Source organism: Pseudomonas sp. RC4D1, from assembly GCF_018390395.1.
Lineage (GTDB): Bacteria > Pseudomonadota > Gammaproteobacteria > Pseudomonadales > Pseudomonadaceae > Aquipseudomonas > Aquipseudomonas danubii.
Genome location: NZ_JAHBAW010000001.1, coordinates 2999201 through 3112356, shown reverse-complemented (window position 1 = coordinate 3112356; position 113156 = coordinate 2999201). Strand labels below are relative to the sequence as shown.

Annotated in this window: 101 protein-coding genes (2 of these 101 running past the window's edge); 52 read left to right on the top strand and 49 right to left on the bottom strand. The window is 63.7% G+C overall.

Annotated elements, in window-relative coordinates; genetic code table 11:
• The 5 genes from epd to fba form a co-directional block, all read left to right on the top strand.
• A protein-coding gene (gene epd, locus KHO49_RS14420; RefSeq protein WP_102862036.1) for an erythrose-4-phosphate dehydrogenase crosses the window boundary here: on the top strand, window positions 1-218 show its 3' end. Its footprint begins 862 nt before the window's first position; only the last 218 of its 1080 coding nucleotides appear in the window; its start codon lies beyond the left edge, outside the window; its stop codon occupies window positions 216-218.
• Window positions 219-235: 17 nt separating this feature from the next.
• A complete protein-coding gene (locus KHO49_RS14415) occupies window positions 236-1399 on the top strand; it encodes a phosphoglycerate kinase (RefSeq protein WP_102862035.1) in 1164 nt (387 codons plus the stop codon).
• Between the two features lie 32 nt (window positions 1400-1431).
• Window positions 1432-1653, top strand: a complete 222-nt coding sequence (locus KHO49_RS14410) for a hypothetical protein (protein ID WP_102881132.1) — start codon at window positions 1432-1434, stop codon at window positions 1651-1653.
• 60 nt (window positions 1654-1713) lie between these two features.
• On the top strand, window positions 1714-2043 hold the full coding sequence (locus KHO49_RS14405; RefSeq protein WP_102862033.1) for an MliC family protein: 330 nt from the start codon (window positions 1714-1716) through the stop codon (window positions 2041-2043).
• A 209-nt stretch (window positions 2044-2252) separates the two neighbouring features.
• Window positions 2253-3317, top strand: coding sequence for a class II fructose-bisphosphate aldolase (gene fba / locus KHO49_RS14400; protein ID WP_003229012.1), 1065 nt, complete (start codon window positions 2253-2255; stop codon window positions 3315-3317).
• A gap of 73 nt (window positions 3318-3390) precedes the next feature.
• Here the strand turns inward: fba and KHO49_RS14395 are convergent, their stop codons facing one another.
• Window positions 3391-4062, bottom strand: a complete 672-nt coding sequence (locus KHO49_RS14395) for a polysaccharide lyase family 7 protein (protein WP_102881131.1) — start codon at window positions 4060-4062, stop codon at window positions 3391-3393.
• A 319-nt stretch (window positions 4063-4381) separates the two neighbouring features.
• Here KHO49_RS14395 and KHO49_RS14390 point away from each other — a divergent pair, with 319 nt between their 5' ends.
• The 3 genes from KHO49_RS14390 to KHO49_RS14380 are packed head-to-tail and all read left to right on the top strand — an operon-like array spanning window position 4382 to window position 7380.
• Complete coding sequence (locus KHO49_RS14390; protein WP_102881130.1) at window positions 4382-6505, top strand: putative bifunctional diguanylate cyclase/phosphodiesterase; 2124 nt, start codon at window positions 4382-4384, stop codon at window positions 6503-6505.
• Window positions 6506-6547: 42 nt separating this feature from the next.
• Window positions 6548-7060, top strand: a complete 513-nt coding sequence (locus KHO49_RS14385) for a M48 metallopeptidase family protein (RefSeq protein ID WP_110594381.1) — start codon at window positions 6548-6550, stop codon at window positions 7058-7060.
• Between the two features lie 23 nt (window positions 7061-7083).
• Window positions 7084-7380 (top strand): winged helix-turn-helix domain-containing protein, encoded by a 297-nt coding sequence (locus tag KHO49_RS14380; RefSeq protein WP_102862029.1) that lies wholly within the window; start codon window positions 7084-7086, stop codon window positions 7378-7380.
• A gap of 3 nt (window positions 7381-7383) precedes the next feature.
• Here KHO49_RS14380 and KHO49_RS14375 read toward each other — a convergent pair whose 3' ends face one another.
• Window positions 7384-7836, bottom strand: a complete 453-nt coding sequence (locus KHO49_RS14375; RefSeq protein ID WP_102881128.1) for a GNAT family N-acetyltransferase — start codon at window positions 7834-7836, stop codon at window positions 7384-7386.
• Window positions 7837-8113: 277 nt separating this feature from the next.
• Here KHO49_RS14375 and KHO49_RS14370 point away from each other — a divergent pair, with 277 nt between their 5' ends.
• Entirely contained in the window at window positions 8114-8851 is a 738-nt protein-coding gene (locus tag KHO49_RS14370) for a substrate-binding periplasmic protein (protein ID WP_102881127.1), read from the top strand.
• A gap of 96 nt (window positions 8852-8947) precedes the next feature.
• Here the strand turns inward: KHO49_RS14370 and yccS are convergent, their stop codons facing one another.
• The 9 genes from yccS to betI form a co-directional block, all read right to left on the bottom strand.
• Complete coding sequence (gene yccS / locus KHO49_RS14365) at window positions 8948-11140, bottom strand: YccS family putative transporter (protein ID WP_213665194.1); 2193 nt, start codon at window positions 11138-11140, stop codon at window positions 8948-8950.
• 228 nt (window positions 11141-11368) lie between these two features.
• A complete protein-coding gene (locus KHO49_RS14360) occupies window positions 11369-12547 on the bottom strand; it encodes a BaiN/RdsA family NAD(P)/FAD-dependent oxidoreductase (RefSeq protein ID WP_110594383.1) in 1179 nt (392 codons plus the stop codon).
• Between the two features lie 125 nt (window positions 12548-12672).
• The gene (gene dbpA / locus KHO49_RS14355; protein ID WP_240322050.1) at window positions 12673-14010 is read right to left on the bottom strand and encodes an ATP-dependent RNA helicase DbpA; all 1338 of its coding nucleotides are present in this window, start codon (window positions 14008-14010) and stop codon (window positions 12673-12675) included.
• Between the two features lie 243 nt (window positions 14011-14253).
• Entirely contained in the window at window positions 14254-15684 is a 1431-nt protein-coding gene (gene mdtD, locus KHO49_RS14350) for a multidrug transporter subunit MdtD (protein WP_102881123.1), read from the bottom strand.
• A gap of 75 nt (window positions 15685-15759) precedes the next feature.
• Window positions 15760-17097 (bottom strand): TldD/PmbA family protein, encoded by a 1338-nt coding sequence (locus tag KHO49_RS14345; protein WP_110652408.1) that lies wholly within the window; start codon window positions 17095-17097, stop codon window positions 15760-15762.
• Window positions 17097-18539, bottom strand: a complete 1443-nt coding sequence (locus KHO49_RS14340) for a TldD/PmbA family protein (protein ID WP_110594386.1) — start codon at window positions 18537-18539, stop codon at window positions 17097-17099. The genes KHO49_RS14345 and KHO49_RS14340 overlap by 1 nt, the downstream gene beginning before the upstream one ends.
• A gap of 241 nt (window positions 18540-18780) precedes the next feature.
• Window positions 18781-20484, bottom strand: coding sequence for a choline dehydrogenase (gene betA / locus KHO49_RS14335; RefSeq protein ID WP_110594388.1), 1704 nt, complete (start codon window positions 20482-20484; stop codon window positions 18781-18783).
• 174 nt (window positions 20485-20658) lie between these two features.
• Window positions 20659-22131 (bottom strand): betaine-aldehyde dehydrogenase, encoded by a 1473-nt coding sequence (betB, locus tag KHO49_RS14330; protein WP_102881119.1) that lies wholly within the window; start codon window positions 22129-22131, stop codon window positions 20659-20661.
• Between the two features lie 81 nt (window positions 22132-22212).
• Window positions 22213-22833 (bottom strand): transcriptional regulator BetI, encoded by a 621-nt coding sequence (betI, locus tag KHO49_RS14325; protein WP_016966359.1) that lies wholly within the window; start codon window positions 22831-22833, stop codon window positions 22213-22215.
• A 486-nt stretch (window positions 22834-23319) separates the two neighbouring features.
• Here betI and KHO49_RS14320 point away from each other — a divergent pair, with 486 nt between their 5' ends.
• Entirely contained in the window at window positions 23320-25272 is a 1953-nt protein-coding gene (locus KHO49_RS14320) for a BCCT family transporter (RefSeq protein ID WP_240322063.1), read from the top strand.
• A 189-nt stretch (window positions 25273-25461) separates the two neighbouring features.
• On the opposite strand, the gene choV is transcribed toward KHO49_RS14320, so the two are convergent.
• From choV to KHO49_RS14305, 3 genes are all read right to left on the bottom strand, one after another.
• Entirely contained in the window at window positions 25462-26640 is a 1179-nt protein-coding gene (choV, locus tag KHO49_RS14315; RefSeq protein WP_102881118.1) for a choline ABC transporter ATP-binding protein, read from the bottom strand.
• A complete protein-coding gene (choW, locus tag KHO49_RS14310) occupies window positions 26637-27482 on the bottom strand; it encodes a choline ABC transporter permease subunit (protein ID WP_102862017.1) in 846 nt (281 codons plus the stop codon). The genes choV and choW overlap by 4 nt, the downstream gene beginning before the upstream one ends.
• A 65-nt stretch (window positions 27483-27547) precedes the next feature.
• Window positions 27548-28495 carry a choline ABC transporter substrate-binding protein gene (locus KHO49_RS14305; protein WP_213665193.1) on the bottom strand — a complete coding sequence of 316 codons (948 nt, stop codon included), beginning with the start codon at window positions 28493-28495 and terminating at the stop codon, window positions 27548-27550.
• A 427-nt stretch (window positions 28496-28922) separates the two neighbouring features.
• Between KHO49_RS14305 and KHO49_RS14300 the strand changes: the two genes are divergently transcribed.
• Window positions 28923-30299 carry an L-serine ammonia-lyase gene (locus tag KHO49_RS14300; protein WP_102881116.1) on the top strand — a complete coding sequence of 459 codons (1377 nt, stop codon included), beginning with the start codon at window positions 28923-28925 and terminating at the stop codon, window positions 30297-30299.
• A gap of 447 nt (window positions 30300-30746) precedes the next feature.
• Window positions 30747-31850 carry a choline metabolism transcriptional regulator GbdR gene (gbdR, locus tag KHO49_RS14295; RefSeq protein ID WP_060841469.1) on the top strand — a complete coding sequence of 368 codons (1104 nt, stop codon included), beginning with the start codon at window positions 30747-30749 and terminating at the stop codon, window positions 31848-31850.
• Here gbdR and aac(6') read toward each other — a convergent pair whose 3' ends face one another.
• The gene (gene aac(6') / locus KHO49_RS14290) at window positions 31851-32297 is read right to left on the bottom strand and encodes an aminoglycoside 6'-N-acetyltransferase (protein WP_213665192.1); all 447 of its coding nucleotides are present in this window, start codon (window positions 32295-32297) and stop codon (window positions 31851-31853) included.
• A 65-nt stretch (window positions 32298-32362) separates the two neighbouring features.
• A complete protein-coding gene (locus KHO49_RS14285; RefSeq protein ID WP_025131152.1) occupies window positions 32363-32626 on the bottom strand; it encodes a hypothetical protein in 264 nt (87 codons plus the stop codon).
• Window positions 32627-32939: 313 nt separating this feature from the next.
• Here KHO49_RS14285 and KHO49_RS14280 point away from each other — a divergent pair, with 313 nt between their 5' ends.
• Window positions 32940-33368, top strand: a complete 429-nt coding sequence (locus KHO49_RS14280; RefSeq protein ID WP_110594394.1) for a DUF4952 domain-containing protein — start codon at window positions 32940-32942, stop codon at window positions 33366-33368.
• A 252-nt stretch (window positions 33369-33620) separates the two neighbouring features.
• On the opposite strand, the gene KHO49_RS14275 is transcribed toward KHO49_RS14280, so the two are convergent.
• From KHO49_RS14275 to KHO49_RS14255, 5 genes are all read right to left on the bottom strand, one after another.
• Window positions 33621-34781, bottom strand: a complete 1161-nt coding sequence (locus KHO49_RS14275) for a gamma-butyrobetaine dioxygenase (RefSeq protein ID WP_115581119.1) — start codon at window positions 34779-34781, stop codon at window positions 33621-33623.
• 25 nt (window positions 34782-34806) lie between these two features.
• Window positions 34807-35283, bottom strand: a complete 477-nt coding sequence (locus tag KHO49_RS14270) for a thioesterase family protein (RefSeq protein WP_110652404.1) — start codon at window positions 35281-35283, stop codon at window positions 34807-34809.
• A 109-nt stretch (window positions 35284-35392) separates the two neighbouring features.
• Window positions 35393-36358: an L-carnitine dehydrogenase gene (locus KHO49_RS14265; RefSeq protein ID WP_213665191.1), complete on the bottom strand. Its 966-nt coding sequence runs from the start codon at window positions 36356-36358 to the stop codon at window positions 35393-35395.
• 157 nt (window positions 36359-36515) lie between these two features.
• On the bottom strand, window positions 36516-37403 hold the full coding sequence (gene cdhC, locus KHO49_RS14260) for a 3-dehydrocarnitine:acetyl-CoA trimethylamine transferase CdhC (RefSeq protein ID WP_110594401.1): 888 nt from the start codon (window positions 37401-37403) through the stop codon (window positions 36516-36518).
• 88 nt (window positions 37404-37491) lie between these two features.
• Window positions 37492-38436 (bottom strand): choline ABC transporter substrate-binding protein, encoded by a 945-nt coding sequence (locus KHO49_RS14255; RefSeq protein ID WP_110652401.1) that lies wholly within the window; start codon window positions 38434-38436, stop codon window positions 37492-37494.
• A gap of 194 nt (window positions 38437-38630) precedes the next feature.
• Here KHO49_RS14255 and KHO49_RS14250 point away from each other — a divergent pair, with 194 nt between their 5' ends.
• Complete coding sequence (locus KHO49_RS14250) at window positions 38631-39590, top strand: GlxA family transcriptional regulator (protein WP_102881108.1); 960 nt, start codon at window positions 38631-38633, stop codon at window positions 39588-39590.
• Between the two features lie 68 nt (window positions 39591-39658).
• Window positions 39659-40834 carry an AAA family ATPase gene (locus KHO49_RS14245; RefSeq protein WP_102881107.1) on the top strand — a complete coding sequence of 392 codons (1176 nt, stop codon included), beginning with the start codon at window positions 39659-39661 and terminating at the stop codon, window positions 40832-40834.
• Window positions 40835-41152: 318 nt separating this feature from the next.
• Here the strand turns inward: KHO49_RS14245 and KHO49_RS14240 are convergent, their stop codons facing one another.
• The 4 genes from KHO49_RS14240 to KHO49_RS14225 all read right to left on the bottom strand — a co-directional run bounded on the left by KHO49_RS14240 (window position 41153) and on the right by KHO49_RS14225 (window position 43179).
• Entirely contained in the window at window positions 41153-41569 is a 417-nt protein-coding gene (locus KHO49_RS14240) for a DUF3010 family protein (RefSeq protein WP_213665190.1), read from the bottom strand.
• Between the two features lie 34 nt (window positions 41570-41603).
• Window positions 41604-41927 carry a helix-turn-helix domain-containing protein gene (locus KHO49_RS14235; RefSeq protein ID WP_110652400.1) on the bottom strand — a complete coding sequence of 108 codons (324 nt, stop codon included), beginning with the start codon at window positions 41925-41927 and terminating at the stop codon, window positions 41604-41606.
• Window positions 41911-42165, bottom strand: a complete 255-nt coding sequence (locus tag KHO49_RS14230) for a type II toxin-antitoxin system RelE family toxin (RefSeq protein ID WP_102881104.1) — start codon at window positions 42163-42165, stop codon at window positions 41911-41913. Before KHO49_RS14230 ends, KHO49_RS14235 begins: the two co-directional genes overlap by 17 nt.
• Before the next feature lie 99 nt (window positions 42166-42264).
• Entirely contained in the window at window positions 42265-43179 is a 915-nt protein-coding gene (locus KHO49_RS14225; RefSeq protein WP_102881103.1) for a LysR family transcriptional regulator, read from the bottom strand.
• Between the two features lie 178 nt (window positions 43180-43357).
• Here KHO49_RS14225 and KHO49_RS14220 point away from each other — a divergent pair, with 178 nt between their 5' ends.
• The 3 genes from KHO49_RS14220 to KHO49_RS14210 are packed head-to-tail and all read left to right on the top strand — an operon-like array spanning window position 43358 to window position 45611.
• On the top strand, window positions 43358-44695 hold the full coding sequence (locus tag KHO49_RS14220; RefSeq protein ID WP_213665189.1) for a nucleobase:cation symporter-2 family protein: 1338 nt from the start codon (window positions 43358-43360) through the stop codon (window positions 44693-44695).
• A 59-nt stretch (window positions 44696-44754) separates the two neighbouring features.
• Window positions 44755-45264, top strand: a complete 510-nt coding sequence (locus KHO49_RS14215) for a nucleoside deaminase (RefSeq protein WP_102881101.1) — start codon at window positions 44755-44757, stop codon at window positions 45262-45264.
• Entirely contained in the window at window positions 45261-45611 is a 351-nt protein-coding gene (locus tag KHO49_RS14210) for a hydroxyisourate hydrolase (protein WP_110594407.1), read from the top strand. Before KHO49_RS14215 ends, KHO49_RS14210 begins: the two co-directional genes overlap by 4 nt.
• Window positions 45612-45718: 107 nt before the next feature.
• Here KHO49_RS14210 and KHO49_RS14205 read toward each other — a convergent pair whose 3' ends face one another.
• Entirely contained in the window at window positions 45719-46120 is a 402-nt protein-coding gene (locus KHO49_RS14205) for a lysozyme inhibitor LprI family protein (protein WP_110652396.1), read from the bottom strand.
• 236 nt (window positions 46121-46356) lie between these two features.
• Between KHO49_RS14205 and KHO49_RS14200 the strand changes: the two genes are divergently transcribed.
• The 9 genes from KHO49_RS14200 (at window position 46357) to KHO49_RS14160 (ending at window position 62135) form a co-directional block, all read left to right on the top strand.
• Window positions 46357-47334, top strand: coding sequence for a dipeptidase (locus KHO49_RS14200; RefSeq protein WP_102861999.1), 978 nt, complete (start codon window positions 46357-46359; stop codon window positions 47332-47334).
• A 162-nt stretch (window positions 47335-47496) separates the two neighbouring features.
• Window positions 47497-48027, top strand: a complete 531-nt coding sequence (locus tag KHO49_RS14195; RefSeq protein WP_115581111.1) for a 4-vinyl reductase — start codon at window positions 47497-47499, stop codon at window positions 48025-48027.
• Between the two features lie 15 nt (window positions 48028-48042).
• A complete protein-coding gene (gene dgcA, locus KHO49_RS14190; RefSeq protein ID WP_102881097.1) occupies window positions 48043-50103 on the top strand; it encodes a dimethylglycine demethylation protein DgcA in 2061 nt (686 codons plus the stop codon).
• Between the two features lie 147 nt (window positions 50104-50250).
• Window positions 50251-52200, top strand: coding sequence for a dimethylglycine demethylation protein DgcB (gene dgcB / locus KHO49_RS14185; RefSeq protein WP_102881096.1), 1950 nt, complete (start codon window positions 50251-50253; stop codon window positions 52198-52200).
• Window positions 52200-53420: an electron transfer flavoprotein subunit alpha gene (gene etfA / locus KHO49_RS14180; RefSeq protein ID WP_213665188.1), complete on the top strand. Its 1221-nt coding sequence runs from the start codon at window positions 52200-52202 to the stop codon at window positions 53418-53420. The genes dgcB and etfA overlap by 1 nt, the downstream gene beginning before the upstream one ends.
• Window positions 53421-53429: 9 nt before the next feature.
• A complete protein-coding gene (gene etfB / locus KHO49_RS14175; protein WP_102881094.1) occupies window positions 53430-54200 on the top strand; it encodes an electron transfer flavoprotein subunit beta in 771 nt (256 codons plus the stop codon).
• Window positions 54201-55380: 1180 nt separating this feature from the next.
• Window positions 55381-58833, top strand: a complete 3453-nt coding sequence (locus tag KHO49_RS14170; protein WP_213665187.1) for an alpha/beta fold hydrolase — start codon at window positions 55381-55383, stop codon at window positions 58831-58833.
• A gap of 129 nt (window positions 58834-58962) precedes the next feature.
• The gene (locus KHO49_RS14165; protein WP_102881092.1) at window positions 58963-60831 is read left to right on the top strand and encodes a c-type cytochrome; all 1869 of its coding nucleotides are present in this window, start codon (window positions 58963-58965) and stop codon (window positions 60829-60831) included.
• Window positions 60832-60878: 47 nt separating this feature from the next.
• Window positions 60879-62135, top strand: coding sequence for a metallophosphoesterase family protein (locus KHO49_RS14160; protein ID WP_213665186.1), 1257 nt, complete (start codon window positions 60879-60881; stop codon window positions 62133-62135).
• A gap of 189 nt (window positions 62136-62324) precedes the next feature.
• On the opposite strand, the gene gbca is transcribed toward KHO49_RS14160, so the two are convergent.
• Window positions 62325-63620, bottom strand: coding sequence for a glycine betaine monooxygenase oxygenase subunit (gene gbca, locus KHO49_RS14155; protein ID WP_102881090.1), 1296 nt, complete (start codon window positions 63618-63620; stop codon window positions 62325-62327).
• A 290-nt stretch (window positions 63621-63910) separates the two neighbouring features.
• Here gbca and gbcB point away from each other — a divergent pair, with 290 nt between their 5' ends.
• Complete coding sequence (gene gbcB, locus KHO49_RS14150; protein WP_102881089.1) at window positions 63911-65011, top strand: glycine betaine monooxygenase reductase subunit; 1101 nt, start codon at window positions 63911-63913, stop codon at window positions 65009-65011.
• A 70-nt stretch (window positions 65012-65081) separates the two neighbouring features.
• Here gbcB and KHO49_RS14145 read toward each other — a convergent pair whose 3' ends face one another.
• The 3 genes from KHO49_RS14145 to KHO49_RS14135 all read right to left on the bottom strand — a co-directional run bounded on the left by KHO49_RS14145 (window position 65082) and on the right by KHO49_RS14135 (window position 68645).
• The gene (locus tag KHO49_RS14145; RefSeq protein ID WP_213665185.1) at window positions 65082-65909 is read right to left on the bottom strand and encodes a nitrilase-related carbon-nitrogen hydrolase; all 828 of its coding nucleotides are present in this window, start codon (window positions 65907-65909) and stop codon (window positions 65082-65084) included.
• Complete coding sequence (locus KHO49_RS14140) at window positions 65906-67351, bottom strand: purine-cytosine permease family protein (protein ID WP_102881087.1); 1446 nt, start codon at window positions 67349-67351, stop codon at window positions 65906-65908. The genes KHO49_RS14145 and KHO49_RS14140 overlap by 4 nt, the downstream gene beginning before the upstream one ends.
• Window positions 67352-67604: 253 nt before the next feature.
• Window positions 67605-68645, bottom strand: a complete 1041-nt coding sequence (locus KHO49_RS14135) for a threonine aldolase family protein (protein WP_102881086.1) — start codon at window positions 68643-68645, stop codon at window positions 67605-67607.
• Between the two features lie 116 nt (window positions 68646-68761).
• Between KHO49_RS14135 and KHO49_RS14130 the strand changes: the two genes are divergently transcribed.
• From KHO49_RS14130 to fdhA, 8 genes are all read left to right on the top strand, one after another.
• Window positions 68762-69502, top strand: coding sequence for a TraX family protein (locus KHO49_RS14130; RefSeq protein ID WP_213665184.1), 741 nt, complete (start codon window positions 68762-68764; stop codon window positions 69500-69502).
• 424 nt (window positions 69503-69926) lie between these two features.
• A complete protein-coding gene (locus KHO49_RS14125; protein WP_213665183.1) occupies window positions 69927-71180 on the top strand; it encodes a serine hydroxymethyltransferase in 1254 nt (417 codons plus the stop codon).
• A gap of 23 nt (window positions 71181-71203) precedes the next feature.
• Complete coding sequence (locus tag KHO49_RS14120) at window positions 71204-72454, top strand: sarcosine oxidase subunit beta family protein (RefSeq protein ID WP_016964291.1); 1251 nt, start codon at window positions 71204-71206, stop codon at window positions 72452-72454.
• 14 nt (window positions 72455-72468) lie between these two features.
• Complete coding sequence (locus KHO49_RS14115; protein WP_011063902.1) at window positions 72469-72771, top strand: sarcosine oxidase subunit delta; 303 nt, start codon at window positions 72469-72471, stop codon at window positions 72769-72771.
• Window positions 72768-75785 carry a sarcosine oxidase subunit alpha gene (locus KHO49_RS14110; protein WP_110594433.1) on the top strand — a complete coding sequence of 1006 codons (3018 nt, stop codon included), beginning with the start codon at window positions 72768-72770 and terminating at the stop codon, window positions 75783-75785. The genes KHO49_RS14115 and KHO49_RS14110 overlap by 4 nt, the downstream gene beginning before the upstream one ends.
• A 158-nt stretch (window positions 75786-75943) precedes the next feature.
• Window positions 75944-76576 (top strand): sarcosine oxidase subunit gamma, encoded by a 633-nt coding sequence (locus KHO49_RS14105; RefSeq protein WP_047306416.1) that lies wholly within the window; start codon window positions 75944-75946, stop codon window positions 76574-76576.
• 118 nt (window positions 76577-76694) lie between these two features.
• Window positions 76695-77552 carry a formyltetrahydrofolate deformylase gene (gene purU / locus KHO49_RS14100; RefSeq protein ID WP_161758537.1) on the top strand — a complete coding sequence of 286 codons (858 nt, stop codon included), beginning with the start codon at window positions 76695-76697 and terminating at the stop codon, window positions 77550-77552.
• Window positions 77553-77723: 171 nt separating this feature from the next.
• Window positions 77724-78923 (top strand): formaldehyde dehydrogenase, glutathione-independent, encoded by a 1200-nt coding sequence (gene fdhA / locus KHO49_RS14095; protein WP_047306414.1) that lies wholly within the window; start codon window positions 77724-77726, stop codon window positions 78921-78923.
• A gap of 229 nt (window positions 78924-79152) precedes the next feature.
• Here fdhA and KHO49_RS14090 read toward each other — a convergent pair whose 3' ends face one another.
• The 4 genes from KHO49_RS14090 to KHO49_RS14075 all read right to left on the bottom strand — a co-directional run bounded on the left by KHO49_RS14090 (window position 79153) and on the right by KHO49_RS14075 (window position 81798).
• A complete protein-coding gene (locus tag KHO49_RS14090; RefSeq protein WP_047306413.1) occupies window positions 79153-79425 on the bottom strand; it encodes a hypothetical protein in 273 nt (90 codons plus the stop codon).
• A gap of 343 nt (window positions 79426-79768) precedes the next feature.
• Window positions 79769-80332: a hypothetical protein gene (locus tag KHO49_RS14085; protein ID WP_213665182.1), complete on the bottom strand. Its 564-nt coding sequence runs from the start codon at window positions 80330-80332 to the stop codon at window positions 79769-79771.
• A 150-nt stretch (window positions 80333-80482) separates the two neighbouring features.
• Window positions 80483-81157 (bottom strand): anti-sigma factor, encoded by a 675-nt coding sequence (locus KHO49_RS14080; protein WP_047306410.1) that lies wholly within the window; start codon window positions 81155-81157, stop codon window positions 80483-80485.
• A complete protein-coding gene (locus tag KHO49_RS14075) occupies window positions 81154-81798 on the bottom strand; it encodes a sigma-70 family RNA polymerase sigma factor (RefSeq protein ID WP_102881080.1) in 645 nt (214 codons plus the stop codon). Before KHO49_RS14075 ends, KHO49_RS14080 begins: the two co-directional genes overlap by 4 nt.
• Before the next feature lie 186 nt (window positions 81799-81984).
• Between KHO49_RS14075 and KHO49_RS14070 the strand changes: the two genes are divergently transcribed.
• From KHO49_RS14070 to KHO49_RS14055, 4 genes are all read left to right on the top strand, one after another.
• On the top strand, window positions 81985-82548 hold the full coding sequence (locus KHO49_RS14070) for a DUF2780 domain-containing protein (RefSeq protein WP_213665181.1): 564 nt from the start codon (window positions 81985-81987) through the stop codon (window positions 82546-82548).
• A gap of 138 nt (window positions 82549-82686) precedes the next feature.
• Complete coding sequence (locus KHO49_RS14065) at window positions 82687-83115, top strand: DUF350 domain-containing protein (protein ID WP_102881078.1); 429 nt, start codon at window positions 82687-82689, stop codon at window positions 83113-83115.
• A gap of 10 nt (window positions 83116-83125) precedes the next feature.
• Window positions 83126-83842, top strand: a complete 717-nt coding sequence (locus KHO49_RS14060; RefSeq protein ID WP_213665180.1) for a DUF1190 domain-containing protein — start codon at window positions 83126-83128, stop codon at window positions 83840-83842.
• The gene (locus KHO49_RS14055) at window positions 83839-84993 is read left to right on the top strand and encodes a glutathionylspermidine synthase family protein (protein WP_213665179.1); all 1155 of its coding nucleotides are present in this window, start codon (window positions 83839-83841) and stop codon (window positions 84991-84993) included. The genes KHO49_RS14060 and KHO49_RS14055 overlap by 4 nt, the downstream gene beginning before the upstream one ends.
• On the opposite strand, the gene yihG is transcribed toward KHO49_RS14055, so the two are convergent.
• Window positions 84994-85881: a 1-acylglycerol-3-phosphate O-acyltransferase, YihG family gene (yihG, locus tag KHO49_RS14050; protein WP_213665178.1), complete on the bottom strand. Its 888-nt coding sequence runs from the start codon at window positions 85879-85881 to the stop codon at window positions 84994-84996. It abuts the gene before it with no gap.
• 220 nt (window positions 85882-86101) lie between these two features.
• On the opposite strand from yihG, the gene rloA2 reads away from it, so the two are divergent.
• The 5 genes from rloA2 (at window position 86102) to KHO49_RS14025 (ending at window position 90391) form a co-directional block, all read left to right on the top strand.
• A complete protein-coding gene (gene rloA2, locus KHO49_RS14045) occupies window positions 86102-86602 on the top strand; it encodes a retropepsin-like aspartic peptidase RloA2 (protein ID WP_102881075.1) in 501 nt (166 codons plus the stop codon).
• Between the two features lie 59 nt (window positions 86603-86661).
• The gene (gene creB / locus KHO49_RS14040) at window positions 86662-87342 is read left to right on the top strand and encodes a two-component system response regulator CreB (protein ID WP_047306407.1); all 681 of its coding nucleotides are present in this window, start codon (window positions 86662-86664) and stop codon (window positions 87340-87342) included.
• Window positions 87342-88760 (top strand): two-component system sensor histidine kinase CreC, encoded by a 1419-nt coding sequence (gene creC / locus KHO49_RS14035; RefSeq protein ID WP_213665177.1) that lies wholly within the window; start codon window positions 87342-87344, stop codon window positions 88758-88760. Before creB ends, creC begins: the two co-directional genes overlap by 1 nt.
• 91 nt (window positions 88761-88851) lie before the next feature.
• Window positions 88852-90228 carry a cell envelope integrity protein CreD gene (creD, locus tag KHO49_RS14030; RefSeq protein WP_170002891.1) on the top strand — a complete coding sequence of 459 codons (1377 nt, stop codon included), beginning with the start codon at window positions 88852-88854 and terminating at the stop codon, window positions 90226-90228.
• Window positions 90221-90391 carry a hypothetical protein gene (locus KHO49_RS14025; protein WP_170002889.1) on the top strand — a complete coding sequence of 57 codons (171 nt, stop codon included), beginning with the start codon at window positions 90221-90223 and terminating at the stop codon, window positions 90389-90391. The genes creD and KHO49_RS14025 overlap by 8 nt, the downstream gene beginning before the upstream one ends.
• On the opposite strand, the gene KHO49_RS14020 is transcribed toward KHO49_RS14025, so the two are convergent.
• Window positions 90388-91017 (bottom strand): glutathione S-transferase, encoded by a 630-nt coding sequence (locus tag KHO49_RS14020; protein WP_102881073.1) that lies wholly within the window; start codon window positions 91015-91017, stop codon window positions 90388-90390. The two genes, KHO49_RS14025 and KHO49_RS14020, sit on opposite strands and share 4 nt — an antisense overlap.
• 110 nt (window positions 91018-91127) lie before the next feature.
• On the opposite strand from KHO49_RS14020, the gene KHO49_RS14015 reads away from it, so the two are divergent.
• Window positions 91128-91550 carry a hypothetical protein gene (locus KHO49_RS14015; protein WP_110594443.1) on the top strand — a complete coding sequence of 141 codons (423 nt, stop codon included), beginning with the start codon at window positions 91128-91130 and terminating at the stop codon, window positions 91548-91550.
• Here KHO49_RS14015 and KHO49_RS14010 read toward each other — a convergent pair.
• The 7 genes from KHO49_RS14010 to KHO49_RS13980 form a co-directional block, all read right to left on the bottom strand.
• Window positions 91528-91716: a hypothetical protein gene (locus KHO49_RS14010; protein ID WP_110594445.1), complete on the bottom strand. Its 189-nt coding sequence runs from the start codon at window positions 91714-91716 to the stop codon at window positions 91528-91530. The genes KHO49_RS14015 and KHO49_RS14010 overlap by 23 nt on opposite strands.
• On the bottom strand, window positions 91713-92834 hold the full coding sequence (locus KHO49_RS14005; RefSeq protein ID WP_213665175.1) for a PepSY-associated TM helix domain-containing protein: 1122 nt from the start codon (window positions 92832-92834) through the stop codon (window positions 91713-91715). Before KHO49_RS14005 ends, KHO49_RS14010 begins: the two co-directional genes overlap by 4 nt.
• Before the next feature lie 62 nt (window positions 92835-92896).
• Complete coding sequence (locus KHO49_RS14000) at window positions 92897-95356, bottom strand: TonB-dependent siderophore receptor (protein WP_102881070.1); 2460 nt, start codon at window positions 95354-95356, stop codon at window positions 92897-92899.
• A 180-nt stretch (window positions 95357-95536) separates the two neighbouring features.
• Window positions 95537-96514 (bottom strand): FecR domain-containing protein, encoded by a 978-nt coding sequence (locus KHO49_RS13995; protein WP_213665174.1) that lies wholly within the window; start codon window positions 96512-96514, stop codon window positions 95537-95539.
• Window positions 96511-97029 carry an RNA polymerase sigma factor gene (locus KHO49_RS13990; RefSeq protein WP_102861966.1) on the bottom strand — a complete coding sequence of 173 codons (519 nt, stop codon included), beginning with the start codon at window positions 97027-97029 and terminating at the stop codon, window positions 96511-96513. Before KHO49_RS13990 ends, KHO49_RS13995 begins: the two co-directional genes overlap by 4 nt.
• 169 nt (window positions 97030-97198) lie before the next feature.
• On the bottom strand, window positions 97199-97906 hold the full coding sequence (locus KHO49_RS13985; RefSeq protein WP_102861965.1) for a 3'-5' exonuclease: 708 nt from the start codon (window positions 97904-97906) through the stop codon (window positions 97199-97201).
• A 10-nt stretch (window positions 97907-97916) separates the two neighbouring features.
• Entirely contained in the window at window positions 97917-99851 is a 1935-nt protein-coding gene (locus KHO49_RS13980; protein ID WP_249735516.1) for a putative nucleotidyltransferase substrate binding domain-containing protein, read from the bottom strand.
• Window positions 99852-100109: 258 nt separating this feature from the next.
• On the opposite strand from KHO49_RS13980, the gene KHO49_RS13975 reads away from it, so the two are divergent.
• Entirely contained in the window at window positions 100110-100556 is a 447-nt protein-coding gene (locus KHO49_RS13975; RefSeq protein ID WP_102861963.1) for a response regulator, read from the top strand.
• A gap of 76 nt (window positions 100557-100632) precedes the next feature.
• Here KHO49_RS13975 and KHO49_RS13970 read toward each other — a convergent pair whose 3' ends face one another.
• Window positions 100633-102810 carry a malate synthase G gene (locus KHO49_RS13970; protein WP_213665173.1) on the bottom strand — a complete coding sequence of 726 codons (2178 nt, stop codon included), beginning with the start codon at window positions 102808-102810 and terminating at the stop codon, window positions 100633-100635.
• A gap of 555 nt (window positions 102811-103365) precedes the next feature.
• Here KHO49_RS13970 and KHO49_RS13965 point away from each other — a divergent pair.
• Entirely contained in the window at window positions 103366-103884 is a 519-nt protein-coding gene (locus tag KHO49_RS13965) for a glycine cleavage system transcriptional repressor (RefSeq protein ID WP_016964741.1), read from the top strand.
• A 225-nt stretch (window positions 103885-104109) separates the two neighbouring features.
• On the opposite strand, the gene rarD is transcribed toward KHO49_RS13965, so the two are convergent.
• The 5 genes from rarD to KHO49_RS13940 all read right to left on the bottom strand — a co-directional run bounded on the left by rarD (window position 104110) and on the right by KHO49_RS13940 (window position 109935).
• Window positions 104110-104997, bottom strand: a complete 888-nt coding sequence (rarD, locus tag KHO49_RS13960; protein WP_213665172.1) for an EamA family transporter RarD — start codon at window positions 104995-104997, stop codon at window positions 104110-104112.
• Between the two features lie 250 nt (window positions 104998-105247).
• Window positions 105248-106222 (bottom strand): serine/threonine protein kinase, encoded by a 975-nt coding sequence (locus KHO49_RS13955; RefSeq protein WP_102861960.1) that lies wholly within the window; start codon window positions 106220-106222, stop codon window positions 105248-105250.
• A 158-nt stretch (window positions 106223-106380) separates the two neighbouring features.
• Complete coding sequence (locus KHO49_RS13950; protein WP_170002873.1) at window positions 106381-108282, bottom strand: PhoX family protein; 1902 nt, start codon at window positions 108280-108282, stop codon at window positions 106381-106383.
• Between the two features lie 83 nt (window positions 108283-108365).
• Window positions 108366-109130, bottom strand: a complete 765-nt coding sequence (locus KHO49_RS13945) for a TOBE domain-containing protein (protein WP_213665171.1) — start codon at window positions 109128-109130, stop codon at window positions 108366-108368.
• Window positions 109131-109194: 64 nt separating this feature from the next.
• Complete coding sequence (locus KHO49_RS13940) at window positions 109195-109935, bottom strand: ComFC family protein (protein WP_213665170.1); 741 nt, start codon at window positions 109933-109935, stop codon at window positions 109195-109197.
• Between the two features lie 91 nt (window positions 109936-110026).
• Between KHO49_RS13940 and bioB the strand changes: the two genes are divergently transcribed.
• From bioB to bioC, 4 genes are all read left to right on the top strand, one after another.
• Window positions 110027-111082, top strand: a complete 1056-nt coding sequence (bioB, locus tag KHO49_RS13935; protein ID WP_102861956.1) for a biotin synthase BioB — start codon at window positions 110027-110029, stop codon at window positions 111080-111082.
• Window positions 111083-111214: 132 nt separating this feature from the next.
• Entirely contained in the window at window positions 111215-112393 is a 1179-nt protein-coding gene (gene bioF, locus KHO49_RS13930; protein ID WP_110594461.1) for an 8-amino-7-oxononanoate synthase, read from the top strand.
• Window positions 112386-113117 carry an alpha/beta fold hydrolase gene (locus KHO49_RS13925; protein WP_102881061.1) on the top strand — a complete coding sequence of 244 codons (732 nt, stop codon included), beginning with the start codon at window positions 112386-112388 and terminating at the stop codon, window positions 113115-113117. The genes bioF and KHO49_RS13925 overlap by 8 nt, the downstream gene beginning before the upstream one ends.
• Window positions 113110-113156, top strand: partial view of a malonyl-ACP O-methyltransferase BioC gene (gene bioC, locus KHO49_RS13920; protein ID WP_110653363.1) — the 5' portion only. It continues 766 nt past the right edge of the window; only the first 47 of its 813 coding nucleotides appear in the window; the start codon lies at window positions 113110-113112; the stop codon falls past the right edge of the window. The genes KHO49_RS13925 and bioC overlap by 8 nt, the downstream gene beginning before the upstream one ends.

Here is a 113156-nt window from a genome sequence, read left to right as displayed (position 1 = left end):
AGTTGCCTCACGCCAGCTGTGATTTCAATCATGATCCCCATTCGGCGATCGTCGATGCCAGTCAGACCCGCGTTTCCGGCCCCCGGCTGGTGAACATCCTGGCCTGGTTCGACAACGAATGGGGCTTTGCCAACCGGATGCTGGATGTTGCTGGGCACTACCTGCAAACAGCCACTCCACGCTCTGACTCTAAACTCTCTGTTTCTGAACAACAGTAACCCAGGAATTGCGACCCATGACCGTGTTGAAGATGACCGACCTCGATCTGCAAGGTAAGCGCGTACTGATCCGCGAAGACCTCAACGTCCCAGTCAAGGACGGTGTTGTCACCAGCGATGCGCGGATCCTGGCTTCGCTGCCGACCATCAAGCTGGCCCTGGAAAAAGGCGCGGCGGTGATGGTCTGCTCGCACCTGGGCCGTCCGACCGAAGGCGAGTTCTCTGCCGAGAACAGCCTCAAGCCGGTAGCCGATTACCTGAGCCGCGCCCTGGGCCGTGAAGTGCCGCTGGTGGCCGACTACCTGGGTGGTGTCGAGGTCAAGGCCGGCGACATCGTGCTGTTCGAAAACGTGCGCTTCAACAAGGGCGAGAAAAAGAACGCCGACGAACTGGCCCAGCAATACGCTGCCCTGTGCGACGTGTTCGTGATGGATGCTTTTGGCACCGCGCACCGCGCCGAGGGTTCGACCCATGGCGTGGCCAAGTTCGCCAAAGTAGCCGCTGCAGGTCCCCTGCTGGCTGCTGAGCTGGAGGCGCTGGGCAAGGCCCTGGGCAACCCGGCCAAGCCGATGGCGGCCATCGTTGCCGGTTCCAAGGTGTCCACCAAGCTGGATGTGCTCAACAGCCTGAGCCAGATCTGCGACCAGTTGATCGTCGGTGGCGGCATCGCCAACACCTTCCTGGCCGCTGCCGGGCATCCGGTGGGCAAGTCGTTGTACGAGCCGGACCTCTTGGACACCGCCCGAGCCATCGCCGCCAAGGTCAGCGTACCGCTGCCGGTGGACGTGGTCGTGGCCAAGGAGTTCGCCGAAAGCGCCGAAGCTACCGTCAAGCTGATCGCTGATGTTGCCGCTGACGACATGATCCTCGACATCGGCCCACAGACTGCCGCGCAGTTCGCCGAGCTGCTGAAATCCTCCAAGACCATCCTCTGGAACGGTCCTGTAGGCGTGTTCGAATTCGACCAGTTCGGCAACGGCACCCAAGTGCTGGCCCAGGCCATCGCCGACAGCGCCGCGTTCTCCATTGCTGGCGGTGGCGACACCCTGGCGGCCATCGACAAGTATGGCGTGGCCCAGCAGATCTCCTACATTTCTACCGGTGGCGGCGCTTTCCTCGAGTTCGTCGAGGGCAAGGTACTGCCGGCGGTTGAAGTCCTGGAAGCCCGGGCCAAGGCCTGAGATTCCCGTTGGCCGGGCAAAGGAGTGTTCTGATGGTCAAGACATTGCCACTGTTGATCGCCGCGGCTTTGCTGGCGGGGTGCTCCGGCACTCCCCAGGCAAAATCGGCCGATGAGGCCGGTGAGCCGGACAAAGGCTGCTATCAGGCCGATTGGCAGGCCGAGACGGCGCCGGTGATTAACAAGCGTCTGGGCCCAGAGGGCCTGGAGAAGTACGAGACACCGTCAAAGACCAGGGAACAGGGCTGCCCTTGACGGGTCGGATTGGATAACGCAACGCGCTGGGGCCTGTGGGCTGTCAGCCGAGGAACATCGATGAAAGGTTTGATCGCCGTGGCGATGCTGGGCTTGCTGGCAGGGTGTGCCAACCTGAACCTGCTCAAGTCGCCGGCTCCCGACAACTGGACGACCTGGGTGTGTGACAGCCAGGCACAAGTGCTTTGGCGCTACACCGACGACAGCCGCAAGGCAGTCGACGTGCGCCTGGGGGGCGACGATCAGGTTCGGCGCCTTAAGCTTGAGCCCAGTGGTTCGGGTTCGCTGTACAGCGATGACATGCTGGCGTTTCACGTCAAGGGTGAAGAGGGCCTGGTTTACTGGGTCGCCACCAATGACTTGATCGGCCGCGGCTGCAAGGCCCAGTAGGAGCTGGCTTGCCAGCCAAGGCGGCGTCCAGGCCTGTGCAAGGTCAAGGGCCCCTTTACCGGCGAACTGGTTCCTGAAGGGCTGTAGAGATTTGGTTTTAACGGATACAACAGGGCGGGCTGACCCCCGATCTGCAATCACTTGAATAGCAGTCGCCGCTACGGCAGGCTTGCACGATTAACGACCCTCGACCGGGAGAGACACACACAATGGCACTCATCAGCATGCGCCAGATGCTGGACCACGCAGCCGAGTTCGGCTACGGCGTTCCAGCCTTCAACGTCAACAACCTTGAGCAGATGCGCGCCATCATGGAAGCCGCTGACAAGACTGACTCCCCGGTGATCGTTCAGGCGTCCGCCGGTGCGCGCAAGTACGCCGGTGCGCCGTTCCTGCGTCACCTGATCCTGGCGGCGATCGAAGAGTTCCCGCATATCCCGGTGTGCATGCACCAGGACCACGGCACCAGCCCTGACGTCTGCCAGCGCTCAATCCAGCTGGGCTTCTCCTCGGTCATGATGGACGGCTCCCTGGGCGAAGACGGCAAGACGCCGACCGACTACGAATACAACGTGCGCGTCACCCAACAGACCGTGGCCATGGCCCACGCCTGCGGCGTGTCGGTAGAAGGCGAGCTGGGCTGCCTGGGTTCCCTGGAAACCGGCATGGCCGGTGAAGAAGATGGCATCGGTGCCGAAGGCGTGCTGGACCACAGCCAGATGCTGACCGATCCGGAAGAGGCTGCGGACTTCGTCAAGAAGACCCAGGTCGACGCCCTGGCCATCGCCATCGGCACCAGCCACGGTGCCTACAAGTTCACTAAGCCGCCTACCGGCGACGTGCTGGCCATCGACCGCATCAAGGAAATCCACAAGCGCATCCCCAACACCCACTTGGTGATGCACGGTTCTTCGTCGGTTCCGCAGGAGTGGCTGGCGATCATCAACCAGTACGGCGGCGACATCAAAGAAACCTACGGCGTGCCGGTTGAAGAAATCGTCGAAGGCATCAAGTACGGCGTGCGCAAGGTCAACATCGATACCGACCTGCGCCTGGCGTCCACCGGTGCCATGCGTCGCCTGATGGCCACCAACCCGAGCGAGTTCGATCCACGCAAGTTCTTCGGGGCCACCGTGACCGCCATGCGCGACGTGTGCATCGCCCGTTACGAAGCCTTCGGCACTGCCGGCAACGCTTCGAAGATCAAGCCGATCTCCCTGGAAGCAATGTTCCAGCGCTACCTCAAGGGTGAGCTGAACGCCAAGGTCAACTAAGCCTTAGCGTCATCCGGAAAGCCCGCAGCGATGCGGGCTTTTTTGTGCCTGGGATTCCTGCACAGAGACGGGGTTAGATTTTGTTGTGGTCGATATCCAGCTTGGAGAAGGTCACCTTGCCGCCCTCGCTGGTGTAGCCGCTGTTGTCCTGGACATAAACGCCAGCCTTGAAATACAGCGGCTTGTCGCGCCAGGTGGCGCTCAGCTGGCCATCCCATTGATAGCCCGCAGCACTGATCCCCAGGGCACCACCGGGGCTCAGGTGGATCAGGTAGGAAAACTCCCGATCCATAGGCACGTTCCTGGCGACGGTGATGACCCGGCCTTCGTCGTCATCCGGGCGCATGCGCACCTTGGCCACGACATTGCCGCTGCCCTGGCTGGTCTTGTACTGGTACTCCACTTTCACCAGGGGCTTGGTGCTGTTGTAGGCATGGATCTGGCCGACGACGATCTTGCCCGACGAGGGCACCTGCTTCACTGCCAGGGTGGCGTACAACAGGTTGTCGGCCTCGGGATAGGTCCAGTTGCGCAGGGTGCCGTTGGAATAGGTTTCCCGCAGCTCGGTGCGCGGGTAGATGGCGTTCTCGGTTTTTGATCCGGTCACTGGCGACCAGAAGAACAGGGTGCCGCTATCGGAGTGGAAGTACTGGTCCTTGAAGCCTTTGACCAGGGTGGGGGTGTCAATGGTTGCCGGTGGGCTGCCGACGGGAACGCTGAGGTTCCAGGTTGCCAGATCGATCATGGTGAGAGGTTCCGCAAGGAAAGGTCTGGTGCAGGTCGCCGAGGGCTTTAGCCTGCGCTTCTTCGGGCGTCTTTATAACGCAGAACGGATGCCGGGCGAGGTCCGTACGGCGGATATCTGACGTCAGCAAAATATCGAAATGCCATCCTTCCCGGTTTTTATGCTGCACAACTGTGACCGTTAGTCGGGAGTCGGCGCCATTGGCGGAGCGATGACGTGATGGCGGCTTCTGCTTTTCAAGATCCGGGTCTAGAGTGAGTCCACAGTTTTAGCCAGGTTTTCTCACCCGCTCAGTCTTACTACAGGCAAGAGAAGCAGCATGGAATGCGTGCATCCGGAGGTGGCCGAAGGCCACTCCACTCTTCTGATCGTTGATGACTATCCTGAAAATCTCCTAAGCATGCGTGCTCTGTTGCAGCGCCAGGACTGGCGGGTGATGACCGCTGCCTCCGGTGTCGAGGCCCTGGGCCTGTTGCTCGAGCATGAGGTGGATCTGGTGCTGCTGGATGTGCAGATGCCCGGCATGGATGGTTTTGAGGTGGCTCGACTGATGCGCGGCAGCCAGCGTACCCGGCTGACACCGATCATCTTCCTCACCGCGAACGAGCAGTCCCAGGATGCCGTGATCAAGGGCTACGCCAGTGGCGCGGTGGACTACCTGTTCAAACCCTTCGACCCGCAGATTCTCAAGCCCAAGGTCCAGGCTTTGCTGGAGCAACAGCGCAACCGCCGAGCCCTGCAGCACCTCAGTCATGATCTGGAGGTGGCGCGAGCGTTCAACGCCGCGGTGTTGGACAACGCCGCCGAAGGCATCCTGGTGGTGGACGAAGGCGGCCATGTGCGCTTCGCCAATCCAGCGGTCTCGCGCTTGCTCAATGCCCAGGTGCAAGATCTGGAAGGCTCGCCCTTCCTCGATTACCTGCAAAAGCCCCACGTCCCCGACTGGAACGAATCCGAACTCTACGCCTGCTACCGCAGGGGCGAGACCTATCGTCTGCATGACGCCCTGTTGCGTACCGTCCCTGGCCAGCAGATCTGCGTGGCTCTGTCCTGCGCGCCCCTGCCCAGCGAACAGAAGGCCATGGTGGTGACCTTGCTGGACATGTCCGAGGTTCGACACCTGCATCAACAGCTGGAGTACCAGGCCGTTACCGATCCGCTGACGGGCCTGCTCAACCGGCGCGGTTTCTATCAGACCGTGGAGAACATCCTGCTGCGCAGCGATCGCTCGGGAAAGTCTCTGGTCCTGCTCTACCTGGACCTGGACGGCTTCAAACGAGTCAACGACTCCCTGGGGCACGATGCCGGTGACCGGGTGCTGCGCTGGGTCTCCGAACAGTTGAAGGAATGCCTGCATTCGTTCGACATTCTCGGGCGCATGGGCGGCGACGAGTTCACGGCCCTGCTGGAGCTGAGCTTCCCGGAGCAGGCGGCAAAAATCGCCGAAAAACTGATCGAACGCCTGTCCATCAGCCAGCAGATCGATGGCATGGAGGTGGTGCTGGGGGCCAGCATTGGCATCGCCATCTACCCTGACTGCGGTTCCAATCTGGATGGCCTGTTGCGCGCGGCGGATATCGCCATGTACGAGGCCAAGCGTGCCGGCCGTCAGCAGTACCGTTACTACGACCATGAAATGAACGGCCGTGCCCGGTCCCGGCTGATGCTTGAAGAAAGCGTGCGCAGCGCGGTGGAGCGCAAGGAGTTCACCCTGGTGTATCAGCCCCAGGTGGCCATTGCCGATGGCCGCTTGCGAGGGTTCGAGGCGTTGCTGCGCTGGCGGCACCCGAGTGTCGGCGATGTACCGCCCGGGCTGTTTCTGCCGTTGTTGGAAGAGGCGCGGTTGATCAGCCGCCTGGGCAGTTGGATCTATCAACAGGGCGCCGCTCAGCGCAAGGATTGGGAACAGGTATTCAGCCCGGACCTGGTGCTGGGTGTCAGCCTCAGCGCTACCCAGTTCGGCATGCCCAACCTGGCAACCGAACTGCGCCAGGTGTTGTTGCGCCATGGCCTGCAGCCTCGTCAGCTGGAGGTGGAGGTGACCGAGGCGGCACTGACCCAGAACCTCGACGAGACCCGCAAGCAGTTGCAGCAGTTGCATGAGCTGGGGGTGCGGGTGGCCCTGGACGATTTCGGATCAGGCAGCTGCTGTCTGGCGTACCTGCGTGACCTGCAGTTGGACACCCTCAAGCTTGACCGGCACCTGATCGCTCGCCTGCTGACTTCGCCGCGAGATGCCGCCATCGCCCGCAGCGTGATCGATCTGTGCAAACAGTTCGGCCTGCTGGTGATTGCCGAAGGCGTGGAAACCCTCGAACAATACGAGTGGCTCAAGGCCAATGGTTGTGAATACGTGCAGGGTTTCCTGGTGGCGCGCCCCCTGACTGCCAGCAGTGCCAGTCAGTTTGCCCAGCCTTTTGACTGGAGCGCGTTGCCGGCCTGAATTCGCTACACTGGCGCTCTTTGCACCTTGCGTTGCCCCTTCATGACTGCACTCAAATACCTTCAGGCCTACCCCGTCGCCCTGCAACAGCAAGTGCGCCAGCTGATCGACGAAGATCGCCTGGGGGACTACCTGAGCCGGCGCTATCCGAACAAGCACGCGGTACAGAGCGACAAGGCGTTGTACAACTACGCTCTGGAACTGAAGCAGGAATACCTGCGCAACGCCCCGGCCATCGACAAGGTGCTGTTCGATAACCGCCTGGACCTGACCCACCGCGCCCTGGGCCTGCACACCACGGTGTCCCGGGTACAGGGCGGCAAGCTCAAGGCCAAAAAGGAGATCCGCATCGCCTCCCTGTTCAAGGAGGCGGCGCCGGAGTTCTTGCGGATGATCGTGGTGCACGAGCTGGCGCACTTCAAGGAATCGGACCACAACAAGGCGTTCTACAAGCTCTGCGAGCATATGCTGCCGGGCTATCACCAGCTGGAGTTCGACCTGCGGGTCTACCTGACCTGGCGCGACCTGCAAGCCAAGGCAGGAGCGGCGGATTAGTGCTTAGTGAAAGGGAGTAGGCGATGGATGTCAGCAAGACCAAGAGCAGTTTCTACCGCCGCCTGTATGTGGCGTATCTGATCGACAGCGGCCTGGCCAGCAGTGTGCCGGCGCTGACCGAAGTCACGGGCATGCCCCGACGCACCGCCCAGGACACCATCGCCGCCCTGGCGGACCTGGACATCCTCTGCGAGTTCGAGCAGCAGGATGGCGCCCGCAATCATGCCGGGCGCTACCGGATCCATAGCTGGGGGGCCATCGACAAGGGCTGGATCGAGCCCAATCTGCGGCAGATCAAGACAGTGCTGGGTTATCCCTGAGTCTCAGGCCCGGCGCATGCCGATATGGGGAATGCCGTCCTCAAGGTATTCCTCACCCGCGACGATGAAGCCGTAGCGTCCGTAGTAATCCTGCAGATGGGCCTGGGCCGAGAGGTAGATCGGGGTTTCTGGCCAGTGCCGTTGTGCCTGTTTCAGCGCCTGCTCCATCAGGGCATGACCCAGGCCCTGGCCACGGGCCTGTTCGGCGATCACTACGCGGCCGATCACGACGTCGCCGCCTTGGGAGATCGGGTCCAGCAGGCGCACATAGGCCAGCAGGCGGTCGTCGTCCCAGGCCATCAAGTGGCAGGTATCGCCTTCAAGGTCGCGGCCGTCCACTTCCTGGTAGGGGCATTTCTGTTCCACGACAAAGACTTCGGTGCGCAGTTGCAGGATGGCGTACAACTGTTCCTTGCCCAGATCGGTGTGATGCTTGCAGACCCATTCGATGGTCATCTTCATATCCTGTAGAAAGTGCTGTGCGAAATACTAGGCACATCGCCGCCGGATGTCTTGTCGAGCAGCACCCAGAGGCTGTTTCTGTGAGTTAGGTCAAAATGCCACCATTGTTGTTACTGGCCTTTGTCTTCTTTGTGTAATCTGTTTTCAAGTCCTGTGCAGCGGTTCTGATGAGCTAGTGTTAGGGGCTGGGCTGCCCTGTCGAATACCGGCAGGGGCCCTCGAGTGTCGGCTGGAACGCGCTGGGCCCTGTGCCCGCTAAGGATCTTTTAGCATGCTGCGATTGCATCGAGCTTTGGCTTTGATCGGATTGCTGTTGCTGGGCCACAGCGCTTCTGCGGAGAAGCTGCGCCTGGTCGCTGACGCCTGGCCCCCCTTTACCGATGCGACCCTGGTCAATGGCGGGGTGGCCACCGATATCGTCAGCACCGCCCTGTCCCGTGCCGGCTATGCCAGCGAGTTCGAACAGGTGCCCTGGGCCCGGGCTCTGATGGGGGTTGGCGAGGGACGCTACGACGTACTGGTCAATGCCTGGTACAACGAAGAGCGCACCCATCTGGGGCAGTTTTCCTCGGAGTACCTGGTCAACCGAGTGCGCTTCATCAAGCGCAAGGATGCCTCGCTGGAATACAACAACCTCAAGCAACTGCATCAGTACCCGGTGGCGGTGGTGCGTGGCTACGCCTATTCGCCGGAGTTCGACAACGACCCGAACCTGCAGAAAGTTCTGGTGCATAACTTCGCCATGGCCGTGCGCATGCTGGCGGCGGACCGGGTCAAGCTGACTCTGGAAGACGAATACGTCGCCCGCTACTACCTGGCCCGGGAATCGCCTCGGGTGCGCAACGCCGTGGAGTTCCTGCCCAAGCCCCTGAGCGAGAACGGCCTGCATATCCTGGTCAGCCTGAAAAACCCCGAGCATGCGCAGATCGTTGCCAAGTTCGACCGGGAAATTGCCGCCATGAAGGCCGACGGCAGCTACGACCGCCTGTTGCGCCAACACGGTATGTAACCGAACAGGGGGCTGTCTGTAGGAGCTGGCTTGCCAGCGAAAGCGGCCCCGAACCTTGCATAAATCTTGCGGCCTCTTTCGCCGGCAAGCCGGCTCCTACGGTTTTGCGTCGTCGCTGGTGTCTTTGATCAGGTGCGCCGCCAGGGTCCGCAACGGGCCCAGTTGTCGACAGATCAGTGCCAGCTGGGTCTGCACCAGACGCTGGCCTTCGTCGATTTCATCCGGCATCTGCTCCAGCTCATTGGCCAACGCTTCCTCGGCATCGCTCTGGATGGCGATCGGGGTCTTGTTGGCCAGGCCCTGGGCAATCTCGTCGATGCTCGCCGCCAGGCTGACCCCGGCACCGTCGATCAGGTGCTCGCGGACCTCCCCCGGCAGTTGGGTTTCCCGGTGCGCGCCCAACCCCGACAGGTAGCTGAGCAAGGTGTGTGACAGCACCAGGAAGCGGAACCCCACGTCGGCTTCCTTACGGAAATGCCCCGGCTCCATGAGCATGTTGGCCAGGGTGGTGGACAGCGCTGCGTCGGCGTTGTGGGCGTTGCGCCGGGCCAGGCGGTAGGCCAGGTCGTCGCTTTTGCCTGCGGCGTACTGCTGCATGATCTGGCGCAGGTAGATGCTGTTGCAGGTCAGGGTGTTGGCCAGCACCTTGTTCAGGCGTCGGCCCTGCCAGTCCGGCAGGAACAGGAACACCGCCAGCCCGGCGATCAGACTGCCCAGCAGGGTATCGAACAGCCGCGGCAGGAACAGCCCGTAACCGTCGCCCACCTGGTTGAAGCAGAACAGCACCATCAGGGTGATGGCGGCTGTGGCCAGGGTGTAGCGGGTGGTGCGGTTGGTAAAGAACACCACCCCGGCGGCGATGGCGAATAGCGATTGCACCAAGGGGCTCGGGAACAGGTCGAACAGCGCCCAGGCGATGGTCAGGCCGATGGCGGTGCCGACGATCCGCTGCCCCAGCTTGCGCCGGGTGGCGCCGTAGTTGGGCTGGCAGACGAACAGCGTGGTGAGGATGATCCAGTAGCCCTGGGATGGGTGGATCAGATGCACCATGCCGTAGCCGATACTCAGCGCCAGGGGCAGGCGCAGGGCATGGCGGAACAGCAGTGATGTCGGTGTCAGCTGGGTGCGCAGGCGAGTCCAGACATCCTTGAGGTTGCGCGGCGAGCGGTCCAGCAGGCTGCTGTCGGTGGCATCGGCCAGGGCGTCGGGGTTGCTGGCGTCGCTGAGCAGGCGGTCGAGGGTGCCAAGGTTGGCCGCCAGGGCGCGCAGCGAGCGCAGCAGCCCGCGCCAGGCCGGGTTGCTCTGGATGCGCAGGTGTTCCAGGGAGGCGTGCAGGTCACCCAGGGCTTGGGCAAAGCTGGCGTCATAGACGAACGGCTGGCGCAGCTGGATGGATTCGGCCAGGGCGCGGCAGGCCTTGCCCTGCTGGCGCAACAGGCGCTGGCAGCGAAACAGCACGTCGCTGTGGAAGAAGGCGTCGGTCAGGGCGTTATAGGGGTAATGGGACGAACTGGCGCGCTCGTGGATGTCCTGGGCCAGGAAGTACAGCTTCAGGTAGCGGCTGACTTTCGACCCCGGCCGGCCATTGCCCACCCGGTGCAGGATGATCTCCTTGGCGGCGTTGAGGGCTGCCACGACCTTGCCATTTTGCTGGGCTAGCTCCAGGCGCCGGGCTTCCACATCCAACTGGCGGATTGGCTCGAACAGGGATGACTTGAGCTTGAGGTAGAAACCCAGCTCACGAAACAGCCGGGCCAGGCTCTGCTGCACCGGCTGGTTGGAGAACAGCGCCTGCCACAGGACCGAGAGCAGGCCATACCAGGCCGCGCCGGCCACCAGCAGCAGCGGCTCGTGCCAGAAGTCGATCACCGCGCCGCCGCGCTGGTCGACGCCGATCATGGTGTAGACCGAGAGAATCAGGGTCGCCGAGGCGATGGCGCCATAGCGTTCCCCCAGGGCCCCGAGCATGGTCAGGCCGAAGCTGGCCAGGGCCAGGGCAATGGCGAAGATCCAGGGGTAGGGGAACAACAGTTCCACCGACAGCGCGGCGATGCTGAAGCACACCAGGGTCACGGCCAGGGCGTTGAGCCGGCCTTGCCAGCTGTCGTCGGTTTCCGCCAGGGCGCTGGCGATGATGCCGAGGAACAGTGGAATCAGCAGGCCCATCTCATCCTGATACCAGCACAGCGCCATGCTGCCGGTCAGGGCGATGAACACCCGCACGCTGTAGCTGAATTTATCCAGCGCCCAGAGGCGGCGCAGAGACTGACGAAAAGAAGTCGATGACATGGAGTGGGACAGGCCTTCCGGGGCGATGCAGCTAAATTGAGCCAGTATTGACGACGGCGCAATGCCGCCGTCACATCGGCCGACAAATTCTGTTGCCGTTGCCGGTCGGGCGCCTGTAGCCGCTGCCGTAGGCTGCGAACGACCCGAAGGGGCGCGGCGATTCAAGGTCCGCTGAGGTCCTGCGGACCTGTCGCAGCCTGCGGCAGCGGCTACAGGGATTGCAGCGGCTCAGACGTATTGCGCCGCCGCGTAGCCCGAGGCCCAGGCCCACTGGAAGTTGAAGCCGCCCAGGTGGCCGGTGACGTCCAGCACTTCACCGATGAAATACAGCCCCGGGCTCTTCAGCGATTCCATGGTCTTGGACGACACCTCGCGGGTATCGACCCCGCCCAGGGTCACTTCGGCGGTGCGGTAGCCCTCGGTGCCCGCCGGCACCAACTGCCAGCTGCCGAGTTTTTGCGCCACGTCCGCCAGCTCCGCCGGGGTGTATTGCTTCATCGGCTTGGAGACGAACCAGTGCTCGGCCAGCAGTCCCGCCATCTTCTTGGTGAAGATTTCCCCCAGTAGGGTTTTCAGCTCGCTGTTGGGGCGCTCGGCCTGCTGCTGTTGCAGCCAGCCCAGGGCGTCGTGGTCTGGCAGCAGGTTGATCTCGACACTGTCGCCGGGTTGCCAGTAGGAGGAAATCTGCAGGATCGCCGGGCCGCTGAGGCCACGATGAGTGAACAGAATGTTCTCGCGAAAGCTCTGCTCGTTGCAGCTCACCAGACAGTCCACCGAGGTGCCCGACAACTCGCTGCACAGTTCCTTGAGCTGATCGGTGATGGTGAAGGGCACCAGGCCGGCACGGGTCGGCAGCAGTTCATGGCCGAACTGCTTGGCGACCTGATAGCCAAAACCGGTAGCGCCCAAGGTCGGGATCGACAGGCCGCCGGTGGCGATCACCAGGGATTGGCACTGCACCGCGCCCAGGGTGGTCTGCAACAGATAGCCCGACTCCATTTTCTCGATCTGCTGGATCGAGGTGTCCAGGCGCAGTTCGACGCCGACCTGATCGCATTCGTCGAGCAGCATGCCGAGGATGTCGCTGGACTTGTTATCGCAGAACAGCTGGCCGAGTTTCTTCTCGTGGTAGGGCACGCCGTGCTTGGCCACCAGGCCGATGAAGTCCCACTGGGTGTAGCGGGCCAGGGCCGATTTACAGAAATGCGGGTTCTGTGAAAGGAAGTTGGCGGGCTCGGTGTACATATTGGTGAAGTTGCAGCGGCCACCGCCGGACATCAGGATTTTCTTGCCGGCCTTGTTGGCGTGGTCCAGCAGCAATACCTGGCGACCGCGGCCGGCCGCGGTCAGGGCGCACATCAGGCCGGCCGCGCCAGCGCCGATGATCACGACTTGGGTAGAACGCAAAACGGTGTCCTCGCACAAATTTGTGTAGGAGCGAGCTTGCTCGCGATAACGGTGCCGGGTTCAACCTCGATGTCGGCTGTTCGGACGCTATCGCGAGCAAGCTCGCTCCTACAGGGACGGTGGGGTTAGAGGACGCGCACGCGCAGCGAACGGCCCTTGATCTTGCCGTTGTTCAAACGTTGCAGCGCCTGCATGACCACGGTGCGATCAACCGCCACATACGACTGGAAGTCGAAGATCGCGATCTTGCCGACCTGGGCGCCCGGGATGCCGGCGTCGCCAGTCAGTGCACCGAGAATATCGCCCGGACGCACTTTGTCCTTGCGCCCGCCCGCGATGCACAGCGTGCTCATCGGTGGCTGCAGCGGGGCGCCGCCCTGGGACTTGAGGTTGTCGACCTGATCCCAGTTCAGCGGGGCTTTCTGCAGCTGTTCGATGGCTTGCGCGCGATGGGCTTCGGACGGTGCGACGAGGCTGACCGCGATACCTTTTTCGCCAGCGCGACCGGTACGGCCAACGCGGTGAATGTGGATTTCCGAATCGCGGGCCAGCTCGACGTTGATCACCATGTCCAGCGCATCGATGTCCAGGCCACGGGCGGCCACGTCGGTGGCGACCAGTACCGAAGTACTGCGGTTGGCGAACATCGCCAGCACCTGATCGCGGTCACGCTGTTCCAGATCGCCGTGCAGGCCGACGGCGGAAATGCCTTTGGAGGTCAGGTGATCGACGGTTTCCTGCACTTGCTGCTTGGTGAAGCAGAAAGCGACGCAGGAAGCCGGGCGGAAGTGGTGCAGGACTTTGGTCACTGCGCTCATGCGTTCTTCCGGGGAAATCTCGTAGAAACGCTGTTCGATCTGCGTGTCGTCGTGGAACGCCTCGGCTTTCACCGTCTGCGGATCACGCATGAACTTCGACGCCAGTTGCTTGATACCCACCGGGTACGTGGCGGAGAACAGCAGGGTCTGCCGGCGCGACGGGGTCTGCTCGATGATGTCTTCGATGGCGTCGTAGAAACCCATGTCGAGCATGCGGTCGGCTTCGTCGAGGATCAGCGTGTTCAGGCCATCAAGCACCAGCGAGCCCTTGCGCAGGTGTTGCTGGATACGCCCCGGGGTGCCGACGATGATGTGGGCGCCGTGTTCCAGGGAAGCGATCTGCGGACCGAAGGACACGCCGCCGCACAGGGTCAGGACCTTGATGTTGTCTTCGGCACGGGCCAGGCGCCGGATTTCCTTGGCCACCTGGTCGGCCAGCTCGCGGGTCGGGCAGATCACCAGGGCCTGGCAGCCGAAGTAGCGCGGGTTGATCGGGTTCAGCAGGCCGATGCCGAAGGCCGCGGTCTTGCCGCTGCCGGTCTTGGCCTGGGCGATCAGATCCATGCCCTTGAGGATCACCGGCAAGCTCTGCGCCTGGATCGGCGTCATCTGGGCATAACCGAGGGAGTCGAGGTTAGCCAGCATGGCGGGAGACAGGGGCAAAGTATTAAAAGCGGTGGCAATGGTGGTCACGGGACTGGCCTGCAAAACAAAATGTCGCGCAGTGTATCAGCCTCGCTCCCATAACCTGCAAATTCTGGACGAGCAACCGCGCAAAGGTGGTTTTGTGTAGGAGCTGGCTTGCCAGCGAAAGCGGTCGCGAGGTTGGTGCAATGCTCGGGGGCCTCTTCGCCGGCAAGCCGGCTCCTACGGAGGGGTGTGTGCGGCTCAATGCTCGATGTGCTGCTCCTCGACCTTGCGCGCCCTTCGGCCATCGGTGGGCGACAGCTGGAGGAAGATCGCCGCCGCCAGCATCGCCATGATGCCCACGGTGAGAAAGGTCAGCTGGAAGGCGCCGAGCACGGTGTTCACTCCGTCATTGCCTACTTGTGCAGTAAAACCGCCCAGCAGCGCACCGGCACAGGCCACCCCCAGGCTCAGGGACAACTGCGCTACCACCGACAGTAAGCTGTTGCCGCTGCTGGCGGCGGCATCGTCGAGGTCGATCAGGGTCACGGTGTTCATCGCGGTGAACTGCAGCGAGTTGATCGCCCCCAGCACCGCCAGCATGCCCAGCAGCAGGGGATAAGGCGTGTGCTCGCTGACCAGCCCCATGCTGGCCAGCATCAGCCCCAGGGCCAGGGTGTTGCCGGTGAGCACGATGCGGTAGCCCAGGCGCTCGATCAACGGCCGGGCAATGGACTTGGCCAGCATCGCCGCGGCCGCCAGGGGCAGCATGCTCATCCCCGCCTGGGACGGTGAATAACCCAGCGCCACCTGCAGCAGCAGCGGCACCAGGAACGGCAGGGCACCGCTGCCCAGGCGGGCGAACAGGTTGCCGAGGATGCCCACGGCAAAGGTCCGCACCTTGAACAGCGAAGGGGCGAACAGCGGGGTGTCGATATGCCCGGCCCGTAGCCAGTAGGCCGCCAGGCAGGCCAGTCCGGCAAACAGCAGCAACATCACCCGCAGGTGCGGCAGGTGCAGTTCCCCCAGGCCTTCCATGGCGATGGTGATCAGCACCATCGCCGCGCCGAACAGCACAAAGCCCAGGCCATCGAAACGGGTGCGCTCGCTGCCTCGCAGGTCGGGGATAAAACGCCACACCGCATAGCAGCCCACCGCACCCACCGGCAGGTTGATCAGGAAGATCCAGTGCCAGGTCAGGTACTGCACCATCCAGCCGCCCATGGTCGGGCCGATCAGCGGGCCCAGCAGCCCGGGAATGGTGATGAAGCCCATAATCCGCACCAGCTCCGAGCGCGGGTAGGCTCGCAGCACCACCAACCGTCCCACCGGCAGCATCAGTGCCCCGCCCAGGCCCTGGATCACCCGGGCGCCGATCAGTTGGCTCAGGGTGTTGGACATCGCGCACAGCAGGGAACCGATGCTGAACAGCAAGATGGCGCCGAAGAAGATCTTCTTGGTGCCGAAGCGGTCGGCGATCCAGCCCGATGCTGGGATCAGCAGGGCCACGGTGAGCATGTAGGCAATGATCACCCCCTGCATGCGCAGCGGGTCTTCCGCCAGGTCCTGGGCCATGGCTGGCAGCGCCGTATTGAGGATGGTGCCGTCCAGGGATTGCATGAAGAAGGCGATGGCCACCACCCAGGGCACCCAGCGGGCGGTGGTGGCATCGAGAGGCGTGCGTTCGGGCATGGGATCTCCCAAGGGCAGCGGCAAGCGGCAAGCCATAAGCTTCAAGCTTGCCGCTTACAGCTTGCGGCTTGTCGCTTACAAGGTGAGGGTCAGGCGACTGACCAGGGCTCCGGGCAAATGCATCGAGGCAGTCTGGCGCTGGCTGTAGGTACTGGCCGAAAGCAGCAGTTCGCGCTGCTCGGTCAGGGCCTCCAGTTGCGAACCCAGCAGGCTGTAGACGCTGTCATCGAAACGCATGGTGCTCACCGGGGCCTGGATCTCGCCGTTCTCCACCCAGAAGGTAGCGAAGCGGGTCATGCCGGTCAGGCGCGCTGCCGGCAGGTCCGAGTAGTTGAGGTACCACAGGTTGCTGATGTACAGGCCGGTGCCCAGTTGCTTGAGGATCTCCTGCTGCGACAGCTGCCCGGCGGCCATGTTCAGCGCACTGGGGTATTCGCTGCTGCCGGCGCCGTTGCTGGTCAGGCCGTACTCGGCGGCGCTGCGGGAGTTGATCAACTGTGCGTTGGCATTGCCGGCGGCGATCAGCGACAGGTCGCTGCGCGGGTAGCCCTCATCGGAAAAGGCCGGACTCAGGGAGCCGCTGACCTGTTCGTCCAGGGACACCAGGGGGCTCAGGGCGGCATCGCCCGCGTAGAGCTTCTGCAGGGGGCTGTGCTTGCTGGCAATGGACTGGGCCGAGAACCCGCCCCAGGCCAGCATGCCCATGATCTCCTCCAGGGCCGCCGGTGCCAGGTAGGCGCGGTACTGCCCCGGCGTCAGGGTGCGCAGCGGTCGACCGAGGAACTCCAGTTGCTGACGGGCCTGGTCGAAGCGCTGGGCGAAGGCTGCGTCGTCCCAGGCGTGTCCCGCGTAGCTGGCCTTCACCGCTTCGCCATTGGCGTGGAACAGGCTGAAGTCGAAGTTGAAGCTGTTGGCCTGATGCCAGCCGAAGGCTCCGGCGGAACTGGCAAAACCTCGGCTGATGGGGCCGGCGGCATAGATGCCCACCAGATCCAGGCCGGCACCGGCGCGGCCGATCTGTGCCACCACCTGCTCGCTATCGGGCAGCGGATGGTCCTGCACGTGGTGGGATTGCCATTGGGCGTGATTGAGCATCAGGTACGGGTCCGCTGGCAGCAGCGGCAGGGTTTCGCGCAACTGTTGCAGGGCTTCGACCAGGCGCTGACGGTCCACCTCGGGGTCGTTGCTCAAGGTGATGCTCAAGTCGGCGTGGCGTCCGTCTTCGATCAGCTTGAAGTGCAGGCTGGCCTGTTGCACCTGCCCGGCCTGACGCACCTTGGCGTGGTTGAAACGGATGAACTCCGAGGACTCGGCCGAGTAACTCAGAGTGAACTGTTCCGATTCCTTGATCGCGTCCTGCAGCCACTGCACCCATGCCTTGAACTGCTCGGCCTGATTCATCGTCCTGTTCATCAGGCGTCTCCTCCGAATACGTCAATCTTGCTGAACACGCAGGCCGGCGAAGCGTGGCCGACGCGGATTACCTGGTTGGGCTCGCCCTTGCCGCAGTTGGGCGTGCCCAGGACCTGGAAGGTGCTGCGATCGCCCACCGCGCTGAGGTTGCGCCAGAACTGTGCGGAGATGCCCCGGTAGTTGGGGTTCTTGACCACGCCCTTGAGCTCGCCGTTTTCGATCAACTGGCCCCATTCGCAGCCGAACTGGAACTTGTTGCGCGCATCGTCGATGGACCAGGAGCGGTTGGTGGACATCAGGATGCCGTGTTCGATCTGGCCGATCAGGCGGTCCAGGGGCTGGTCGCCGGGCTCGACGTTGAGGTTGGCCATACGGTCGATGGGGGCGCGGTTCCAACTGCTGGCGCGGCTGTTGGCAACGCCGTCGAGGCCACTGCGGTACTGCGACAGGGCACTGCCCAGGGGACGTACCAGCAGCCCCTCGCGGATCAGGAACTGCTTGCTGGCGGCGCTGCCATCGTCGTCATGCCCATAGCTGGCCAACTCCTCGGGAATCTGTGGGTCGAAGGTCACGTTGAGCAGGGACGAGCCATATTGCAGGCGGCCGAAATCTTCCTGTTTGACGAAACTGGTGCCGGCGTAGTTGCGCTCGTCGCCGAGGATGCGGTCCAGTTCCAGGGGGTGGCCGATGGACTCGTGGATCTGCAGCATCATCTGGTCCGGCATCAGCAGCAGGTCCCGCTGGCCTGGCGGGGTGTTCGGCGCCAGCAACAGTTGCAGCGCCTGGTCGGCCACCCGTGGCGCCGCGCCCAGCAGGCCACAGCGGCTGATCACATCGCCGGCGCCCTGCTGGCCGAAGTTTTCCCGGCCCAGGCTGCGGGTCTGGCTGTCGCTACCGTCGTAGGCGGTGACATCCAGGCCCGGGTAGACAAACCGCTGAGCCTGGCGCAGCTCGGCGCCGGCGCTGTTGAGGTAGATCTGCTCGACCTGGGTCACGCCGATGCCCACTTGCCAGTTCACCAGGCGCTCGTCCTTGGGCACCGAGGCCGATTCGTCGCCCAGCAACTGGTAGCAGTCGCTGAGGGATGGGAAGGGCTGGTCCAGATTCGGCGAAAGGTAGTCGCCACGGTGGCTGGATACCGGTTGCTCGCGCAGGTCCAGCAGGGCGTGGGCGGCGATCACCCGAGCCAGGTGTTCGGCGCGGTCGAGGGCGGCTTGCAGGCCGCCTTGCGAGAGGTCACTGGTGGCGGCGTAGGCTTCCACACCACGCACCCTTGCGGTCAGCATTGCCCCCTCGTCGCGGCCCAGGCTCGGTGGTTCGGCAACGTTCTTGCGCACTGACAGGTATTGGTCCGACTCGCGCACGTAGCGCAGGGAAAAGAATTCGGCGCCCGTGCGCAAGGCAGCAAAGCGCTGCTTGAGCTGGGGGTGAAAGTCGAACATGGAGAACCTCCTTGTGAGACGCGATAGCGGGCGGGTCTTGTCGCCAGCAAACGGAACGCTGCCCGGCGGCTCCTACAGATATAGGCGTCGGTGGACTCCGGGGCGAAGGGGATGGGCAAGTTGCAGAACTGTAGCTGCTGCCGGAGGCTGCGATCAAGGAGGCAGTGCGGGCAATGCGGGGGCAGGAAATACGCGGGGAGGTGAAAAAGGCACCGACCCTTGCGGTCGGTGCCCGTACTGCTTACTGCGCGGTCGGAGTGATATCGCGCATTGGCTTGCCACGCACCGGGGCGTTGCCCGCTACGTAGTAGTCGGCCTTGCTGCGGGGCAGCGGCTGACGGCCACGGATCTTGTCGGCGATTTTCTCGGCCATCATGATGGTCGGCGCGTTGAGGTTGCCGGTGGTGATGATCGGCATGATCGAGGCATCCACCACGCGCAGGCCTTGCATGCCGTGCACGCGACCCTGGCCATCCACTACCGCCATGTCGTCGGTGCCCATCTTGCACGAGCAGGATGGGTGGAACGCGGTCTCGGCGTGCTCGCGGATGAACGTGTCCAGTTGCTCGTCGGTCTGCACCTCGATGCCCGGGCTGATTTCTCGACCGCGGAAGGCGTCCAGGGCCGGCTGTTGCATGATTTCCCGGGTCAGGCGGATGCCGTCGCGGAATTCCTGCCAGTCCTGCTCGGTGGCCATGTAGTTGAAGAGGATGCTCGGGTGCTGGCGCGGGTCCTTGGACTTGATCTGCACGCGACCACGGCTCGGCGAGCGCATGGAACCCATGTGCGCCTGGAAACCGTGCTCTTTCACGCCGTTGCTGCCGTTGTAGTTAATCGCCACCGGCAGGAAGTGGTACTGGATATTCGGCCATTCGAACTCTTCACGCGTACGGATGAAACCGCCGGCTTCGAACTGGTTGCTGGCGCCGATGCCGGTGCCGTTGAACAGCCATTCGGCACCGATGGCCGGCTGGTTCCACCACAGCAGCGATGGGTACAGCGACACCGGTTGGGTGCAGGCGTACTGCAGGTACAGTTCCAGGTGGTCCTGCAGGTTCTCGCCGACGCCCGGCAGGTCGTGGACCACCGGGATGTCCAGGCTTTCCAGCAGGGCGCGGGGGCCGACGCCGGAGCGTTGCAGCAGTTGCGGCGAGGCGATGGCGCCGGAGCTGACGATCACTTCCTTGCGGGCGCGGGCTTCCACGCGCTCTTCGGTGCTGCCTTGCAGGTAGCTCACGCCGACTGCGCGCTTGCCGTCAAAGATGATCTTGTCGGTCAGGGCGTGGGTGACGATGGTCAGGGTCGAACGCTTCTTGGCGATGTCCAGGTAACCGCGGGCGGTGCTGGAGCGACGACCTTTAGGGGTGACCGTACGGTCCATCGGGCCGAAGCCTTCCTGCTGGTAGCCGTTCAGGTCTTCGGTGCGCGGGTAACCGGCTTGTACACCGGCTTCGACCATGGCGTGGAACAGCGGGTTGTTGCCGGCTTTGGGCGTGGTCACGCTGACCGGGCCTTCGCCGCCGTGGTAGTCGTTGGGGCCGATGTCACGGGTTTCCGCCTTGCGGAAGTACGGCAGGCAGTCCAGGTAGGTCCAGTCTTCCAGGCCTGGCAGCTTGGCCCAGCCGTCGTAGTCCATGGCGTTGCCGCGGATGTAGCACATGCCGTTGATCAGCGACGAGCCACCCAGGCCCTTGCCGCGACCACACTCCATGCGACGACCGTTCATGTGTGGCTCTGGATCGGTCTCGTAGGCCCAGTTGTAGCGACGGCCTTGCAGTGGGAAGGCCAGTGCCGCCGGCATCTGGGTACGGAAGTCGAAGCGATAGTCCGGGCCGCCGGCTTCCAGCAGCAGGACGGTGACGCCTTCGTCTTCAGTCAGACGGGTCGCCAGGGTGTTACCGGCAGAGCCGGCACCCACAATGATGTAATCGAATTCTTGGGACATTGAATGCACCCTCTTTGAGATTGGTCAGGTCGCACGATCAATAGGCCTGTAGCTGCTGCCGAAGGCTGCGATCGGCCGCGCAGCGGACGTGCTTCGGCGATCGCAGGAAGGTCCTTCGGACCTTTTCGCAGCCTGCGGCAGCGGCTACAGGGGTTGTCGTTCAGGCTGGGTGTCTTAGAACACCGAGGCGTAGTCGCCCAGCTCGACCTGTACCGACTTGATGCGGGTGAAGTTGTTCAGCGAGCTGATGCCGTTCTCACGGCCAACACCCGATTGCTTGTAGCCGCCAACCGGCATCTTGGCGTCGGATTCGCCCCAGGCGTTGATCCAGCAGATACCGGCTTCGAGCTGATGAATCACGCGGTGGGCGCGGTTCAGGTCCTTGGTGACGATACCGGCAGCCAGGCCGAAGTCGGTGTCGTTGGCGCGGCGGATCACTTCTTCTTCGGTTTCGTAAGTCAGGATCGCCATCACTGGGCCGAAGATTTCTTCACGGACGATGGTCATGTCGTCGGTGCAGTCGGTGAACACGGTCGGTGCAACGAAGGCACCCTTGGCGAATTCGCCGTCGGTCAGGCGCTCGCCGCCGCACAGTACGCGGGCACCTTCTGCTTTGCCCTTGGCGATGTAGCCCAGCACGCTTTCCATGTGCTGGAAGCTGACCAGCGGACCGAAGTTGGTGTTTTCGTCTTCCGGGTTGCCGATGCGGATGCGCGCTACGCGCTCGGCGATCTTGGCTTCGAAAGCGGCTTTCAGGTGGCTCGGTACGAACACGCGAGTACCGTTGGTGCAGACCTGACCGGAGCTGTAGAAGTTGGCCATCATGGCGGTGTCGGCGGCGCGATCCAGGTCGGCGTCGTCGAAGATGATCAGCGGCGACTTGCCGCCCAGTTCCATGGTCACGTCTTTGAGCGAGGAGCTGGAAGCGCTGGCCATGACTTTCTTGCCGGTGTCGGTGCCGCCGGTGAAGGAGACTTTCTCGATGCGCGGGTGCTCGGTCAGCCAGGTGCCGACTTCACGGCCGCTGCCGGTCAGCACGTTGAACACGCCAGCCGGTACGCCGGCTTCGGTGTAGATCTCGGCCAGTTTCAGGGTGGTCAGCGAGGTGACTTCGCTGGGCTTGAAGATCATCGCGTTACCGGCGGCCAGGGCTGGCGCGGATTTCCACAGGGCGATCTGGATCGGGTAGTTCCAGGCGCCGATGCCGGCGACCACGCCCAGAGGCTCGCGACGGGTGTAGACGAAGGAGGTGGTGCGCAGCGGGATCTGCTCGCCTTCGATGGCCGGTACCAGGCCTGCGTAGTATTCCAGCACGTCAGCGCCGGTGACGATGTCCACGTACTTGGTTTCGGAGAAGGCTTTACCGGTGTCCAGGGTTTCCAGAGCGGCCAGTTCGTCGTTGCGCTCGCGGAGGATTTCCACGGCGCGACGCAGGATGCGCGAACGCTCCATGGCAGTCATGGCGGCCCAGATCTTCTGGCCTTTTTCGGCGCTGACCACGGCGCGTTCCACGTCTTCCTTGGTCGCACGCTGCACTTGTGCGAGAACTTCACCGTTGGCCGGGTTGATGGCATCGAAAGTGGCGTCGCTGCCGGCATCGGTGTAGCCGCCGTCGATGTAGAGTTTTTGCAGTTCGAAACGGGCCATAGTGTCCTCGCAAGTGCATTAAGTAGTGGGCTTGACCACCGGGCGTATCCCGAAGTTCAGGACACGTTGATCAGTGGCAGGTCAGGGGCCGAGCGTCTCTTTTGTGCTCTGGCGCTCCTGCTTAGCCAGTTGTAGATCCATGTATTCGTAAGCGATCCGTATCGCCTGGTCGGTGTCGAATGCATCACCCGACAAGGCACCACGCAGCCACAAACCGTCGATCAAAGCCGCCAGGCCGCGAGCTGCCTTGCGCGCATGGTAGAGCGGCAGGGCACGGCGGAACTGGCAACACAGGTTGGAATACAAGCGGTGGTCGTTGATCCGCTGCAACCTGTGCAAATCGGGCTGGTGCATGCTGGAAGCCCAGAAGGCCAACCAGGTTTTCATTGCCGGGCCGTTCACCTGGCTGGCATCGAAGTTGCCCTCGATGATCACTTTCAGGTGAGCGCGCGGGCTGTCGTCCGTCAGGGCCTGGCGGCGTGCTCTGACGCCTTCGTTGAGCATGCTCATGATGTAACCCATCGTCGCTGCGATCAGGCCGTTCTTGTCCCGAAAGTAGTGACTGATGATGCCGTTTGAAACACCGGCCAAACGGGCGATCAGCGCAATGCTGGCGTCCCCCATTCCGACCTGATCGACGGCCTGTAGCGTGGCTTCGATCAATTGCTGGCGGCGTATGGGTTGCATACCGACCTTGGGCATCTGATACCTCTCCTTAGGCCTGTCGGCGGGCGTATGACGCCGGTCGACTTGTGGGCCAGTCTATTTTGTTTTGATTGAACGTTCAATCAACAAAGAATAAGATCTGCGACAAATCGTCGCTGCCTGGGGAGGTTTTCCTACTCGCGGACGGCGGGAAAACGACCTCCGAAATAGCCCAAAACTTACACGTGGCATGGCGTGGACCGGCAAGAGTAAGGACGTGTTGAAGGGGCAGGACGCTCCGGGGAACAGGCGACGAGCTGCAGGTTCGTCACTGACCTTGGATGCGGGTGCGCAACGCGGCTTTTGCGGTTTCGGGCTTTTTCGGGGTGTCTTTATATCACCCGATGATCGGCTGCCAACTAACCGATTGGTCGGGTGCGGTGTTGCCTTGTGTCCTTCTCTCGCACTGCCTGGAGCATCTGTGCAATGAGTTCTGCCTCTCTTATAAAGACCCCACCGGAGAAGGTGCGGGTCAACGGTTGGGTGTTCTACACCTCCACCGCGCTGATCCTGTTGTTGACCGCCATTCTGATCATCGCCCCGCAAGAGGCCGGCCGACTGCTGGGCATTGCCCAGGCCTGGTTGTCCCGCAGCTTCGGCTGGTACTACATGGTGGTGATCGCCGCTTACCTGGTGTTCGTGGTGGGCCTGGCGTTCTCCTCCTACGGCAAGCTCAAGCTGGGGACCAAGCAAGACACCCCGGACTTCAGCTACGGTGCCTGGGCCGGGATGCTGTTCTCCTCCGGTATCGGTATCTCGCTGCTGTACTTCGGTGCTTCCGAGCCCCTGGATCACTACTTCAACCCGCCCGAAGGCGTACCCGGCAGCAACCTGGCCGCACGCCAGGCGTTGCAGCTGACCTTCCTGCACTGGGGCCTGCATGGCTGGGCGATCTACGCCCTGGTGGGCCTGGCGGTGGCGTACTTTGCCTATCGTCATAACCAGCCGCTGGCGCTGCGTTCGGCGTTGTATCCGCTGGTGGGCGAGCGCTGGGTCAAGGGCGCGGCCGGCCACGCAGTGGACGGTTTCGGCATGTTCGTGACCCTGCTGGGCCTGGTGACCAACCTCGGGATTGGTTCGATGCAGGTGTCTTCCGGCCTGGAAAACCTGTTCGGCATGGAGCACAGCAACACCAACCTGCTGATCGTGATCATCGTCATGAGCACGGTGGCCACCATCGCCGCGGTGTCCGGTGTGGAAAACGGCATCCGCCGCCTGTCCAACCTGAACATCGTGCTGTTCAGCGGCCTGTTGATCTTCGTCCTGCTGTTCGGCCCGACCTTGCACCTGCTCAACGGCTTCGTGCAGAACATCGGCGACTACCTGAACGGCGTGGTGCTCAAGACCTTCGACCTCTATGTGTACGAAGGCGACAACGCCAAGTCCGACCGCTGGCTGGGCCTGTGGACCCTGTTCTACTGGGCCTGGTGGATTTCCTGGGCGCCATTCGTAGGCATGTTCATTGCGCGTATTTCCCGTGGTCGCACCGTGCGTGAGCTGGTCGCCGGCGTGCTGCTGATTCCCCTGGGCTTCACCCTGGCCTGGCTGTCGATCTTCGGTAACTCGGCCCTGGACCTGGTGGTCAACCAGGGAGCGGTGGAACTGGGCAAGACGGCGCTGGAACAGCCGTCCATGGCGATCTACCAACTGCTTGAGCACTACCCGGCCTCGAAGATTGTCATCGGTGTCTCGATCTTCGTGGGCTTCGTGCTGTTCCTGACCCCCGCCGACTCCGGCGCGGTGATGATGGCCAACCTGTCCTGCAAAGGCGGCAACGTCGACGAAGACGCCCCGCACTGGCTGCGGATCTTCTGGTCGGTGGTGATCACCCTGGTGACCATCGGCCTGTTGTTCGCCGGTAACTTCGAAGCCATGCAGACCATGGTGGTGCTGGCCGGCCTGCCGTTCTCGGTGGTGCTGATCTTCTTCATGTTCGGTTTGCACAAGGCCATGCGCCAGGACGTGCAGATCGAGCAGGAACAAGCGCAATTGGCCGAGCGCGGTCGCCGTGGTTTCAGCGAGCGCCTGACCCAGCTGGACCTGCAACCGACCCAGTCGGTGGTGCAGCGTTACATGGACAAGCACATCAGCCCGGCGCTGCAGGAAGCCGTCGCGCAACTGCGCACCCTGGGCCATGAAGTGCAGACCAACCTGGGCAAGTCCAAGAGTTTGCTGGGCCTGCGGGTGGAAATGGAGGAAGGCAATCCCTTCGTCTATGAAGTGAGCCTGGACGGCTACCTGGCGGCACCGAGCGAATCGGCCCAGCCGGAAGGGGCGGACAGCGAAGTGCGCAGTCGTTTCTACCGCGCCGAGGTGTACCTGCACAACGGCAGCCAGGAATACGACTTGATGGGCTTCACCCAGGAGCAGATCACCCGTGATGTGCTCGATCAGTTCGAAAGCCATCGGCAGCTCCTTGGCCGGGTCTATAGCTGAGTGAAGTAACGGACCGCTCCCGACGGAGCGGCTCCACCCGCTGTAGGAAGCCGGCTTGCCGGCGAAGGCGTCCTTCAAGGGGGCTGCAAGGCTTCAGGGCCTGTTCGCTGGCGAGCCAGCTCCTACAGAAGGGCGTGTGTCGATAAAGCAAAACGCCGCGATTGCTCGCGGCGTTTTTGTGTCTGCGGCTTAACCCAGGTTCTTGCCGAGCAGCGCGTGGTAGAGCTCGCTGTCGCCAAGGATGCCGACGACTTTCTGGTTGTCGTGGAGCACCAGTTTGTTGCCGGTCTGGTAGCGGATCTGCAGGGCGTCGCGCATGCCGATGTTGGAGTCCACCAGGGTCGGGCGCCGGCCCAGTTCTTCCACCGCTTGCCCCGGAACCCAGTTCTGCAGGTCCATCTGCGAGCCGTTGCGCCGGGCGCCCTTGATGGTGTTGCCCTCCGCCAGGTCGAGCCAGGAGTCGCCGCCCGGGTCCAGGCACACGGAGCCGTTGACCCGCTTGCAGTTGTCCAGGCTGCGCATCAGGCTGCGACCGCAGAGCACGTTCAGCGGGTTGGTGTGGGCGACGAAGGTGCGCACATAGTCGTCCGCGGGGTTGAGCACGATCTCTTCCGGCTTGCTGTACTGGATGATCCGCCCGTCTTTCATGATGGCGATGCGGCTGCCCAGCTTCAGGGCCTCGTCCAGGTCGTGGCTGACAAACACGATGGTCTTGCTCAGCTTGCGTTGCAGTTCCAGCAGCTCGTCCTGCAGACCCTGGCGGATCAGCGGGTCGAGGGCCGAGAAGGGTTCGTCCATCAGCAGGATATCGGCGTCCATGGCCAGGGCGCGGGCCAGGCCCACACGCTGCTGCATGCCGCCGGACAGCTCGTCGGGCTTCTTGTTGCGCCACTGGGTCAGGCCCACCAGCTCAAGTTTCTCGTCCACCAGCTTGCGCCGTTCCTTCTCCGGTCGGCCCTGCATCTCCAGGCCGAAGCTGATGTTCTCGCGCACCGTCAGCCAGGGCATCAGGGCGAACTTCTGGAACACCATGGCGATGCGCTGGGTGCGCATCATCTTCAGTTCGGCGGGGGAGCAGGAGGCAATGTCGATCTGCTGGCCTTCGTGTTCGACGAACAGCTTGCCGCGGCTCACGGTGTTCAGGCCGTTGATGCAGCGCAACAGGCTCGACTTGCCGGAACCGGAGAGGCCCATCAGCACGCAGATCTCGCCTTTCTGGATGTCCAGGCTGGCTTTTTCCACGCCGACGATCTGCCCGGTTTTCTTCAGGATCTCGTTGCGGGTCATGCCCTGGTCCAGCAGCTTGAGCGCCTCCCGTGGGTCCTTGGAGAAGATAACGTCTACGTTATCGAAGCGGATTATGCTCATGCGTCACCCCCTACTTTGGCTTCAGGTTGTTTGCAGATGCGGTCGAGCATGATCGCCAGCAGCACGATCGCCAGGCCGGCTTCGAAGCCCAGGGCAATGTCGGCGGTGTTGAGTGCGTTGACCACGGGTTTGCCCAGGCCGTCGGCGCCGACCAGGGCGGCGATCACCACCATCGACAGCGACAGCATGATGCATTGGGTAATACCGGCGGCGATGCTCGGCATGGCGTGGGGCAGCTCAATGCGCGACAACAACTGACGGCGCGAACAGCCAAAGGCCTTGCCCGCGTCCATCAACTCTTGTGGAACATCGCGAATGCCCAGGTAGGTCAGGCGGATCGGCGCGGCAATGGCGAACACCACCGTGGAGATCAGGCCGGGTACCACCCCGAGGCCGAACAGGGTCAGGGTCGGGATCAGGTAGACGAATGTGGGGACGGTCTGCATCAGGTCCAGGACCGGACGCATCATTGTGTAGAACAGCGGCTTGTGCGCGGCGACGATTCCCAGGGGCACGCCGATCAGCACGCAGACCAGGGTGGCGAACAGCACCTGGGCCAGGGTTTCCATGGTTTCCTGCCAGTACCCCAGATTGAGGATCAGCAGGAAGGACAGCACGACAAATACAGTCAGGCCCCATTTGCGCTGGATCAGGTGCGCCAGCAGGGCAATCAGGCCGATCAGGGCCAGGGGATTGAACCAGGTCAGCGCGAACGTCACGCCGTGGATCATGGTTTCCAGGGTGGTAGCGATCGCATCGAAGGTGCTGGCACCGTGTTTCGTCAACCAGTCTACGAAAGCCGCGATGTACTGGCCCAGGGGGATTTTCTGATCAGTGAGCATGGTATTGAACGTCCGCATGCAAGGAAAAAACAGCCCGGGCGGGCAAGCCCGCCCGGCGTAAGCGATTACTGGGCAAGCTTGGCCTTCACGGCTTCCAGGCCGGGTTTACCGTCAATGGTGGTCACGCCAGCGAGCCAGGTATCGAGCACCTGTGGATTCTTTTTCAGCCAGGCCTTGGCGGCCGCGTCAGGCTTCATCTTGTCGTCCAGCACGTTGCCCATCAGGGTGCTTTCCATGTTCAGGGTGAACGACAGGTTCTTCAGCAACTGGCCCACGTTGCTGCACTCGGTGGTGTAGCCCTTGCGGGTGTTGGTGTAGATGGTGGCCTGGCCGAAGTTGGGGCCGAAGAAGTCGTCGCCACCGGTCAGGTACTTCATCTTGAAGCGTGTGTTCATCGGGTGCGGTTCCCAGCCCAGGAACACCACCGCGGTGTCGCGACGCTGAGCGCGCTCAACCTGGGACAGCATGCCCGCCTCGCTGGACTCCACCACCTTGAAGCCGGCGTCCTTGAGGCCAAAGGCGTTCTTGTCGATCATCGTCTGGATGGTGCGGTTGCCGTCGTTGCCCGGCTCGATGCCGTAGATCTTGCCGTCCAGCTCCTTCTTGAACTTGGCGATGTCGGCGAAGTCTTTCAGGCCCTTGTCATACAGCGACTCGGGAACTGCCAGGGTGTACTTGGCGTTTTCCAGGTTGGCGCGCACGGTCTCCACGGTGCCGGCATCCCGGTAGGGCTTGATGTCGTTTTCCATGGTCGGCATCCAGTTGCCGAGGAACACGTCCATGTTCTTGCCGTCGGCCAGGGACTTGTAGGTCACCGGCACGGAAATCATCGTGGTCTTGGTCTTGTAGCCCAGGGCGTTGAGCACGACGCTGGTGGTGGCGGTGGTCACGGTGATATCGGTCCAGCCGACATCGGAGAAGTTTACGGTGCTGCATTGCTCCGGTTCTGCGGCGTGTGCCAGAAGCGGCAGACTCAGCATGGCGGCCAACAACAACGACGGGGAACCTTTCATAGGGGAGACTCCTGGATGTTTTTTTGGCGGCGTATGGACCGCGCTTATAAGTGTGGCGGTTGGTGTGCCGGGGACAGCTCTACCACCGTGCCTTGCAATCGAGTCGAGACTGATCATGTACCAGTGAAAAACTGTCGCCTACGGGGTGCGTCGTATCCAGTACAGGGAGGGTCGCATCCAGTGTCGGTGAGGTCGCTTACAGTGTTTTTGGGCATTTTTTCCTGCATCTGAGCCGCAAAAAACGCCCAGAACCCGAGCCTCGCGCCAGGCGGCGTTGGTGGACATGAGTGAGTCGGTGTCAGACGTCGCGAGGCGCGGTAAAAGCCTGATGATGCGCCCTTCTCGGCGGATTGCAGCTTGAGCGTAGCAGCTCCGTCAGAGGGCGTTTTCAGCGCCTGGACTGTGCTCATCGAGGAGTTACGCAGTAATGGCTATCAGTGTTTTCGACTTGTTCAAGATCGGCATCGGGCCTTCCAGTTCCCACACCGTCGGGCCCATGCGCGCCGCGGCGTTATTCGTCCAGGTATTGAAGGAGCGCCATCTGCTGGAGCAGGTGCGGCGGATCGAAGTGCAACTGTTCGGTTCGTTGTCGGCCACCGGCATTGGCCATGGCAGCGACAACGCGGTGATCATGGGCTTGATGGGGGAGTGGCCCGATGCGATCGACCCGTCGCTGATCGGCCCGCGCATCGAACGGCTCAGGGAAACCCACACCCTGTTGCTGGACGGACGGCTGGCTGTGCCGTTCACCTGGTCCCGGGACATGCGCCTGCTGGACGAAAACCTGCCCTTTCACCCTAACGCCATGACCCTGGTGGCCGAAGGTGAAGGCGGGGAGCTGTTGCGCGATACCTATTATTCGGTGGGCGGCGGTTTTGTCGTCGACCAGGCCCAGGCCAGTAGCGGTGTGGCGGACCTGGATCGTAGCGAGCTGCCTTACGATTTCTCCAGTGCAGTGGAACTGCTCAGCCTGTGCCAGAAGCACAACCTGCGAGTCGCCGAACTGATGCTGGCCAACGAGAAGGTCTGGCGTTCGGAAGAAGAAATCCGCAGCGGCCTGATGACGCTGTGGCGCGCGATGCAGGATTGCGTGGAACAGGGGCTCAAGCACGAAGGCATTCTGCCCGGCGGGCTCAATGTACGTCGGCGCGCGGCCAAGCTGCATCGCAGCCTGCAGGAGCTCAATAAACCCAATGTGATCGGCTCGACCTTGAGCGCCATGGAGTGGGTCAACCTGTTCGCCCTGGCGGTGAACGAGGAGAACGCCGCCGGTGGACGCATGGTCACCGCGCCCACCAACGGCGCAGCGGGGATCATTCCGGCGGTACTGCACTATTTCATGAAGTTCAGCGAGGACGTGACCGACGCCAACGTGGTGGACTTCTTTCTGGGCGCGGCGGCCATCGGCATCCTGTGCAAGAAGAACGCTTCGATTTCCGGGGCCGAAGTCGGTTGCCAGGGCGAAGTGGGTTCGGCCTGTGCCATGGCCGCGGCGGGCTTGGCGGAGATTCTCGGGGCCACGCCCGAGCAGTTGTGCAACGCCGCGGAAATTGGCCTGGAGCATAACCTCGGCCTGACCTGCGACCCGGTGGGCGGGCTGGTGCAGGTGCCCTGCATCGAGCGCAACGCGATTGCCGCGGTGAAGGCGATCAATGCCGCGCAGATGGCCTTGCGCGGCGATGGCCAACACTTCATCTCCCTGGATCGGGTGATCCGCACCATGCGTGATACCGGGGCGGACATGCATGACAAATATAAAGAGACTTCTCGCGGTGGGCTGGCGGTGAGTGCGGTGGAGTGTTGAGTCTGCATGGGGCGCTACGCCGGCTACTGCACAGGGACGGCGGCGCGCCCAAATTGCTCATCAGAGGAGGGGCGCGCCACCTTTTAGCGCGTCGTGAATAGACAAGTGGCCAAGCGGGCTGATGGACCTCGGCGTCCGTCGCTCGGTTGTGCTTTGAGTGACACTCGCCAGTCCTGGCCCGACGCATCGGTCGCGCAAGTGCTACCTAACTGCTCACCGCTGCGCCTGCCGCCTTCTGTGCGGTGATTCCGGCGCTTCTTATCCGCACATTGCCAAGGGCTATATAGACGCGTCGCGACGTCGTTTTCAGGAGTTATTGAATGCCCATTCAACTTTAGGCATGGCAATTGCTCTGTGAATATCAAGCCCGCCTCCGATGAGTCGCAGGGCACATAAAAAGAGCCTCCGCCTGAGGCCATCACCCGCTTTGTGTGAGGAGATATCGCGATGACGTCGTTCAACTCCGGGGCCCAACCCCAGAACCGTGCGCCTCAATCCATCGGCTTTCTGCTGCTGGACAATTTCACGCTGATTTCCCTGGCCTCCGCAGTCGAACCCCTGCGCATGGCCAACCAACTGTCCGGCCGCGAGCTGTATCGCTGGACCACCCTCAGCGTCGATGGCGGTCAGGTCTGGGCCAGTGACGGTCTGCAAATCACCCCCGACGCCTCCATGCACAAAGCCCCCAGCCTCGACACCGTGATCGTCTGCGGCGGCATCGGCATCCAGCGCACCGTGACCCGTGAACATGTGTCCTGGTTGCAAAGCCAGGCTCGCCAGTCGCGCCGCCTCGGCGCGGTGTGCACCGGCAGTTGGGCCCTGGCCTGCGCCGGTCTGCTGGACGGCTTCGATTGCAGCGTGCACTGGGAATGCCTGGCGTCGATGCAGGAAGCCTTCCCCCGGGTCGCCATGAGCACCCGCCTGTTCACCCTCGACCGCAACCGTTTCACCAGCTCCGGCGGCACCGCGCCACTGGACATGATGCTGCACCTGATCAGTCGCGATCATGGCCGTGAGTTGTCAGCGGCGATCTCGGAGATGTTCGTTTACGAGCGCATCCGCAACGAGCAGGATCACCAGCGCGTGCCCCTCAAGCACATGCTCGGCACCAACCAGCCCAAGCTCCAGGAAATCGTTGCGCTGATGGAAGCCAACCTCGAAGAGCCGATCGATTTGGACGAGCTGGCGGTGTACGTGGCCGTCTCCCGGCGACAGTTGGAGCGGCTGTTCCAGAAGTACCTGCATTGTTCGCCGTCGCGCTACTACCTCAAGCTGCGGTTGATCCGCGCGCGGCAACTGCTCAAGCAGACGCCGATGTCGATCATCGAAGTGGCGTCGGTGTGTGGTTTTGTCTCTACGCCGCACTTCTCCAAGTGCTACCGCGAGTACTTCGGCATTCCGCCCCGTGACGAGCGCATCGGCTCCAACACCACCCAGCAGGTGGCGATGATGCCGCTGCCGCAAGCCATGGTCCTGGCGCCGCTGTCCGGCCCGCTGTCGGCCTTGAGTCAGGCGCGCAACGAGTCGACCTTCGCCAGCGTGCGTCTGTAGTCACAGACGCTTCTTGAAATACACCACGCGTTCGGTTTCTTCGAAGCCCAGCGCGTGGTGCAGTGTCTGGCTGGCCAGATTGTCCAGGCTGGTGTCAGACGCGATCTCCACACACCCGGCCTGGCGTCCCCACTGGCTGACCTGCTCGATCAGTTGTTGGGCAACGCCCTGGCGACGGTGCTCGGGAGCCACATAGATTCCTTCGAGAAACACCACCGGCGAACTCTCGGTGCCGTTGACGTAGTCGTGGCGCAGCGCCGCCTCGGCCAGGCCGATGGCTTCACCGTTCTGGGCAAAGGCCAGCCAACAGCCATAGCGCTGGGGGGCGGCCAGCATCTGGCGGATCTCGGCCAGGTGCTCCTCTGGCGAACAGTCGGGCCACAGGCCCAGGCGCAATTGCAGCCAGCTGGCCGCGTCGGCGGATGAGCCGGGCTGTATCGGGATCATGAGTGCTTGCCTGTTTTCGCCAGAGGGACGCGCACTCTAGCAATCCGCTCAGGGCACAGGGAGACTCACGCGCGTTTTTGCTGCAGGTACTCGGCCAGGGCCGGCAGCAACTGGCGATCAATGGCCTGGCGCACCGCGGGAAGAATGGTCGCATTACCGGTGAGCATCTGCTCCACCATGCCCTTGAGCGCCTTGGCCCGTGCATCGCTCAAACCGCGCACCGCACATTCACAGGCCTGCTCGGCGCTGGCGCCTGCGGGCATCTCGAAACCCAGGGCCCGGAGTTGTCCCAGCAGGTCGTCCTGATCAATCAAATCCGCATGCATCATGACGCTCATCCTTATTCAGGTAACGTGGTCGTCAGTCGATTCTGGTTGGCCGTCCGGGCGGCGGCAAGGACAGATGGTCGCGATGGCCCGTTTACCTATGAACAGGTCGTTTTCGGCTAACTCGATGGCTGATGGCCGGTTGCAACAGCGTCTGGAAAAAGACGGTCAATCAAGTCTCGCGGCGCTTGCGTGTGATGGCCCGGGCTTGCATAAGGGTGGGTATTGAGCCGTGCTGGCGCTCAAGGACCCCCGCCGCAAGCGGCGGGGGTTGGCAGGATGGCCGTTGGGGCAGAAATATAGGGAGCTGTAGTGGATGAAAGTGATGTTCAACCTGGGTTTGGCCTGTTTGTTGTGGCTGGTTTGCAGCGCGGCTGCGGCAGCCACCGAGTGTGGCGATTTTTTGCGGGCCATGACCGATCCGCCGAAATCCCTGGAGTTTTTTCACTGTGAGTCGCAGCCCGAGGATCAGGGCGCACCGCTGACCGCGAGGTATCGGGTCAAAGGTCAGGATGCCCATCAGGTAGAGCGCTATCTGCAGCGGGAACTGGGGCTGCAGGAGGGGCTCAAGTTTGTCTGCTGTGGCTGGGAAACGAAGGGGTTCATTTCCTATAGGGATAAGAAGACCGGGCGTCATTATCAGATCGGCATGGGCTCTGAAGAGACGCCCTACAACCAGCGTCGGGATTGGCACAAGATCGGCTATTTCTACGTGACGGTGGTGTTCTATACCGAGGACATCTGAACCCCTGCAATGGCCCTATTGCCTACGGGCAGGTCGTTTTCGGCTAACTCGCGAGCAGGCAGAGTGGGCAGACTGCAACCAGCTCGCGCCGTGTTGGTTTGGTCACCTTCTCACCGCAGCTCCTCAGCAGTAGTCCCTGCCTCGATCCTGTCACGGCTTGATCGGGGCTTTTTTTTGCCTGTGGAGGTTTTGCCGGCAAGCTTCGCTGGCCAGCCGGCTCCTGCGGGGAGCCGGTGGCCGGTGGGGCGGGGATCAGCGCTGCAGGACCAGGATCCTGGAGAGCAGCTCGTCGCGGTCGATGTAGCAACCCTGGAAATGCCGGGCGCCGCTGGACGGGTCGAAGGCGTTGCGGGCATGCAGGGTGCGGCGGTTGTCGAAGCACCAGAGTTGTCCCGGGTCGAGGCGGCGGATGACCCGGAACCGCGTCTCTCGGGTCATGGCGATAAATCGACGGTAAGCGTGGTACAGCCTGGGCATCTGCTCCACCGAGGTGTCGAAAGGCCCCCGCAGGAAGTTGGCCATGCGGATCTCCGCCACCCGGCCCAGGGCATCCAGGGCAATGATCGGCGCCAGGCAGCGGTAGTCGCTGTGGCGGTCCTTGTTGCGAAATTCCACGGGTGTTTCACACAGCGTCAGGAAGGCCTCGGGGTCTTCACGGCGCAAGGCATCGGCGATGGCAAAGCCGTCGACGAAGATGCTTTCACCGCCCACGGCGTCATTGACCAGGCAATGCAGGAACTGCAGTCCCGGTTGCAGCTCGCGGGTGGGCAGGTCGCTGTGCAGCGGCAGGTTGAAAGCGGTGTAGGCGTTGCTGTCGGCATCGGCCTTGGATTGCACGTTGAACAGCACGCCGAAGTTGCTCTCGCGGATAAACGAGATGCGTCGGGCGATCAGGGCCAGCGAACCGGGTTCCGTGGGGGCGCCCCGGACCTGGGTCAGGCCGGTGTCGCGCAGGGCCAGCAGCCATTGCAGCAGAGCCGCAGGATCGTCCATCAGGGCCTGATACTCGAATACCGGTAGTTGCAGGCTGCTGTCCCACAACTGGCTGTGCGCCTTGTGGGCGCGGCGCTCCTCGCGGGATTGCTCGTCATAGGCATGGGCCCGCAGCCAGCCGGGATCGAAGCGGCTACGGTGGCCGTCCGACCATTCGAGGCACAGGCAGCCCTGGCTGTCGATGTGCGCCCCGTGGCAGCCGAGGTCCTCGGCCACATCGACGATTTCCAGCACCTGTTCACGGGTCACGCTGTAGACGCATTCCGGGCAGGGGCAGTTGTCCCGCAGCCATTGATGGTGAAAGGGGCTGAGGCGGCCATCGGCCCAGTGCACCTGGACCCGGTCCGGCAGTACCTGGACGGCGCTCAACGGGCTGATCAGCGGATAACGGCGATAGTCGGCAAGGGCGGCGATGTTCACGGCGATCTCCTTTTCGGGCTGGTTGTCATTTTTCCGTTGGCAGGCCAATTACCCGGCCGATGTAGGTGGGGCGCGGCAGCTCGGCCTGCTCGGCCGCCATGGTTTGCAGGCGCTGCAACACCGCTTCGTCGAACGGCGCGGAGCGGGGGCCGGCGAGGTCGACGTGGAGCAGCATCTGTTCGTTGCCGGCCAGCTCCTGGGGATCACCGACCTTGTGCAGGCTGTGATACAGGTGCAGGCGCTTGCGGTCGTGGCCGATGATCCGGGTATGGACTTCGACCTCGGTGTCGAGCTTCACCTCGTGCAGGTAGTTCAGGTGCAGTTCCAGGGTGAACAGTGAGTGGCCGCTGGCGTCGCGGTTGTCGCTGTCGAGCCCCAGGCGATCCATCAGTGCATCGGTGGCATAGCTGAAGATCAGCAGGTAGAAGGCATCACGCAGATGGCCGTTGTAGTCGACCCAGTCTTTGATGATGCGGGTGCTGTAGGTGGTCAGGGCAGGCATAGGATCACCGGATAACGGTAGGAGCCGGCTTGCCGGCGCAGGCGTCCGTTGGGTTTGCGCCTGGCTTGAGGGCCTATTCGCTGGCAAGCCAGCTCCTACAGGGGTTGGGTTAGTCGTGAAAGTGCATGCCGTGCTTGGCCTTGGTGGTTTTCACCGCCTCCAGCACCGCCAGCAGGCAGTCATCACGATAGCGCTCCAGGGCCGAAATGCTGTGGCTGCCCAGTTGCTCGGCGGTGCCCTCGACCACGTCATCGATCAGTTTGTCGGTCAGTTCCGGTGCCGGCAGGTAGGTCCAGGGCAGTTGCAGCGCCGGGCCGAACTGGGCCATGAAGTGGCGCATGCCGGCGTCGCCTCCGGCCAGGGTGTAGGTGAGGAAGGTGCCCATGAACGACCAGCGCAGGCCGGCACCAAAGCGGATCGCGTCGTCGATTTCCCCGGTGGTCGCCACCCCGTCATTGACCAGGTGCAAGGCTTCGCGCCACAGGGCTTCGAGCAGGCGGTCGGCGATGAAGCCCGGCACTTCCTTGCGCACATGCAGTGGCCGCATCCCCAAGGATTCATAGACCTGGATCGCCGCCTGTATCGCCTCGGGTGCGGTGTGCTGGCCGCCCACCACTTCCACCAGCGGCAGCAGGTACACCGGGTTGAACGGGTGCCCCACCACGCAGCGTTCCGGGTGGGTCGAGCCTTCGTAGAATTCGCTGGGCAGCAGGCCCGAGGTGCTGGAGCCGATCAGGGCGTCGGGCTTGGCCGCAGCGCTGATCTTGCTGTGCAGTTCCAGCTTGAGCTCCAGTCGCTCGGGAGCGCTTTCCTGGATGAAGTCGGCGTCTTTCACACACTCTTCGATGGTGCTGACAAAGCGCAGGCGCTGTGGCGATGCGCCGGGGGCCAGGCCCTGTTGTTCCAGGGCGCCCCAGGCGTTGGCTACCCGCTGGCGCAGGGCAGCTTCAGCGCCCGGCGCCGGGTCCCAGGCCACCACGTCCAGGCCGTGGGCCAGGGCGCGGGCCACCCAGCCACTGCCGATCACACCGCTGCCCAGAGCGGCGAAGGTTTTGATGTTGGTGATAAAAGTCATCGCGTCTTCCTGAAAAAAGAGTCTGTAGGCACTGGCTTGCCAGCGAAGCGCTTGGCGGCTTTGCGCGCACCTGCGTCGGCAAGCTGGCTGCTATGGGGTCTGATGTGACGGCCTCTTCGCGAGCAAGCTCGCTCCTACACAGAGAGGTGGATTGGGGTCAGCCGCGTTGCTTGAGGCCCATTTTCTGGCGGCCTTCGGCCGGGGTCAGGACCCGGGCGCCGAGACGGCTGAGGATCTCCGTGGCCCGCTCCACCAGTTGGCCGTTGGTGGCGAGCACGCCGCGATCCAGCCACAGGTTGTCCTCCAGGCCGACCCGCACGTTGCCCCCCAGCAGCACCGCTTGCGCGGCCATGGGCATCTGCATGCGCCCGATACCGAAGCCGGCCCAGACCGCATCCGCCGGCAGGTTGTCGACCATGGCCTTCATGGTGGTGGTGTCCGCCGGGGCGCCCCAGGGAATGCCCAGGCACAGTTGGAACAGCGGGTTGTCCAGCAGGCCTTCCTTGATCATCTGCTTGGCGAACCACAGGTGCCCGGTGTCGAAGATCTCCAGCTCGGCTTTCACCCCCAGCTCCTGGATGCGCCTGGCACCGGCCCGCAGTTGGGCCGGGGTGGACACGTAGATGGTGTCGCCATCGCCGAAGTTGAGGGTGCCGCAGTCCAGGGTGCAGATCTCCGGCAGCAGTTCCTCGACATGGGCCAGGCGGGTCAGCGGCCCGACCAGATCGGTGTTGGGCCCGAACTCCATGGGGCTTTCGCCGGCGCCGATCTCCAGATCGCCGCCCATGCCGGCGGTGAGGTTGACGATGATGTCGACGTCGGCCTCGCGAATGCGCTCCATGACTTCGCGGTACAGCGCGACATCACGGCTGAACTTGCCGCTCGCAGGGTCCCGGACGTGGCAGTGGACCACCGTGGCGCCGGCCTTGGCGGCTTCGACCGCGGCGGCGGCTATCTGCTTCGGGGTGACCGGCACATGGGGGCTCTTGGCGGTCGTGTCGCCAGCACCGGTGAGTGCGCAGGTGATGATGACGTCGTGGTTCATGGTGCGGTTCCTTACAGGCGTGTTTGCTGGGGGCATGAGGTGGCCATGCGCAGCCCGGTGCGGGCTGCGGGGCGGTAGTGGCGGTTGCTTACTTGCTGGTCAGTTGCAGGTGTTCGGCGGCCGGCTTGCCATCGAAGGTGGTCACCCCTTCAAGCCAGCGCTGCTGGTCCTGCGGGTGGTCCTTGAGCCACTGCCGGGCGGACTCCAGGGCGTCCTTGTGCTCCAGCAGCGGCTGCATCATCCGGCTCTCGTCCTCGGCGCTGAAGGTCAGGTTGGTCAGCAGCCGGTGCACGTTCGGGCACTGCTCGGCATAGTTCGGCGCGGTGACGGTCCAGACCGTGGCCTGGCCCTCGTTGGGCCCCAGGGCGTTTTCACTGCCGCTGAGGTAGGTCATCTTGATGTTGACGTTCATCGGGTGCGGCGCCCAGCCGAAGAACACGATGGCTTCATTGCGTTTCACCGCCCGGGCCACCGCCGACAACATGCCGGCCTCGCTGGACTCCACCAGCTGGAACTTGCCCAGGCCGAACTGGTTCTTGGCGATCATGTCCTTGATCTGGGTATTGGCTCCCGAGCCGGGCTCGATGCCGTAGATCTTGCCCCCCAGCTCCTTCTGGAACCTGGCGATGTCGGCGAAGGTCTTCAGGCCCTTGTCGGCCAGGTAGGAGGGGACGGCCAGGGTAGCGCGGGCGTCCTTGAGGCTGGGCTCGGCCAGGACCTTGACCTGGTTGGCGTCGACGAACGGGGTGATGGTCTGGGTCATCAGCGGGTTCCAGTAGCCGAGGAACAGGTCCAGGCGCTGGTCGCGGATGCCGGCGAAGATGATCTGTTGCGAGGCGCTGGTCTGCTTGGTCTTGTAGCCGAGGCCATCGAGCAGGACCTGGGTCATGGCGCTGGTGGCGATCACGTCGGTCCAGTTGACCACGCCCAGGCGTACGTTCTGGCAACTGGGGGCGTCGGCGGCCATGGCTCCCGACGTCAGAAAAACGCTACCACTAAGCGCAAGCACACAGCGGCTGATCAGTCGTTTCATGTGGGTTCCCTCGGCAGGTTGTTATTGTCGATCCCGGCGTCTTGGTGCGTCGGTGAGCTCAAGGTACGCAGGCGTCGCCGGCGGTAAACGCACAGCGGCGACCGACTCTTGCACTGCAGCGACCTGGCCCCTTGTGGCAGGGGGGCATTTGGCGTATCACAGGGCCCACGCTGGCCGTCACCGGAGTGCGTTGCATGTCCCAGGACTTCTACTTCCTGCTGATGCCGGGGTTCTCCGCCATCGGTTTCATTTCCGCCATCGAGCCACTGCGGGTGGCCAACCGTTTTCGTGGCGAGCTGTATCGCTGGCATGTGCTCAGCGCCGATGGCGGCGCGGTGCTGGCCAGCAACGGCATGTCGGTCAATGTTGACGCGGCCCTGGAGCCGCTGAAGAAGGGCGCAACCTTGTGGGTGGTGGCCGGCTTCGAGCCGTTGAAGTGCCTGAGTCCCGCCCTGGAACACTGGTTGCGACGCCTGGACCTGGAGGGCGTGACCCTCGGCGGTATCGACACCGGCAGCGTGATTCTCGCGGAATCCGGGCTGCTGGAGGGGCACCGGGTGACCCTGCACTGGGAAGCCATCGAGGCCTTCAAGGAGTCTTATCCACAGTTGAGCGTGACCCAGGAGTTGTTCGAGATCGATCGTCGGCGCATCACCTGTGCCGGTGGCACCGCGTCCATCGACATGATGCTCGACCTGATCGCCCAGGCCCACGGCCCGCAACTGGCGATCCAGGTCAGCGAACAGTTCGTGCTCGGGCGCATCCGCCCGCGCAAGGATCACCAGCGCATGGAAGTCGCCAGCCGCTACGGCATCAGCAACAAGAAACTGGTGCAGGTGATCGGCGAGATGGAGCAGCACAGCGAGCCGCCCCTGAGCACCCTGGCCCTGGCGGAATCGATCAAGGTCACCCGGCGTCAGCTGGAGCGGCTGTTCCGGCTGCACTTGAACGACACTCCGAGCAACTTCTATCTGGGCCTGCGCCTGGAGAAGGCCCGGCAACTGCTGCGCCAGACCGACATGAGCGTGCTGGAGGTGAGCATCGCCTGCGGGTTTGAGTCGCCGTCCTACTTCACCCGCAGTTACCGCGCGCGTTTTGTGCACTGTCCCCGTGAAGACCGACGCCTGCTGGGGAGCGGCCAGGAGTCGGTTTGACAGGGGTTTATAGTCAATTATACTCGCGGCTATAAATTATAGTCCTGGCAATAATTGAGTATAAAACCATGTCGAAAAACACCGGTTTCGTGTTTCGTCGTCCTGCTCTGGCGCTCAATATTGCCGATGGCCTGGTGGGTTCGGGGATTCAGGATTACAGCTCGGGGCTGTTCCTGGCGGCGCCGCGGCGCACCGGGAAAAGTACCTTCCTGCGCGAGGACCTGCTGCCCGAATGCCAGAGCCGTGGCTGGCTGGCGGTTTATGTTGACCTTTGGGCCAATCGCGAAAAAGACCCCGCCGAGCTGATCGCCGCGGCCATTGCCGGGGCGCTGGTGCCTTTCGAGAAAGGCATTCGCAAACTGGCCAAGTCCCTCGGGGTGGAGAAGCTCAGCTTTCTGCGCACCCTGTCCTGGGATTTCAGCAAGTCCCAGTTGCCCGAAGGCGCGACCCTGACCCAGGCCTTGGAATTGCTCCACAGCGCCGCGGGCAAGACGGTGGTCCTGATAATCGACGAGGCCCAGCATGCCTTGAGCTCGGAGGCCGGGTTGAATGCCATGTTCGCGCTCAAGGCGGCCCGGGATCAGCTCAATCAGGGGCGGGACATGGATACCAGCGGCCTACGCCTGGTGTTCACCGGGTCCAATCGCGACAAGCTGGCCCATCTGGTGCTCAACCGCAACCAGCCGTTCTTTGGTTCGAGCATCACCCCGTTCCCGCTGTTGGGACGGGATTTCACCAAGGCCTACACCGCCCATCTGAACGCTCATCTGGCGCCCACCAACCAGTTCAATGCCGATGATCTGGACCAGGCCTTCGAATGGGTTGGCCGGCGTCCGGAAATGCTCCGCAGCATCATCGGCCAGGTGGCCCTGGAGCTGGGGGAGGCGAGCCAGCTCAACGAGTTGTTGCGCAGCAGCGCCGAGATTCTCCGCGCCGGTGTCTGGAGCGAATTCGAAAGCGCCTGGAACGGTCTGACCCTGTCCCAGCGGGCGGTGCTGGAAGTGATGGTGGAGCGCTCGCGCAACAACCTGCCGTTCGCGCCCTTTACCGACGACACCCTGGCGGCGGTGGCCAAGGCGTTGCAGGCCATGGGCAGCGATACGCAACCGGGCACCCAGACGGTGCAAGCCTGTATCGATGCCCTGCGGGAAAAGGAGTTGGTGTGGAAGTCCAGCCGGGGCGCCTATGCCCTGGAAGACAATTCATTCGCTGACTGGCTGCAGCATTATCGGCGCCAACTGTAGCCGCTGCCGCAGGCTGCGAACGGCCCGCAGGGACGCGAGGATCTCAGGCGCGCTGGATGTTTTGCGTTAGACCGCCAAGCAAGGCCCTGCGGTCCTTGTCGCAGCCTCGCCATGGCTCGACAGCGGCTACAGGTTTCGTTGCGAACGGTGAGGATCTCAGGCGCGCTGGATGTTTTGCGTTAGGCCGCCAAGCAAGGCCCTGCGGTCCTTGTCGCAGCCTCGCCATGGCTCGACAGCGGCTACAGGTTTCGTTGCGAGCGGTGAGGGTCTCAGGCGCGCTGGATGTTTTGCGTTAGACCGCTAAGCAGGGCCTCAGGATCATTTCTTCAGCAAGGCGGCGCAGGCGGTCTTGTAGGCTTCGTGCTGGTATTTGTTGAGGCTCGCCCCCAGCTCGAAGCTGTGCTTCTTGTGCTGGGCGTTGATGGTTTGCGGCGACAGCAGGGTCACTTCGCAATTATCCAGCAACTGAAACACGCCTTCGATCTTGAAGGTGGTAGGGCCGCCGGCAAATTCGCCTTTCTTGCTGCGCTTCTTGATGGCGATGCGGGTAATCCCGTGTTCGCGGACAAAGGCGTCGATCCGGGCGGCGAAGTCGCGAACGTTGCCCGCGTCATCGTCGTCTTCCAGGGCGATCTTCTTGATGGCCAGCGCCTGGTGGTACGGCGCGCCGTCTTGCAGGGAGGCGAGGGCGAAGATGGCTTCGCTGCCCTTGATCTCGATACCGCAGATGCTCATGAGTAACCCTTTCAATCGTTGAGTGGGGCGCAGCTTACAGCTCCAGCTGGTCGGCGCGTATACCGAAGACGGCGGCAATTTTTTCCCGGGTGCTCTTGCGGGGTCGGGCCACGCTCTCTTGTTGGGCGAAGGCCGGCTGAGAGATCCCCAGCCGCTTGGCAACCTCATCCTGGGTCAGGTGCAGGTACTCGCGCCAGGCCCGGATCGGCGTGGCGCCATCGACCATGCGACTGACCACGCCATGGGGGATCAGATCAGGCTCATTCTGCTGCGCAACGTACTGCGCGTAGGGAATCACCACGAACGCCGGCTTGCCGTCCGGGCCGTGGATGATCTGGATGTCAGTAGGTGCGTTCATCACGTTTTTTGACCTCTTGAACACTGACGATATGGATAACCCCGTCCCAATCAAACAGCACGCGGTACTGGCCAACCCGCAGGCGATAGGCATAGGTGTGGCCGGACAGGGCTTTGACGTTGCCACTGGCGGGCATGTCGGCCAGCAGGGCGATCGCATCACGAACCTGGACCTGATGCTCGTGGTGCAGTCGCATCAACTGCTTGACCGCTTTTCGACTCCAGAGGATTTCGTTCATGGCGGACTATATAAGCCTTTTATAAGGATTGCGAATCCTTGCTTATATTTACTGCCCGGCCAAGCTCAGAACCTTATCCCTTTGTTGCCCGCGCCAGCCTTACCAGGTCGTGGACTGTCCGCGCCGATCCACTTCGTACACCTTGTGCCGCAGCAGGCGTTCCTTGAGCCAGCGTTCGGCCTTGCCCATCACCCGTTGCCGGGCCCAGAGCAGGTCCACGCCCACCAGCCAGTCGGTGTGGGGATAGGCCCCCAGTTGCAGCTCCACCAGCTCGCCCTTGGCCAGTTCACGCTGGATCAGTTGCCGGGGCAGGGTGGCCCAGCCCAGGCCGGCGCGGACCATTTCCAGCAGCGCCAGGTAGTTTTCCGCCTGCCACAGTTGGCTGCAGCGCAGGTACTCGCTGCTGGGCAGCTTGTCGGCGTGGGCGCTGAAGGCCAGGCGTCGATGCCCATGCAGGTCGTCGAAGGTCACGTTGTCCAGCCGGGCCAGGGGATGATCCGGGTGGCAGACGTGCAACATGATCAGCTTGCCCATCTGCTGGAACTCCAGCTCCTGGGGATAGCCCGGTTGCGAAAAGGCGATCCCCAGCACCGCATCGCCACGGGCCACCAGCTCACTGGCATCTCCGGACAGCGGATGACGGATCAGCAGGTCGACATAGGGGAAGGCCTGCTCGAACTCGCGCAAGACCGGCATCAGCGGGCCGTAAGGGGTTTCGATCACGATGGACAACTGCGGCTCCAGCGCCTCCGACAGGCAGTCGGCATTGGCTTGCAGGGTCAGGCAGCGCTCCAGCACCGCCTCGGCCTGCAGCAGCATCTTCTTTCCGCTGGCAGTCAGCACCGGGCTGCGGCTGCTGCGGTCGAACAGCTCCACCCCCAGGTCGGCCTCCAGGTTGGCAATGGCCACGCTGACCGTGGATTGGGTCTTGCCCAGCTTGCGGGCAGCGGCCGAGAACGAGCCGGTTTGTGCGGCCTGAACGAACATCTGCAGTTGTTCCAGTGAAAAGCGCATCGCGTCTCCCGACCCCAGGACAGGCTTGTCCAATCCATCGTTAAAAACGATGGCTGCTCATTTGTTGCATCGTATTCAAGCACAGATCATGGGCGCCGACGTTCGTACATCCTGCCGGGGCATTGCCCCCGGATGCCTGCCAGAACAACAAGAGCTGCACTTTCAGGAGATCTGCGACATGAACATTCCCCGGGTTCACCCAGTGGACGAGGTCCTGCCCGTTCGCCAGTTGTTCACCTTCGGCCTGCAGCATGTGCTGGTGATGTATGCCGGTGCGGTGGCGGTGCCGTTGATTCTAGGCAATGCCCTGGGCTTGACTGCGGCCCAGGTGGTTTTACTGATCAACGCCAACCTGCTGACGTCCGGCATTGCCACCCTGATCCAGACCCTGGGCTTCTGGCGCTTCGGCGCACGCTTGCCGTTGATCCAGGGCTGCTCCTTCATTGCCCTGGCGCCGATGATCATGATCGGCAAGCAGTTCGGCCTGGCCGAGGTGTTCGGCGCGGTGATCGCCGCCGGGGCCCTGACCATTGCCATGGCTCCGCTGTTCAGCCGTCTGCTGAGGTTCTTTCCACCGGTGGTGATCGGCAGTCTGATCACCATCATCGGCATTTCCCTGATGCCGGCGGCGGCCGTCTGGCTGGGGGGTGGCAACCCCGCCGCCGAGGATTTCGGCGCACCGGCCAACCTGTTGCTGGGGCTGGCCACCGTGGCGGTGACCCTGGTGATCTATGGCAAGTTCTCCGGCTTTATCGGCAACCTCAGTGTGCTGATCGGGCTGCTGGTGGGCAGCCTGATCGCTGCGGCCTGCGGCATGACCCACTTTGCCCAGGTGGGCGAAGCGGCCTGGTTCGAGCTGAGCCCGCCCATGGCCTTCGGGGTTCCGCAATTCTCCCTGATGCCGATCCTGATCATGACCCTGGCGATGCTGGTGATCATGGCCGAGACCACCGGCAACTGCCTGGCCATTGGCAAGCTCACCGGCAAGCCGACCACCCAGCGCACCCTGGGCGACGCCTTTCGCGCCGACGGCCTGTCCACCCTGCTCGGCGGCCTGTTCAACAGCTTCCCCTACAACGCCTTTACCCAGAACACCGGACTGATCGCGCTCTCCAAGATCAAGAGCCGCTTCGTGGTGGCGGCAGCCGGCGCGATCATGGTCCTCATGGGGCTGTTTCCCAAGCTCGGGGCGCTGGTGGCTGCGGTGCCGACCCCGGTACTGGGGGGCTGCGCCATCGTCATGTTCGGCATGACCACCGTGGCCGGCATCCAGGAGCTGTCACGGGTGAGGTTCGAGGGCACTGGCAACGGCATCATCGTCGCCGTGTCGGTCAGTGTCGGCGTGCTGCCGATGTCCTTTCCGGCGTTGTTCGCCCAGGCCCACGGCCCCCTCAAGCTGCTGCTGGAAAGCGGCATCTTCCTCGGCGCCCTCACCGCCATCGTGCTCAACCTGCTGCTCAATCCCCGCATGTCTGCGGCCCAAGAACTGGCCGCCCAGGCCGGGCTTGGTGACTGAAAACGGCTATCAGGCCCGCTTTTTTCCGGCGGGCCCCTGTCCATGAAAAGGAGGTCAAGATGACCCAGATTCTTTCCCCCATCCCTGCGGGCGTCAGCCAGCTGGACCTGCAACTGCTGCGCCAGAGCATTGAACTGGCCGAAGAGGCCAAGGCCCGCGGCCGCCACCCGTTCGCCGCCCTGGTGGCGGACCGCAACGGCAAGATCATTGCCAGTGCCGGCAACAACTCCATGCCCCCCGAAGGCGACCCGACCCAGCACGCCGAACTCGCCGCTGCCGCCAAGGCCGCAAGGCTCCTGGGCCCCGAGGAGCTGGCCCAGTGCACCCTGTACACCAGCGCCGAGCCCTGCTGCATGTGTGCCGGGGCCATCTACTGGACCGGGATTGGTCGGGTGGTCTACGCCCTGTCCGAACACGCCTTGCTGGCACTGACCGGCGATCACCCGGAAAACCCGACCTTTTCCCTGCCATGCCGTGAAGTCTTTGCCCGGGGGCAGCGGCAGATCCCGGTGCTGGGGCCGATGCTGGAACACGAAGCGGCCCAGGCTCATGTGGGGTTCTGGAAATGAACGGCGGAGTGTCCATCCATGTGGTGGATGTCGCCAGCGGCAAGGTGGCCGCAGGCATGCAGGTTCGGGTACGCCGCCTGGGCGAGGAGTGGCTCTGCGAAGGGCAGATTGCCGACAACGGCCTGCTGGCCCCGCTGAGCGAGCTGGCGGCCCGCTTCGACCGGGGCGTCTACGAGGTGGAACTGGACGTGGCGGCGTTCTATCGCCAACAAGGCCAGGTGCTGCCCACGCAGCCCTTCCTGGATGTGCTGGTCTACCGCTTCGGCCTGGACGACCCGCGCCAGCACTACCATCTGCCGTTCAAGCTGACGGCCTGGGGTGTCTCGTGCTTTCGCGGCGGCGCCTGACGCCATGACCTGCGTAGGAGCGAGCTTGCTCGCGAAGCTTTTCCCGCCGCGACATGGGGCGGGGTCGGGCATGCTTCGCGGGCAAGCCCGCTCCTACCGGTGACGGGTCATTCCTGGGCGATGGACTCGATGAACTCCGAGCGCTCATCGCTCATCCGCGCCAGGCAATCATTGGTGGCGATGGTGTAGGCCTTGGTTCCGGGCTTGGCCGGGAAGGATTCCACCGCGCAGTCGGCGTCGCGCTGCTTCTGCCACAGCTGCTGGGCGTTCTTGACCTTGGTGCTGATGTCGGCCAGTTGCGCCTTGTCGTTGCCGTACAGGGTGCCCAGGCGTTCCAGCAGGCTTTGCACGTTGTCGCTCAGCAACTGCTCGGCGGTGGTGCGGTTGTAGGTCGCGCATTCCAGGGTCTGTACGTCGTTTTCCACGCCGTCGCAGGGCGTGCTGTCGGCCTCTTCGGCCGCCTGTACGCCGGTGGCTATCAATATCAAGGCCAGGAAGATCGGTTTCATTGCAGCACTGCCCCTCATCCAGTGAAGCTTTCGTTGAAGCGGCGAATTCTGGCGCAAGCCCCAGGCAAAGAACAGAGGGTGCCATGCCCCCACATCCGGCCCTTTGTCGGGTCTTGACGCTTTCGGCAATTCCCCTGTCGTTTTTGCACCGGGGCGCCCCGGCCCTCAAGCATATGCTGACCCCAAAGCGCCGGCAGACGATTCGGCGCAGGAATCGCCAATAAGGGGACAGCCTGATGAGCCCAGCCGAATTACACGCCGACAGCATCGTTATCGACGGGCTGATCATTGCCAAGTGGAACCGCGAGCTGTTCGAGGACATGCGCAAGGGCGGCCTGACCGCAGCCAACTGCACGGTGTCGGTTTGGGAAGGGTTTCAGGCCACGGTCAACAACATTGCCGCCAGCCAGAAACTGATCCGCGAAAACAGCGACCTGGTGATGCCGGTGCGCACCACCGCGGACATCCGCAAGGCCAAGGAAGTGGGCAAGACCGGCATCCTCTTCGGCTTCCAGAATGCCCATGCTTTCGAAGACCAGATCGGCTACGTCGAGGTGTTCAAGCAGCTGGGCGTGGGCATTGTGCAGATGTGCTACAACACCCAGAACCTGGTGGGCACCGGCTGCTACGAGCGTGATGGCGGGCTCTCGGGGTTCGGCCGCGAGATCGTCGCCGAGATGAACCGCGTCGGGGTCATGTGCGACCTGTCCCACGTCGGTTCCAAGACCAGCGAGGAAGTGATCCTCGAATCCAAGAAGCCGGTCTGCTACTCCCACTGCCTGCCGTCCGGGCTCAAGGAGCACCCGCGCAACAAGTCCGACGCCGAGTTGAAATTCATCGCCGACCACGGCGGCTTCGTCGGCGTGACCATGTTCGCGCCGTTCCTGGCCAAGGGCATCGATTCGACCATCGACGATTACGCCGAAGCCATCGAATACACCATGAACATTGTCGGTGAGGATTCCATCGGCATCGGCACCGACTTCACCCAGGGCCACGGCCAGGACTTCTTCGAATACCTGACCCACGACAAGGGCTATGCCCGGCGCCTGACCAACTTCGGCAAGATCATCAACCCCCTGGGCATCCGCACCGTGGGCGAGTTCCCCAACCTCACCGAGACCCTGCTCAAGCGCGGCCACAGCGAGCGCGTGGTGCGCAAGATCATGGGCGAGAACTGGGTCAGCGTCCTGAAGGACGTCTGGGGCGAGTAAGGCCACCCCCCCACAGCACATTCCTGTAGCCGCTGCCGCAGGCTGCGATCGGCTCCGAAGGAGACGCGCTCTTGCGGCCCTCGGAAGGCTCTTCGAGCCTTTTCGCAGCCTGCGGCAGCGGCTACAGACGTACTTATCCACAGAATTCCGGAGTTTTGAAACATGGCCAAAATCGCCCCGCAACTGCCTATCGAAGTCGACAGCGAAACCGGTGTCTGGACCTCCGACGCCCTGCCGATGCTCTACGTGCCACGGCATTTCTTCGTCAACAACCACATGGGCATCGAGGAAGTCCTGGGCGCCGATGCCTACGCCGAGATCCTCTACAAGGCCGGCTACAAGTCCGCCTGGCACTGGTGCGAAAAAGAAGCCGAATGCCACGGCCTGGAAGGCGTCGCGGTGTTCGAGCACTACATGAAGCGTCTGTCCCAGCGCGGCTGGGGCCTGTTCAAGATCCAGGACATCGACCTGGATAAAGGCACCGCCAGCGTCAAGCTCGAACACTCGGCGTTCGTCTACGTGTACGGCAAGGTCGGGCGCAAGGTGGACTACATGTTCACCGGCTGGTTCGCCGGTGCCATGGACCAGATCCTGGCCGCCCGTGGCAGCACGATCCGCACCGTGGCAGAGCAGGTTTACGGTGGTTCCGAAGAAGGCCACGACGATGGCCTGTTCGTCGTCAAACCGTTGTAAGCGGAGTTAAGAAAAATGGCTTTCGAAGCGATGTTCCAGCCGATCCAGATCGGCAAACTGACCATCCGCAACCGTGTGCTGAGCACCGCGCACGCTGAGGTCTATGCCACCGACGGCGGCATGACGACTGAACGGTATGTGAAGTACTACGAAGAAAAGGCCAAGGGCGGCATCGGCCTGGCCATCTGCGGTGGTTCCTCGGTGGTGGCCATCGACAGCCCCCAGGAATGGTGGAGCTCGGTGAACCTGTCCACCGACCGCATCATCCCGCACTTCCAGAACCTGGCCGACGCCATGCACAAGCATGGCGCCAAGATCATGATCCAGATTACCCACATGGGCCGCCGCTCGCGTTGGGACGGCTTCAACTGGCCGACCCTGATGTCGCCGTCCGGGGTGCGTGAGCCGGTGCACCGCGCCACTTGCAAGACCATCGAGCCGGAAGAGATCTGGCGGGTGATCGGCAACTACGCCCAGGCTGCGCGTCGGGCCAAGGCCGGCGGCCTGGACGGCGTCGAGCTGTCGGCGGTGCACCAGCACATGATCGACCAGTTCTGGAGCCCGCGGGTCAACAAGCGCACCGACGAATGGGGCGGCACCTTCGAGAAACGCATGCGCTTCGGCCTGGAAGTGCTCAAGGCGGTGCGCGCTGAAGTGGGCGACGACTTCTGTGTCGGCATGCGCCTGTGCGGCGATGAATTCCACCCGGACGGCCTGTCCCACGAGGACATGAAGCAGATCGCCAAGTACTACGACGACACCGGCATGCTGGACTTCATCGGCGTGGTCGGCTCGGGCTGCGACACCCACAACACCCTGGCCAACGTGATCCCCAACATGAGCTTCCCGCCGGAGCCGTTCCTGCACCTGGCGGCGGGCATCAAGGAAGTGGTCAAGGTCCCGGTGCTGCACGCACAGAACATCAAGGACCCGAACCAGGCCACGCGGATTCTCGAAGGCGGTTACGTCGACATGGTCGGCATGACCCGCGCCCACATGGCCGACCCGCACCTGATCGCCAAGATCAAGATGGGCCAGATCGACCAGATCAAGCAGTGCGTCGGCGCCAACTATTGCATCGACCGCCAGTACCAGGGCCTGGACGTGCTGTGCATCCAGAACGCCGCCACCTCCCGTGAATACATGGGCGTGCCGCACATCATCGAGAAGACCACTGGCATCAAGCGCAAGGTGGTGGTGGTCGGCGCCGGCCCTGCTGGTATGGAAGCCGCTCGTGTGGCGGCCGAACGTGGCCACGACGTGACCCTGTTCGAGAAAAAAGACGCCATTGGCGGGCAGATCACCACCGCCTCCAAGGCCCCGCAACGGGATCAGATCGCCGGCATTACCCGCTGGTATCAGCTGGAACTGGCGCGCTTGAAAGTTGACCTGCGCCTGGGCACCGCGGCGGACACCGCGACCATCCTCGACCTGCGCCCCGACGTGGTGGTGCTGGCCGTGGGCGGCCATCCGTTCATCGAGCAGAACGAGCACTGGGGCGCCGCCGAAGGGTTGGTGGTCAGCAGTTGGGACATCCTCGACGGCAAGGTGGCGCCGGGCAAGAACGTGCTGGTGTACGACACCATCTGCGAGTTCACCGGCATGTCGGTCACCGACTTCATCGCCGACAAGGGCTCGCAAGTGGAGATTGTCACCGACGACATCAAGCCGGGCATCGCCGTGGGCGGCACCTCGTTCCCTACCTACTACCGCAGCCTGTACCCCAAGGAAGTGATCATGACCGGGGACCTGACCCTGGAGAAGGTCTACCGCGAGGGCGACAAGCTGGTGGCGGTGCTGGAGAACGAATACACCGGCGCCCGCGAAGAGCGGGTGGTGGACCAGGTGGTGGTGGAAAACGGCGTGCGTCCTGACGAAGAGCTCTACTACGGGCTCAAGGAAGGTTCGCGCAACAAGGGCCAGATGGACGTCGAGGCGCTGTTCGCGATCAAGCCGCAGCCGTGCCTGAGCGAGACGGGGGAGGGCTACCTGTTGTTCCGCATCGGCGACTGCGTATCCCAGCGCAACACCCATGCTGCGATCTACGACGCACTGCGCCTGTGCAAGGATTTCTAAGCCACCTGTAGCCGCTGCCGCAGGCTGCGATAAGGCCCGAAGGGCCTTCCGGGGCCCTCAAGAGCATCTGTCCTGTGACGCAGTGCCGCCCGGGCGCAGCCTGCGGCAGCGGCTACAACGACCGACCCGGTCTTTGGGAGCTCCACCATGTTGAACACCCTTCTTCCCATTCTGTTGTTCGCCGCCGTCGGCCTCGCGGTCCTCGGCGCGCTGCGGCGCGTGGCCATGTGGCGCCAGGGGCGAGCCTCCAAGGTCGATCTGATCGGCGGGCTGCTGGCCATGCCCAAGCGCTACATGGTGGATCTGCACCATGTGGTGGCCCGGGACAAATACATGGCCAACACCCACGTGGCCACGGCGGGCGGCTTTGTCCTGGCGGCGGTGCTGGCGATCCTGGTGCATGGTTTTGGTCTGCATAACCGCATCCTCGGCTACGCCTTGCTGCTGGCGACCACGCTGATGTTCGTCGGCGCGCTGTTCGTCGCCAAGCGTCGGCGCAACCCACCGGCACGCCTGTCCAAGGGCCCGTGGATGCGCCTGCCGAAAAGCCTGCTGGCGTTCTCGGTGAGTTTCTTTGTGGTGACCTTGCCGGTGGCGGGCATCCTTCCCGAACACTTCGGTGGCTGGCTGCTGGCGACGATTTTGGCGGTCGGTGTGCTGTGGGGCGTGTCCGAGCTGTTCTTCGGCATGACCTGGGGCGGGCCGATGAAGCACGCCTTCGCTGGCGCCTTGCACCTGGCCTGGCACCGTCGCGCGGAACGCTTTGGTGGCGGGCGCTCCACGGGCCTCAAGCCGTTGGACCTGGAAGACCCGAGCACGCCTTTGGGGGTGGAAAAGCCCAAGGATTTCACCTGGAACCAACTGCTGGGCTTCGACGCCTGCGTGCAGTGCGGCAAGTGCGAGGCGGCGTGCCCGGCCTTCGCCGCCGGCCAGCCGCTGAACCCGAAAAAGCTGATTCAGGACATGGTGGTCGGCCTGGCTGGTGGCACCGATGCGCAATTCGCCGGTAGTCCCTATCCAGGAAAGCCCATCGGCGAACATGGCGGCCATCCGCACCAGCCCATCGTCAACGGCCTGGTGGACGCCGAGACCCTGTGGTCCTGCACCACCTGCCGGGCCTGCGTCGAGGAATGCCCGATGATGATCGAGCACGTTGATGCCATCGTCGACATGCGTCGCCACCTGACCCTGGAGAAGGGCGCAACCCCGAACAAGGGCGCCGAGGTCCTGGAAAACCTCATCGCCACCGACAACCCCGGCGGCTTCAACCCCGGCGGGCGGATGAACTGGGCGGCGGACCTGAACCTGTCCCTGCTTAGCGACAAGCAGAGTACCGATGTGCTGTTCTGGGTCGGCGACGGCGCCTTCGACATGCGCAACCAGCGCACCCTGCGCGCCTTCGTCAAAGTGCTGAAAGCGGCCAAGGTGGACTTCGCCGTGCTCGGCCTGGAAGAGCGCGACAGCGGCGACGTGGCCCGGCGCCTGGGGGACGAAGCAACTTTCCAGCTGTTGGCCAAGCGCAATATCCAGACCCTGGCCAAGTACCGCTTCAAGCGCATCGTCACCTGCGATCCCCACAGTTTCCATGTGCTGAAGAACGAGTACGGTGCCTTCAACGGCCACTATCTGGTGCAGCACCACAGCACTTACCTGGCCGAGCTGATCGGCGCCGGTGCACTGAACCTGGGCCAGCACAAAGGCAGCAGCGTGACCTATCACGATCCTTGCTACCTGGGCCGCTACAACGGTGAGTACCAAGCCCCTCGGGACGTACTGCGGGCTCTGGGCATCGAGATCAAGGAAATGCAGCGCTCGGGCTTCCGTTCCCGTTGCTGCGGCGGTGGCGGCGGGGCGCCGATCACCGACATTCCGGGCAAGCAACGGATACCCGACATGCGCATGGAAGACATCCGCGAGACCGGCGCCGAGCTGGTGGCCGTGGGTTGTCCACAGTGCACGGCCATGCTCGAAGGGGTGGTGGAGCCGCGGCCGATGATCAAGGACATCGCCGAACTGGTGGCCGATGCCTTGCTCGAAGACGCCGCCCCGGGCAAAGCGCCGGCGTCGGTGAAACCCGAACCTGCGGAGGTGCACTGATGAGCGACATTATCCGCCGCGATCCCCGGGCTGAATGGATTGCCCGCAACCGCCTGCACCCGCTGCACGCGGCCATGCAGCCGGCGCAACACAGCTGGATGGGGCCCAATGGCCTGATCCGCAAGAATCCCCATGGCATCGGTTTTATCGGCCCCAACGGCCTCAAGCGCATCGACCGCAGTGGCGCCCAGCAGGGCGGCAGCGCCAAGCGCACGGCCGCGGCCGAGGTGCAGTTGCCGCTGCATCAAGTGGCGCAGCCGGCGTTCTACATCAGCGTGGTGCCGGACATGGTCGGCGGCCGCCTGAGCAGCCACGACCGCGACCTGCTGGGGCTGGCCCGCCAGTTGGCAGGCCAGGACGGCGCAGTGCTGGCAGTGGTGTTTGGCGAGCACAAGGAATCGGCCTTTGCCACGGCGGGCGTCGACCGCCTGCTGGTGCTGCAAGGCAGCGAGTTCGACGGTTATGCACCGGAACAACGGGTGCAGGGCCTGCGGGCTGTGGATAACCAGTTCGGCCCGCGTCACTGGCTGCTGCCCGACAGCCGCAGTGGTGGCGGCGAACTGGGCCGGCGCTTGGCCGCGGCCCTGGGCGAACGCCCGGCGACCCGGGTCTGGCAGGTCAAGGACGGGCAGTGCATCGGCCGTGCCGGTGCCGGGCTGCAGGACCTGGCGCGGCCAGCGCCACGCTTGATCCTGGCCGCCGCCGAATGCGCCGAGCCGGTCAGCGAAACCCGCCACGAAGCCTTGCCGGTGGAGTTATCCACAACGGTGGCCCGCAGCCTGGCGCGGATCGAGGATTTGGGCGCGGTGGCGGTGGACCCGGCGGCGATTCCCATGGCCGAGGCCGAATTCATCTTTTCCGGGGGCAACGGGGTCAAGGACTGGCCACTGTTTCACCAGACCGCCGCGGCCCTGGGTGCTACCGAAGGCGCCTCGCGGGTGGCGGTGGACGACGGCTTCATGGCCCGGGATCGGCAAGTGGGGGCCAGCGGCATCTGGGTCACCGCGCGGGTCTACGTGGCGGTGGGGATTTCCGGGGCGATCCAGCACCTGCAGGGCATCGGCGCCTGCGACAAGGTGGTGGCCATCAACCTCGACCCGGGCTGCGACATGATCAAACGCGCCGACTTGTCGGTGATTGGCGACAGCGCGGAAATTCTCAAGGCCTTGATCGCGGCGGTAGCGGCTTACCGCAACGATGCCAAGCGCGATGCGGCTTAAGGGGACGTTATGAACAGCACTGTGATCAGCCTGGTATCGATAGGCGCTCACCCGACCTCCGGCCGTCCACGGCGTGCCGAGCAAGACGCCCGTGCGGTGGAACTGGGCCTGCAACTGGCGGGGGACAAACTGCAGGTGCTGCATGCCGGCGACGTCGCCGAACCGGCCCTGCGTGCTTACCTGGGCATGGGCCTGGAACAGCTGCACGTGCTGGAACAGCCTGCAGGCGCTGATGCCCTGCCGATCCTGACCCAGTACCTGCGCGACGCGGGCGCTCAGATGGTGCTCACCGGCAGCCAGGCAGAAACCGGCGAAGGCTCCGGCATGCTGCCGTTTTTGCTGGCGGAAAACCTCGGCTGGCCGCTGGTGGTGGGGCTGGCGCAAGTCGAATCCCTGGCCGATGGCGTGGCCCACGTCCTGCAAGCCTTGCCCCGTGGCCAGCGGCGGCGGCTCAAGGTGCGCCTGCCGTTTCTCGCCACTGTGGATAACGCCGCACCGAAACCGCGTCAGAGCGCCTATGGCCCGGCGCGCCGTGGTCTGTTGCAGGCCGATCAGGTCGTGGTGGTGGAAGACGAGTTACTCACAGCCTCCAGCCTGCAACCGGCCAAACCGCGGCCCAAGCGCCTGAAAGTGATCAAGGCCAAGAGCGGCGCGGATCGCATGAAGGCCGCCACCGCCAAGGCCAGCGGCGGCACCGGCCAAGTGCTCAAGGGCGTGAGCCCCGAGGCCGGCGCCGAGGCCATTCTCAAGTTGCTCATCGAAGAAGGCGTGGTCCGCTGAGCTCAGGCTTATGCACAGCCCTCGGGCCGTGCACCCACCTCTGGGCACCGCCGTTCGCTGGCAAGCCAGCTCCTACCAGGGAAATCGCGCCTGCACCCGCCGTAGGAGCCGGCTTGTCGGCGAAGGGGCCGCTAGGGTTTTGCTCACCTCTGGGCATCGTCGTTCCCTGGCAAGCCAGCTCCGATAAGGGGCTGGTGGGTTTACTCACAATCCCTGTGTGCGTACCTGTGGATAAGGTGTTCGCGCCTTGCTCAAGCCCTTGTGGAACAAGCCCTGTAGCCGTCTGTTCGAATTTTGATCAGTCTAAGCTGGCGATTTTCATGGTTTTTTTTCCAGGGCAGGGAAGTAGCCGAAGAGACTTTTGCACAGCACTTGCCCCCAAAGTCTGTTGGCGCTTCTGTGGATAAGATGTTCGCTTAGCGCTGCAGGCCCCGTAGAACCTGAGCTTGAATGGTTTGATCAAAAAACATCCAAATACGCTGTTCAGGCTCGATTATTCGGGTAAAGCCTCGATATTTCGCGGCCTCCAGGGGTTTTCCACAGTTGCTGATGCTTCTGACCCCAGTTGCCCCCAAAGTCTGTTGGCCGTTCTGTGGATAAGGTGTTCGCCTTCCTCTACAGGCCTCTGAATACGTGCCTTTCAGAGCTTTGTTCAATAATTGATCAATTGCCGGCAAAACCGCTGTTTTCCCATAAGTCACGGATTTTCTTGGCATTGCCTGCTGAAATATCCCCAACCCTCGCTCATTTGCCCACAGTTGCTGTGGGCCAAGGTGTGGATAACATGTTCGCGGAAGGCTGCACCCCCTGTAATCCATAGCGTGTACGGCAATAGATCAAATTTCGTACAGTTCTAATGGCTTTCTTGACAGTGATAGGTGGCCTGTCTTCACTGATGCCACAAGGACTTAGCGGCAACTTATCCACATCCGGCTCAGGGAGTGCAGGCAATGGATTGTCGTTTATCGCAGGTTTATCCGACCGGGGCCCCCCTCCCTAGACGTACCCGTCGCCGTGCCGCCAACCAGCGCGCACGTCTGTAGCCCTGCCCTTCGTTTTGTCCCTTCACTGCTTGTGTTTCAGGCGCCAAGGCCTGCCTGTTCGGCTGCCTGCGCGCTGACGGATGCACCCATTAGAGGCGACCACAGAGTTGCCCCATCAGCCTGAGAGGAACCCCGCCATGACTCGGATCGCGACCCCCATCAGCGAGATCCAGGAACACTACGACGTTGTTGTCATCGGTTCCGGCTACGGAGGTGGCATCGCCGCTTCCCGATTGTCCCGGGCCGGTCGGCGTGTCTGCCTGCTGGAGCGAGGGCGGGAGATCCAGCCGGGCGAGTACCCCAACACCCTGGCCACCGCCACCGAAGAGCTGCAGGTGCATGACCCCGACGGCCACATCGGCTCACGCACCGGGCTCTTCGATCTGCACGTCAACGCCCAGCAGAACGTGGTGGTCGGTTGCGGCCTGGGAGGCACGTCGCTGATCAATGCCAACGTCGCCCTGGAGCCCGAACCCGGGGTCTTCGACGACCCGCGCTGGCCCCGGGCGGTACGGGAGCATCGCGATACCCTGCTCAAGGAGGGATATGCCCGGGCCCGGGAGATGCTCAAGCCCAATCCCTATCCCGATTCGGCGCCGACCTTGCCCAAGCTCCAGGCCAACCAGAAGTCCGCGGAGTATCTCAAGCAGGGTGCGCACTTCTACAAGCCGCCGATCAACGTGACCTTCGCCAAGCTGCCCAACAACCTCAACCATGTCGGGGTCGAGCAACTGCCATGCAACCACTGTGGCGACTGTGTCTCAGGCTGTAACAACAAGGCCAAGAACACCACCTTGATGAATTACCTGCCGGACGCCAGCAATCATGGCGCCGAGATTTTCTGCCAGGCCGAAGTGCGCTACCTGGAGCGGGAGGGCGATGGCTGGATCGTGCATTTCCAATACCTGGACAGCGGTCGCGAGAAGTTCTCGGCGCCGACCCTGTTCGTCAAGGCCGACATCGTGGTGCTCAGTGCCGGCACCCTGGGTTCCACGGAAATTCTCCTGCGCTCCAGGGCCAAGGGCCTGTCCACCTCGGACCAGCTGGGTGAGCACATGAGCGGTAACGGCGACATCCTCGGGTTCGGCCACAACTGTGAGCAGACCATCAACGGCATCGGCTTCGGCACCCATTCGGCCAGTGAGCTCAAACCCGTGGGGCCGTGCATCACCTCCATCATCGACATGCGCACCGAAGGCGACTGGCGCAGCCGCATGGTCATTGAGGAGGGGTCGATTCCCGGTGCCCTGGGCCGGGCCATGGTACCCAGCATGGCGCTGTTTGCCGCGACCCTGGGCAAGGCCACCGACAACAGCCTCAGCGCTCAGTTGGGCTACAAGGAGCGCGAGGCCGAAAGCTTTCTGCGGGGGCCTTATTACGGTGCGCTGCACAACATGCAGACCTACCTGATCATGAGCCATGACGATGGCCGCGGCCGCATGCTGCTGGACGCCAAGGATCAACTGCGCATCGATTGGCCGGGCGTTGGCCAGCAGCCCAACGTGATTCTTGGCAACGAGCGCCTGTACCAGAGCACCAAGGCGCTGGGCGGAGTCTGGGTGGAGAACCCGATCTGGACCAAGCTGCTCAAGCACAGCATCGTTTCGGTGCACCCGCTGGGCGGCTGCGTCATGGGCGAAGACGCCGCTCAGGGGGTGGTCAACCACAAGGGCCAGGTGTTTTGCGGCGCCAGCGGCACCCAGGTCTATCCCGGGTTGTATGTGGCGGACGGCGCGGTGATTCCCACCTCGCTGGCGGTCAATCCGTTGCTGACCATTTCGGCGGTCAGCGAGCGCAACATGCGCCTGCTGGCCGAAGATCGGGGCTGGAAGATCGATTACAGCCTGCCCTCGGCCCCGAGCAAGGCGGTGCCGGCGCCGACCCTGGGCGTGCAGTTCACCGAGACCATGAAGGGTTATTTTTCCACGGCCTTCACCCAGCCCCAGGGCACCGATCTGGCGCTCTATCAGGAGGCGGCCAAGCGCGGCGAGGCGCAGAACTCTCCCATCGAGTTCACCCTGACCATCACGGCCAACGACCTCAACCGGATGATCAAGGAGCCCGAGCACGCTGCCACCCTGGTGGGCACCCTGGAGGCTCCGGCGCTGTCGGCTCAGCCCCTGGTGGCCAGCCACGGGGTGTTCAACCTGTTCGAGGAGTTCCAGCAGCAGGTGGGCGTGCGCCACATGAACTACGACATGCGCCTGACCGCCGAGGACGGCAACCAGTACTACTTCAGTGCGTTCAAGACCGTGCCCGAGGATCACGGCGTGCTGAACATCTGGCCCGACACCAGCACCCTGTACGTGACCCTGTACCGCGGCCAGGACAAGAGCGGCCCGGTGCTGGGCTCCGGGGTGATGCACATCCTGCCGGCGGACTTCGCCAGGCAGATGACCACCATGAAGGTGCTCAATGCGCGCAACGAGCGTGAGCGCATCGAGGCCCTGGCGCGCTTCGGCAAGTTCTTCGCCGGGATTCTCTGGGAGAGCTACGGCGGCGTGTTCGCCGGAGACATCTACTTCAACCCCGACGCGCCGCCGCGGAACAAGCGGCCCCTGGATGCGCCGGTGCCCACGGTGCAGTTCTTCGAGACCGAAGACCGGGTGCAGCTGCGCCTGACCCGCTACCAGGCCGGCAGCAAAGGCCCGGTGATGCTGGTGCACGGGCTTGGCGTGGGCTCCAACATCTTCTCCACCGACACCATCCAGACCAACCTGCTGGAGTACCTGTGCAAGCACGACTATGACGTCTGGCTCCTGGATTTCCGGGTCAGCATCCTGTTGCCGGCGAGCAAGCGGGAATGCAATGGCGACCAGATCGCGGCCTATGATTTCAAGGCCGCCATCGGCCAGATCAAGCAGGCGACCGGGGCCCGTGACGTGCAATGCGTGGTGCATTGCTATGGCGCCACGACCTTCTTCATGTCGCTGCTGGCGGGCCTGCAGGACGTGCGCTCGGTGGTCTGCTCGCAGATTGCCGCCGATACCGTGGTGGCCACCGCCACCGGGATCAAGGCCGGATTGCACCTGCCGGGCATGCTCGACGCCATCGGCATCAAGTCCCTGACGGCCTACGCCGACAGCAAGGAAAGCCTGTTCAACCGCCTCTACGACACGGCGCTCAACGGCTACGCGCGGATCGAGGCCCAGGGTTACTGCACCAATCCGGTGTGCCACCGCATCACCTTCATGTACGCCTCGCTGTACCGCCACGACACCCTCAACCAGACCCTACACGACAACCTGCACGAGCTGTTCGGCGCCTCCAACATCGAGACCTTCGAGCATCTGGCACTGATCTGTCGCAAGGGGCACCTGGTGGACTTCAAGGGGCGTGACGTCTACATGCCGCATTTCGATCGGCTGAAGTTGCCCATCTGCTTTATCAGCGGCGCCGACAACCAGTGCTACCTGCCGCTAAGCACGCAGAAGACCTATGAACGCCTGTGCCAACTCCATGGCCCCGAGTTGTTCAGCCGCCACGTGGTGCCGGGTTACGGACACATCGACTGCATCTTCGGCAAGAACGCGGTGGTCGACGTGTACCCGCTGATGCTGGCGCACCTGGAAAAGACCGCCCGGGGCTGACCCAGGCCAGCCCGCGGCAAGATCGCCGCGGGCCCGCTCCAGATCAGGCAACAGGCACCGCAGCAAGCGCGCTTGGAGGCCAAGTGCAGGCTGCGGCGGCCGCTACACATGGATGCAGGGAAGGTTGATATGAACGCTTATATCCGCTGGTTCCAACGCTTCATCTGGCTGGGCATCGCCATGAACATGGTGTTCGCCCTGCCGGCGCTGTTTGCCCCGGCGCTGCTGACCGCGGTGGTCGGCCTGCCGCCGGTGCTGTCGGACCCCTGGCTGGAAAACACCGGCATGCTGCTGGTGGGCATCAGCCTGTTCTACATGCCTTCGGGCTGTAACGCGCCGCGCTTCGTGGTGCATTCCTGGCTGTGCGTGCTGTCGCGGCTGATCGCCGTGGCGTTCTGGATCTACCTGATCAATACCAGCAACCAGGCCCAGGTGTTCGTGCCCATGCTGATGGGCGACCTCAGCATGTTCCTGATCCTCGGCATCCTGCTGTACTTGGGCAGTGCCCCGGCCAACCGGCCCTGGGCCCTGCTCTGTGCCGGGCTGCACGACTGGCGCCAGTACTGGGCCGCCTGCTGGAAGCGCCACAGCTTTCGCGTGGGCAGCCTGGTCCTGCTGCTGGTCCTGGGGGTGGTCGGTTATGCCACGTGGGTCAACATGATTCGCGAGGTGCCCCAGCCGCCGGAAGCCTCGGACGAGGATCACTTCAAGTACGCCGCCATCGGCCTGGGGATCGAAGCGCGGATTCCTTACTACCTGTTTGCCGTGCTGCCGCAACTGTGCCCGGAAAAACTCCCGCGCCCCGGCGGTTACGAGGTCTTCGGCTTCCTCTACGAGAACGGCCGGGACCTGCCGGTGGGCATGGCCAAGCGGCAGCTCGGCTACCCCACGGTGGAGCCCAACTGCGCCCTGTGCCACACCGGTGCCTACCGGGCCAGCGCCAGCGATGTGTCCCAGGTGGTGCCCACCGCACCGGCCAACCTGATGCAGCTCCAGGCCTTCCAGTGGTTCGCCTACGATTGCGCCAGCGATCCGAAATTCACCGTGGATGCGCTGATGAACGCGATCAACGCCAAGTTCCAGCTGGGCTTTGTCGAACGCCTGTACAACCGCTACCTGATCATGCCCATGGCCAAGAGCGCGCTGCTCAAGCAGAAGCAGGCCTATGCCTGGCAGAAGTTGCGGCCGCAGCAAGGGCCAGGGCGCACCGACACCTTCAACCCGACCAAGATGGTGGTGTTCGGCTTCCCCGACGACTCCACCATCGGCACCGTGGACCTGCCGCAGATCTGGAACCAGAAGCCGCGGGAATCGATGTACCTGCACTGGGACGGCAACAACAACCAGATCCGCGAGCGCAACTACGCGGCGGCGATGGCAGTGGGCGCGACCCCGGAATCGGTGCTGCCTGAGAGCTTCAACCGGGTCACCAACTGGCTGCTGGGGCACAAACCGCCGGCTTGGCCGTTCGCCCTCGATCAGGCCAAGGTGGCCCAGGGCAAGCCGCTGTGGGAGGCCAACTGTGCCGGTTGCCATGATTTCGGCAAGGCCGACACCGGCCAGGTCACGACCAATATCCAGACGCTGGGCACCGATCCCCACCGCCTGGACTCCTTCACCACCGGCCTGGTGCAAGCCTTCCATGGGTTCAAGAAGCCGCCTTTCGACTTCGGTGCCTATCGCAAGACCCAGAGCTACAGCAACACCCCCACCGACGGTGTCTGGCTGCGGGCGCCTTATCTGCACAACGGCTCGGTGCCGAGCCTCTGGGACCTGTTGCAGGCTCCGGAATTGCGGCCCCAGGTGTTCTACACCGGCTCGGATGTGTATGACCCGCAGAAGGTCGGTTTCATCACCAGTGGCGCGGCGGTGCAGGGGCCGGGCTCCTTCAAGTACGACACCCACCTGGAGGGCAACAGCAACAGCGGCCATCTGTACGGCACGCAGCTTTCCGCAGAGCAGAAGTGGCAGTTGATCGAATACATGAAGACCCTGTGACGCCCGTTCGGCGTTTGGGCAAAGGGACCATCAAGAGGGATGCCGGCATGTCATTTGTGAGCAATCTGGAACATGAATACGAACAGGTCAAAGCCCGGGTCGACGGGCTGCTGGCCAGACTCGAGCTGGCCTGGAAAAAACTCCGTAGCGAGCTTGAACCGAAGGAGCTGCAAGCGATCGTGCAACTGCTGCAGCGCGCCCATGACCAGGCGCAGTACGCCCTGATTCACGGCGACTTGCCCCCCGGTCAGGCGCCGGTGCCCTGGGAGCTGGCCCACGGCCTGTCGGTCCTGCACCTGGGGAACGCCAAGCCCTTGCCGCAAACGGTGGCCGAGCTGCAGACCCAGGTGATGAAGGACGGCACCCTGCTGGGTTGTCGCCAATGGGAGCTGCTGGACCTGCGCTGGAGCGAGGCCTTGCTCAACTGGATCGAGAACCTGCGCAAGCACGCGACCTTCGGCACCACCCCGGCGCTGATCGAGATGGCCGACAACGTGCTGCTGGACATGGCCGGGGATTGGGGCACCGGTTACTTCCAACCCAATTCGGCGGCGCAACGTGTGGCGGACCTGATCAAGCAGGACCAGCCGGATTTCACCGTCCACCTGGGAGATGTGTATTACGCCGGTACCGGCAGCGAAGAGAACGCCGACCTTGCCGACTGGCCCATGGGCCGCCAGGCGTCATTCAGCCTCAACTCCAACCATGAAATGTACAGCGGTGCCCATGGCTACTTTGCCGAGATCGCCGCGCTGTTTCCCAAGCAGCAAGGCACCAGCTACTTCGCCCTGTTCAACAGCCACTGGCTGATCGTCGGCCTGGACAGCGCCTATGCCGCCGATGAAATGAACCTGTACATGGACGGCAACCTCAATCCCCCGCAGCAGCAATGGCTCAAGGACCTGGTGGCGAGCAAGGGGCAGGGGCGCAAGATCATGGTCCTCAGTCATCACCAGGGGCTGGATATCAGCGGCCAGCAGCAGACCGCGCTGAACAAACAGGTGGTCGCGGCCCTGGGCCGGGTTCCGGACTACTGGTACTGGGGGCACCTGCACAACGGCATCTGCTATGCGCCCAAGGACGGTATGTACGGGCGCTGCATCGGCCACGGGGCGATTCCCTATGGCGTCACCCGCGAATTGAAAGGCAACCCTCAGGTGCTGTGGTCGGAAACCCTATCGGCGGATGATCCGAACTACCCGCTGCGGGTACGCAATGGTTATGTGAGAGTGAAGTTGAACGGCTCGCAGATCAGCGAAGACTTCATTGGCGAGACCGGCGCGGTCAGTTGGTCACGGCCCTGAAGGCCCTGAAGGCCCTGTAGCCGCTGCCGAGCCCGCGAGGCTGCGACAAGGTCCGCAGGACCTTGCTTGACGGTTTTCCGCCGGACCTCAAGCGCTCTCAAACTCGCTGCGTCGCAATGCCGCCCAAGCCGTTCGCAGCCTGCGGCAGCGGCTACATAATCCTGTCGCCGCTGCCGAACTCCTGCGGTATCAGCCAGTGACCGGCACGCCCTTGAGATAAGGCGCCGGTTCTGCGCCGAGGTTGCTCAGCATGCGCTCGCTGTACCAGTCGACGAAGTTGACCACACCGAACTCATAGGTCTTGGAGTACGGGCCCGGCTGGTAGGCGGTGGAGTTTATGCCACGCTGGTTTTCTTCCGCCAGGCGCCGGTCCTGGGCGTTGGTGGCGTCCCACACCTGGCGCATGCGCTCGACGTCGTAGTCCACGCCTTCCACCGCGTCCTTGTGCACGATCCACTTGGTGGTGACGATGGTTTCCTGAGCGCTGATGGGCCACACGGTGAACACGATGATGTGGTCGCCCATGCAGTGGTTCCACGAGTGCGGCAGGTGCAGGATGCGCATCGAGCCCAGGTCCGGGTTCTTGATCCGTCCCATCAGCTTGGCGCAGCCCTGCTTGCCGTCCAGGGTCATGGACACGGTGCCCTTGAGCAGGGGCATGCGCACGATGCGATTGCGCAGGCCGAAGCTGGCGTGAGCGTAGGGGATCTTCTCGGCTTCCCAGGCGGCGGCGGACGCGGCCACATGGTCCTTGAACGCCTGGTCGGCGCGGGGGTCGGTGACGTCGTCCCATTCCAGCAGGGTTTTCAGCAACTCCGGGTGCGAGCCGACGCAGTGGTAGCACTCGCGGTTGTTCTCCAGTACCAGCTTCCAGTTGGCCTTTTCGTGCAAGGTGGTCTGCACCGCCACCTTGGTGTTCTCCATGTCGTAGGGCTCCATGTAATGGGCCAGCGTGGAGAGGAAGTCGTCGATGGCCGGCGGATTCTCGGCCAGGGAAATGAAGATGTAGCCGCCGGCGGTTTTCACGTTCACCGGTTTCAGGCCGTATTGCTTCATGTCGAAGTCGGCGCCCATCTCGGTGCCGGCGAACAGCAGGCGCCCGTCCAGTTCGTAGGTCCACTGGTGGTAGTGGCAGACCAGCTTGGCCACCTTGCCCTTGTCGCTGGTGCACAGCCGCGAGCCGCGGTGGCGGCAGACGTTGTGGAAGGCGTGGACCACACCGTCAGCGCCGCGGATGACAATGATCGGGTTCTTGCCGATCTGCAGGGTGATGTAGTTGCCCTTGGTAGGAATCTCGCAGGTCATGCCGGCGATCAGCCATTCCTTCTGGAAAATCTCCTGCATGTCGATATCGAACAGCCTGTCGTCGCAGTAGAAAGGCTGCGGCAGGGAGAAGGTCCGCTCGCGCTCCTGCAGCATCTGTGCAGTGGCCTTGCGTGCAGGTTCCAGTGGATCGCCCAAGCTCAGGGTTGCGGTGACGTCCATCGTTCAAGTCCTCATGGCCGTTCGGTGCGGCCGGCGAATTAAATAGTGGCTACGGTGGGTGCTACGCAAGTCACGAAAAATCGGTTGTCGTGTTTGAGGCGAGTGTGGGTCCGCGGGCGCCTTGAACCTTATCCATGGGCGACATGGCCCAATCTGTTCCCGACGGGGGAGCCCCTGTAACTGGGGGCTGGTCGCGATAAGCATGTGAATGTCGCAGATAGGTAAATGGGCGCGAGAAGCCTTACGCAGAATCGCTGACAAGACGCCGACTGTCGGCCGTGGAGAACAGCATGTCCAACACCTTCCTCAACCCGGTAACCACCCAGACCTGGGCCAATGGCCGTCACATCGTCCGTTGCGTCAAAGTCATCCAGGAAACCTGGGATGTGCGGACCTTCTGCTTCATGGCCGACCAGCCGATCATGTTCTTCTTCAAACCGGGGCAGTTCGTCACCCTGGAGCTGGAGATCGAAGGCCAGCCGGTGATGCGTTCCTACACCATCTCCAGCTCGCCATCGGTGCCCTACAGCTTCTCGGTGACCATCAAGCGCGTGCCGGGCGGCAAGGTCTCCAACTGGTTGCACGACACCTTGCATGAAGGCCAGGAACTGGCGGTGCACGGGCCGGTGGGGCTGTTCAACGCCATCGATTTCCCCAGCCCGAAAGTGCTTTACCTCAGCGGCGGCGTCGGCATCACCCCGGTGATGTCCATGGCGCGCTGGTTCTACGACACCAACGGCAACGTCGACATGGTGTTCATCCACAGCGCCCGCTCACCCAAGGACATCATTTACCACCGCGAGCTGGAACACATGGCGTCGCGGATCGACAACTTCAGCCTGCACCTGATCTGCGAGAAACACGGCCTGGGCGAGCCCTGGGCCGGCTATCGCGGCTACCTGAACCACAAGATGCTGGAACTGATGGCCCCGGACTTCCTGGAGCGGGAAGTGTTCTGCTGCGGGCCGACGCCCTACATGAATGCGGTCAAGCGCCTGCTGGAAGCTGCTGGTTTCGACATGGCGCGCTACCACGAGGAATCCTTCGGCGCGACCCCGCCCGAAGCCCGGGCCGACGCCGTGGAACACGCCGAACAGGCGGCCGAGGCGCCGGAAGTGGATGTCGCCGACCTGCATCAGGTGGAGTTCACCGCCTCCGGCAAGAGCATCCGCGTGGCCCCAGGGGAAACCGTGCACGCGGCCGCAGCCAAGCTCGGCCTGATGATCCCCAAGGCCTGCGGCATGGGCATCTGCGGCACCTGCAAGGTACTCAAGCTGGGCGGCGAAGTGGTGATGGAACACAACGGCGGGATCACCGAGGAAGACGAAGCCGAAGGCTACATCCTGTCTTGCTGCAGCGTGCCCAAGGGCGACGTGCGCGTGGAGTTCTGATCGCCGGCAAGCCGGTTCCTACACCCATCTGCTGTAGGAGCTGGCTTGCCAGCGAACAGGGGCAACCCGGCTACTGATACAACGCCGGCCGCCGATCCAGGTGCACATGGTTATGTTCACTGATGGACTTGTGCCAGGCCTGGGCCAGCTCCAGCTCCGCCAGCAGCAACTGCTGCCCGTTTTCCCGATTCTTGCCCGCCAACGGATAGCCATCGGCATCGACGATGGTCGAGCCGCCCACCCAGTTCACCCCGCGCTCTTCGACGCAGCGGTCGCAGGCGGCGATGAACATCCGGTTGACCGCCGCGTTGGCCTGGACCCGGACCATCTCCGCCGGCCGCTCGCTGGCCGGGCGCGGGCCGTCCGGCCAGTTCACCGGCGCGCATAAAAGCGCCGCCCCGGCCAGGGCTGGCAGGCGCACCCATTCGGGGAACTCCAGGTCGTAGCAGATCATCATGGCGATCGGCCCGAAGCGGGTGGGCACCACGGGGGGCGGCTCGTCGCCCGGGGTGAAGATCAGGTTTTCCCGGTCCCACAGGTGCGCCTTGCGATACACCGTCAGCGTTCCTTCAGGCTCGATCAGGGCGGCGCTGTTGGCCACTCGCTGATCGTCCAGGCGCTCGCAGAAGCCGCCGACAATCACCACCTGCAGTTGTTCGGCCAGGGTTTTCCACAGGCTCAAGGTCGGCCCGTCGAGGCTTTCCGAAAGCGCCAGGGCTTCTTGCAGGTCGCGGAACACGTAGCCGCTCTGCACCAGCTCCGGCAGCACCACCACTTGGGCGCCGCGGGCGGCGGCCTGGCGGATGGCCTCGGTGCTGAGGGTGCGGTTGTAGTCCAGGTCGCCGATTCGTGGTGCCAGTTGCTGGCAGGCCACTTTCAGGGATGTCTGGGGGATCATTGCGCGCCTCCTTCCAGTTGCTGTTCGCTGGCCTGGATAGCCAGGCGTTCGGCTTCCAGGTCCAGGTTGCGGGTCAGCGCCCAGTAGACCAGCCCGGCCACCGCCAGGCCAATCACGAAGGCGACGTCGGCGCCGCCCAGGGCCTGGGACAGTGGGCCCTGGTAGAAGCTCAGGGACATGAACGGCACCATCGCCAGCAAACCGAGGAAGTAGGCCAGCAACCCGGCGCTGGACCAGCGGCCATAAATGCCGGCGGGATTGAAGATGTGGCTGATGGCGTAGCGGCCTTTGCGCACCAGGTAGAAGTCCGCGAGGTTGACCGCGGTCCAGGGCACCAGGAAGTACAGCATCAGCAGGACAAAGGTGTTGAAGCTGCCCAGGTAGCTTTCGGGAATGTTCATGGCGATCAGGAAGATCACCACCGCCACCAGCAGGATGCCGGTTACCCGGCTCTTGAGGTTGGGCTTGATCGACTTGAAACCGTCGATGGCACTGATGCCGGTGAGCATGGCGCCATAGCAGTTGACCGCCATGATGCCCACCAAAGCCGGCACCGCGATCAGCACGGTGAAGGTGCCGAAGCCTGGAATCAGGGTGTTGCCCACTTCGCGCACGCTGGCGATGGCGTCCGGCGAGGGCAGGGCCGAGGCCAGGAAGGCCCCCAGGGACATCAGCCACAGGGCCGAGCCGGCGGCGCCCAGGTAGGTCCAGAAAATCACCTGGCGCGACGGCGTCTGGTGCGGCAGGTAGCGCGAATAGTCGGAGACGTACACCGAATAGCTGATCTGGTAACCGGCGGCGGCCGACAGCTGGATCAGGAACGCCGACCAGGAAAACTGCGGGTCGGCCAGGGCCGAGTCGGCCTGCAGGGTCAGCAGGGCGCTGACGGTGAGCACCGCGAACACGCTGATCATCACGTAGGTCAGCCAGCGCTGCACGGTGTGCAACAGGTCATGGCCAACCACTGCGATCAGCACCGCGATGGCGATCATCAGGGTGTACCAGGGCGCCCGGGCCCCGGGGATCACCGTGTTGATGGCGTCGGTGGCGAGGATCACGTTGAACACGTTGAAGCCGATGTAGACGAACACCACCGCGGTGAACGGCACGATGGCCCCGCGCAGGCCGAACTGGGCGCGGGACTGGATCATCTGCGGCAGGCCCATGCGCGGGCCCTGGTTGGCGTGGAAGGCCATGCAGAAGGTGCCCAGGCACACACCGATGACGATCGCCAGGATGGCATAGGGCAGACTCAGGCCCAGGGCCGCGCCGGTGAAGCCGGTGACCATGGTGGTGAGCACGAAGTTGCCGGTGAACCAGAACGGTCCCTGGTGCCAGACCTTGCCGTGGCGCTCGTTGCGCGGCACGTAGTCGATGGAACGGGTTTCGATCGCAAGGCCAGGAGACTGGGCCTTTTCGGTGACGCAAGACTGAGTCGTCATGGGTGGAGCCTTTGTTTTTATAGGTCGACCCCGGAGTCTCGGATAAAGGTGGCGGATGTTGAATCAGCAGGGGCAAATAATCAGTTCAGGAATTTGTGAACTGATGCTTTCGCTGGCCAGCCAGCTCCTGCGGGGCGGGAGGTGCGCTGGCTATTGTAAGAGCCGGCTTGCCGGCGAAGGCGCCTGTGAGACCGGCGCCCGGGTTGCGGGCCTGTTCGCTGGCCAGCCAGCTCCTACATGCGAAAGGGATGGGTCAGGCGCTCATGACGGTGCGAATGTCCGCTGCCAGTTCGCGCACGCGCTCTTCTTCGGTGTCCCAGGAGCACATGAAGCGCGCGCCGCCCTTGCCGATGAAGGTGTAGAAGCGCCAGCCCTTGGCCGTCAGGGCGGCAATTGCCGGTTCCGAGAGTTGCAGGAACACGCCGTTGGCCTGCACCGGGAACATCAGCTCCACGCCAGGGATGTCGGCCACCAGTTGGGCCAGCAACTGCGCGCAGTGGTTGGCGTGGCGGGCGTGCTTGAGCCAGGCGTCGTTTTCCAGCAGGCCGACCCAGGGCGCCGAGAGAAAGCGCATTTTCGAGGCCAGCTGGCCGGCCTGCTTGCAGCGGTAGTCGAAGTCTTCCGCCAGCTTGTGGTTGAAGAACAGGATCGCTTCACCCACCGCCATGCCGTTTTTCGTGCCGCCAAAGCACAGCACGTCGACGCCGGCCTTCCAGGTCAGCTCCGCTGGGGTGCAGCCGAGGAAGGCGCAGGCGTTGGAGAAACGCGCGCCGTCCATGTGCAGGTTCAGCCCCAGTTCCTTGCAGGTGGCGCTGATGGCGCGCACTTCTTCAGGGGTGTAGACGCTGCCCACTTCGGTGGCCTGGGTCAGGGTCACCACCCGCGGCTTGGGATAGTGGATGTCCTGGCGCTTGAGGGCGATCTCGCGGATCGATTCCGGGGTCAGCTTGCCGTTCTGGGTGCCGGCGATCAGCAGTTTGGAACCGTTGGAGAAGAACTCCGGAGCGCCGCATTCGTCGGTTTCGACGTGGGCGGTTTCCGAGCAGATCACGCTGTGGTAACTCTGGCACAGCGACGACAGGGCCAGGGAGTTGGCGGCGGTGCCGTTGAAGGCGAAAAACACTTCGCAGTCGGTTTCAAAGAGCTTGCGGAAATGATCGGCGGCGCGAGCGGTCCACTGATCGTCGCCGTAAGCGCGCTCGTGGCCGTGGTTGGCCTGCTCCATGGCGGCCCAGGCTTCGGGGCAGATGCCGGAGTAGTTGTCGCTGGCGAACTGTTGGCTTTTGTCGGTCATGGCCGGCTTCCGTGTAAGAGAGTTCCGTGGTCGATGATGGTGCGCACTTTACCCAAGAACAATGGCTCAGCACACGCTCTGTTTATGCCGGAATAATGCAGGGCCCATAAGGATTTATGCGTGATGCGATGCTGAAAACCGACAACCGCCGGCGCGATGAGGCGCTGGATGCGCTGAAGTGGCTGGCGCTGCTGAGCATGGTGCTGGATCACCTGCGGTATGTGGGCTTGAGCCTGGACTGGCTGTACGTGCCGGGGCGCCTGGCGTTTCCCTGGTTCTGCCTGGCGATGGCGGTGAATCTGACCCGGGCCAGGGTTGAAACCGACCGTCGGCCCGGACCATGGCGTTACCTGGGCTGGCTGCTGCTGTTCAGCCTGCTGAGCGAGATTCCCTATCGCCTGTTCATTCCTGATCCCGACACCTTGAATGTGCTGCCGACCCTGGCCCTGGGCTTGCTGGTGGCCCGGGGCTGGCAGCAGCGTCGGGGAGTGGCCATGGCGCTTGGCCTGGTGGCCCTGTTGCTGGCGCTGGGTTTTTCCCGCTGGCTGATGTTTGGCGCCTTCGGGGTGTTGCTGCCACTGGCCTTGCTGCTGGTGCTGCGTCGCCCCTGGTATTTCAGCCTGTTGCCCGGGGCGTTGTGCCTGGCGGCCAACCAGTGGGAAACCTTGTTCCCGGCGGCGCGCCTGGGCAATCCGGTGGCGACCTGCGGTATTGCCGTTTGTCTGCTGGCGCCGTGGCTGGGAGTGATGCTGCTGCGGGGGCTACGTGGCGGGTCGGTGCCGGCCATGCGCCGCTGGGCCTACCTGCTGTACCCGGCGCACTTTCTCCTGCTGCTGGCCTTGCGCCAACTCCTGTAGCCGCTGCCGCAGGCTGCGAACGGCTTGGGCGGCATTGCGACGTAGCAGACGTGGCGATCTTGAAGGCGTAGAGGTGTGGCTGGAGATCGCCAGGCAAGGTCCTGCGGACCTTTTCGCAGCCTCGCCGAAGCTCGGCAGCGGCTACAGGGGGGGGGTAGCCGCTGCCGCAGGCTGCGAACGGCTTGGGCGGCATTGCGATGCAGCAGACGCGGAGATCCTGAAGGCGTCGATCCAGAGCCTTCACTGGGCAGCGGTCCGAGGCATTTGTCCGTGGGCGCCAAGGCATGTCGTAAACGCACCTTTGCGTGGCGTCCATAGGCATTTGAGTTCCCCTTGCCGGTCATACCATCGCATCCAAAGGGCGCAGCTTTAAGGCTGGCCTCACCGAGACGAAAGGCGCAGCGCCGCCGCTGGGAGAGACGTGATGTTCAGCAAGCAAGACCAGATCCAGGGTTACGACGATGCACTGCTGGCGGCGATCAATGCCGAGGAACAACGCCAGGAAGATCACATCGAGCTGATTGCGTCGGAGAACTACACCAGCAAGCGGGTGATGCAGGCGCAAGGCAGCGGGCTGACCAACAAGTACGCCGAAGGCTACCCGGGCAAGCGCTACTACGGTGGCTGCGAGCATGTGGACAAGGTCGAGGCCCTGGCCATCGAGCGCGCCAAGCAGCTGTTCGGCGCCGATTACGCCAACGTCCAGCCACATTCCGGTTCCTCCGCCAACAGCGCGGTGTACCTGGCGCTGCTGCAGGCCGGCGACACCATCCTCGGCATGAGCCTGGCCCATGGCGGCCACTTGACCCACGGCGCCAAGGTGTCGTCTTCGGGCAAGCTGTACAACGCCGTGCAGTACGGCATCGATACCCGCACCGGGCTGATCGACTACGACGAGGTCGAGCGTCTGGCCGTGGAACATAAGCCGAAGATGATCGTCGCCGGCTTCTCGGCCTACTCCAAGACCCTGGACTTCCCGCGCTTCCGGCAGATTGCCGACAAGGTCGGGGCGCTGCTGTTCGTCGACATGGCCCACGTCGCCGGGCTGGTGGCCGCCGGTCTGTATCCCAACCCGCTGCCTTATGCCGACGTGGTCACCACCACCACCCACAAGACTCTGCGCGGTCCCCGTGGTGGCCTGATCCTGGCCAAGGCCAACGAAGAGATCGAGAAGAAACTCAACGCTGCGGTGTTCCCGGGTGCCCAGGGCGGTCCGTTGATGCACGTGATCGCCGCCAAGGCGGTGTGCTTCAAGGAAGCGCTGGAGCCCGGGTTCAAGGCCTACCAGCAACAGGTGATCGACAACGCCCAGGTCATGGCCGGCGTATTTATCAAACGCGGCTACGATGTAGTGTCCGGTGGCACCGACAACCATCTGTTCCTGGTCAGCCTGATCCGTCAGGGCCTGACCGGCAAGGATGCCGACGCCGCCCTGGGCCGCGCCCACATCACCGTGAACAAGAACGCCGTGCCCAACGACCCGCAGTCGCCGTTTGTCACCTCCGGCCTGCGCATCGGCACCCCGGCGGTCACCACCCGCGGATTCAAGGTCACCCAGTGCACTGAACTGGCCGGTTGGATCTGCGACATCCTCGACCACCTCGGCGATGCCGACGTCGAGGCCAATGTCGCTCGCCAGGTGGCAGCCCTGTGCGCTGATTTCCCGGTTTACCGCTGAGAGCCGCAACTGGAGCAATGACTATGCAACGCTATTCGGGCTTCGGCCTCTTCAAGCACTCTCTCAGCCACCATGAAAACTGGCAGCGCATGTGGCGCACGCCGACCCCGAAGAAGGTCTACGACGTGGTCATCGTCGGCGGTGGCGGGCATGGCCTGGCCACGGCCTACTACCTGGCCAAGGAACACGGCATCACCAATGTCGCGGTGGTGGAAAAGGGCTGGCTGGGTGGCGGCAACACTGCGCGCAACACCACCATCGTGCGTTCCAACTACCTGTGGGACGAGTCGGCGCAGCTTTACGAACACGCCATGAAGTTGTGGGAAGGCCTGTCCCAGGACCTCAACTACAACGTGATGTTCTCCCAGCGCGGGGTCTACAACCTGTGCCACACCCTGCAGGACATCCGTGATTCCGAGCGCCGGGTCAGCGCCAACCGCCTCAACGGCATCGATGGCGAGCTGCTCAACACCCAGCAGGTGGCGGACGAGATTCCCTACCTGGATTGCTCGAAAAACACCCGTTACCCGATCCTCGGCGCCACAGTCCAGCGCCGTGGCGGCGTGGCCCGTCACGACGCCGTGGCCTGGGGTTTTGCCCGGGCTGCCGACGCCCTGGGCGTGGACCTGATCCAGCAGACCGAAGTCATCGGTTTTCGCAAGGAAAACGGCGTGTGCATCGGCGTCGAGACCAACAAGGGCTTTATCGGCGCCAAGCGCGTCGGTGTGGTCACCGCCGGTAACTCCGGGCACATGGCCAAGCTCGCCGGTTTCCGCCTGCCGATCGAATCCCACCCGCTGCAAGCGCTGGTGTCGGAGCCGATCAAGCCGATCATCGACAGCGTGATCATGTCCAACGCGGTGCACGGCTATATCAGCCAGTCGGACAAGGGCGACCTGGTGATCGGCGCCGGTATCGACGGCTGGGTCGGCTACGGCCAGCGCGGCTCCTATCCGGTGATCGAACACACCATCCAGGCCATCGTCGAGATGTTCCCGGTCCTCTCCCGAGTGCGCATGAACCGCCAGTGGGGCGGCATCGTCGACACCAGCCCGGACGCCTGCCCGATCATTTCCAAGACCCCGGTGCCGAACATGTTCTTCAACTGCGGTTGGGGCACCGGCGGCTTCAAGGCCACCCCGGGCTCGGGCAACGTGTTTGCCGCGAGTCTGGCCAAGGGCGAGATGCATCCATTGGCCGCCCCTTTCTCCATCGACCGTTTCCACAACGGCGCGCTGATCGACGAACACGGCGCTGCTGCGGTCGCCCACTAAAAGGACAACTCCCTATGTTGCATATCTTCTGTCCTCACTGCGGCGAGCTGCGCTCCGAAGAGGAATTCCACTCGTCCGGCCAGGCGCACATTCCCCGGCCGCTGGACCCCAACGCCTGCACCGACGAGGAGTGGGGCGACTACATGTTCTTCCGCGATAACCCTCGCGGCCTGCACCACGAGCTGTGGATTCACGCCGCCGGTTGCCGCCAGTACTTCAACGCCACCCGCGACACCGTGACCTACGAAATTCTTGAAACCTACAAGATAGGCACCAAACCGCAGTTCACCGCCAAGGCTGCTGGAGAGAAGGTATGAGCCAGACCAATCGCCTGTCCAACGGCGGACGCATCGACCGCAACAAAGTCCTGACCTTCACCTTCAACGGCCAGACCTACAAGGGCTTCGAGGGCGACACCCTGGCCTCGGCCCTATTGGCCAACGGCGTGGACATCATCGGTCGCAGCTTCAAGTATTCCCGGCCCCGGGGCATCTTCGCCGCGGGCTGCGAAGAGCCCAACGCGGTGCTGCAGATCGGCGCCACCGAAGCCACCCAGATCCCCAACGTGCGCGCCACCCAACAGGCGCTGTACCAGGGCCTGGTGGCCACCAGCACCAACGGCTGGCCCAGCGTCAACAACGACATGATGGGGATTCTCGGCAAGGTCGGCGGCAAGCTGATGCCGCCGGGCTTCTACTACAAAACCTTCATGTACCCGCAATCGTTCTGGATGACCTACGAGAAGTACATCCGCAAGGCGGCGGGCCTCGGTCGCTCGCCCACCGAGAACGATCCGGACACCTACGACAACATGAACCAGCACTGCGACGTGCTGATTGTCGGTGGCGGCCCGGCCGGTCTTGCAGCTGCGCTGGCCGCTGCCCGCAGTGGCGCCCGAGTGATCCTGGCCGATGAGCAGGAAGAATTCGGCGGCAGCCTGCTGGACAGCCGCGAAAGCCTGGACGGCAAGCCGGCGGTGGAGTGGGTGGCCAGTGTGGTCGCCGAGCTCAAGTCGCTGCCGGATGTATTGCTGCTGCCACGGGCCACGGTCAACGGCTACCACGACCATAACTTCCTGACCATTCACGAGCGTCTCACCGATCACCTCGGCGACCGCGCGCCGATCGGCCAGGTGCGCCAGCGTATCCACCGGGTCCGCGCCAAGCGCGTGGTGCTGGCCACCGGCGCCCATGAGCGGCCGCTGGTCTACGGCAACAACGACGTGCCGGGCAACATGCTGGCCGGCGCGGTGTCCACCTACGTGCGCCGCTACGGCGTGGCCCCGGGCAAGAAACTGCTGCTGTCCACCAACAACGACCACGCCTACCGCGTGGCCCTGGACTGGCTCGACGCCAGCCTGCAAGTGGTGGCCATCGCCGATGCGCGGCACAACCCCCGCGGCGCCCTGGTGGAAGAAGCCCGGGCCAAGGGTATTCGCATCCTCACTTCCAGTGCGGTGATCGAGGCCCGTGGCAGCAAGCACGTGACTGGCGCGCGCGTAGCGGCCATCGACGTCAAGGCGCACAAGGTCACCAGCCCCGGCGAATGGCTCGATTGCGACCTGATCGCCAGCTCCGGCGGCTACAGCCCGGTGGTGCACCTGGCTTCGCACCTGGGCGGCAAGCCGGTGTGGCGTGAAGACATCCTCGGTTTCGTGCCCGGTGAAGCGCCGCAGAAACGCGTGTGTGTCGGCGGTATCAACGGCGTCTACAGCCTCGGCGACACCCTGGCCGATGGTTTCGAAGGCGGTGTGCGCGCCGCCAGCGAAGCCGGGTTCCAGAGCGTGGAGGGCGTGCTGCCCAAAGCCCTGACCCGCCTGGAAGAACCGACCCTGGCGCTGTTCCAGGTCCCCCATGAAAAAGGCACCGCGCGTGCGCCCAAGCAATTTGTCGACCTGCAGAACGACGTCACCGCCGCCGCCATCGAACTGGCGACCCGCGAGGGCTTCGAGTCGGTGGAGCACGTCAAGCGCTACACCGCGCTGGGCTTCGGCACCGACCAGGGCAAGCTGGGCAACGTCAACGGCCTGGCCATTGCCGCCCGTTCGCTGAACGTCAGCATCCCGCAGATGGGCACCACCATGTTCCGCCCGAACTACACGCCGATCACCTTCGGCGCCGTGGCCGGCCGGCACTGCGGGCACATCTTCGAGCCGGTGCGTTTCACCGCGCTGCATGCCTGGCATGTGAAGAATGGCGCCGAGTTCGAAGACGTCGGCCAGTGGAAGCGCCCCTGGTACTTCCCGAAAAACGGCGAAGACCTGCATGCCGCGGTCAAGCGTGAATGCCTGGCGGTGCGCGACAGCGTCGGCCTGCTGGACGCCTCGACCCTGGGCAAGATCGACATCCAGGGCCCGGACGCCCGGGAATTCCTCAACCGCATCTACACCAACGCCTGGACCAAGCTCGACGTGGGCAAGGCCCGCTACGGCCTGATGTGCAAGGAAGACGGCATGGTCTTCGACGACGGTGTCACCGCCTGTCTGGCCGACAACCACTTCCTGATGACCACCACCACCGGCGGCGCGGCCCGCGTGCTGCAGTGGCTGGAGATCTACCAGCAAACCGAATGGCCGGACCTCAAGGTGTACTTCACCTCGGTCACCGACCACTGGGCCACCATGACCCTGTCGGGCCCCAACAGCCGCAAGCTGCTGAGCGAAGTCACCGACATCGACCTGGACAAGGACGGCTTCCCGTTCATGACCTGGAAGGAAGGCCTGGTGGGCGGCGTGCCGGCGCGGGTGTTCCGTATCTCGTTCACTGGCGAGCTGTCCTACGAGGTCAACGTCCAGGCCGACTACGCCATGGGCGTGCTGGAGCAGATTGTCGAGGCTGGCAAGAAGTACAACCTGACCCCTTACGGCACCGAAACCATGCACGTGCTGCGGGCCGAGAAGGGTTTCATCATCGTCGGCCAGGACACCGACGGCTCGATGACCCCGGACGACCTGAACATGGGTTGGTGCGTGGGCCGGACCAAGCCGTTCTCGTGGATCGGCTGGCGCGGCATGAACCGTGAAGACTGCGTGCGTGAGCAGCGCAAGCAACTGGTGGGCCTCAAGCCGATCGACCCGACCCAGTGGTTGCCGGAAGGCGCGCAACTGGTGTTCAACCCCAAGCAGGCGATCCCGATGAGCATGGTCGGTCACGTGACCTCCAGCTATGCCCACAACTCCCTGGGTTATTCCTTTGCCCTGGGCGTGGTCAAGGGCGGCCTCAAGCGCCTGGGCGAGCGGGTCTTCGCGCCCCTGGCCGATGGCCGGGTGATCGAGGCGGAAATCGTTTCCTCGGTGTTCTTCGACCCCAAGGGCGACCGCCAGAACATATGACATGAACCCGGGCACGCACCCTGTAGCCGCTGCCGCAGGCTGCGCCAAGGTCCGCAGGACCTGCCCGGGATGCAAAACCTTGCGCCCGGTTCCCACGCGACCGCAGCCCCTGGCAGCGGCAACCGGAACCGGACCACAGAATAAAGGACAGGTGCTCCATGACCGCAGTCAACGTTTACCAACAGCGCCCCACCACCGGGGCCAAGGCCGAGTCGTCTTTGCACCACGCCGACCTGCCGAGCCTGGTGGGCAAGGGCCGCAAGAACGCCGGTGTGATCCTGCGCGAGAAAAAACTCCTCGGTCACCTGACGATCCGTGGCGACGGCCACGATCCGGCCTTCGCCGCCGGCGTGCACAAGGCCCTGGGCATCGAATTGCCGGGTGCCCTGAGCGTGGTGGTCAAGGGTGAAACCAGCCTGCAATGGCTGGGCCCGGATGAGTGGCTGCTGATCGTGCCCAGCGGCGAAGAATTCGCCGCCGAGCAGAACCTGCGCGCCGCCCTGGGCGACCTGCATATCCAGATCGTCAACGTCAGCGGCGGCCAGCAGATCCTCGAACTGTCCGGCCCCAACGTGCGCCAGGTGCTGATGAAGTCCACCAGCTACGACGTGCACCCCAACAACTTCCCGGTGGGCAAGGCGGTGGGCACGGTGTTCGCCAAGTCGCAACTGGTGATCCGCCGCACCGGCGAAGACACCTGGGAGTTGCTGGTGCGCCGCAGCTTCTCCGATTACTGGTGGATGTGGCTGCAGGATGCCGCCGCCGAATATGGCCTCAGCGTCCAGGCCTGAACCCTAACCCTGTGGCCGCTGCCGCGGGCTGCGACAAGGCTCGAAGAGTCGCCCCCTGCGGGGCCGAGCGCAGCCTTCGGCAGCGGCTACAGTGCTTTCGTCAACAGGAGCCCATCTGATGAGCCGCGCCCCCGATACATGGATTCTCACCGCCGACTGCCCCAGCGTGCTCGGCACGGTGGACGCGGTGACCCGCTTTCTGTTCGAGCAGGGTTGCTACGTCACCGAGCACCACTCCTTCGATGACCGACTCTCGGGCCGCTTTTTCATTCGCGTGGAATTTCGCCAGCCCGACGGCCTCGACGAACAGGGCTTTCGTCAGGGGCTGGCCGAGCGCGCCAAAGCCTTCGCGATGAACTTCGAGCTGACCGCGCCGCACTACCGGCCGAAGGTGGTGATCATGGTCTCCAAGGCCGACCACTGCCTCAACGACCTGCTCTATCGCCAGCGCATCGGCCAGTTGCCCATGGACGTGGTGGCGGTGGTGTCCAACCACCCGGACCTCAAGCCCCTGGCCGACTGGCACCAAATTCCCTACCACCACTTCCCCCTCGACCCCAACGACAAGCCGTCCCAGGAGCGTCAGGTGTGGCAGGTGATCGAGGAGTCCGGCGCCGAACTGGTGATCCTTGCCCGCTACATGCAGGTGCTGTCGCCGGAGCTGTGCCGCAAGCTCGATGGCAAGGCGATCAATATCCATCACTCGCTGCTGCCGGGCTTCAAGGGCGCCAAGCCTTATCACCAGGCTTACAACAAGGGGGTGAAACTGGTGGGGGCCACGGCGCACTACATCAACAACGACCTGGACGAAGGCCCGATCATCGCCCAGGGCGTGGAAGTGGTGGACCACAGTTACTACCCCGAAGACCTGATCGCCAAGGGGCGTGACATCGAGGGCCTGACCCTGGCCCGGGCGGTGGGCTACCACATCGAACGGCGGGTGTTCTTGAACGGCAACCGCACGGTGGTGCTCTGATGATTCTTGGGGCTGCTGCGCAGCCCTTCGCGAGCAAGCTCGCTCCTACAGGCGTTGCGCCTGTTTGCGTGAAAGCGATTTTGAAAACGAAACAGCATCCGTACCCGAGCAATCCACGTGTTTCCCCCTTTGGGTAACGCGGTTCCATAACAACAACAGCGAGGTGAAAGCATGTCTGGTAATCGTGGTGTCGTGTATCTGGGCAGCGGCAAGGTCGAGGTACAGAAAATCGACTATCCAAAAATGCAGGACCCGCGCGGCAGGAAGATCGAGCACGGCGTCATCCTGCGCGTAGTCTCCACCAACATCTGCGGTTCGGACCAGCACATGGTCCGTGGCCGTACCACCGCCCAGGTCGGCCTGGTCCTGGGTCATGAAATCACTGGCGAAGTGATCGAGAAGGGCAGCGACGTCGAGAACCTGAAGATCGGTGATCTGGTGTCGGTGCCGTTCAACGTGGCGTGCGGGCGCTGCCGTTCCTGCAAGGAGCAACACACCGGGGTCTGCCTGACCGTCAACCCGGCCCGCGCCGGTGGCGCCTACGGCTACGTCGACATGGGCGACTGGACCGGCGGCCAGGCCGAGTACGTGCTGGTGCCTTACGCCGACTTCAACCTGCTGAAACTGCCGGATCGCGACAAGGCCATGGAGAAGATCCGCGACCTGACCTGCCTCTCCGACATCCTGCCCACCGGTTATCACGGCGCGGTGACTGCCGGCGTTGGCCCGGGCAGCAGCGTTTATGTGGCCGGGGCCGGCCCGGTCGGCCTGGCCGCCGCTGCGTCTGCGCGCCTGCTGGGGGCGGCGGTGGTGATCGTCGGTGACGTCAACCCGGTGCGCCTGGCCCACGCCAAGGCCCAGGGGTTTGAAATTGCCGACCTGTCCAAGGACACCCCGCTGCACGAACAGATCGCCGCCCTGCTGGGCGAGCCGGAAGTCGACTGCGCGGTGGACGCCGTGGGCTTCGAAGCCCGTGGCCACGGCCATGCCGGTGCCCAGCACGAAGCCCCGGCCACCGTGCTCAACTCGCTGATGGGCGTGGTACGGGTGGCGGGCAAGATCGGCATTCCCGGCCTCTACGTCACCGAAGACCCGGGCGCGGTGGATGCCGCGGCGAAGATGGGCAGCCTGAGCATCCGCTTCGGCCTGGGCTGGGCCAAGTCCCACAGCTTCCACACCGGCCAGACCCCGGTGATGAAGTACAACCGCCAACTGATGCAGGCCATCATGTGGGACCGCATCAACATCGCCGAAGTGGTGGGCGTGCAAGTCATCAGCCTTGACGATGCCCCGCGCGGCTATGGCGAGTTCGACGCCGGCGTGCCGAAGAAATTCGTCATTGACCCGCACAAGCTGTTCAGCGCTGCCTGAGGACCGTCAGCCTTTGGCTTGAAGCCTGCCAATAACGAAAAACGCCGCCTTCTCTTGCCGAGAACGCGGCGTTTTTTCTGTGGCGAGGGAGCTTGCTCCCGCCCGGCCGGCCGGCGCCCCGGCGCGTAGCGTATTGCCGTGGCTTGTCAGGCTCACCGCGTAGACGCTACCGGGGGGCGCTGCGCACCCCAGCGGGAGCAAGCTCCCTCGCCACATCCAGCGGTTGCAGTCAGGCGATCAGCGTGGCGCGCAAGCGCCGTCCCAGCACATCCATCAGGTCGCAGCCATCGCGCAGGGGAATGGCGCAGAGCTGGGCCAACTCCTGGGCCAGTACCGGGTCCTTGCCCAGCGCATCGCTCAAGGCCAGTTGCTCCAGCACCTGGGTCACGGCACGGATACGGAAGGCGGCGGCTTCATGGAGCACGTCCAGCGGCGCCTGGGTATCGATCAGTAGAGAGGGAATGTTGCAGTCGTGGCCGGTGATCGGCATGTAACGGTTCATGGAAAGTTCTCCGCAGTTCAGTGAGAACCGCCACGGATTCGTCGCCAAACGATGGGTGGCAGCTGTACGCAGGTTGGCGAACCGGGAACTTGCGGAACCGGCAGACCCGAAGGTCTCCCACGCACAGCTGCCATAACGGCAACGTTGCGGGTGCAGAACATCCTGCCAACAAAGCAGGACGCTTCTGACCGAAGTTCATCGGGTCGCCAAACCCGGTCGCTATTTGAGCGACCGGCGGACTATAAGCCGCCGGTGCGTGAGGCAGCAAGGCGTTGGGGGGTGGATGTCTTGCAGGAGTTGTCGGTTGTTCGGCGAGTGCTCGGTAACGGTTGCGGATGGTGAGTCAATAGCCTCTGCCCGGGTAGTCGAACCAGTGTTCGCCACTCAGGATTTCCTTTATGTCGGTCTCGGCCAGGATGCCTGGCGCATCCCGCTGGAAGCGTGAGCGCCACTGGGGCAGCCACCAGTAGTTCAGCGCCGTGCCTCTTGGTATCAGCACCAGGGTCAGGACGGGGCGGTCCATGGCCCCGCGCTGATACAGCTGGTGGCTGCGGTCCATGAGGTCCAGGTAGTAGTCGAGGGGTAGGGACAGCATCAGGGCCGTGGTATGCACCTTTTCCGTCTGGGTTCGCCGTGGGTCCTGCAGCAGGTTCAGGGCTTCGCAGTAGTAACGCTCGGGTTGGCGGACGAACGCCTGGGCCTCGGCAACGCCAAGAATGCCCAAGGCACTGCCGTCGTCGCGCCAGTCGGCTCCCTGGCGATCGCTGAAGTGCTGGCGGATGAAGCCGGTCAGGGGCCCCGGGGCTGTGTTGGCGCATTGGCTGCTATCGACCGGGGTGCCAATTCGCCAGAGCAAGACGGCGATTGCCAGGGCCAGCAGGAGACCGCTGTAGAGCGCAGCTTTCATAAGAGTCCGTTCTGTTGATGGCGCCAGGCAAGGCGGGGGCTTGCATGGCAGGCAAGGGCCTGCCTGCAAGGATGCGACGGGGGGCCTGGGCGCGGAGTTTACCCTGACGACGTTCGCGGGCAAGCCCGTTCCTGCGGCAGCAGGTGCCTGTTACAGCGCCGCCAATTGCCCCTGGTACAACACCGGCCCGGTGGGTTGGCCGGTAGGCGAGCCGCCGTGGGGTTCCAGGCTCACGGCCAGGGCGATCGGGGTGCCCAGCAGTTCGCGTTGGGCCGGGCTCAGGTTGATCTTGCCTTGGCCGCCTACCGGCACCACGCCGAGGGAAATCGGCTTGCCGTCGGCAGGGATCGCCCAGAGTTCCAGGCTGCGGTCCAGGCCAACAGCCGCCAGGGTCAGGGGTTCGACTTGCAGGTACTGGGCATGGGCCTTGATCCGCAGGGCCGGTTGCTGGTCGGCGCTGAGCAGGGTGGCGCTGTAGCGCACCTGATCGCTCTGCTGGATAAAGCCGATGTACAGGGTCGCCAGCACGGCGCAGGCGGCGAGCGCCAGACGCAGGCGCATCCACAGCGGATTCTTCAGCGGTACGTGCAGCACTTGCGGTTCGATGCGTGCCTGGATGCCCGCCCAGACCCGTTCCGGCACCGCGGCTTCAGGCAGGGCTTCGGTCAGGCTGGCGAGGCTTTCCTGCCACTGCGCCAGTTCTTCGCGCAGCGCCGGGTCGTCCAGCAGGAGCATTTCGAAGCGCCGGCGGGCGGCGCCCTGCATCAGGCCGATGGCGTAGTCGGCGGCCAGGGCGCGGCGGCGTTCTGGGGTTCGATAGTTCATGATTCAAGGCATCGGCGCAGGCGTTCCATGCCCCGACGAATCCAGGATTTGACCGAGCCCAGGGGCGCGGCCAGGTGTTCGGCCAGCTCCGAGCAGGACAGGCCCTGGAAGTAGGCCACGGTGATGGACTGACGCTGCATGCCGTCGAGGCTTTCCAGGCAGCGGTTCAGGGCCCGGGCGGCGCGGGCGCTGTCCAGTTGGTCGTGGGCTGAAGGGCTTTGATCCTCCAGCTGTTGTTCTTCGAGTTCGCCCAGGGGCCGTTCGCGGTGTTTGCGCAACTGGTCGATGGCCTGGTTGCGGGTGATGTTGACCATCCAGGTCAGGGGCGCGGACAAGTGCGGCTGGTAGCGTACGGCGTTGTTCCAGATACGCACGAAGCTTTCCTGCAGCACCTCTTCGGCCAGATCGCGGCGGCCCATGAAGCGCAGGGCGACGCCGTGCAGGCGTGGCGCAACACTGCGATAGAGGGTTTCGAAGGCCCGGCGGTCGCCCAGTGAACACTGGGCCAGCAGGTGTCGCAGTTGATCGGTGTCGAGGCTCGAGATGGCGGTTCTCCTGGCAGGAACTGGGGCAAGGGGCAACGACAGGCGCCGACTGACGCAGCCAAAGATTAGTCCAGGGGGGGCGGTTGTTCCATTCACGTCTTGCTGCCTCGCGCCGGGGGGCTGGGGTTGGCGCTTGTGGACGATATACGCAGCAGCAACGGGCCTGGATGCAGCCGCCGGACGGCAGGGCGGGCGTCGGAACATTCACTGTCGGGCTCAGTCAAAACACTGCTTTCCCGCCGCCCGAATCCGGGTGGTTTCTCGCCCCATGAGGTTGTTTCGATGAATATTCCACGCGGTTTCGCCCTGGCTACCCTGATGACCCTGGCAGCCGGTTCGGCTCTGGCCGGCGGTTTCAGCCTGAACGATGCGGCCAACGCCGTTGCCGGCATGCAAGGCGGCGACAAGGCTGCCGCCGCCGCGCCGACTTCCCAGACCGCCGGCCTGCTGGGCACGCTGGCGCAACTCAATGTCACCCCTGAGCAAGCCATCGGCGGCACTGGCGCCATGCTCGGCCTGGCGAAAAATCAACTAAGCAGTTCGGACTACTCGCAACTGAGCCAAAGCGTGCCGGGCCTGGACCAACTGTCGGGCAGCAACGCCCTGGGCAGCCTGGGAGCCTTGGGCGGGCTGCTCGGCCAGTCTTCCGGCAAGAGCGCCGGCCTGGACAGCGCCCTGGGCAACGTCAAGGACACCAATGACTTGAACAACGCCTTTGGCGCCCTGGGCATGGACAGCGGCATGATCGGCCAGTTTGCCCCGCTGATCCTGCAGTACCTGGGCCAGCAGGGCGTTGGCGGTTCCCTGCTGCAAAGCCTGAGCGGCATCTGGGGCGTGCCCAAGTAACCTCCTGTGGCCCCGGCGCCGAGTGCGTCGGGGCTTGCCTTGAGGGTTGAAACAGTCGTCTTTACCTTTCCTGGAGTTTTCGCCGAATCGGGCCTGTGCTATATCTCGCGCCCCGTTTTCCAAGGAAGCTTGAACGCGATGTTCATGGATGCACTGAAGATGTCTTTGCCCGCCGATGCGGTGCTCGGTTTCATGCTCTACATGCTGGGCGCTGCCCTGGTGTTTGCCCTCTACGCGTTCATCTACACGCGCCTGACCCCCTATAACGAATTCGCCCTGATCCGCCAGGGCAACAGTGCCGCTTCCATCGCTCTTTCCGGCGCCTTGCTGGGCTTTGCCATTCCGGTGGCCAGCGCGATTTCCCATTCCATTTCGATCATCGACTTCCTGCTCTGGGCCGGCATCGCCGCGGTGGTGCAATTGCTCACGTTCCTGGTGGTCAGCCTGACCCTCAAGGGCCTGTCCCAGCGCATCGCCAACCAGGAACATTCCGCAGCGATCCTGGTGGCTTCGGTGTCTGTCGGTGTCGGCCTGCTGAATGCGGCCTGCATGACGCCATCGGTCTGAGGGCGCCGGCATGAAACGCAGTAAAAGCGTGCGCCTGGTGCTGCTGGGCAGTGTGCCGTTCGCCCTGGTTGCGTGTGACGGCCAGCCTCAGGCTACCCGCGAAGTGCGCCAGACCCAGCATTTCAGCAGTGTCCGCGACTGCGTACTGGCACAGGTTCCGTCCGCGATCTGCCAGGCCGCTTTCGATGATGCCCGCGAGCGTGGAGAGCTGATAGCGCCGCGTTATCTCGACCTGCAACGCTGTGAAGACGACTTCTTCGCTGGCAACTGCATGGTTTCCAGAGACAACCGCGCCTACGTGCCGATTGCCAAGGGCCTCGCCCTGACCACCCAGCGCACGGTGCCGGTTCAGCCCGAAGACGAGCAACCCGAGCAGGCCAGCTCCAGCAGTTCGGGTGGTGGTGGTGGTGGTGGTGGTGGTGGCTCCAGCGCCCGTTCGGGCTCCAGCTTCTGGCGCTGGATCGGCCTGGACTCCACGCCCGAGCCGCGCTATTTCAGCGAGACGCTGTACAAGGAGCGCGACGGTCGGGGCGGCTCGCAACTGAGCACCCTCAGCCAGCAGGTGGCGGCCGGCAAGACCTTCTCCGGTGCCAGTGGCGGGCGTTTCGGCATTTCCAGCCCGGACCACTTCACCAGCGCCGGCAATTCCCTGGCCGGTGCCCATGAAGTGGTCAGCCGTGGTGGCTTCGGTTCCTCCAGCCGCAGCAGTTGGAGCTTCGGTTCTTGAAACGCATCCCCAGCACCCCGCGTGCGGATTGGCAGGCCACGGCGGAGCAGTTGGGTTTTGCCTTCCACACCTTCGACGGCGAGCCTTACTGGGATGAGTCGGCCTACTACCGCTTCAGCCTGCGGCAGATCGAGGACGACCTGGAAGACCCGACCCGGGAACTGCACGAGCTGTGCATGGCCTTGGTGGCCGAGGTGGTGGACAGCGAAGCCTTGCTGGAGCGCCTGGCGATCCCTGCGGCCTTTCATGAGTTGATCCGCCAGTCGTGGAAGCAGGGCGATCCCCATCTCTACGGACGCATGGACCTGTGCTACGACGGCACGGGCCCGGCCAAGTTGCTGGAGACCAACTACGACACGCCGACTTCGCTGTATGAGGCGAGCTTCTTCCAGTACGTCTGGCTCGAACAGCAGATGCAGCGCGGGCAGTTGCCGGCCGGCTGCGACCAGTTCAACAGCATCGAAGACAAGCTGCTGCAAGCCTTTGTCCAGGGCGGCTTCAAGTCGCCGATGCACTTTGCCTCGGTGCGGGACTCGCTGGAGGATCGCGGCACCGTCGAATACCTGCGCGACATCGCCCGTCAGGCTGGCCTGGGTACGCGACTGATCGATATCGAGGACATCGGCCTGAATGCCGGCGGGCGTTTCGTCGACCTGCTGGGCACGCCCATCGACAGCCTGTTCAAGCTCTATCCCTGGGAACAGCTGTTCAACGAAGCCTACGGCCCGGCGCTTGCCGGTAGCCGCACGCAGTTTGTCGAGCCGCCGTGGAAGGCGATCCTGTCCAACAAGGGCGCCCTGGCCCTGCTCTGGGAGCGGCATGCGGGGCATCCGAACCTGTTGCCGGCGTTTATCGACGACGACCCATCCGCGAGCCTGGGCCCGGGCTGGGTGCGCAAGCCGTTCTTTTCCCGAGAGGGCGCCAATGTGGAAATCTGCACCGAGGGCGGTGAACGCCTGATCGAGGCCGGGCCCTACGGCGGGCCGTGCATCCGCCAGCGGTTTCATCCGCTGCCGGTGTTTGCCGGCAATCACACGGTGATTGGCAGTTGGGTGATCGGCGATCAGCCGGCGGGGATTGGCATTCGCGAGGACAACTCGCCGATCACCAAGGACAGCAGCCGCTTCCTGCCCCACGTGATCAGCGATTGATCAGCGGCGTTCGCTCAGCAGTTCGCTGATGCGCTGGTCCTTGTCGGTCCACAGCTGGTTGACCCAGTCCTGCACTTGCTGGCGGAACACCGGGTCGTTTTCGTAATCGCCGTGCCACAGCGCCGGGTCCAGCTCGCGGGTGCGGATGTCGATGATCACCTTGGGCACGCTGCCGCAGATCAGGTCCCAGAAGCCGGGAATGCGTTCTTGGGGATAGACCACGGTCACGTCCAGCACCGCGTCCAGCTGTTCGCCCAGGGCTGCGAGAACGAAGGCCACGCCACCGGCCTTGGGCTTGAGCAGGTGCTGGAAGGGTGAGTTCTGTTGCTGGCGCTTGGCCTCGGTGAAACGGGTGCCCTCCAGGTAGTTGACCACGGTCACTGGCTGGCGCTTGAACAGCTCGCAGGCTGCCTTGGTGATCTCCAGGTCCTTGCCTTGCAGCTCCGGGTGCTTGGCCAGGAACGCCTTGCTGTAGCGCTTCATGAAGGGGTAGTCCAGGGCCCACCAGGCCAGACCGAGGAACGGCACCCAGATCAGTTCCTTCTTGAGGAAGAACTTGAAGAACGGCGTGCGCCGGTTGAGGGTCTGGATCAGCGCCGGGATGTCGACCCAGGACTGGTGGTTGCTCACCACCAGGTAGGAGGTGTCGACCCGCAGGCCGTCGCCGCCGCGAATGTCCCAGCGGGTAGGGATGCACAGGGCGAAGATCAGCTTGTCGATTTCGGCCCAGGTCTCGGCGATCCACATCACCGCGGCGGACGCGTAGTCCCGCAGGCGTCCCGGCAGGATTAGCTTGAGCAGCGCAAACACCATCAGCGGGCCGAACAGCACCAGGGTGTTGAGCAGCAGGAGCAAGGTGACGAAACAGCCGGTGAGCAGGCGGCGCATAAGGCACTCTTTACAATCTTTTGGACGCGCCATGATAAGCAGCTTCGGTGGGCAGGCCAAATTCAAGTGTGCTGACGAATGTTTCACTTGGGAGTGGGTAGGGTGTTGTGCAGGCCGGGCCTCTTCGCCGGCAAGCCGGCTCCTGCGGGGCAGCGGTAGAACCAATTCGTTGGCCGCGGTCTAAAATCCCGCTGCCCCTCTCTTCAAGGAATCCACTGTCGTGAAATCTGTCCTTGCTCTTGTTTCTCTGTTGGCGCTGCCGGTGATGGCCGCCGAGCCGACGTTGTATGGCCGTTACGAATACATCCGCCTGCCGGAAATCGGCGAAACCCTGCAGGCCAAGATGGACACCGGGGCCCTGACCGCTTCGCTGTCGGCCAAGGATATCCAGACCTTTACCCGTGACGGCGAGGACTGGGTGCGCTTCCGCCTGGCCACCAAGGAGGCTGGCGGCAAGGTCTATGAACACAAGGTGGCGCGCATCAGCAAGATCAAGAGCCGCTCCGAGGAGGGCGATGAGGCTGAAGAACCGCAGTCGGCCAAGCGCCCGGTGGTGGAGCTGGAGATGTGCCTGGGCAACGTCAAGCGCACGGTGGAGGTCAACCTCACCGACCGCAGCAGCTTCAACTATCCGCTGCTGATCGGTGCCAAGGCGCTGCGGGAGTTCGGCGCGGCGGTGAACCCGGCGCGGCGCTATACCGCCGACAAGCCCGACTGCTGATTGACGGGATACCGGGCATCCGGCACCGTTCGCCCACTGAATTTGCGCGCTTGGATGCCATGCCTCATATCCTGATTGTCGAAGACGAAGCGGCGATTGCCGACACCCTGATCTTTGCCCTGCAAGGCGAAGGTTTCACCACCACCTGGCTGAGCCTGGGGCGTGCGGCCCTGGACTATCAGCAGGCAACCCCGGCGGACCTGATCATCCTCGATATCGGCCTGCCGGATATCAGCGGCTTTGAAACCTGCAAGCAGCTGCGGCGCTTCAGCGAGGTGCCGGTGATGTTCCTCAGCGCCCGGGACGGTGAGATCGATCGGGTGGTGGGGCTGGAGATCGGCGCCGACGATTATGTGGTCAAGCCCTTCAGCCCCCGGGAAGTGGCGGCGCGGGTCAAGGCGATCCTCAAGCGCATGGCTCCGCGAGCGGCGCCCGAGGCGGCCCCGGCGCTGTTTGTCATCGACCCGGAGCGGGTGCAGATCAGCTACCGGGCCCAGCCCCTGAGCCTGACCCGGCATGAATTCCGCCTGCTGCAATGCCTGCTGGAACAGCCCGAGCGGGTGTTCAGCCGCGAGCAGTTGCTGGACGCCCTGGGGGTGGTGGCGGATGTGGGCTACGAGCGCAATATCGACAGCCACATCAAAAGCCTGCGGGCCAAGCTGCGCCTGGTGGCGGCCGAGGCCGAGCCGATCCAGACCCATCGCGGCCTGGGCTACAGCTACAGCCCGAGCCAAGCCTGATGACCTTGGGCATCCGCATCTTCCTGGTCTATTTGCTGTTCATCAGCCTGACCGGCTATTTCGTGCTGAGCACGGTGATGAAGGAGATCCGCCCCGGCGTGCGCCAGTCCACCGAGGAAACCCTGGTGGACACCGCCAACCTGCTGGCGGAGATCCTGCGGGACGATTTCAAGGCCGGCACCCTCAGCGAGAACCGCTGGCCGCAGCTGCTGCGGGCCTATGGCGAGCGGCAACCGGCGGCGACCATCTGGGGCCTGCCGAAGAATCAGGTCAACCACCGTATCTACGTCACCGATGCCAAGGGCATCGTGGTCCTGGACTCCAGCGGCCTGGCGGTGGGCCAGGATTATTCGCGCTGGAACGACGTGTACCTGACCCTGCGCGGCCAATATGGCGCGCGTTCGTCGCGCTCGCTGGCCGACGATCCCAACTCCTCGGTGATGCACGTGGGCGCGCCGATCCGCGACAACGGCCAGATCATCGGTGTGGTCACCGTGGCCAAGCCCAACAGTTCCCTGCAGCCCTATGTCGACCGTACCGAACGCCGCCTGCTGTGGTATGGCGCCGGGCTGATCGCCATGGGCCTGTTGTTTGGCGCCTTGCTGTCCTGGTGGCTGAGCGCGGCGTTGCGACGCATGACCGCCTACGCCCTGGCGGTCAGTGAAGGGCGCCGCGCCGAGCTGCCGCACTATCGCGGCGGCGAGCTGGAGCAACTGGCGACGGCGGTGGAACACATGCGCACCCAGCTCGAAGGCAAGGCCTATGTCGAGCGCTATGTGCACACCCTGACCCACGAACTCAAGAGCCCCCTGGCGGCGATTCGTGGGGCGGCGGAGTTGCTGCAGAGCGAGATGCCCCTGGAGCAGCGCCAGCGTTTCGTCGGCAATATCGACAGTGAAAGCGCGCGCATGCAGCAGTTGATCGAGCGTCTGCTGAACCTGGCGCAAGTGGAGCAGCGCCAGGGCCTGGAAGAGCGGGTGAAGGTGCCCCTGGCACCGTTGTGCAAGGAGCTGCTGAACAGCCAGCACGGGCGTATCGAAGGCAAGCAACTGCAGGTGCAACTGCGGGTGCCGGCGGACCTGGCCTGGTCCGGCGAGCCGTTCCTGCTGCGCCAGGCCCTGGGCAACCTGCTGACCAACGCCCTGGACTTCAGCCCCGCAGGCGGCCTGCTGCGTTGCAGCGCGCAACCTGTGGAGGAGGGCGTGGAGCTGGTGCTGTTCAACCAGGGCGAGCCGATTCCGGACTATGCCCTGCCGCGCCTGTGCGAGCGTTTCTACTCGCTGCCGCGCCCGGACAGCGGGCGCAAGAGCACGGGCCTGGGGCTGAATTTCGTCGAGGAAGTGGTGCAGCTGCATGGCGGCCAGATGCACATTGCAAACGTCCCGGGCGGGGTGCAGGTGACCTTGCGTCTGCCCTGAGCGGGGATTCTCCACAGAGTCTCCACATTGCCCCCATAAAACCCCCATGGCCGCGTTCCAGACTCTCTCCCATTCCAACTGGGAGAGCCTCATGAACCGTAACCTGACCTTCAAACTCGGGGCCATTGGCCTGTTGATCCTGCTGTTGCTGATACCGCTGCTGATGATCAGCGGCCTGATCAGCGAGCGCCAGAGCCTGCGCGACGGCGTGCTCGAGGATATCGCCCGCAGCTCCAGCACCCAGCAGCAGATCAGCGGCCCGGTGATGGTGGTGGACTACCGCAAGACCGTGCGCACCTGGAAAACCGACGACAAGACCAAGAAGCGCTACCAGGAAACCAGCGAGCAACAGGGGCGGCTGTTTTTCCTGCCCGAGCATTTCGAGCTGGACAGCAAGGCCCAGACCGAGCTGCGTGCCCGGGGGATCTACGAGGCGCGGCTGTTCCACGCCGACAACCACCTCAGCGGCCATTTCGTCGTGCCCGAGCAGTACGGCATCAAGGAAGACTTTGCTGATTACCAGTTCGACCAGCCGTTCCTGGCGGTGGGCATCAGCGATATCCGCGGCATCGAAAACGCCCTGCAACTGCAGCTCAATGGCCAGACCCTGGACTTTGCCCCGGGCACTTTTGTCAGTTGGCTGGACGAAGGCGTGCACGTGCTGCTGCCGCCCCTGGATCTGAAGAAGAGCACCCGCCTGGACTTCGCCTTCGACCTGCGCCTGCAGGGCACCGGCCAGTTGCAGGTGCTGCCGGTGGGCAAGACCAGCAAGGTGCTGCTGACGGCCAACTGGCCCCATCCGAGCTTTGTCGGCAACTACCTGCCGGTGCAGCGTGAAGTCACCGAGCAGGGCTTTTCGGCGCTCTGGCAGACCTCGTTCTTCTCCACCAACCTGGAACAGGCCATGGAGCGCTGCGCCTACAGCAGCCAATGCCAGGACTTCAACAGCCGCAGCTTTGGCGTGAGCTTCATCGACCCGGTGGACCAGTACCTGAAGAGCGACCGGGCGATCAAATACGCGCTGCTGTTCATCGGCCTGACCTTTGCCGGCTTCTTTCTCTTCGAGGTGCTCAAGAGCCTGTCGGTGCACCCGATCCAGTACGGCCTGGTGGGCGTGGCACTGGCGTTCTTCTACCTGTTGCTGCTGTCGCTGTCGGAGCACCTGGGTTTCGAACTGGCCTACGGCGTGTCGGCTGCGGCCTGTGTCGGCTTGATCGGTTTCTATGTCAGCCATGTGCTGCACAGCTGGCGTAACGGCGCAGTGTTCGCGCTCTCGCTGGCGGCCTTGTACGGCTTGCTGTATGGCCTGCTCAGCGCCGAGGACTATGCGCTGCTGATGGGCTCGCTGTTGCTGTTCGGCCTGCTGGGCGTGTTCATGGTGCTGACCCGCAAGCTGGACTGGTATGGCCTGGGCCAGCGCAAGGATCCGGCCCCCCTGCAGTTCGACCTGGAGGCCATCCATGAGTAAGTCACTGGGCTTGCGTGAGGACCAGCGTCAGCGCGAGCGCCTGACGCAGCGGATTGGCCAGTTGTTTCCACCGGAGGCGTGGTGGCGGGTGCGCCAGCAAGCTGCTCCCCGTGCTACAGGAGCCGGCTTGCCGGCGAACAGGGCCGAGCGCCTGACCGATTAGGCCGGCGGTCGGGTCTCGAGCATCGACGGTCGCTGACTGACCTCGAAGTACCAGGCCGCGAGCCCGGGCTGTTGCTGGCGCCACTCCAGGTCTGGATGGCGGAAGTCCAGGTAAGCCAGGGCACAGGCGACACTGATGGCGGCCACGTCGAAGTGGCTGGCCAGCTCGGCCAGCGCCTCGGTCTCAAGCACTGCCAGGGCCCGTCGGATCTTGTCGCGCTGGCCTTCGAGCCACGGCGCCCAGTGGTGTTCCGGTGGCCGCAGGGTCAGCTCGTAACGCACCAGCACGGCCGCCTCCAGGATCCCGTCGGCCAGGGCCGCCAGGGTCAGGCGCCGCCAGCGGGCCGAACCCTCCTGGGGAATCAGTGGGTTGCCGACATGTTGCTGGTCCAGGTACTCGAGGATCACCCGGCTGTCGTAGAGCACCTGGCCGTTGGCCAGGCGCAGGGCAGGAATCTTGCCCAGGGGGTTGTCCTGGTTCAGCGCGTTGTCCGGGTTTACCGGGGTCAGTTGGCAGGCTTGCAGGGCCACACGGTCGAGCTGCCCGGTTTCGTGCAGCAGCACCATGATTTTGCGTACGTAAGGTGATGCCCGGTTGTGGAACAGCGTCATGCTTGGGGTAGACATGAATATTCCTCGCGGTTGGGAACGGAGCACAGGCTCGCGGCCCGAGGATCTTAGCGCAGCCTGTGGCACTGGCCACAGGGGCGGCACAAGGGACAGACAAGGAGCGATGAATGCGCAGGTCCTATCTTTTGCACGGGCTGTACAGTCTGGCCCTGACCCTGTTGGGTGGGCTGGCGGTGTACCTGGCCCTGCAGTACGAGTTCCGCCGCAAGGGCGAGGGTGAGCCCGAGCTGATCATGGCGTTTGCCTACATGGCCTGGTACTGGGCGCTGCCGGCCCTGGCCCTGCCGGCCCTGGGGTGTGGGCTGCTGGGCCTGCGTGGCCCAGAGCCGGTGACCCGGCCCTGGCGCTGGAGCCTGGCGGCGAGCTATGTGCCACTGCTGGGGCTGGCGCTGTTTTGCGTACTGGTCGCGGCTGAGGCGCTGCTGGAAAACCGCGTGTTCATTCCGGTGCTGCTGATCAGCCTGGGGCTGTCGGTGTATCTGTGGCGCGGTTTCCCCTCGGCTGCCGTCAAGCCGCTCGCCCGCGCCTGAACAAGCCCCGCAGGGCGATCAGCGCCGGCAGGCCCAGGCCGAGCCAGCTCAGGCTGTCCCAGATCCCATCCCCCAGCAGCGCCGCGAACAGGCCGCCGGCGCTGAGCAGGGCCAGGGCCAGCGGCGCCCTGAAGACTTTCCAGAAGTTCGATTGCCGGGGCTTCATGGGCGCACCTGCGCAACCGACTTCGCAGCACGCCGCCGGACTGTCCACAGGTACAGGCCACTGCCCAGGACAATGATGGTCAGCCCATCCAGGGTTGCCCACAGCACCTTCATCGGCATGCCGCCGTAGTCACCGAAGTGCAGCGGCTGGGACATGCCCATGGCATCCATGTACCAGGGGCGCGTGCCCACGGCGGTGACCTGCAGGGTGCTGGCGTCGATCAGCACCGGGGTCAGCAGGTGCGAAGTCAGGTGGCTGCTGCCCTTGAGGAACACCGCGTAGTGGTGCTCGCTGGAGAAGCGCGTGCCGGGGAAGGCGATGAAGTCCGGCTGCATGCCTGGGGCGGCTTCCCGGGCGATGTCCAGCAGGCGGCTGGCGGGAGCCAGCGCGGTCAGGGGCGGGGCGTCGCGGTAGGGCGCGACCATGGCGCTGAGGCTGTCGTTGCGCCAGGCGGCGATGATCAGGTCGGCGCAGGCGCTGATGACCCCGGTCACCCCCACCACCAGGGCCCAGGTCAGGGTGACCACGCCAACCAGGTTGTGCAGGTCGAGCCAGCGCAGGCGGCTGGACTTGTCCTGACGCACGCTGGCGAATTTCAAGCGGCGCATGAACGGCAGGTACAGCACCGTGCCGGAGATGATCGCCAGTACAAATAGCAGGCCCATGAAGGCCAGCAGCAGTTTGCCCGGCAGCCCGGCGAACATATCCACATGCAGGCGCAGCATGACCATCATCAGCCCGCCGTTGGCCGAAGGCATGGCCACGGCTTCGCCGGTGCGGGCGTCGAGCATGAAGGTGTGGGAGGAATTGGGCTCGGTGCCGGCGGTCTTGGCCATGATCGCCATCACACCGTTGGGCTCGTCCTCGTCCCAGCCGAAGTACTGCATGACTTCCCCCGGGCGGTGAGCTTCGGCGGCCTTGACCAGCTGTTGCAGGTCCAGGTGCGGGGTGTCGGCGGGCATCTCCCGCAGCTCGGGGGAATCCCCCAGCAGGTGGTCGATCTCGTGATGGAAGATCAGCGGCAGGCCGGTGAGCGCCAGCATCAGCAGGAACACCGTGCAGATCAGGCTGGTCCAGGTGTGGATAAAGGACCAGCGGCGGATTGTCTTGCTTTTCATCAAGGCTCCAACAGGCAAAAGGGCCGCGGTTCAGGCGGCCCTTGGGTGAGGGATTTCCCTTCTTAGAATTTGTAATTCACGCTGGCCATGACATTGCGACGGTCGCCGTAGTAGCAGTAGGTGCCGTCGCAGGTCGACATGTATTCCTTGTCAAATACGTTGTTGGCGTTGAGTGCCACGCTGGCACCCTTGAGCGAGTTGTCCAGGCGGCCGAGGTCGTAATGCACCGCTGCGTCATAGACGGTATAGGCCGCGGTATCACCGTCGGATTTGCGGGCCACATAGGCCAGGTTGCCTGCCGGAACGTTGTTGGTCTCGCCGATGTAGCGGGCTCCGAAGCCTACGCCGAAACCGTCCAGCAGCCCGTTGTGCCAGGTGTAGTCGGCCCAGATCGAGGCCTGGTTTTCCGGGGTCAATGGCAGCGGCCGGTTCTTGTCCTGAGGGTCGCCGACCTTGGTCATCTTGCTGTTGGCGTAGGTATAGGCGGCCGTCAGCTTGAGGTTCTCATTGACGTTGCCCACCGCTTCCAGCTCGAAGCCGCGGACCTTGGCCTCACCCAGTGGACGGCTGACGCCCAGGCTGTCGGTGAGGACGATGTTCTGCCGGGTCAGGTCGTATACCGCGGCAGTGAACAGCATGTCGCTGCCCGGAGGCTGGTACTTGAGGCCCAGTTCGTACTGCTTGCCGGTGCTGGGTTCGAAGGCCTGGCCTTTGGCGTTGCCGCCGGGCTCGGCCTGGAAGGATTCGGCGTAGGAAATGTAGGGGGTAAAGCCGGAGTCGAAGACGTAGCTGAGGGCTGCGTTGCCGGTGAAGGCGTGATCGTCCCGCTCGTCATGGGGCTTGTTGGCGATGTTGTAGAACCTGGAGTCGGTGTGCAGCCAGTCCTGGCGCCCGCCCAGGGTCAGGCGCCAGTTGTCCAGGGCCATCTGGTCCTGGACGTAGAGCCCGGTGCCCTGGCGCTTCTGGTTGTAGTCGTTGTAGGCAAAGTAGGCGACTTTGCTGAAGTCCTGTCCGTAGATCGGGTTGATGATGTTGCTGGTAGGCGCTTCACCGTAGAGCCACTTGTAGTTGGTGTTGACGCGCTGGTGATCCAGGCCCAGCAACAGGGTGTGCTTGAGCTCGCCGGTGTTGAAGTCGGCCTGGAAGTTGTTGTCCACGGCGAACTGGCTGATGTCCTCGTTGACGATGTTGGCGCCACGGCGCACGGTGCCGTCGGCACTCACTGCCTGGTCGGGCTTGTTGGGCCAGTAGCTGCCGCCGGCGGTGATGCCCTGGAACGACAGGTCGCTCTTGGTGTACCGCAGGTTCTGGCGGAACTGCCAGACGTCATCCAGGCGATGCTCAAAGGCATAACCCAGTGCGTAGTAAGTCTTGTCGTAGTATTCCCAGCTCGGGTCGCCGAGGTTCTTGTGGTACTTGATCTCGCCGGCCGGGCTCGCCAGCTTGGTGCCCTGCAACGGCAGGAACTGGCTGGTGATGCCGGTATCGTCGCGGTTGAACTGGCTGAGGAAGGTCAGCTTGGTGTCTTCGTCGATATTCCAGGTCAGGCTGGGGGCCAGGTTGTAGCGCTTGTCCTGGTTGTGCTCGATAGCAGTGTTGCTGTCGCGGACCACGCCGCTGACGCGATACAGGAAGCGCCCTTCGTCATCGATGGGGCCGGTGCTGTCGAAGCTGATCTGCTTGCGCTGGTAGCTGCCGATCTGCAGTTGCACTTCGTGGCTGCTGCTGTCCTCCGGACGGCGGCTGACCATGTCCAGCAAGCCCCCGGGTGGTGTCTGGCCATAGACCGAAGACGCCGGGCCGCGAAGCAGGGCTACGCGCTCCAGGTCCCAGGTTTCCAGCTTGGGCATGGCGTAGGTGCCTTTGGGCAAGGGCAGGCCATCGAGAAACTGGGTGGGTTCGAAGCCTCGCACCTTCAGCCATTCGGCACGGCTGTCGCTGCCATAGCTACTGGCGGTGACACCGGGCATGTAGCGCACGGCATCGTCGAGGTTCTGCACCGCCCGGTCGCTCATCTGCTCACGGGTAGCCACTGAGATGGAGCGGGGCACTTCGCGCAGCTCGGTATCGGTCTTGGTGCCGACGGCCGTACGTTTGGCCATGTAACCCTCGACCGGCCCCCAGGCCGTTTCATAACTGCCCTGGCCAGTGATATTGGTTTCCGGCAAGGTCACCACGCCTTCCGGTGCCGCCACCAGGCTGTAGGTGCCGGCGCTGCTGTGCTCCAGTTGCAAGCCGGTGCCGCGCAGGGCTTCGCGCAAGGCGCCCGGGGCGTCGAACTGGCCATTGACTGGAGCCGAGGTCTTGCCCGCCGCCAGGGACGGATTCAGGCTCAGGGCCAGGCCAGCCTGACTGGCAATCTGGTTCAGGGTGCTGGCCAGGGGCGCTGCTGGCAGGTTGTAGGCGCGCACGCTGCTGGCCTGTTCGGCGGCCATCAGCGCTGGGCTGGTCAGGGGGGCGCTGAGCGCGATGGCAACGGCCAAGAGACTGGGGCGCAACAGAGTGTCTAGCGGGCGGTACATACGGCGGCTCCTGAATGGAAATGTTTCGCAATTGCCTAGGTGCCGGACGAGATTGGAAAAGTGATAGGGCAGATTGAAAATAATTTAGATTTAGATTGATTGAGGTTCATTCGCTGGCAAGCCAGCTCCTACGGGATCGGTGTAGGAGCCAGCTTGCTGGCGAAGGCCACGACACCGTTCTCAGTGTTTGGCGTCAGCCTTGGCCACCACGGTCACCCACCAGTCGGTGTGCCGCTCGATCTTCACGGGCAGGGTCGGCAGCAGGGCATTGAGGGCCAGGTCGGTGTCCTGCAACGGGAAGCTGCCGGTGATCCGCAGGTCGGCCACTTCCGGGGCCACGCCCAGGTGACCGCGGCGATAACGGCCCAGCTCATCGATCAGGTCACCGAGGCGGGCGTTGTCCACCACCAACATGCCTCGGGTCCAGGCATCGGCGCCCAGGTTCAGCGCCTGAAGCGGCCCGAGACCGTCGCGGCGCATCAGCACTTGCTGGCCTTCCTTGAAGACGTGTTCGTCCTGGCCGGCTTGCGCTCGCGCCGCCACCGCCGATTGCAGCACGCCGAGGCGGGTGCCCTGGTCTTCACGCTTGACCAGGAAGCGCGTACCCAGGGCGCGCATCCGGCCGTCGCGGGTTTCGACGATGAAGGGGCGACTGTCGTTGTGCCCGGTCTCGATGAGGATCTCGCCTTCCTGGAGAACGATCCGGCGCTGCTTCTCATCGAAGTGCACATCCAGCGCACTGTGGGTATTGAGGTTGATCACCGTGCCGTCTGTCAGGCGCAGGGTGCGCTGCTCACCGGTGGCGGTGCGCTGGTCGGCCAGCCAGTAGTCCACCGGCAGGTAGCGCTCGCCGGCAAACAGCGCCAGCCCCGCCACCAGCACCACGCTGGCGACTCCGCGTCCCAGTTTGCGCACGCGCCGGCGCAGGCCTTCGCGAGATTGCACCAAGGCATTGCGCGCCGGGCCGGCCGCCACGCTAAAGCGCTGGTCGAGCATGCCCAACTGGCGCCAGGCGCGGGCGTGTTCTTCATGGGCGGCATGCCATTTGGCGAACTCTTCGCGCTCCACGGCACTGGCGCCGCCGTCCAGGGACAGTTGCCAGGCAATGGCGGCATCCAGCACCCGGGCGGACACCGGCTTGGAGCTGATGGGGGTCATACCGGCTCCCCGTACAGGGCGATGTAGCACTGGCGGATGCCCTGGGCCAGGTACTGACGCACCCGTGGCACCGAGACTCCAAGACGCTCGGCGATCTCGGCGTGGCTCAGGCCGTCGAGGCGGTTATAGAGGAAGGCCATGCGCGCCTTGCTGGAGAGTTTGCCCAACAGGCGGTCGATGGCCTTGAGGTCTTCGAGGATCATCTGCTGCTCTTCCGGCGACGGTTGTTCGCCTTCGGGGATCAGCATCAGTTCGCTGAGGTAGGCCTGTTCCAGGGCGGCGCGGCGGAAGTAGTCGAACAGCAGGCCTTTGGCGATGGCCACCAGAAAGGCCCTGGGTTCCCGTGGAGCCTTGAGTTCGTCGCGGCCCAGCAGGCGCACGAAGGTGTCCTGGCTCAGGTCCTCGGCCCGTTGAGCGCAGGCAACGTTGCGCCGCAGCCAGGCCAATAGCCAACGGCGATGGTCGCGATACAACGCACCAACCAGCTCATTGTGGGGGCTTTGGACTGACGACAACGGGGCTCACCGATCGAGAAGTTTAAAATAACGAGAACTATTCGCGATTGTGGCAGAGGCGAAACACAGGCGCAATTGGCGCTGGTCGGCTGCTCTTTCCCGAGGGTTGCACGCCTTTTTCTGATGTGGCGAGGCAGACTGCGCCCTCGCCACGGTCAATTGCCGCGGATCAGAACGAGTGCGCCTGCTGGCGGCGTTTCCATTGGCTGAGGCGCTGTTGCAGGTTCAGCGGGCTGTCAATCTGCTGCTGGCGGGCACGGTTGAACAGGATCAGTGCCAGCTCTGCCGTGGCCAGGGCGTCGGCTGCTGCGTGGTGACGCTCGGCCACTTGCAGCTTGAACACGTTGATCCAGTCATCCAGGCCGGCCTCACGGAAAGCGGCCTGGGGACAGAGCATGGGTGCCATGTCCGCCACGTCGAGGAAACTGTGCTGCAGGCGATAGCCCAGGCTGTCCTTGAGTGCCCGACCGAGCATGTGCTGGTCGAAGGGGGCATGAAACGCCAGGAGCGGGCTGTCACCGACGAACTCCATGAAGTCCAGCAGGGCCTCCACCGGATCGCAGCCGGCGGCGATGGCGCTGGGCCCCAGGCCATGGATCAGCACGCTGGGGCTGAGCTTGTGGCCTTCGCGCTGCAGGGTGCGTTCGAACTGCTGGCTGAAGTCGATGGCGCCGTCCTCGATCACCACCGCGCCGATGGACAGCACCTGATCGCGGTTGAGGTTGAGGCCGGTGGTTTCCAAGTCCACCACCACCCAGCGTTGCTCTCGCAGGCTGCACTCACCCAGCTCGGTGAATGCGGGCAGGCGGTCGCGACGTTGTTGCTGTTGGGCCGTCAGGACGCTGACGGCGGGACGGAACCAGGCAAACAGGCTCATGACGGATAGCTCATAACTGGTAGCGCAGGGCCAGGCTGCTTTGCAGGCGCTGGGCCTGGCGCAGGGACTCGCGCAGGATGCGTCGGTCCAGGTGATTGAGGCTGTCGGGGTCGACCCGATTGGAATAGGGCTGGTTCTCCCGGGTCTGGCGTTGATGTTGCTGCATGCGGGTCTGCTGGATGAAGTGGTAGGCCTCTTCATAAGCGGCGCCGTCCAGGGGCTCGATGACCTGCTTGGACACCAGCTGGCGCAGACGCTCCAGGGTGTTGATCGCACCGATGCCATTGGCCAGGGCCAGCAGCCGGGCGCCATCGACGAAGGGGGTGAGGCCCTGGACCTTGAGGTCGAGGGTGGCTTTTTCACCGTTCTTTTTGGCCAGGACGAATTCGCGGAAGCGTCCCACGGGCGGGCGCTGGCGCAGGGCGTTTTCCGCCAGCATGCGCTGGAACAGGCGGTTGTCGCCGACTTGGTCGAGGATTCCCCGGCGCAGTTGCTCGGCGCCTTGTTCATCGCCCCAGACCACCCGCAGGTCGAAGTAGATGCTCGAACCCAGCAGGTTTTCCGGCGTCGCCTCGCGGATGAAGGCGGCAAAGCGTCGGGCCCATTCGGCTCGGGACAGGCACAGCTCGGGGTTGCCGGCCATGATGTTGCCCTTGCACAGGGTAAAGCCGCACAGCGCCAGGCTCTGGTTGATCTGCTGGGCGATGGGCAGCAGCTTGCCGCGGATCTCGGCGGCGTGGGCCGCGTCCCGGGCCTCGAACAGGATGCCGTTGTCCTGGTCGGTGTGCAGGGTCTGTTCGCGCCGGCCTTCGCTGCCGAAGCACAGCCAGCTGAAGGGCACGCCGGGGTCGCCCTTGTCTGCCAGGGTCAACTCGATCACCCGGCATACGGTGTGATCGTTGAGCAGGGTGATGATGTGGGTGATCTGGGTCGACGACGCACCGTGGGCCAGCATGCGCTCCACCAGTTGGCCGATCTCGCCTCGCAGCGCCACCAGGTGTTCCACCCGGGGAGCATTGCGGATGGTTCGCGCCAGGTGCACCAGATCGACCCGTTGCAGGGAAAACAGGTCGCGCTCGGAGACCACGCCGCACAGGCGCTGGTCTTTCACCAGGCAGACGTGGGCGATATGGCGCTCGGTCATGGCGATGGCGGCGTCGAAGGCACTGTGGTCCGGGCTGAGGAAGAAAGGGGCCTGGGTCATGTGCTGTTCGATGGGCTGGTTGAGGTCCTGGGTGCGGTCGGCGACGACCTGGCGCAGGTCCCTCAGGGTGAAGATCCCCAGGGGCGCCTTGTGCTCGTCCACCACCACGATGCTGCCCACCTGTTGCTCGTGCATCAGCGCCACGGCCTCACGCAGCGGCATCTGTGGGGCGCAGGCGACCGGATGACGCATGGCCAGTTCGCCCAGGCGGGTGTTCAGCGAGTATTGGGTGCCAAGGGTTTCCACGGCCTTTTGCTTGACCTGCTGATTGACCTGATCCAGCAGGCTGCTGACCCCGCGCAAGGCGAAATCGCGGAACTCGTCGGACAAGGCGAATAGTTTGATGAAGGCGCTCTTGTTCAATTGCAGGCAGAAGGTGTCTTCGGCGGCCCGGTGTTCGGTGCGGGTGGCGCGTTCGCCCAGCAGTGCAGCCAGGGGAAAACATTCGCCGGTGGTGATCTCGAAGGTGGTTTCGGTGCTGCCCTTGGCGGCGTGGGTGCGTTCGCCCACCACACGCCCCTGCTTGACGATATAGAAGTGCTCAACCGGGCCGTCGGCGGGCTTGATGATGCTCTCGCCGGGCCCGTAGAAACGCAGCTGGCATTGTTCTACCAGATAGGCCAGGTGGAGGTTTTCCATCTGGTTGAAGGGCGGGAACCGCTGCAGGAACTGCACGGTCCCCTGGATGTTCTGCAACACCGCGGTCTTCCCTGCCTGGGTGAAGGCGTCCGCTTTACTCATAACGATTACCGCAGTCTTTTTGGATTTGTTGTGGTCGGATCACGGCAATGGTCGGACTCCCAGCGCGAGGTGCCCATTGGACGTAAGTCTAGGTAGCGGCCGGAGCCCGGACATTTGGCTTTGAGCGGCGTTTAATCAATGCAAAAAAGCTCTGATCAAGGCTCTTGGCAATTTTTCCGACGAAGTGCACATTGGAGGTCTGCTTAGCGATGTCTGACCAATGTGCTAGGGGATTGATCTGTTCATGTAGAGAAATGTATGCCCGACCACGATATTTTGAGTGACGCCGAGCGCGAGGCGCTGAGTGCAGTCATGCTGGAGCCGGATCTGCCGGCCCAGCGGGTGTTGATCGCCGATGACGACAAGGATGCACGGGAACTGCTGGCGGAAATTCTTGGCCTGGATGGTATCCGTTGCATCACGGCTGCCAGCGGCAAGGCCGCTCTTGAATTACTCGAATCGAACAAGTCCATCGGCCTGCTGATCACCGATCTGCGCATGGCGCCCTGCAGTGGTCTTGACCTGATTCGCCAGGTGCGGGAATCGGAACGGGCGGCGCTGCCGATCATCATCATTTCCGGTGACGCCGATGTGCGCGACGCCATCGCTGCCATGCACTTGAGCGTGGTGGACTTCCTGCTCAAACCCATCGACACCGGCAAGTTGCTGGCCCTGGTCAAACACGAACTGGGTGTCATTCACTGAGCCGCAAGCGCCGAGCCAGGGCGACACACTAAAAAGCCCCGGCGGACCGGGGCTTTTTGTCTGTTGCCAGGCGTGCTTACAGGCCGTTCTTGGCCTTGAACTCGCGACGACGACGGTGCAAGACCGGCTCGGTGTAGCCGTTAGGCTGCTTGGTGCCCTCGATCACCAGATCCAGGGCGGCCTGGAAGGCGATGTTGCTATCGAAGTCCGGGGCCAGCGGGCGGTACAGCGGGTCACTGGCGTTCTGCCGGTCGACAACCGGGGCCATGCGCTTGAGGCTTTCCAGCACCTGCGCCTGGGTGACCACACCGTGGCGCAGCCAGTTGGCGATGTGCTGGCTGGAGATGCGCAGGGTGGCGCGGTCTTCCATCAGGCCAACGTCGTTGATGTCCGGCACTTTCGAGCAACCCACGCCCTGGTCGATCCAGCGCACCACGTAACCGAGAATGCCCTGGGCGTTGTTGTCCAGTTCGTTCTTGATCTGCTCGGCCGACCAGTTGGTGTCGCTGGCCAGAGGGATGGTCAGGATGTCGTCCACCGAAGCGCGGGTGCGCTTGGCCAGTTCGGCCTGACGGGCGAACACGTCGACCTTGTGGTAGTGCAGTACGTGCAGGGCGGCGGCGGTCGGCGACGGCACCCAGGCGGTGTTGGCACCGGCCAGCGGGTGGGCGATTTTCTGTTCGAGCATGGCGGCCATCAGGTCCGGCATGGCCCACATGCCCTTGCCGATCTGCGCACGGCCTTGCAGGCCGGTGGACAGGCCGATATCGACGTTCCAGTTCTCGTAGGCGCCGATCCATTTCTCGGCCTTCATGTCGGCCTTGCGCACCATGGCGCCGGCTTCCATGGAGGTGTGGATCTCGTCGCCGGTGCGGTCGAGGAAGCCGGTGTTGATGAACACCACGCGCTCGCTGGCCGCCTTGATGCAGGCCTTGAGGTTGACCGTGGTGCGGCGCTCCTCGTCCATGATCCCGACTTTCAGGGTGTTGCGCGGCAGGTTCAGTACGTCTTCGATGCGGCCGAACAGTTCGTTGGTGAACGCGGCTTCTTCAGGGCCGTGCATCTTCGGCTTGACGATGTACACCGAGCCGGTACGGCTGTTCTTGCGCGAGGTGTTGCCGTTGAGGTTGTGGATCGCCGCGAGGCTGGTGACCAGGCCGTCGAGGATGCCTTCCGGCACTTCGTTGCCATGCTTGTCGAGGATCGCGTCGATGGTCATCAGGTGGCCGACGTTACGCACGAACAGCAGCGAACGGCCGTGCAGCTTCACCGGCTCACCGTTGACGCCGGTGTACTCGCGGTCGGCATTCATGGTGCGGGTAAAGGACTTGCCGCCCTTGGAAACCTCTTCCGCCAGGTCGCCCTTCATCAGGCCGAGCCAGTTGCGGTAGATCACCACCTTGTCGTCGGCATCAACCGCGGCAACCGAGTCTTCGCAGTCCATGATGGTGGTCAGGGCCGCTTCCATCAGCAGGTCCTTGACCCCGGCGGCGTCGGTCTGGCCGACCGGGCTGCTGGCATCGATCTGGATCTCGAAGTGCAGGCCGTTGTGCTTGAGCAGGATCGCGGTGGGGGCTGCGGCATCGCCCTGGTAGCCGATCAGTTGGGCATCGTTGCGCAGGCCGCTGTTGCTGCCGCCCTTGAGACCCACCACCAGCTTGCCGCCGACGATCTTGTAGCTCACGGAGTCCACGTGGGAGCCGGCGGTCAGTGGCGCCGATTCATCGAGGAAGGCGCGGGCGAAGGCGATGACCTTGTCGCCGCGAACCTTGTTGTAGCCTTTGCCTTTTTCCGCGCCATCGGCTTCGCTGATGGCGTCGGTGCCGTACAGGGCGTCGTATAGCGAACCCCAGCGGGCGTTGGAAGCGTTGAGGGCGAAGCGCGCGTTCATCACCGGCACTACCAGCTGCGGGCCGGCCATGTGGGCGATTTCTTCATCGACGTTCTGGGTGCTGGCCTGGAAGTCAGCCGCTTCTGGCAGCAGGTAGCCGATGTCTTGCAGGAAGGCTTTGTAGGCCACGGCATCGTGTGCCTGGCCGGCACGGGACTGGTGCCAGGCATCGATCCGTGCCTGGAAATCATCGCGTTTGGCGAGTAGGGCTTTGTTCTTCGGCGCCAGGTCGTGGATGACCTTGTCGGCACCGGCCCAGAATGCGTCGGCGGTGAGGCCGGTACCGGGAATGGCTTCGTTGTTCACGAAGTCGAACAGGACTCTGGCGACCTGCAGGCCACCGACTTGAACGTGTTCAGTCATTGCTTGCCTCACTCTGCTCAGCTATTTCGCTTTTCAGCTCTTCAAATTAACAATGAAGCCGGCGGCCATTTAAAGCACAACCCTGTTCACCAGTACATGCCATTGCTGGCGGCTGGGTGCTTCCAATCAACGGCAGAGCCTTGCTGATGGGCGGTTGCGAGGGTTGCGATCAGGCCTTGGCAGACATCGTTCCAACGTTATGTAGTGCGCGCTGCGGCATACTACATGATGAATTGCGCTTGTGAAAATTAGACTAAATACGTCGTTCCGCGACTTAAGAATGCAGTGCGGTCACGCTGGGGAACGTGATGTTCTCAAAAAAGCTGGTGGATTGTTCCATATAAATACAAAAAGTTGTACACGATTTATGTTTTGCCCTGCGCGCCCTCGTAGGAGCCGGATTGCCGGCGAATGGGCCTTCGGGGGTTGCGTCGGCCTTGCGGGCACTTTCGCTGGCAAGCCAGCGCCTACACAAGCTGCTGCGATATGGGCTGGAAGGCGCGGGGAATGAGGCTGCCTATAATTGCTCTTTCATCAAGCAAAGAGGGCTGCGCCATGGACCATCTCGTTCTCACGGTTTTCGCCCCGGACAAGGCCGGACAGGTCGAGCGTATTGCCCAGTGCATCGCCGAGCACGGCGGCAACTGGCTGGAAAGCCGTCTGTCGCGCATGGCGGGGCAGTTTGCCGGCATCTTGCGGGTCGGGGTCCCGGCCGAGGCCTACGATGAGCTGGTGGATGCCTTGCAGGGGCTCTCCGCCCAGGGCATCCGGGTATTGATCGCCGAAAGCGGCATCGAGCAGTCCTGCACCTGGAAACCCATCGCCATGGAGCTGGTGGGCAATGATCGTCCGGGAATCGTCCGGGATATCACCCGCTTGCTGGCGGAGCAGGGGGTCAACCTTGAACGGCTGGTGACCGAGGTGCGCCCAGCGCCCATGAGCAGCGAGCCGTTGTTTCATGCCGAGGCGATTCTGGCGGTGCCCCTGACGTTGTCCCTGGAGGTATTGCAGTCGCGCCTGGAAACCCTGGCCGACGATCTGATGGTGGAGTTGGTGCTGCGCAGCGAGGTCTGAACACCGTCCCGCAGGTTATCCCAGTAATCCGTGCATGCGCCTGTGGATAACCTGTAGAGACCCGTCGCCAGCCCAGTACCGCCGCGGCTTAGCGCGCTCTGATCAAAAAACCAGCAGTTTCAAGGGCTTGTGCACAAACGGCGGGGATCAGGTTGTGGATAACCTTGGGAAGAATCGCTGCAGGCCACGAATGGACTGGCCTGCAGGGCGTTGTGCGTTTATTGATCAGCGGCGGCCGCGCAGGCTGAGCCAGGCATCGACGCTGTACACCCCCAGGCCGGCCCAGATGAACATGAACGCCAGCAAGGTGCTGGAGGACAGGTGTTCGCCAAACAGCAGCACCGCTTGCAGCAGCACCAGGGTTGGCGCCAGGTACTGAAGGAAGCCCAGGGTGGTGTAGGGCAAGTGCCGAGCCGCGGCGTTGAAGCACACCAGCGGGATCAGCGTGACCGGGCCGGCGGCTACCAGCCACCAGGCTTCGGAGCTGGTCCAGAAGTCGGCATGGGCACTGCTGGCTTCGGGGTGCAGGAGCAGCCAGGCCATGGCGATGGGCACCAGCATCCAGGTTTCCACCACCAGCCCGGGCAAGGCCTTGACCGGGGCCTGTTTACGGATCAGGCCATAGAAGCCGAAGCTCAGTGCCAGTATCAGTGAGACCCAGGGCAAACTGCCTACTTGCCACACTTGCTGGGCCACGCCCACCGCCGCCAGGATCACCGCCAGCCACTGCATGCGCCGCAGGCGTTCGCCAAGAATCAGCATGCCCAGCAGCACATTGATCAGGGGATTGATGTAGTAGCCCAGGCTGGCCTCAAGCATGCGCCCATTGTTCACGGCCCAGACATAGGTCAGCCAGTTGCCGGCGATCAGGGTGCCGCTCAGGGCCAAGATGGCCAGGCGCCTGGGGTTTTCCCGCAGCTCGCGCCACCAGCCGGGATGTTTCCACACCATCAGCAACACAGCGCCGAACAGCGCCGACCAGAGTACCCGGTGGACGATGATTTCCACGGCCGGAACGCTGGCGATGGCTTTGAAGTAGATTGGAAACAGACCCCAGATGATGTAGGCGGTCAGGCCCAGGATGTACCCGCGACGCGGGTTGGCGGCTTGCATGCAGAGTCCTTGCTTAGGCAGCTAACGAAGACGGGATTGTAAGGACAATTGTCAGGACATGTCCTGACTTTTGCGCCACCCGTTCTGTGGGGGAGGGCTGGTGGGCAATGGCGAACTTACGGGCCTCTTCGCTGGCGAGCCAGCTCCTCCGGTTGGCGTTGTATCGAGGCGGATTCTTGTAGGAGCCGGCTTGCCGGCGAAGACGACCTCATGGGCCTCTTCGCTGGCAAGCCAGCTCCTGCAGGCAGGGTCAGAACAGTTTGAGAGGTTCTTCGTTGAGGGCCGCCAGCTGTTCGCGCAGGGCCAGGACCTGATCCCCCCAGTAACGTTCGCTGCCGAACCAGGGGAAGCTGTGGGGAAAGGCCGGATCGTCCCAGCGTCGTGCCAGCCAGGCGCTGTAGTGCATCAGGCGCAGGGCTCGCAGCGGCTCGATCAGGGCCAGTTCCCGGGGGTCGAAATCATGGAACTCGCTGTAGCCGTCCATCAGTTCGGAGAGCTGGCTGAGGCACTCCTGGCGATCGCCGGCCAGCATCATCCACAGGTCCTGCACCGCCGGGCCCATGCGGCAGTCGTCCAGGTCGACGATATGGAACATCTCGTCGCGGCACATCATGTTGCCGGGGTGGCAATCGCCGTGCATGCGGATGTTCTGGTGCGGGGTGGCCTGGTAGACCTCCTCCACCCGCTTGAGCAGGTCCCGGGCCACGGACTCGTAGGCCGGCAGCAGGCTCTTGGGAATGAAGTTGCCTTGCAGCAGGGTCGCCAGTGAGTCATGACCAAAGTTCTTCACGCCCAGGGCTTCGCGGTGCTCGAAGGGGCGGGTGGCGCCCACGGCGTGCAGGCGACCGAGCAATTGCCCGAGGCGATAGAGTTGATCCAGATTGCCCGGTTCGGGCGCGCGCCCGCCACGCCGGGGAAACAGGGCGAAGCGAAAGCCCGCATGCTCGAACAGGCTGGCACCGTCGTGGATGATCGGTGCGACCACCGGCACATCGCACTCGGCGAGTTCGAAGGTGAAGCGGTGTTCTTCCAGGATCGCTTCGTTGGTCCAGCGCTGGGGGCGGTAGAACTTGGCGATCAGCGGTTCGCCTTCGTCGATGCCGACTTGATAGACGCGATTTTCGTAGCTGTTGAGCGCCAGCACGCGGGCGTCGCTGAGAAAACCGATGCTTTCAACGGCGTCCAGAACCAGGTCGGGGGTCAGTGTTTCAAACGGGTGCGACATGCTTACTCCTGCGCGCAGCAGGCTGCCGCGTCCGGCCAAGCATGGTAACGCAGACGGGGAGCCAGCGGGGGAGGGTTTGCTGGTGGTTCGGCTGGGCGCCAGATTGGCCGGCGAGCCGGCTTCTACGGACGTAGGAGCCGGTTTGGCGCGGGGCGGGTTCAGGCGCCGATGATGCCGCCGTCTTCCCGGGTGATAGCCATCACCGAGGAGCGCGGCTTGCCGTTGGGCAGGTGCTCGGGGAAGGTCGAACCACCGGTTTCTCCCGGGTGCTGGATGCCGACGAACAGGGTCTTCTGGTCAGGGGCGAAGGCGATCCCGGTGACTTCGCAGCCCACCGGTCCGACCATGAAACGGCGGATTTCACCGCTGTCCGGGTCGGCGCAGAGCATCTGGTTATTGCCCATGCCGGCAAAATCGCCGCTGTTGCTGTAGTCGCCGTCGGTAAGGATCCACAGGCGTCCGGCCTGGTCGAAACCCAGGCCGTCGGGGCTGTTGAACATGTTCTCTGGGGTGATGTTGGAGGAGCCGCCCTTGGGCTGGCCGGCATGCACAGCGGGGTTGCCGGCTACCACGAACAGGTCCCAGGAAAAACTCATCGCGCCATGATCGTCGCCGCCGGTGCGCCAGCGCAGGATCTGTCCGTAGACATTCTTCTCCCGCGGGTTGGGGCCACCTGCTGGCTGGCCGTCTTCGCCACGCTTGGCGTTGTTGGTCAGGGTGCAATAGACCTGGCCGTCCTTGGGGCTGACCACAATCCATTCCGGGCGGTCCATGCGCGTGGCCTGGACCACGCTGGCCGCCAGGCGCGCCTGGATCAGTACCTGGGCCTGGTCGGCGAAGCCGCTGCTGGCGTCGATGCCGTTCTTGCCGTGAGTCAACTCGATCCACTGGCCCTGGCCCTTGGGACGGTCCGGGTTGCCGTCGCCGGCATCGAAGCGCGCCACGTACAAGGTGCCGTGGTCCAGCAGGTCGCGGTTGGCCTTGGGGTTGCGGTGGTTGATCTTGTCGCGGCTGATGAACTTGTAGATGAATTCCCCGCGCTCGTCGTCGCCCATGTAGACCACGGCGCGGCCGTCACGTGTTTGCGCCAGGGCCGCGTTTTCATGCTTGAAGCGGCCCAGGGCGGTGCGTTTGACCGGGGTCGATTGCGGGTCGAAGGGATCGATTTCCACCACCCAGCCGTGACGGTTGAGCTCGTTGGGGTTCTTGGCCAGGTCGAAACGCGGGTCGTGGGGGTGCCAGTTGATGTCCTTGCTGGTCACCACCGCGCCGTAGCGTTTCTGCGCGGCGTCGAACTTCTGCTCGGGGTTGCTGCTGCCGAAGCAGTCGGTGAAGTTCTCTTCGCAGGTCAGGTAGGTGCCCCAGGGGGTCTTGCCGTTGGCGCAGTTCTGGAAGGTGCCGAGGACTTTCCTGCCCTTGGGGTCGGCAGCGGTCTTGAGCAGGTCGTGACCGGCGGCAGGGCCGCTGAGGCGGATTGGCGTGTTGCCGTGGATGCGCCGGTTGTAGCGTGAACCCTGGACGAACTGCCACTGGCCGTTCTTGCGCTGCACTTCGATGACCGACACCCCTTCGCTGGCCTGGGCCTTGCGCACGTCCTCGGCCGATTGCGGCTGGCCGCCGTGGGAATAGAGGTAGCGGTAGTTGGTGTATTCGTTGTTGATCGCCATCAGCGCCCGGTGCTTGTCGTCCGGGAAGGCGAACAGGCTCATGCCGTCGTTGTTGTCGCCAAACTGCACTTCCTGGGCCTGGGCGGTGCCATTGCCGCTGGGGTCGAAGGCCGGCCCGTTCTTGGTCAGCGGCTGGCCCCAACTGATCAGTACCGAGGATTTGTAGCCCGCCGGCAGGGTGATGTTGTCGCTGGTGGCGGCCGCAATGCCGGCAAAACCCAGCAGCTGGCTGTTGCCGGCGCTGACACTGGTGGCCAGGGCGCTGCGGCCGAGCAGTCCGCCACCGAGAAACAGGGCGGCGCCGCACAGGGCACCGGCACCGATGAAACCCCGGCGGCTGAGGCCGACCATCTGTTCCAGGTCGGTGGGTTGGTCTTCTTCTAACAGGCTCATATCAGGCTCCCTGCGGGTTTTTGCAGCCACCTTAATGAGCGCCTATGACGAATATGTTGCAGCCTGAAGTCGTCGCACTCCGGTTACAGCGGGGTGCCGAGCAGGACATGGGAGGCAGAGAACTGCACCTGGACCGGTTTGCCCTCGGTCATTTCCAGCGTCTTGAGCCGGTGCGGCTCGGCCAGGGCGCAGAGGGTCTGGCCGTTGGGCAGGGTGATGCGCACCTCGCAGGGGCCGTCTTCGGCGTCGAGAATCTGCTCGACGGTCCCGCTCAGGCAATTGTGTCCAGTTGTTACTTGGGCGTCGGCAGGGTGCAGGTCCAGCCAGCCGGCCTTGATCAAGGCCACCACTTCAGTGCCGGTTTCCAGTTCCAGGCGCTGGGTGCTGTCGTGGGTGATCTGCGCCTTGAGGAGCAGGCCTTCGGGCAGCTCCAGGCTGATCAGGTCATTGCAGCCTAGAGGTGCGATCTCGCGGATCTTGCCGTGCAGCTGGTTGCGGGCACTGGTGCGCAGCATCAGGCGCCCCAGCAGATCGAGATCGCTGGCATCTTCTGCGGCTTCCAGCACTTGGGCCTGCAGTGCTTGCAGGCGTTGGTAAAGGCGCAACACTCGTTCGCCCTCGGCGGAGAGTTTGGCCCCGCCGCCGCCCTTGCCGCCGACGTTGCGCTCTACCAGCGGACGCCGAGCCAGGTTGTTGAGCTCATCGATGGCATCCCAGGCGGCCTTGTAGCTCAGGCCGGCGCTTTTGGCCGCGCGGGTGATGGAGCCCTGTTCGGCAATGTGTTGCAGCAGGGCGATGCGTTGTGGGCGGCGGGCGATGTGCTGGGTCAACAGAGTGGGCAAGGACATGGCAGGGACGCTTTGGGCACTGAAGATGGACTGGGAGTTTGCGGTTTGAGCGATGAGAGTCAAGTCAGTCGGGGGTGTCGGGTCTTGCGGTTCGGGCCAGGCAATAGACATCCACTTGACGGGCACCGGCATTGATCAGCAACCGGGCCAGGGCCTGGGCAGTGGCACCTGTGGTGAGGACGTCGTCCACCAGGGCCAGGTGGCGGCCGGCCACAGGCGCGTCGGCGGCAAGGGCGAAGGCCTGGTGCAGGTTGCGCTGACGGGCACGGGCCCCCAGGCCTTGTTGTGCCGGGGTGTCCTGGGTGCGCAGCAGCAGAAGGGGCTCCATCGCCAGTTGCAGTTGTTCTCCCAGCCACTGGGCCAGCATGCCGGCCTGGTTGAAGCCTCGCTGGCGGAGGCGTCGCCGGGACAGCGGCACCGGCAGCAGGCAGTCTGGTCGGGGCAGGCCTTCATCGTAGCGATAGTGAAGGAATTGGCTGAGAAGTTCGGCCATCAGTCGGCCAAAAGGCCACTTTTCATGGTGTTTGAAACGGCTGATCAGGCTGTCCACCGGAAAATCGTAACGCCAGGGGGCGATGACCCGTCGAAACGCGGGGAGACGTTTCAGGCACTGGCCACAGGTCAGGCTGGCGGCGGGCAGGGGCAGGGCGCAGACCGAGCATTGGGCGCCGAGCCAGGGCAGTTCGTCCTGACATGAACTGCACAGGGCCAGGGCTGAATCGCTGGGCTCATCGCAAAGTAAACAGATTTGTTTGTTTTTTGACCAGATGTAAACTGGCCCTTTGTATTCGGGTTGACAGTGCATGGCTCTTCCTTAAATATGCCGAACATCCGTGTTGCGGCTGTGGACTTTCCCTGTCCCGCACCGCCTGCCAAGCATAATCAAGGAATCGCCCATGAGCGCCAGCACCACCGCTACCCTGCGTCATGACTGGACTTTGGCTGAAGTCAAAGCCCTGTTCGTCCAGCCATTCAATGACTTGCTGTTCCAGGCGCAGACGGTGCACCGCGCGCATTTCGATGCCAATCGGGTGCAGGTTTCGACCCTGCTGTCGATCAAGACCGGCGCCTGCCCGGAAGATTGCAAATATTGTCCGCAGTCCGGCCACTACAACACCGGCCTGGAAAAGGAAAAGCTCCTGGAAGTGCAGAAGGTGCTGGAGGAGGCCGCTCGGGCCAAGGCCATCGGCTCTACGCGTTTCTGCATGGGCGCCGCCTGGAAGCACCCTTCGGCCAAGGACATGCCCTATGTGCTGGAGATGGTCAAAGGCGTGAAGGCCATGGGCCTGGAAACCTGCATGACCCTGGGCCGTCTCGATCAGGACCAGACCGAGGCCCTGGCCAAGGCCGGCCTGGACTACTACAACCACAACCTGGATACCTCGCCGGAGTTCTACGGCAGCATCATCACCACCCGCACCTACAGCGAGCGTCTGCAAACCCTGGCCTACGTGCGTGACGCCGGGATGAAGATCTGTTCCGGCGGCATCCTCGGCATGGGCGAGTCCCTGGACGACCGCGCCGGCCTGCTGATCCAGCTGGCCAACCTGCCGGAGCACCCGGAGTCGGTGCCGATCAACATGCTGGTGAAGGTGGCCGGCACGCCGCTGGAAAACGCTGAGGACGTGGACCCATTCGACTTTATCCGCATGCTTGCCGTGGCACGGATCCTCATGCCGCAATCCCACGTGCGCCTGTCCGCCGGCCGCGAAGCGATGAACGAGCAGATGCAGGCCCTGGCCTTCTTCGCCGGTGCCAATTCGATTTTCTACGGCGACAAGCTGCTGACCACCGCCAACCCGCAGGCCGACAAGGACATGCAGTTGTTCGCGCGCCTGGGCATCCAGCCCGAAGCCCGTGAAGAGCACGCCGACGAAGTGCATCAGGCGGCCATCGAGCAGGCCCTGGTGGAGCAGAAGAGCAGCGAGCAGTTCTACAACGCTGCCGTCTGACCTCCTGTGGTAGGAGCTGGCTGGCCGGCGAATTCCGTGAACGGCGCAAGTGTGACGGGGTTCGCGTCGTCTGTTTCGCTGGCAAGCCAGCTCCTACGGGTAATGTGTCTGTGAGCCAATATCGAGGCCAGCATGTCTTTTGATCTCGCAGCACGGCTTGCAGCCCGTCGTGCTGAACATCTTTATCGCCAGCGTCCGCTGCTGGAAAGCCCTCAGGGGCCGCAAGTGGTGGTGGACGGCCAGCCATTGCTGGCTTTCTGCAACAACGACTACCTGGGCCTGGCCAATCACCCGCAGGTGATCGAAGCCTGGCGCGCTGGTGCCAGCCGCTGGGGCGTGGGCGGCGGCGCTTCCCATCTGGTGATCGGTCACAGCGCTCCCCATCACGCTTTGGAAGAAGCCCTGGCCGAGTTCACGGGGCGCCCGCGGGCGTTGCTGTTTACCACGGGCTACATGGCCAATCTCGGGGCGGTCACGGCGTTGCTCGGGCAGGGCGACACGGTGCTGGAAGACCGTCTCAACCATGCTTCCCTGCTGGATGCCGGCCTGCTCTCTGGTGCGCGCTTCAATCGCTATCTGCACAACGATGCAGGGAGCCTGGCCAAACGCCTGGAGAAGGCCACCGGCAATACATTGGTGGTCACTGATGGGGTGTTCAGCATGGACGGCGATGTCGCCGACCTGCCGGCCCTGGCCCGGGAAACCAAGGCCCGCGGTGCCTGGCTGATGGTCGACGATGCCCATGGTTTTGGTCCGCTGGGGGCCAACGGTGCCGGGCTGGTGGAACACTTCGGCCTGGGTCTGGATGAGGTGCCGGTGCTGGTGGGCACCCTGGGCAAGGCCTTCGGTACCGCTGGGGCCTTTGTCGCCGGTAGCGAGGAGCTGATCGAAACACTGATCCAGTTCGCCCGGCCCTACATCTATACCACCAGCCAACCGCCGGCACTGGCCTGCGCCACGCGCAAGAGCCTGGAGTTGCTACGCAGCGAGCACTGGCGGCGCGAGCACCTGGCGAAGCTGATTCGTCAGTTCCGGCTGGGGGCCGAGCAGATTGGCTTGGAGCTGATGGACAGCTTTACCCCGATCCAGCCAATCATGGTGGGCGACAGTGCCCGGGCCATGGAGTTGTCACGGATGCTCCGTTCGCGGGGGATCATGGTCACCGCCATCCGTCCGCCGACCGTGCCGGCCGGTAGTGCGCGGCTGCGGGTGACGTTGTCCGCCGCCCACAGCGAGGCGCAGGTCCAGCTATTGTTAAGCGCGTTGGCGGATTGTTTCAGTGAACTGCAAACGAGGCCTAGCCATGCGTGATCGACTGATCCTGTTGCCGGGCTGGGGGCTGGGGGTGTCGCCCCTGGAACCTTTGGCTGCCGCTTTGCAGGGGCTGGATGAACACTTGCGGGTGGAGATCGAGCCCCTGCCGGAGCTGACGTCCAGCGATCTGCAGGCATGGCTGGACGAGCTCGACGATGCGCTGCCGGATGACGCCTGGCTGGGGGGCTGGTCCCTGGGCGGTATGCTCGCCGCGGAGTTGGCGGCCCGACGCGGCGAGCGCTGCTGCGGTTTGTTGACCCTGGCCAGCAATCCCAGCTTCGTTGCTCACGAGCAATGGTCCAGTGCCATGGCCGCTGAGACCTTTGACGGCTTCCTGGCCGGCTGCGCCGCTGATCCGCGTACCACCCTCAAGCGCTTTTCCCTGCTGTGTGCCCAGGGCGCGGCCGATCCCCGCGGCTTGTCGCGGATGCTGCTGGGCGGGGCGCCGACGACGCCGGGTGCGGTGCTGATGGCGGGTCTGGAGTTGTTGGCGCAGTTGGATACGCGCGAAGCCTTGCTGGCTTTTCGCGGCCCGCAGTTGCACCTGTTCGCCGGGCTGGATGCCCTGGTGCCGGCCGAGGCGGCCGCCGAGTTGTTGGTATTGCTGCCGGATATAGAAGTTGGCCTGATCGAGCAGGCCAGCCACGGTTTTCTTCTGGAGGACCCCCACGGAGTGGCGGGGGCGATCCAGGCTTTTTTGCATGAGTCCGGCGATGACTGATTTGTCTGTTCCTGTCTTACCCGCAGGCCTGCCTGACAA

What these genes read in the sequence shown, in the direction of transcription:
- KHO49_RS14370 (WP_102881127.1), top strand. Translation starts at nt 8,114, where the DNA reads ATGCTGCGATTGCATCGAGCTTTGGCTTTGATCGGATTGCTGTTGCTG.
- KHO49_RS14080 (WP_047306410.1), bottom strand. Translation starts at nt 81,157, where the DNA reads ATGAACTATCGAACCCCAGAACGCCGCCGCGCCCTGGCCGCCGACTAC.
- KHO49_RS13940 (WP_213665170.1), bottom strand. Translation starts at nt 109,935, where the DNA reads ATGCACTGTCAACCCGAATACAAAGGGCCAGTTTACATCTGGTCAAAA.
- KHO49_RS14110 (WP_110594433.1), top strand. Translation starts at nt 72,768, where the DNA reads ATGAGCCAGACCAATCGCCTGTCCAACGGCGGACGCATCGACCGCAAC.
- KHO49_RS14120 (WP_016964291.1), top strand. Translation starts at nt 71,204, where the DNA reads ATGCAACGCTATTCGGGCTTCGGCCTCTTCAAGCACTCTCTCAGCCAC.
- KHO49_RS14415 (WP_102862035.1), top strand. Translation starts at nt 236, where the DNA reads ATGACCGTGTTGAAGATGACCGACCTCGATCTGCAAGGTAAGCGCGTA.
- KHO49_RS14140 (WP_102881087.1), bottom strand. Translation starts at nt 67,351, where the DNA reads ATGACGACTCAGTCTTGCGTCACCGAAAAGGCCCAGTCTCCTGGCCTT.
- cdhC (WP_110594401.1), bottom strand. Translation starts at nt 37,403, where the DNA reads ATGAACCACGACGTCATCATCACCTGCGCACTCACCGGTGCTGGCGAC.
- KHO49_RS14165 (WP_102881092.1), top strand. Translation starts at nt 58,963, where the DNA reads ATGAACGCTTATATCCGCTGGTTCCAACGCTTCATCTGGCTGGGCATC.
- KHO49_RS13970 (WP_213665173.1), bottom strand. Translation starts at nt 102,810, where the DNA reads ATGACTGAACACGTTCAAGTCGGTGGCCTGCAGGTCGCCAGAGTCCTG.
- KHO49_RS13955 (WP_102861960.1), bottom strand. Translation starts at nt 106,222, where the DNA reads ATGTCGCACCCGTTTGAAACACTGACCCCCGACCTGGTTCTGGACGCC.
- dgcB (WP_102881096.1), top strand. Translation starts at nt 50,251, where the DNA reads ATGTTGAACACCCTTCTTCCCATTCTGTTGTTCGCCGCCGTCGGCCTC.
- KHO49_RS14105 (WP_047306416.1), top strand. Translation starts at nt 75,944, where the DNA reads ATGACCGCAGTCAACGTTTACCAACAGCGCCCCACCACCGGGGCCAAG.
- KHO49_RS14085 (WP_213665182.1), bottom strand. Translation starts at nt 80,332, where the DNA reads ATGAAAGCTGCGCTCTACAGCGGTCTCCTGCTGGCCCTGGCAATCGCC.
- KHO49_RS14230 (WP_102881104.1), bottom strand. Translation starts at nt 42,165, where the DNA reads ATGAACGAAATCCTCTGGAGTCGAAAAGCGGTCAAGCAGTTGATGCGA.
- KHO49_RS14305 (WP_213665193.1), bottom strand. Translation starts at nt 28,495, where the DNA reads ATGAAAGGTTCCCCGTCGTTGTTGTTGGCCGCCATGCTGAGTCTGCCG.
- KHO49_RS14280 (WP_110594394.1), top strand. Translation starts at nt 32,940, where the DNA reads ATGAAAGTGATGTTCAACCTGGGTTTGGCCTGTTTGTTGTGGCTGGTT.
- KHO49_RS14010 (WP_110594445.1), bottom strand. Translation starts at nt 91,716, where the DNA reads ATGAAGCCCCGGCAATCGAACTTCTGGAAAGTCTTCAGGGCGCCGCTG.
- creC (WP_213665177.1), top strand. Translation starts at nt 87,342, where the DNA reads ATGACCTTGGGCATCCGCATCTTCCTGGTCTATTTGCTGTTCATCAGC.
- KHO49_RS14375 (WP_102881128.1), bottom strand. Translation starts at nt 7,836, where the DNA reads ATGACCATCGAATGGGTCTGCAAGCATCACACCGATCTGGGCAAGGAA.
- KHO49_RS14395 (WP_102881131.1), bottom strand. Translation starts at nt 4,062, where the DNA reads ATGATCGATCTGGCAACCTGGAACCTCAGCGTTCCCGTCGGCAGCCCA.
- KHO49_RS14070 (WP_213665181.1), top strand. Translation starts at nt 81,985, where the DNA reads ATGAATATTCCACGCGGTTTCGCCCTGGCTACCCTGATGACCCTGGCA.
- KHO49_RS14205 (WP_110652396.1), bottom strand. Translation starts at nt 46,120, where the DNA reads ATGAAACCGATCTTCCTGGCCTTGATATTGATAGCCACCGGCGTACAG.
- KHO49_RS14215 (WP_102881101.1), top strand. Translation starts at nt 44,755, where the DNA reads ATGACCCAGATTCTTTCCCCCATCCCTGCGGGCGTCAGCCAGCTGGAC.
- KHO49_RS14200 (WP_102861999.1), top strand. Translation starts at nt 46,357, where the DNA reads ATGAGCCCAGCCGAATTACACGCCGACAGCATCGTTATCGACGGGCTG.
- gbcB (WP_102881089.1), top strand. Translation starts at nt 63,911, where the DNA reads ATGTCCAACACCTTCCTCAACCCGGTAACCACCCAGACCTGGGCCAAT.
- KHO49_RS14000 (WP_102881070.1), bottom strand. Translation starts at nt 95,356, where the DNA reads ATGTACCGCCCGCTAGACACTCTGTTGCGCCCCAGTCTCTTGGCCGTT.
- KHO49_RS14135 (WP_102881086.1), bottom strand. Translation starts at nt 68,645, where the DNA reads ATGACCGACAAAAGCCAACAGTTCGCCAGCGACAACTACTCCGGCATC.
- KHO49_RS13965 (WP_016964741.1), top strand. Translation starts at nt 103,366, where the DNA reads ATGGACCATCTCGTTCTCACGGTTTTCGCCCCGGACAAGGCCGGACAG.
- KHO49_RS14385 (WP_110594381.1), top strand. Translation starts at nt 6,548, where the DNA reads ATGACTGCACTCAAATACCTTCAGGCCTACCCCGTCGCCCTGCAACAG.
- KHO49_RS14285 (WP_025131152.1), bottom strand. Translation starts at nt 32,626, where the DNA reads ATGATGCATGCGGATTTGATTGATCAGGACGACCTGCTGGGACAACTC.
- KHO49_RS14345 (WP_110652408.1), bottom strand. Translation starts at nt 17,097, where the DNA reads ATGAACAGGACGATGAATCAGGCCGAGCAGTTCAAGGCATGGGTGCAG.
- betA (WP_110594388.1), bottom strand. Translation starts at nt 20,484, where the DNA reads ATGTCCCAAGAATTCGATTACATCATTGTGGGTGCCGGCTCTGCCGGT.
- KHO49_RS13980 (WP_249735516.1), bottom strand. Translation starts at nt 99,851, where the DNA reads ATGAGTAAAGCGGACGCCTTCACCCAGGCAGGGAAGACCGCGGTGTTG.
- KHO49_RS14130 (WP_213665184.1), top strand. Translation starts at nt 68,762, where the DNA reads ATGCGTGATGCGATGCTGAAAACCGACAACCGCCGGCGCGATGAGGCG.
- KHO49_RS14125 (WP_213665183.1), top strand. Translation starts at nt 69,927, where the DNA reads ATGTTCAGCAAGCAAGACCAGATCCAGGGTTACGACGATGCACTGCTG.
- mdtD (WP_102881123.1), bottom strand. Translation starts at nt 15,684, where the DNA reads ATGCCCGAACGCACGCCTCTCGATGCCACCACCGCCCGCTGGGTGCCC.
- betI (WP_016966359.1), bottom strand. Translation starts at nt 22,833, where the DNA reads ATGCCCAAGGTCGGTATGCAACCCATACGCCGCCAGCAATTGATCGAA.
- creB (WP_047306407.1), top strand. Translation starts at nt 86,662, where the DNA reads ATGCCTCATATCCTGATTGTCGAAGACGAAGCGGCGATTGCCGACACC.
- KHO49_RS13985 (WP_102861965.1), bottom strand. Translation starts at nt 97,906, where the DNA reads ATGAGCCTGTTTGCCTGGTTCCGTCCCGCCGTCAGCGTCCTGACGGCC.
- KHO49_RS14145 (WP_213665185.1), bottom strand. Translation starts at nt 65,909, where the DNA reads ATGATCCCCCAGACATCCCTGAAAGTGGCCTGCCAGCAACTGGCACCA.
- KHO49_RS13925 (WP_102881061.1), top strand. Translation starts at nt 112,386, where the DNA reads ATGCGTGATCGACTGATCCTGTTGCCGGGCTGGGGGCTGGGGGTGTCG.
- yccS (WP_213665194.1), bottom strand. Translation starts at nt 11,140, where the DNA reads ATGTCATCGACTTCTTTTCGTCAGTCTCTGCGCCGCCTCTGGGCGCTG.
- KHO49_RS14065 (WP_102881078.1), top strand. Translation starts at nt 82,687, where the DNA reads ATGTTCATGGATGCACTGAAGATGTCTTTGCCCGCCGATGCGGTGCTC.
- KHO49_RS13950 (WP_170002873.1), bottom strand. Translation starts at nt 108,282, where the DNA reads ATGAGCCTGTTAGAAGAAGACCAACCCACCGACCTGGAACAGATGGTC.
- KHO49_RS14410 (WP_102881132.1), top strand. Translation starts at nt 1,432, where the DNA reads ATGGTCAAGACATTGCCACTGTTGATCGCCGCGGCTTTGCTGGCGGGG.
- KHO49_RS14005 (WP_213665175.1), bottom strand. Translation starts at nt 92,834, where the DNA reads ATGAAAAGCAAGACAATCCGCCGCTGGTCCTTTATCCACACCTGGACC.
- KHO49_RS14250 (WP_102881108.1), top strand. Translation starts at nt 38,631, where the DNA reads ATGTCCCAGGACTTCTACTTCCTGCTGATGCCGGGGTTCTCCGCCATC.
- bioB (WP_102861956.1), top strand. Translation starts at nt 110,027, where the DNA reads ATGAGCGCCAGCACCACCGCTACCCTGCGTCATGACTGGACTTTGGCT.
- purU (WP_161758537.1), top strand. Translation starts at nt 76,695, where the DNA reads ATGAGCCGCGCCCCCGATACATGGATTCTCACCGCCGACTGCCCCAGC.
- dgcA (WP_102881097.1), top strand. Translation starts at nt 48,043, where the DNA reads ATGGCTTTCGAAGCGATGTTCCAGCCGATCCAGATCGGCAAACTGACC.
- yihG (WP_213665178.1), bottom strand. Translation starts at nt 85,881, where the DNA reads ATGCGCCGCCTGCTCACCGGCTGTTTCGTCACCTTGCTCCTGCTGCTC.
- KHO49_RS14210 (WP_110594407.1), top strand. Translation starts at nt 45,261, where the DNA reads ATGAACGGCGGAGTGTCCATCCATGTGGTGGATGTCGCCAGCGGCAAG.
- KHO49_RS13975 (WP_102861963.1), top strand. Translation starts at nt 100,110, where the DNA reads ATGCCCGACCACGATATTTTGAGTGACGCCGAGCGCGAGGCGCTGAGT.
- KHO49_RS14245 (WP_102881107.1), top strand. Translation starts at nt 39,659, where the DNA reads ATGTCGAAAAACACCGGTTTCGTGTTTCGTCGTCCTGCTCTGGCGCTC.
- bioF (WP_110594461.1), top strand. Translation starts at nt 111,215, where the DNA reads ATGTCTTTTGATCTCGCAGCACGGCTTGCAGCCCGTCGTGCTGAACAT.
- KHO49_RS14390 (WP_102881130.1), top strand. Translation starts at nt 4,382, where the DNA reads ATGGAATGCGTGCATCCGGAGGTGGCCGAAGGCCACTCCACTCTTCTG.
- KHO49_RS14220 (WP_213665189.1), top strand. Translation starts at nt 43,358, where the DNA reads ATGAACATTCCCCGGGTTCACCCAGTGGACGAGGTCCTGCCCGTTCGC.
- KHO49_RS14340 (WP_110594386.1), bottom strand. Translation starts at nt 18,539, where the DNA reads ATGTTCGACTTTCACCCCCAGCTCAAGCAGCGCTTTGCTGCCTTGCGC.
- KHO49_RS14015 (WP_110594443.1), top strand. Translation starts at nt 91,128, where the DNA reads ATGCGCAGGTCCTATCTTTTGCACGGGCTGTACAGTCTGGCCCTGACC.
- KHO49_RS14060 (WP_213665180.1), top strand. Translation starts at nt 83,126, where the DNA reads ATGAAACGCAGTAAAAGCGTGCGCCTGGTGCTGCTGGGCAGTGTGCCG.
- dbpA (WP_240322050.1), bottom strand. Translation starts at nt 14,010, where the DNA reads ATGCTGGCTAACCTCGACTCCCTCGGTTATGCCCAGATGACGCCGATC.
- KHO49_RS14115 (WP_011063902.1), top strand. Translation starts at nt 72,469, where the DNA reads ATGTTGCATATCTTCTGTCCTCACTGCGGCGAGCTGCGCTCCGAAGAG.
- KHO49_RS14235 (WP_110652400.1), bottom strand. Translation starts at nt 41,927, where the DNA reads ATGAACGCACCTACTGACATCCAGATCATCCACGGCCCGGACGGCAAG.
- betB (WP_102881119.1), bottom strand. Translation starts at nt 22,131, where the DNA reads ATGGCCCGTTTCGAACTGCAAAAACTCTACATCGACGGCGGCTACACC.
- KHO49_RS14020 (WP_102881073.1), bottom strand. Translation starts at nt 91,017, where the DNA reads ATGTCTACCCCAAGCATGACGCTGTTCCACAACCGGGCATCACCTTAC.
- KHO49_RS14405 (WP_102862033.1), top strand. Translation starts at nt 1,714, where the DNA reads ATGAAAGGTTTGATCGCCGTGGCGATGCTGGGCTTGCTGGCAGGGTGT.
- KHO49_RS14380 (WP_102862029.1), top strand. Translation starts at nt 7,084, where the DNA reads ATGGATGTCAGCAAGACCAAGAGCAGTTTCTACCGCCGCCTGTATGTG.
- KHO49_RS14240 (WP_213665190.1), bottom strand. Translation starts at nt 41,569, where the DNA reads ATGAGCATCTGCGGTATCGAGATCAAGGGCAGCGAAGCCATCTTCGCC.
- gbca (WP_102881090.1), bottom strand. Translation starts at nt 63,620, where the DNA reads ATGGACGTCACCGCAACCCTGAGCTTGGGCGATCCACTGGAACCTGCA.
- gbdR (WP_060841469.1), top strand. Translation starts at nt 30,747, where the DNA reads ATGACGTCGTTCAACTCCGGGGCCCAACCCCAGAACCGTGCGCCTCAA.
- rarD (WP_213665172.1), bottom strand. Translation starts at nt 104,997, where the DNA reads ATGCAAGCCGCCAACCCGCGTCGCGGGTACATCCTGGGCCTGACCGCC.
- KHO49_RS13945 (WP_213665171.1), bottom strand. Translation starts at nt 109,130, where the DNA reads ATGTCCTTGCCCACTCTGTTGACCCAGCACATCGCCCGCCGCCCACAA.
- choW (WP_102862017.1), bottom strand. Translation starts at nt 27,482, where the DNA reads ATGCTCACTGATCAGAAAATCCCCCTGGGCCAGTACATCGCGGCTTTC.
- KHO49_RS14195 (WP_115581111.1), top strand. Translation starts at nt 47,497, where the DNA reads ATGGCCAAAATCGCCCCGCAACTGCCTATCGAAGTCGACAGCGAAACC.
- fdhA (WP_047306414.1), top strand. Translation starts at nt 77,724, where the DNA reads ATGTCTGGTAATCGTGGTGTCGTGTATCTGGGCAGCGGCAAGGTCGAG.
- KHO49_RS14255 (WP_110652401.1), bottom strand. Translation starts at nt 38,436, where the DNA reads ATGAAACGACTGATCAGCCGCTGTGTGCTTGCGCTTAGTGGTAGCGTT.
- creD (WP_170002891.1), top strand. Translation starts at nt 88,852, where the DNA reads ATGAACCGTAACCTGACCTTCAAACTCGGGGCCATTGGCCTGTTGATC.
- KHO49_RS13995 (WP_213665174.1), bottom strand. Translation starts at nt 96,514, where the DNA reads ATGACCCCCATCAGCTCCAAGCCGGTGTCCGCCCGGGTGCTGGATGCC.
- etfB (WP_102881094.1), top strand. Translation starts at nt 53,430, where the DNA reads ATGAACAGCACTGTGATCAGCCTGGTATCGATAGGCGCTCACCCGACC.
- KHO49_RS14265 (WP_213665191.1), bottom strand. Translation starts at nt 36,358, where the DNA reads ATGACTTTTATCACCAACATCAAAACCTTCGCCGCTCTGGGCAGCGGT.
- KHO49_RS14300 (WP_102881116.1), top strand. Translation starts at nt 28,923, where the DNA reads ATGGCTATCAGTGTTTTCGACTTGTTCAAGATCGGCATCGGGCCTTCC.
- KHO49_RS14160 (WP_213665186.1), top strand. Translation starts at nt 60,879, where the DNA reads ATGTCATTTGTGAGCAATCTGGAACATGAATACGAACAGGTCAAAGCC.
- etfA (WP_213665188.1), top strand. Translation starts at nt 52,200, where the DNA reads ATGAGCGACATTATCCGCCGCGATCCCCGGGCTGAATGGATTGCCCGC.
- KHO49_RS14270 (WP_110652404.1), bottom strand. Translation starts at nt 35,283, where the DNA reads ATGCCTGCCCTGACCACCTACAGCACCCGCATCATCAAAGACTGGGTC.
- KHO49_RS14090 (WP_047306413.1), bottom strand. Translation starts at nt 79,425, where the DNA reads ATGAACCGTTACATGCCGATCACCGGCCACGACTGCAACATTCCCTCT.
- fba (WP_003229012.1), top strand. Translation starts at nt 2,253, where the DNA reads ATGGCACTCATCAGCATGCGCCAGATGCTGGACCACGCAGCCGAGTTC.
- choV (WP_102881118.1), bottom strand. Translation starts at nt 26,640, where the DNA reads ATGAGCATAATCCGCTTCGATAACGTAGACGTTATCTTCTCCAAGGAC.
- KHO49_RS14225 (WP_102881103.1), bottom strand. Translation starts at nt 43,179, where the DNA reads ATGCGCTTTTCACTGGAACAACTGCAGATGTTCGTTCAGGCCGCACAA.
- KHO49_RS14170 (WP_213665187.1), top strand. Translation starts at nt 55,381, where the DNA reads ATGACTCGGATCGCGACCCCCATCAGCGAGATCCAGGAACACTACGAC.
- KHO49_RS14025 (WP_170002889.1), top strand. Translation starts at nt 90,221, where the DNA reads ATGAGTAAGTCACTGGGCTTGCGTGAGGACCAGCGTCAGCGCGAGCGC.